This window comes from Lelliottia sp. (assembly GCF_045627565.1).
GTDB lineage: Bacteria > Pseudomonadota > Gammaproteobacteria > Enterobacterales > Enterobacteriaceae > Enterobacter.
The window spans coordinates 115,343-230,685 of sequence record NZ_JAZQNX010000005.1 but is presented as its reverse complement, the minus strand read 5'-3'; the positions used below and the strand labels follow the sequence as shown (position 1 = coordinate 230,685).

Genomic DNA, 115,343 nt, shown 5'->3' with positions numbered 1-115,343 from the left:
AAACGCTGTAAACCCAGACGGCGGCGGATGGCGAAAAGACCGTGGTGCAGATACTCGCCGTATTCCTGCCAGCCTGCGTCTTCGCCATAAGCCGACGCAAAGTCCCGCCACATCCGCTCGAAATACTCCTCGCGCAAACGCTCAAGACGTACCTCGAAGGGATCCTCTACCACCGCAATCATTGACTGCGCCATACGTTCACGCAGACATTCCGGCAAATGGTTAGAGCCGATCATCCGCCCTTCGTCTTCAAGCACCCAGCGGGCCGCATCTTTCTTTAGCAGATCAACCGCGAGATGATTTTCAAACGTGGCTTGTGATAGCTGAGGCTGCAGCGTGCGACCGAACGATGAGCCGCGATGATGCGCCAGCCCTTCGAGATCAATCCCGTCGGGATGCTGTTTTACCAGCGACGTTTTTCCACTTCCCGTGCAGCCGCCAATCAGCACCATCGGCTTTTGCACCTGCGCGTCGGTCGCCTGAATCGCCGCCTGGCGCAGCGCCTTGTAGCCGCCCGCGATCAACGGATAATCAATCCCGGTCTCTTTCACCCACGCCTGCGTGATGTGCGAGCGTTGGCCGCCGCGTGCGCAGCAAAAATAGCCGTGCGGATTTGCCAGACAGATTTCGCGCCAGGCGTGAATACGCTGTTCGCGGGTTTCACCGTTCACCAGACGATGGCCGAGCGCGAGCGCGGCTTCTGGTCCCTGATGTTTATAGCAGGTCCCTACGGCAGCGCGTTCGGTGTCGTTCATCAGCGGGAGGTTGAGTGCCGCAGGCATCGCGCCCTGCGCAAATTCGACGGGCGCGCGCACGTCAATTAAAGGGGTATCGTTCGCGAGGATCGCGCGATAGTCGGTCCCATCGTTCATGATGAATTCCTGAGGAAAGCAAAATAGCAATGGGCGGGGATTGTACGCCGGGGAAAGGGAAGGTCAACTTACCCGTCATTTTCCGCGTTTCATAGGCGTGGGCTGCGCTCGCTCACCCCGGTCACTGCGACCGGGGATTCACTTCTGAAATGCGCAAGATTTAGGGTAGCGGACTAGTTAAGCTTACTCTGCGCCCAGGCAATGCCGCTGGCGTATTCTGGCGGCAACAGGGGAACGATGGCTTCCAGCGTGGCGCTCAGACGATCCTTATCGTCATCGTTGAGGTTCAGGTGACCGACTTTACGTCCTTCACGCACCTCTTTGTCATACCAGTGCAGATGAACCAGCGGCAGCTTCAGCCAGTCGTAGTTCAGCGCGGTGCCAATCAGATTGATCATCACCGACGGGCTGTTCACCACCGGCTGCGGCAGTGGCAAGTCGGTAATCGCCCGCAGATGCAATTCGAACTGGCTGATGGACGCGCCGTTTTGCGTCCAGTGCCCGCTGTTGTGCACGCGCGGAGCAAGCTCATTAATCAGCAAACCCGCAGGGGTGATAAAGCATTCCATCGCCATAACACCCACGTAACCCAGCTCTTGCATGATGGCTGAGAGCATGGCTTCTGCCTGCGCTTGCTGCCCGGCATCGGCGTGCGGGAATACGACGCTGGTGCGCAGAATACCGTCCTGATGCAGGTTGTGCGTCAGTGGGTAAAAAACTGTGCTGCCGTCATGCGCACGCGCGCCAACCAGCGAGACTTCACCGCTAAAATTGATGCCCTTTTCAACGATACATTCACCGTAGCAATCCGTCGGCAGTTCTGCGGTTTCGTGCTGGCGCAAACGCCACTGGCCGCGTCCGTCGTAGCCGCCCGTGCGGCGTTTCACGATAGCCAGGTCGCCCAACTTATCGAAAACGGCAGGCCATTCGCTTTCACTCGCGAGCAATTGCCACGGCGCGGTGGCGAGATTCAGCTTATCGAACAGCTGCTTTTGCGTCAGACGGTCAGCAATAATGGGGAAGACATCGCGGTTAACAAAGGCGTTGTGACGCGCCAGTTCACGCGTTAATGCAGTTTCGGGCCAGCGCTCAATTTCAGCGGTGATGACGCTTTGCTGAAAGGGCACGGCTTCAGGTTCTGCATCCAACCCAACGGGCCAGACGGCGATACCCAGCGGTTCACCCGCCTGACGCAGCATTCGACCCAACTGACCGTTACCGAGAACGCAAACTTGTTTCATGCTGCACCTCGCGGGTCTGGGTTTTCCAGCACCTCGTCGGTCTGCGATTGGCGCCATTCCACCAGGCGCTGATGCAAGGCTTTGTCGTGGGTCGCCAGAATTTGTGCCGCCAGCAGAGCTGCATTCGCCGCGCCCGCTTTACCAATCGCCAGCGTACCGACCGGAATGCCGCGTGGCATCTGGACAATGGAGTAAAGGCTGTCGACGCCGCTCAGGGCTGCGCTTTGCACCGGTACGCCGAGAACCGGCACCAGCGTTTTGGCGGCAATCATGCCGGGCAGGTGTGCTGCACCGCCCGCACCGGCAATAATCACCTGATAGCCGTTCTCTTCTGCGCCTTCGGCGAAGCTGAACAGTTTATCGGGGGTGCGGTGCGCGGAGACCACTTCAACGTGGTGCGGAACGTTCAGGATTTCGAAGATTTCGGCGGCAAACTGCATGGTAGCCCAGTCGCTTTTGGACCCCATCACGATGGCGACACGCGCCGGATTATTGCGGGAGGACATGCGTCTTAAAACTCCTGTGGTGCGGAACACACTGCTTTTAGGGCACAGAGAATAGCATGATATACAGGCAAGGAAAACGGTTGCGTCACCGGAATGGCGGCAAAAAGGCGAGTTGATTAAAACGGAAACTGGATGAGTTCTACGCCTTCTGGCGAGACTTTTACCATCGATCCTTCGTTGTGCCAGGCACCCAATACAACGCGATGCGCAGGTTCGCCGTTGGCGGTGAGTTGATGCACGTCCGGGCGATGGGTGTGACCATGAATTAACCACTGCACGCGATGTTTTTCCATCACCTCAACGACCGCTTGTGGGTTGACGTCCATGATCGTCATGGATTTGCTGCTGTTTGCTGCTTTACTGCCCGCACGCATTTTGGCGGCGATACGGTTGCGGATAAACAGCGGCAGGGCCAGAAATAGAGTTTGAATCCAGGGCGTGTGGACTTTAGCGCGAAACGCCAGATAGCCCGTGTCGTCGGTGCAAAGCGTGTCGCCGTGCATAATCAGGACGTTGCGGCCATATAATTCGAGCACGTTTTCGTCGGGCAACAACGTCATGCCGCTTTCGCGAGCGAAGCGTTTGCCGATCAGAAAATCGCGATTGCCGTGAATGAAATAGCAGGGAACGCCGGAATCGACCAGGGCTTTGATCGCCGCAGCCATATCACGGTGCAGGGGATTCGGGTCGTCGTCGCCAATCCAGGCCTCAAACAAATCGCCCAGAATGTACAGGGCGTCCGCTGAAAGCGCTTCAGCCTGTAAAAAATGCAGAAAACCGGCGGTGATCGCCGGTTCTTCTGTTTGCAGATGCAGATCCGCAATAAAGAGTGTCGCCACCAATTACTCGCTGACAGTCACGCTTGTAATGATAACGTCTTCTTTTGGAACGTCCTGATGCATACCGCTGCGGCCTGTAGAAACGCCTTTGATCTTCTCAACAACGTCCATACCTTCAACCACTTCTGCGAACACGCAATAACCCCAACCTTGCAGATTCTCGCCGGAGAAGTTCAGGAAGTCGTTGTCTGCAACGTTGATGAAGAACTGTGCAGTTGCAGAGTGCGGAGCCTGAGTACGGGCCATTGCCAGCGTACCGCGGGTGTTTTTCAGACCGTTATTCGCTTCGTTTTTGATCGCTTCTTTGGTGTCTTTCTGGATCATGCCAGGTTCGAAACCGCCGCCCTGGATCATAAAGCCGTTAATCACACGGTGGAAAATCGTGTTGTTGTAGAAGCCTTCGCGACAGTAGTCCAGGAAGTTTTTAACTGTTTCAGGCGCTTTATCATCAAAAGTTTTGACGACGATATCGCCATGATTAGTGTGGAAAGTAACCATTTTTTCATCCTGTTCCGTTATAGTGGTGCTTCGACCCATATAAGGGTCACATATAGGGGCTTGTTATAGCATAACCGCAGGATGCGATCACCTTGCAATGCGTGCTGATCCTATCCCGAATTATAGGTATTATACGGTCTTTACGATCCACACACGTTTACATGGAATCTTTGATGTTAAAAATCTTTAATACTCTGACGCGCCAAAAAGAGGAATTCAAACCTATTCATGCCGGGGAAGTCGGCATGTACGTGTGTGGTATTACCGTCTACGATCTCTGTCACATTGGTCATGGCCGTACCTTCGTCTCATTCGACGTGGTTTCTCGCTACCTGCGTTTCTTAGGTTACACCCTGAAGTACGTGCGTAATATCACCGATATTGATGATAAAATCATTAAACGCGCTAATGAAAATGGTGAAAGCTTTGTCGCGCTGGTGGATCGCATGATCGCCGAAATGCACAAAGATTTTGATGCATTAAATATTCTGCGTCCGGACAGCGAACCGCGTGCGACCCACCATATTCATGAAATTATCGAGATCACCGAAAAGCTCATTGAGCGCGGTCATGCGTATGTGGCCAGCAACGGCGACGTGATGTTCTCGGTGCCAACCGATCCAGGTTACGGTCAGCTTTCACGTCAGGATCTTGAGCAACTTCAGGCTGGCGCGCGCGTCGATGTCGTCGACGTTAAACGTAATCCGATGGACTTTGTACTGTGGAAAATGTCCAAAGAAGGTGAGCCGAGCTGGCCATCGCCATGGGGTGAAGGGCGTCCGGGCTGGCACATCGAGTGCTCAGCGATGAACTGCAAACAGCTAGGTAACCATTTCGACATTCACGGCGGCGGTTCTGACCTGATGTTCCCGCACCATGAGAACGAAATTGCGCAGTCTACCTGCGCGCACGGCGGCGAGTACGTTAATTACTGGATGCACTCCGGTATGGTGATGGTCGATCGCGAGAAGATGTCCAAATCGCTGGATAACTTCTTCACTGTGCGTGACGTGCTGAAATATTACGATGCCGAAACGGTGCGTTATTTCCTGATGTCTGGTCACTATCGCAGCCAGCTGAACTACAGCGAAGAGAACCTGAAACAGGCTCGCTCTGCGCTGGAGCGCCTGTACATTGCGGTGCGTGGCACTGACAAATCCGTCGCACCTGCTGGCGGCGAAGTATTCGAAGCACGTTTCATCGACGTGATGAACGATGATTTCAACACGCCGGAAGCCTACTCAGTGTTGTTTGACATGGCGCGTGAGATTAACCGTCTGAAAGTCGAAGACGTGTCGGCGGCGAATGCGTTGGCTTCTCATCTGCGTAAGCTTGCAGCGGTGCTGGGGCTGCTGGAGCAAGATCCAGAAACCTTCCTGCAAAGCGGTGCGCAGAATGATGGCGACGAAGTGGCCGAAATTGAAGCGTTGATCACTGCACGTCTTGAAGCGCGTCAGGCGAAAGACTGGGCGGCAGCAGATGCTGCACGTAATCGTCTGACGGAAATGGGCATCGTTCTGGAAGATGGGCCGCAGGGCACCATTTGGCGTCGTAAATAAATAACTCATGCCCGGTGGCGCAATGCATGCCGGGCCATTCCCCTTTCAATATCACTCGACCTAAACATCCCGTCCACTGTGTCCCCTTTAGCGTTGGTTGCGATTTCAACGATTCTGGTAGTCACGGGTTGTCAGAGTTAACCGAAGAGTAAAGTGACACCGGCCGGTCAATCTGCTCAGGCGGTTTCAAGCTCCGTACCCGCGCAAGGCGGATCAACTCATACTAATGCGGGAACGCCTGTTGAAATGGCGTCCGATAGCTCTGTCACCAACTGCCAGCGCGAGCTGACTGCCTTATCAAAAATCAATGGCCGTTTGTATGTTCAAAAAAAGGCAGCCTTAGATGATTTATTAGCAAGTGCGTCCGTTTACGCCTCTGTTCGCGGGGATATTGCTTCGCAAACCAAAGATACCATGGATGCGCTTTTTAAATACCGAACCCAAAAGCTGTGTAGCGATATTCAGCAAAACAGTGCAACAAGCACTTATAAGTCGTGGAGAAAACTTTAAATGAGTGCGTTCAGCATGAAGCCTCTTTTTATTTTGCATTACCCGCTTTAATCATTAGCACCGTCACTCCACTCGCTCAGGCGAGTGATAATGGAGAGACAATAAAATCGCTGGATTCAATAACGGCTCAATCCAGCGAGATTCCCGCTATATTATTTGCAGCACCCGCTGCACCTCCGGAATCATCTGCGATTCCGGAGGAACGGCATCACAAAACGCCGGCAAAGAAGATCGCGCGTCTTCGATTACACACTCCGCAATCACCACAGAACACGGCTAATGCTGAATTGTCTGCGCTGAAATCTGAACAAGAAAAAGCCATAGCTGAGCTGAAAGCAAAATATACTTCCGAGCAAACGGCCAGTGAAAAAGCGATTGCCGACGCTCAAAAAGCACTGGCTGACAGCGAAAACAGCGCAGCGCGCTAGCGCTCCTGACATCCCACCAAATGCGACGATGGTTTATGAGATTCAGGTTATGGATGTGGATCCGAAAGCAAAAACACAGTAACAAATGAAAAAATGCGCCCACAGTAGGGGCGCATTTTTTTAGGCCGATTCCCGCGCGATCAGTTGCCCCGACAGCGTAATCCGCTGCGTTTGAAGTTCCGGCTCTTTCAGTTTACGAATCATTAGCCCCGCAGCCTGGCGGCCCGTCTCTTCACTGGCGGACGACACATAGGTGAATGACGGCGAGGTGAGATTTACGTGTAACATATCTTCAAACCCTACCAAAGCGACCTGCTGCGTCAGAAACACATCCTTCCCGACGGTGCGTCCCACCTGATGAATACCTGAGATCGAGCCGATCATCGCATCGGGTGAATGACACAGGAGAGCCGTGATGGTGTTGTTTTTATCCAGAAGCTGTCGCGTAATAAAACCCGCGGCCTGCGTATCATCACTACACACGGGCGCGGATTCCTCTCGATTCACCAGGCCATACTGCGTCATCGCACTGCGAAAACCTAAAAGGCGTTGTTCGCGGATAAGACACCCCTCGCGACCGCCAATATAGGCGATATTACGGTGGCCTCGTTCAATCAAGTAACGCGTGGCAAGATTGGCTGCCTGACGATTGTCACGCATCACCAGATTGCAGGGCTCATTCACTAAAGACTGTGAGACCACAACCAATGGCAGCAGGCACTCACGGATCTGTTTCGGCAGGGTAGGCGTACGCGTCTCGGAGGAGAGATAAATGACGCCGGCAACGCCCTGCTGTTTAAACGAGAGCAGACAGCGCTCAAGATGTTCATGATCGTTCAGAGGCTGTCCGAGGAAAACCATAAAGCCTTGTTTTTCCAGTTCCTGAACGATGCTCGCCATCACTTTGATAGAAAAACTGTCGCTGAAATCGCGGAGAATCAGGCCGATAAGATTGGAGGTGTTGGCGCGAAGGTTGGCAGCGGCGACGTTATGAACATAGCCAAGCGTGGTGATGGCAGCGTGGACCTTCTCAATCGTTGCCTCTGAGATTTTCCCCTTCTGACGTAAAACCAGTGAGACGGTTGAAACCGAAACACCTGCCAGTTTTGCAACATCAATTATGCTGACTTTCTTCAAACCCGCTCCCTGAAATTTCTCGATTATCAGCCTGATATGACAACGTCTCCCAGAGTACAGGAGACGTGTCAGTCAGACATCTTATTATTTACCGATCATCGTGGACATGGTTTGGGCAATAAATTGTGCTCTGGCACCAAAAATCACCTGAATACCATTGTCACCCACAAACACCACGCCGCGCGCACCTAAACCATTAAGGCCGTCTTTATCCACCGCATCACTTTTCGCCACTTCCAGGCGCAGACGCGTGATACAGGAACCGACAGAGTTAATGTTCTGCGCGCCGCCCAGCAGGCCGATAATGTCGGTCGCAATTTCGCTATCGGTTTTATCGTCAGTTGTCGCGGTCACTTCCGTACGGCCCGGCGTTTTCACATCAAAACGGCGGATGACGAAGCGGAAGGTGAAGTAGTAAATCAGCGCCATCGGAATACCGATAATAATCGCGCTCAGGAAGTTGGTCTGATAGCCGTTAAACGACGGGATAATGCCGAATGACAGGTAGTCAATAAAGCCCGCAGAGAATGATTTGGCAATGTGCGCATGCAACAGATACATGGTCATATACGCCAGGCCCGCCATGATGGCGTTAAAGACGTACAGGATGGGTGCCACGAAGATAAAGGTGAACTCTACCGGCTCGGTGATCCCTGTCAGGAAACAGGTCAGCGCGGCGGAGAACAGAATACCGGCAGCAATTTTTTTGTTTTTGGTATGCGCTTCGTGATACATCGCCAGACAGGCCGCAGGTAGCGCGAACAGCATCAGCGGGAACTCGCCCTGCATGAATTTACCGGCGTTCTGATAGGTATCGCTGCTAAAGGATTTAACGCCTTCTTCCAGCATTTTGAACCAGATTGTCTGATCGCCATGGATGACCTGACCCGCCTGCGTGGTGTAATCCCCAAATGAATACCAGAACGAGGGATACCAGATGTGGTGCAGACCCAGCGGGATTAACGCGCGTTCGACCAGACCAAAAATAAAGGTCGATGCGGCCTGATTATCGCCGTTAACAATAACCGACAGCGCGTCGATGCCAGACTGAATATGCTGCCAGACGTACGGCAGCAGCAGACCCAGAATGAACGACAGGAAGGCCGTCGCAATCGCGACAAAACGCTTACCGGAGAAGAAGCCCAGGAATTCAGGCAACTGCAGCGTGTGGAAGCGGTTATAACACCATGCGGCAAGGATACCGCAGATGAGACCGCCAAAAACGCCCATTTGCAGCGTCGGAATGCCGACCACCATGGCGTATTTTCCACCTGATGAGGCCATCTCTGGCGTGATGCTCAGAACCGTACCAATGGTGATGTTGGTAACAAACACCGACACCGCAGCGGACAGTGCAGCAATCCCGGATTCAGATGCGAGACCCACAGCGGAACCGATCGCAAAGAGCATCGGCAAGTTATCAAAAATGACGCCGCCTGCGTTCATCATCAGCGGCATATGGAATTTATCACCGAAGGCCAGTAACAAACCTGCGGCAGGAAGCAGTGAAATTGGCAGCATTAACGCGCGACCAATCATCGATAATTTTGACAACGATTTAACAAACCCTGATATCAGACTCATGCTGATTTCCCCCGAGAAGCGCTTTTTATTGGCGCTGTTATTGTAAGTAGAACGTTTTAGTAGAACGTTCTACTTATCGTGAGAGAAGCGTGAATTTTGCGCAACTTAATTTTCACATTTCAACAAACGAAATAGTGATTATTTGAAGTTGATCGATAATTAGCCGTGATGGATTCAGGGGGATCTGGCGTGATTTGAAGAGAATCCCTCTCCAGGCAGGAGAGGGTTATACGAAGGGATTATGCCGTAACGGTGATGCTCTGGCTGGCGAAACTCACGGTTTGACCCGCAATAATTTTGCAGCGTTTACGGGTTTCCACTTTGCCATCGACTTTGACCAGCCCGTCAGCGATGAAAATTTTTGCCTGCGCGCCGCTTTCGCTCCAGCCTTCCAGCTTGAGCAGATCGCACAGTTCTACGTGTGGGTGTTTACCTAATGAAAATGTGGTCATCTTACGCTTCCTCTACATCGTGGTACTCTTCGCATGCCTGCAAAGTATTTTGAATCAGTGTCGCGACGGTCATAGGACCGACGCCGCCCGGAACGGGGGTAATGTAAGACGCGCGCGCGGCGGCGTCTTCATACACGACATCGCCAACGACTTTGCCGTTTTCCAGACGATTGATGCCCACGTCCACCACGATCGCGCCTTCTTTAATCCATTCGCCAGGAATAAAGCCCGGCTTACCGACCGCAACAATCAGCAGGTCAGCATTTTCGACGTGCTGGCGCAGGTTCTTAGTGAAACGATGGGTAACCGTGGTCGTACAGCCTGCCAGTAGCAGTTCCATACTCATCGGACGGCCAACGATGTTGGACGCGCCAATCACCACGGCGTTCAGCCCGTAAGTGTCGATGTTATAGCGCTCCAGCAGCGTCACGATGCCGCGCGGCGTGCACGGACGCAGACGCGGGGCGCGCTGACACAGACGGCCAACGTTATACGGATGGAAACCGTCCACGTCTTTATCCGGTGCGATGCGTTCCAGCACTTTCACATTATCGATGCCTGCAGGGAGCGGCAACTGCACCAGAATGCCGTCGATAACCTCATCGGCGTTCAGCGTATCAATCAGCTCAAGCAGTTCTGCCTCGGTGGTCGTTTCAGGCAAATCATAGGAGCGAGAGACAAAACCGACCTCTTCACATGCTTTGCGTTTGCTGCCGACATAAATTTGTGATGCCGGGTTGCTACCCACCAGCACGACAGCCAACCCTGGAGCGCGTTTTCCGGCCGCTCTGCGCGCCTTCACTTTTTCCGCAACTTCAGAGCGCACCTGCTGCGCAATCGTTTTACCGTCAATAATCTTTGCTGCCATCAGAGAGAAGATTCCGTCTGTAACGTTTAAAAGGGGGGATTGCCTATATTTTGTCAGAAGCGAGCGCCGCTGTCAGTCACCCATTGCGAGATTTCCGCAATCAGCCTCGGGGCGCAGCATTATCCCTTCGCTTTGATGGGTCTTTTCCTAAGGCAAATTAGGATGTGACCTGGCTCAATCGCAGTGTTTTGACCTGTTTTACTTTTCACCAATACGCTACTTTGTCTCTTCCAAAATAAACTTTCAATTACGCAATTGAATGTATTTTTTATTCCCGTTTTACGCGGGAAGGGCTTTTTACATTTCAAAGGAATAGATATGAAATTTAGCAATATTGCTTCTTCCGTTATTGCTTCGCTGGTATTCGTTGCGGGTGCCGTTCATGCAGAAGATCCTGTACCGCCGGTTTCCGTTAATGGCGGTACCGTGCATTTTAAAGGTGAATTAGTGAACGCAGCGTGCGCGGTGAATACTGAATCTGCCGATCAGATCGTTAATTTGGGCCAATACCGTACGGCTAAATTTACAAAAGTGGGCGACACCACCTCTAATATTCCTTTCAATATTGAATTGAATGATTGTGATCCAGAAGTGGCCAAAACGGCGTCTGTAGCCTTCACAGGACAAATCGACCCGACGGATAAAACGCTGCTGGCCGTCACGTCAGGCAATAACGACAACACCGCACAAGGTGTTGGCATTGAGATCCTCGATAGCCAGTCCAGCACGCTGACCCCTGATGGCGCGACGTTCTCCGCAGCGAAAGCCCTGATTGAAGGCACCAACACCCTTAACTTCACTGCCCGCTATAAATCCACCGCGGCAACAACCGCACCAGGCCAGGCAAACGCCGATGCCACCTTCGTGATGAAATACGAATAACCTGCTTTCAGGGACGATTTGGCCTCACGGAAGAGGCCAGCTATTCGAATTTGAGGGTCGGGTATGACCAGATTAAGGCAACTTTTTCTGCTGCTGTTATCTGTGGTGACGCCGGTGATGGCGCATACCGTGGTAGTGGATGGCGGGAAAGTGCATATGAAAGGCGAGCTGGTGAACGGTGGCTGCGCCGTCGCGCCCGATAGCCAAAACCTGCGTATCGAAATGGGGCAATACCGCACCAATTCATTTGCCGGTGTGGGCAGTTTTTCGACGGTCAATGTGCCCTTCATCCTGCGGCTGGTGGAGTGCAGCGTCGATGTCTCGCGCACGGTCGGCGTCATGTTTGAGGGCGTCACGCCCACTGAGGATCCGCAAGTATTTCTGGCGACCTCTCAACCCGGCGAAAGCCGCGTCAGTAGCGGTGTGGGGCTGGCATTATTTGATTCGCAGCAGCGGCAAATTATCCCCAATGCGGCGGCGAATAACTGGCGGCCAATAGAGTCTTCTGAGCTGGAATTACATTTCAGCGCACGCTATCGGGTTATTTCTGAACACCTTGTGCCGGGCAATATCCAGTCGGATGTCTGGTTCGCGTTGATTTATCCCTGACGGTATACACACCTGCGAACATAATATTAAAGGTATTGTTGTGATGAACTCCTTGAATAAACCCGGACTCATTTTATCGATTATTTTAATGATGGTTTCTCTTTCCGTAGAGGCTTCCGGTGGGATCGCGTTGGGGGCGACGCGCGTGATATATCCAGCGGATGCCAGACAAACGTCACTGGCTATTACGAACAGCAATAAACAAGAACGCTATTTAATTAACGCGTGGATAGAAAACGATCGCGGGCAAAAAGAAAAAACTTTTGCCGTTACGCCGCCGCTGTTTGTGAGTGAGCCCGACAGTGAAAACACGCTGCGCATTATTTATGCGGGCCCACCGCTGGCAACCGACCGCGAATCCCTATTTTTCATGAACGTAAAAGCTATTCCATCGGTGAACAAGGCGAATCTGGAAGGGAAAAACGTCCTGCAACTGGCGATCCTGTCGCGGATAAAGCTTTTCGTGCGACCAAAAAATCTGGCGATGCAGCCGGAAGAGGCTCTTTCGCAGCTCAAGTTTGAACGTGCTGGAAACCACCTGAAAGTCAGTAATGCGTCGCCGTACTTCATCTCGCTGGTCAATCTTCAACTGGGCGGGCAGAAGCTGGAAAATCTGATGATTGCCCCGAAAAACTCTGCGCAGCAGGTCCTTCCGGCAGGCGTCAGCGGCACGCTTTCCTGGCAGAGCGTAAATGATTACGGTGCCATCACGCCGGCGCGTCGCGTCGCACTGTGAGCAGAGTCAGGGCGATGAATATTCCACGATGGCGTTACTGCCCGTGTGCACTGGCGTTGGCGGCGTTCCTCTTTCCACAAACGGGATGGAACGAAAGCTATTTCAACCCGGGTTTTTTATCCGATGACACTGCCGGTGTGGCGGATTTGTCACGCTTTGAGCAAGGGCATCAACAGGCACCGGGCATTTACCGCGTGGATATCTGGCGTAACGAGGAATTTATCGGCACGCAGGATGTACGTTTTGAGACGGACGAAAAAAGCACGGCTCCCGTAGCGGGCGGGCTTTCACCCTGTATCACCCGCGCGATGCTTGACCGCTTGGGCGTGAATATCAGCGCATTTCCTGAACTGACCCAGGTGGCAGACGACACCTGTATTCCCCTGGCGACGGCCATCCCTGGCAGCGAAATCGGATTCAACTTTGCCTCTCTGCGTCTCAACATCAGTTTGCCGCAGGTGGCGATGCACAACAGCGCACGCGGCTATATTCCTCCTGAACAGTGGGACGAGGGCATTCCGGCGATTTTGCTGAACTACAGCTTTAGCGGAAACAAGGGGAATGACGATGACAACAGCTACTACCTGAATCTGCAAACTGGCCTGAACTACGGGGCCTGGCGTGTGCGAAACACCGGGGCGTGGCGCGCCACGCAAAGCAACGGAAATAGCCATCGCGAGTGGCAAAACATCAGCACGTCGGCTGAACGTACGGTCATTCCGCTCAAAAGCGAGCTGGTCTTAGGCGACAGCAACAGTGGCAATGATGTTTTCGACAGTATGGGATTCCGTGGTTTACGGCTCTTTTCGTCGGACAGCATGTACCCGGACAGCATGCAGGGCTACGCCCCAACCGTGCGCGGCATCGCCAGAACGCCTGCAAAAGTGGTGATACGTCAAAACGGCTACGTGATTTATCAAAGCTACGTGCAGCCGGGGGCGTTTGCCATCAGCGATCTGAACCCGACATCATCGAGCGGCGATCTCGACGTAACGGTGGAAGAGAAAGACGGTAATCCGCAGCGCTATACCGTTCCGTATTCCACCGTGCCGTTATTACAGCGTGAAGGGCGCGTGAAATACGATCTGGTCGCCGGCGACTACCGCAGCGGCAACCGCGATCAGGAGACGCCATTTTTCACCCAGGGCACGCTGATTACGGGCCTGGCCAATGGCTATACGCTGTATGGCGGCACGCAGCTGGCATCTCGTTACACCGCGCTGGCGATGGGCGCGGGGAAAAATCTCGGCGACTGGGGCGCCGTTTCGGTCGATTTAACCCATGCTCGCAGTCAACTGGCCGATGACAGCCGTCACGAAGGCCAATCCTTGCGTTTCCTTTATGCAAAATCGTTGAACGATTTTGGCACCAACTTCCAGCTGCTGGGCTATCGCTACTCGACAAAAGGGTTTTACACGCTCGATGACGTGGCGTGGAAATCAATGGAAGGCTATCAGTACAGCGACACTAAAGACGACAACGGCGTCGCGGATGTGCAGAGCTATCACAATCTGACGTGGAATAAAAAAGGACGATTTCAGCTCAACATCTCTCAATCGTTGGGGGATTACGGTTCAGTTTACGTCTCGGGCAGTGAGCAAACGTACTGGGGAACCAGCGATTCCAGCGTCTGGTATCAGCTGGGATACGCAGGTGGTGTGAAAGGGGTGAGCTATTCAGTCTCGTGGTCATGGAACCAGGCGGTGGGCATGGGAGGTACGGATAAAATTGCCTCGTTCAACGTTTCCGTTCCGTTCAGCCTGTTTACCCGCCACGGCTATCGCCGCGACAGCGCTTTCGATCGCGCCTACGCAACTGCCTCCGCCAGCCGGAACAGCGAAGGCGACAGCAGCTGGCAAACGGGGATCAGCGGCACGCTTCTTGAGGACAGAAACCTCACCTACAGCGTGACTCAGGGCCACACCAGCAATAACGGCGGAAGCGGTAGCGCCAGTGCCAACTGGCAGGCGGCCTACGGCACGTTTGGCGCGGGTTACAACTATTCGCGCGAGCAGCACGATCTTAACTGGCAGATGTCTGGCGGCGTGGTGGGCCACTCGGACGGCGTGACGTTCAGTCAGCCTCTTGGCGACACCAACGTGTTGATCAAAGCGCCAGGCGCGTCGGGCGTGAACGTCGAAAACCAGACCGGGGTTAAAACTGACTGGCGTGGTTATGCGGTGATGCCTTACGCCACGGTCTATCGCTATAACCGCGTTGCACTGGACACCAACAGCATGAATACCAATACCGATATTGAAAATAACGTCAGCAGCGTCGTCCCCACCAAAGGTGCGCTGGTGCGTGCCAGTTTTGACGCGCGCATCGGCGTGCGTGCGCTCCTGACCGTCATGCGCGGCAATCAGCCCGTGCCGTTTGGGGCGGTGGTACGCGAAACCCAGAGCGGCGTGACCAGCATGGTGGGTGATGACGGACAAATTTACCTGAGCGGTTTACCGCTGGCGGGGACGTTATTAATTCAGTGGGGTAATGGTTCCAACGCGCAATGCCGCGCGCCTTACACCCTGCCGGAAGAGAGCCTGCAACAGGCCATCACGCTTAAGGAGATTCGCTGTGATTAAGACCCGCTGTTTGGCCGCGGCACTGCTGGCGCTAATGCCCGCGACGCAGGCGTTGGCGACCGTCTGTGTCAACGAAAACGGTGTCCCGACCGATGTGTACTATGACTTAACGGATAAATTTAACAGCTCGAATAATCAGATTGGGCAGATCGTCACGCTGGCAGAAAAATCACAGTGGGTGGGTGTGAATGCGGTATGCCCGAAAGGGACGTCGGGCAATACGACCAAGCGCAGTTACGTCACCGATTTTCCCATTACCAGCACCATCGACAGCTATAATTACCTGAAGCTCAATGATTATCTCGATGGCGCGATGAAGATTACCGACAGCTACGCGGGCGTTTTTTATCCTCCGCAGCGTTTTATTCAGATGGGTAATCACCCTAACGTCTCAAAAAATAAGCCTTTTGGCGTTCAGGATTCAAAACTGGTGTTTCGCCTCAAAGTGACGCGGCGGTTTATCAACATGGTCGAGATCCCGCGCCAGACAATGTTTCGCGTTTACGTCACGACAACATCCTCCGATCCGCTGACGACGCCGGTTTACACCATCAGCTACAGCGGCACGATTCAGGTGCCGCAAAGCTGCGCGATTAACGCCGGTAAAGTCGTCGAGTTCGATTTTGGTGATATCGGGGCGTCACTGTTTAGCCAGGCCGGTGCGGGGAATCGCCCCCAAAATGTGAACCCCAAAACGCAAACCATCGCTATTAAGTGCACCAACGTGGAGGCAAACGCGTATCTCACAATGCGCGTTGAAGCGGAAAAAGTGTCTGGCAACGCGTTGATTTCTGACAACCCTGATTTAGGTTTTATTGTGGCAACAGCAAGCGGTACGCCGCTCACGCCGAATAGCCTCACCAGCAAAATTCCTTTCCGTCTGGATGATAACGCCTCGGCGGTGGTGGAGATTAGCGCGTGGCCGGTGAGCATCACAGGCAAAAAACCAGGTGAAGGGCGCTTTCGTTCACGCGGATATCTGCGTGTGGATTACGACTGAGGGGGAACGATGCGCAAGACGATGTTAATCGTGGTAATGGCCCTGTTCGTTACCCCGATGCAGGGATCGCTGGCGGCAACGCCGCTGGGTGAAATCAATATCGAACTGTACGGGAACATTGTCGATTTCACCTGCGTGGCGGAAGGCAACGACAGTAACAAATCGGTGACGCTCGGTACCTGGCCGACAAAGCAATTGAGCACCACGGGCAGCAGGACGCAAGCGATGCCCTTTACGCTAAAATTGACCGGCTGCCCTCCGGGAGCTGCCTCGATCACGTTTACGGGAAAGGTCGATACGCATGATCCTCAGCTGCTTGCGCTCAATGACGCCAGTCAGGCGAGCAATGTCGCCGTAGAGATTCGGGATCAGGATAAAATGCGTTTGCCACTTCAGCAGGCGAGTCAGGAGGTCGTTGTGGATGCGCAGGGAAATGCGGTTCTGGCGTTTTATGCCAATTACATCGCTACCGCAAATAATCCTCAGCCAGGTCGTGCTGACGCGGATGCGACATTTATGATTAATTATTATTGAGCCGAACGGTACTCCCTGAAACGCGACTGCGCGGCGGGAGTACCTTTATTTTAGAGCAGCTCGTGAGCTTTAGCATAATCAATAAGCTCAACAATTGTCTGCACGCCTAATTTCGTGTAAATATTTGACTTGTGCGCGCTAATTGTTTTGTTGCTAAGTAATAATTGCTCTGCAATTTCTTTGTTTGACAATCCATTCGCCAGAAAACGTAAAACGGTCACCTCCCTGTTTGATAATGGCATATCATTTAACGCCCCTTTGTGCGAGCCGTGATGATTTATAAAGCTCAGCGTTTCATAGGGAAAGAAGGAATATCCCGAGAGCAACATCTCAACGGCGTTATAGATATCGCTTAAATCTTTTCTTTTGCTCACAAAGCCGTTTGCCCCTGCACGCATCGCGCGCCCGGCGTAAAAGGATTCTGATTTGGATGAGAGAAAAAGAACTTTTATGCTTTCATTTAAGTTCTTGATTCTTTTTAGTAAAGTAAATCCATCTGAGCCCGTCATCTCAATGTCGAGGATCACCAGATCAATAGGGTAATTTCGAATGTAATCGAGCACTTCATGGCTGTCGCCGGATTTGAGTTTTACCGCGATGTTTTTATTTTTCTCTAACAGAACCTCTATCGACATTCTGACGATAGGGTGTTCGTCCATGATGATAATGGATGCAGGTTTCATTTTTTATGCCTCAGGTGGTTAACACGCAATAAAAAAAGCGCGGGTAAGCCGGAAGGATAATTTTGCAGATCCTTATACGGGGTATTTCCCTGGAAAGAGCGAAAGCATCCTTGTTATGTTGTAATGAAACATTTCCTCAACGTGATGGTTGAATTGAGATTTAACAGCCAGGTAGTGCTATTTCTTATTTTGCTCCGGAACAAGCTTATTATACCTTGTAAGTTTTCTCCGAAAACCCTGTAAATTATCTGAGGCTCCTTGCTTAATATAATCTTCTGAAGAGCGAAATCGTTCATTTTAAATTCAGGCTAAATAACCAATTGTCGAAGTGAAGGCGGGTGATGATATTTATGTAATTGCAAAAAATAATACAAATGACTCAATGTTAATATTATGTTTCTTTTTCAGGGTTTCGATGCGTAGACTTACTCGCCACTCTTTGAGTCGGATTCGGTGCCTCTCCCCGCATTAAAGCTTCATTTGAAAGCTATTCACTCTCTTCAGGATCATCATCAGGGCTGACAGCAGAATCAACTGTCTGACGTCTATGGGCTTATTTGTAACACCTTCAATAGTCAGGTTTTTACATCCCGAGCACCGCAGTAACACATTTTATGAAGAGCTAACTTTTGGATGAAATACCTGCTTTTCTCAGACGGAGTAGTGTTAAACGTGGCGGAAGAGGGAGGATTAGGAATAGTTGTAATCATTAATAAAATGTTAAATCAAAATATGTTTTTAATAATTATCGTAAGTCATTTCCTAAACCCCTTTAGGAATTAAGGGCTTAAAGAAGGGGGATCGGACAGCCGATGGAGAAGATGCAGCAATTCCTGACGATGATGTAGGCCCAATTTATCCAGAATACGCCCAAGGCGATAAACGATGCGGCTATAGGGGCGCTGGCGCTGGAGAGCGATATGCCTCAGTGACTGCCCCTGGGATAAAAACTGCAGGATGGTCCACTCTTCGCGTGAAAACCAGTGGTTACGGTTTGTAGTCAGTGGGTTGGTGGCCATCAAGGCCTGATGTAAAACTGGGGCTGAAACCTGGCGCTCAAGCACCTCAAAAGGGCCGGTCGTTTTACAAAAAAGACGGGTATCGTAATCGTCTGCGCGAACCAGCAAGCTGATGGGTATAAAAGGGGGATAAAGAATTAATCGTCGTAAAGCATCGAGCAATTCCAGAAGAGGCGACGATCGGCCCTCAACATCAACCACCAGTCTTGCCGTAGGCCAATTTTTCAGGGCATGAAATGCGGGCTCTAGCGCGTCAAAACCGCAGCAGTGACTCAATGGCGAAGGCCCATGCTGTAAACCCGTGTGCAGAAAATTATCGCGTGTAACCAGAATAATAAAGGGAGTCTCCGTTTTACGTGTCTGATTGATGGACTGACTCAGCGACACGAGGCGATCAAAAAAAGGGGGGCTGGAATGTGAAAACGAGAATCCCAGCGCATCGCTTCCTTTGCGACGACGCCGATAGCGGCGTACTGTCATGCGCATAGATTCTCTCTCAGGCTAATGTCCTTTTACTCTTCAGACCAGCCCACGGAGGGCCAGTAATATCCCTGACCGAATCCCGCTCCTGCTTGCAGTGCGCACTCCCGATCCCAATGTGATTCGATACCTTCTATAAGCACATTGCTGGCGACCTGCGCGCAGCGACTTACCAGGTGTGCCAACGCAGGCGTTCCCCTTTGGTGCCAGAACACAAGTTTATCGATCTTGATACCGCTTAAAGGTAAACGGCAGTGTAAAAAGGAGCGGATCAGACTGTCGTTTACGTCGTCAAGCCAGATGCGGCAACCGCGATTGGCGAGGGTCTGCAGGCGTTGGGTCACGCACGCCCTTGATTCAACTGAAAGAAGCAGGAATGAGTGGGGGTCAACTATCTCAATATTTTGTCCGTAGGCCAGCAACGGCAGAATCCGGACGAAATATTCTGGCTCGACAAATACGGTTATCGGTAGATTAATGAAAAGGTTGCGGCTATAGGGCGTGTTTTTTAAGGCTGCGAGTTGCGTTTCAAGCAACATAAGGGACTGATTAGCTGACTGATGCTGGAAAAATTGTTCACTTTTCTCAGGCGAAGCGAGAACGCTCAACAACTCCATGCCGACGATGCGTGATGATGAAAGGGCGACAATGGGTTCTAATTTGATGCCAATAATTTCTCGCGACACGCTGCGCAGTTTGGCGAATTTGTTCGTCGAGGGGGCTGCAAATGGGGAGGAGGCAAACGCGGTCACTGCACTGTCCTGTTATCTTCCGGGCTCCCAGGCGCCGGATTACCGCAGGCTAGTGTGCGGGTCATCCGTTTAAGAAAATACCAGGCGTTACTTAAAGAGGCTTAAGCCTTTTCGTAGTGACATGAAATGCCAGGAAAATCGACGGAATGTTGAAAAATTAGACGTATTTACAGTGGATGTGAGAGATGCTGTTGAGAAGGCAGGCGATTGCGCTAAAAGGCATTGACTCACTTGTCATTGGCCGTATAATTCCACGCGCTTCACCCCGCAAGTGCACGCTATCCGTGCGCCCTTAGCTCAGTTGGATAGAGCAACGGCCTTCTAAGCCGTAGGTCGTAGGTTCGAATCCTACAGGGCGTACCATCTGTTTTCTGCCAGTCCAAAACACGCTCAAAATCCACTCGTATTCAAAAAACGATTCCCGCAGGATATAGCTTCTAACGTTTTGCTATAAACGATTTGGCTAACCTTAATGGCATTTCTGTCATTTCTCTACCATGCTGATTAAACCTTGCTGTTCATCGTGAGGATGATGTTGTTTCTTATTAATCACAAGGAATTAGGTTATGAAAAAGACGACTGCCCTTTTGCTGGGAACTGCGATTCTCTTCACCACGAATGCATTTGCTGCTGAGCTGCTCACGCGTGAAGACTTCAAAAAAGTTGAGTCCCAGTATGAACAGATTGGTTCTGTGTCGACCTCTGGCGAGACTGCGATTGCTGATGCTAAAGAAGAACTCATCAAAAAAGCCGATGAGAAAGGCGCTGATGTGCTGGTATTAACCTCTGGCAATACCGAAAACAAAATTCACGGCACGGCCGATATCTACAAGAAGAAGTAACCGTTTTTACAGCCACCCCATTTGCTGGGGTGGCTTCAAATCCCCTCGCTGCCAGCCTTTATACAATTGTGTATCCCTTCAAAACTGCTTTAAAGTCGTTTAATTTTTTTTGTTAATATTCTCATTATTTGATTTTTAGATTTTATGTTTAAAGCGCAAACCAGCCTGCGCGCACTTCAACTCTTGAACCGTCGGGGAAGAATATTCCTGCATCTCCTGTTTTTGTATAAAAGGATAAGAGGGGCGTTAGCTTCTCTTTAACCCGCACTTTTTCCGTTTGTTTCCCCTATTTACACTTGATCACACAAAGATAATGAGTATAGTTCTCATTCTCTTTAGTGTTTGTGGGCGCAGACGGACTCTTCCCGCATCAACAGTGAGCGCAGATCTCACACGGAACACTGAGTATTAACAGTGGAATCTGCACTGGCTTAACAGCCTGTCAATATAACCAAAATCGCCAAGCCGCATGCGACGCAGTTTCCCGCCTGAGTTCACTTTCTGAATGGTAAAGGATGTTCCTGATGACCAAAAAATTGTCCGCGCTGGCACTGCTTGTTGCTGCCTCTCTTTCCGGTTGCGCCGCGCAGCACGCAGTAAAACCCGCCCCTTCGGCTGAAGCGAAAACCGCCGTCACCGCACCGGCAGAGACGGGTGTGGTGACACGCGAACTGGCCGACGGCTTATACGAAATGGTGCTCAGCCCGAAAGGCGACGCGCTGTATGTCGCCAGCTCTGAGGGCTTCAAGGAGGTGCAGGGCGGCGTTGTCTATAAACTCGATCCGACTACGCTGAAAACCATCGGCCGCAGCCATACCGATCTAAAAAATTTCGCGCTGGCGATCTCGCCAGACGGTCAAACTCTTTATGCGACCAATTCACTGGATGGCGGCATTACGGCGATCAATACCGCTGACGGCAAAGTGAAAAACCGCCTGCTGTTTACCGAGCGTAACAAAGAAGGTTATCCGTACGGCGCGCGTCAGGTTCTGCTTCAAGGCGACGTACTGTATATCGGCGGTGTCGGCGATCCGGCGGTCGTCTGGGTGGTGGATGCCAACACGCTGAAGCTGAAAAAAACCATCAAAAATGCCGGCCAGTGGGTCACGGGTTTGCTGTGGTCTGAGCAGACGCAGCGCATTTACGTAGCCAACGGTGGCGGTGAGATCCTGACGGTCAATCCACGCACCAACCGTATTGAAAAACGCTGGAAACCACTGGGCGACAAGCCCGCACTGCTGCTGAATATGGCAGAGGACACCGCGACAGGCCGTCTGTTCGTAACCGATAACTCCAAAGCCAAAACCACGCTGGTGCTGGATATTCACACCGGAAAAGTTCTCAAACAACTGGATGTGGGCGACTCGATGGCGGTGAAATTCAACGCCAAACGCAACGAGATCTACATTACCCAGCGCGAAAGCGGAAAACTGCTGAGTCTGGACGCCACCACCTATGCGGTAAAACAGCGCTGGGATCTGCCGCCTAATCCAAACAGCCTGTTGCTGTCGGAAGACGGGCAGACCCTGTATGTCACCGTTAAGCAGGCATTCAATAAAGATCACTCCACTAACGGTCCGGACAGCGTCGTCAGAATCGCTTTGAAATAAAAATAACCAGGCCCGGAAACGGGCCATTTTGCGCGTACTTGAACGAGTTAAATATGAACAACACCACCATGAATAAAACGCTGCTGGCGCTCGCTATCGGCGCGGCTATGCACTCCGCTTCTGCCGCGGAAACCCCAAAAGAAGACACCCTCGTGGTCCAGGCTGCCCCAGCGAGCGATTTCAAACCGGGCGGCGATCGGCTGGTGCCGGCTTTCCTTGACGGGCAGGTCGCAAACGGTGGACGCATGGGGATGCTGGGTCAGCAAAGTGCCATGGATGTGCCATTTAACATTATCAGCTACACCTCAAAACTGGTTGACGATCAGCAGGCGAAAACCATCGCTGATGTGGTTGCGAACGATGCGGGCGTACAGTCCGTTCAGGGCTACGGCAATAGTGCGGAAAGTTTCCGTATTCGCGGCCTGAAATTCGACGGTGATGACATGACCTTTGGCGGGCTGTCCGGCGTTCTGCCTCGTCAGGTGGTTGACGCACAAATGGTTGACCGAATTGAAATTTTCAAAGGGGCTAACGCCCTGATGAACGGCGCTGCAAGCTCTGGCGTCGGCGGGATGATCAACCTCGAACCAAAACACGCGGGCGACACGCCGCAGGCGAAAATCGGCGTGGATTACACCTCTGATTCGCAGATCGGTACGACGCTGGACGCGGGCCGTCGCTTTGGCGAGAGCGACCAGTTTGGCGCGCGCGTAAACCTGGTCCATCGCGAGGGCGAAGCGCCTGTAGCGAACGATCGCCGCCGCACCACGCTGCTCTCTACCGGCCTGGATTACAAAGGCGACAACTTCCGTACGTCCGTAGACATGGGCTATCAGAAGAAAACCTTCCACGGCAGCGAAACGGGCGTCAACATTTCCGCGGTGGATTTCGTGCCAACGCCACCGAAAAACGATCGCAACTACTCCCAGAAATGGGCTTACAGCAATATCGAAAACGAATTCGGGATGTGGCGCAGCGAATACGACATCACCGACAGCTGGACGGCTTACACCGGCCTTGGCGCTCAGCATGCACATGAAGAGGGGTTGTACAGCGGCGCGAAGCTCATCGATAAAAGCGGCAAAGCCACGGCAACGCGTCTGGACACCAACCGTATCAGTGACAGCGTGAGCGGCATGGCGGGCATTCGCGGCAACTTCGATACCGGTTTTGTCTCGCACAAAGTCAACGTCGGCTATTCGGCGCAGACCAAAAATGAAAAAATCGCGTGGAAGATGTCAAAAGCGGCGGACAATCCGATCACCAACATCTATCACAATACCGGCGTGGACAAGCCTGACAGCACCAACTTAGGCGGTAGCGGCGGGAATTACAGTGACCCGCTGACCAGCGGTCGCACCCGTACTCAGGGCTGGCTGCTGAGTGACACCCTCGGCGTGCTGGACGACAAACTGCTGTTCACCGTGGGCGCACGTCATCAGAAAGTGGTGATTCGCGGCTATAACAAAGTGACGGGCGCAGAAAATCAAGCTGATAGCTTTGACGGCAGCCGCTGGATGCCGACCTACGGCGTCGTTTATAAGCCATGGAATGAGCTATCGCTCTACGCTAACCACACTGAAGCGCTGCAGCCGGGTAAAACCGCACCAGAAGCTGCAACCAACTACGGGCAGAGCACCGGCATCGTGCATTCAAAACAGAACGAAGTGGGCGTGAAGGCCGATTTTGGTCGTGTGGGCGGCTCTCTGGCGCTGTTCGAAATCAAAATGCCCTCGGCAATTCTCGACAGCGTGACTCAGCATTACGGTCTTGACGCCGAGCAACGTAACCGTGGCGTGGAGCTGAATGTATTCGGCGAACCAATGTTAGGCATGCGTCTAAACGCCAGCGCCACCTGGCTACAGGCGGAACTGACCAAAACCAACAACGGCCTGAACCAGGGTAACGATGCGGTTGGCGTGCCTAATTTCTATGCCGTTGTGGGTGCAGAATATGACATCAAACCGATTGACGGTCTGACCGCCACGGCGCGCGTCAACCACTCCGGTTCACAGTATGCGAATCTCACCAATACCAAAAAGTTAGACAGCTACACCACGCTGGATCTGGGCATGCGCTATCGCTTCGCGGTGAACCAAAACCAGAATCAGATGACCGTGCGGGCGGGTATCGACAACGTCACTGATGAAAACTACTGGTCGAGCGTTGACGACTCCGGCACTTACGTGTTCCAGAGCGAAGCGCGCACCTTTAAGGTTTCTGTCGGTTACGAATTCTGAGTTTTACCCTCGTTATCAGGGGCACGGATGCCCCATCCCTTCATCAACCCTATAACTTGCTCCTGCTGACACGAAGTGTTAAAAGGTGCCCCTTCTCTATAAATACACAGGGGTAGGACGTGAAAAACGCGTCATCCGCTTCAGGAAACGGTTTATCTGAAGCCTCGTCGGAACAGACACCGACGCTGCAACGTGGTTTGCAAAATCGACATATTCAATTAATTGCCCTCGGCGGCGCGATCGGTACCGGGCTGTTTCTCGGCATTGGGCCAGCGATTCAAATGGCTGGTCCTGCCGTTCTGTTGGGCTACGGCATTGCGGGCGTGATTGCTTTTCTGATCATGCGCCAACTGGGTGAAATGGTCGTTGAAGAGCCGGTCTCGGGCTCATTTGCGCACTTTGCCTACAAATACTGGGGGCCGTTCGCCGGTTTCCTGTCTGGCTGGAACTACTGGGTGATGTTTGTGCTGGTGGGCATGGCGGAACTCACCGCTGCTGGCATCTATATGCAGTACTGGCTGCCGGACGTCCCAACCTGGATTTGGGCCGCCGCCTTCTTCATTATCATCAACGCCGTCAACCTGGTTAACGTGCGTCTGTACGGTGAAACCGAGTTCTGGTTTGCGCTGATAAAAGTGCTGGCGATTATCGGCATGATCGGCTTTGGCCTGTGGCTGCTGTTCTCCGGTCACGGCGGCGAGCGCGCGAACATCGACAACCTGTGGAAACACGGCGGCTTCCTGGCGACCGGCTGGAATGGGCTTATCATGTCGCTGGCGGTCATTATGTTCTCCTTCGGCGGACTGGAGCTTATCGGGATTACAGCCGCTGAAGCGCGCGATCCGCAGAAAAGCATTCCGAAAGCGGTCAATCAGGTGGTGTACCGCATCCTGCTGTTTTATATCGGTTCGCTGGTGGTATTACTGGCGCTCTATCCGTGGGTCGAGGTGAAATCTGACAGCAGCCCGTTCGTGATGATCTTCCACGATATGAACAGCAACCTGGTGGCATCTGCGCTGAATTTCGTCATTCTTGTGGCCTCGCTTTCCGTGTATAACAGCGGCGTCTATTCCAACAGCCGCATGCTGTTTGGCCTGTCCGTTCAGGGCAACGCACCGAAGTTCTTGACCCGGGTCAGCCGTCGCGGCGTGCCGGTAAATTCGCTACTGCTTTCCGGTGGGATCACGTCGCTGGTGGTGCTGATCAACTATTTGCTGCCAAAAGAGGCGTTTGGCCTGCTGATGGCGCTGGTTGTCGCGACGCTGTTGCTGAACTGGATCATGATCTGTCTGGCGCACCTGCGATTCCGCGCGGCGATGCGCCGCAAAGGGCGCGAGACGCAGTTCAAAGCGCTGCTTTATCCGGCCGGTAACTACATTTGCATCGCCTTCCTGGCGATGATTCTGGTGCTGATGTGCACCATGGATGATATGCGTCTGTCTGCGATGCTGCTGCCGGTGTGGGTGGTGTTCCTGTTCGTGGCGTTTAAGCTGTCGCGTAAAAAGTAACACGCCTTTCCCCCTCTCCTGTGGGAGAGGGCCGGGGTGAGGGCACCAGGCCGCACCATCCACCACCTTCACGCCCGGTGGCGCTTCGCTTACCGGGCCGACAAAATCCTAAATCACTTCCAACCCAACCTTTATCGTGACTCCCCTCTCAATTCCGTTTTGATCCACAGGATCTTTATTTTGTAATCGATTACTTTTGATTTGAACTGTTTTGTAATCGATTACTTTGTCTGGGTGAGGCTCATCATGGTGTCAACAACTGAAAGTAGTGGAAAGGCGATAGTCCAGCACCGAATGCTGGTTCCGCGTCTGTCGCTGATGATGTTTTTACAATTTTTTATCTGGGGTAGCTGGTCCGTCACGCTGGGTCTGGTGATGACGCAGCACAACATGTCTTTGCTGATTGGCGACGCGTTTTCCGCCGGACCAATTGCCTCGATTCTCTCGCCGTTTGTGCTCGGCATGCTGGTTGACCGTTTCTTCCCGTCGCAAAAGGTGATGGCGGTGATGCATCTGGCGGGTGCGGCGATCTTAATGTTCGTCCCTGGCGCGCTGATGGCTGAAAATGGCGCGCTGCTGATCGGCCTGCTGTTTGGCTATACGCTCTGCTACATGCCGACGCTGGCGCTCACGAACAACATCGCCTTCCACAGCCTGAATAATGTCGATAAGACGTTCCCGGTGGTGCGCGTGTTTGGCACCATCGGCTGGATTGTGGCGGGTGTGTTTATTGGCGTCACGGGCGTGTCATCTAGCGTGACTATTTTCCAGGTTGCGGCAGCAAGTTCGGTGCTGCTGGCGCTCTACAGTCTGACGTTGCCGCACACGCCAGCGCCTGCCAAAGGTCTGCCGGTACAACTTCGCGATCTGTTCTGTGCAGACGCGTTCGCACTGCTCAAAACCCGTCACTTCTTTATCTTCTCTCTTTGCGCAATGCTGATTTCCGTTCCGTTGGGCACGTACTACGCCTACACCGCGTCGTATCTGGCCGATGCTGGAATCGCGGATGTCAGTACCGCGATGTCCTTCGGGCAGATGTCTGAAATTGTCTTTATGCTGGTGATCCCGCTGCTGTTCCGCCGTCTCGGCGTGAAATACATGCTGCTGATCGGCATGCTGGCGTGGTTTGTGCGCTACGCCTTCTTTGCGCTCGGCGTCAGCGAAGAAGGGCGCTTCCTGCTGTATCTCGGCATTCTGCTGCACGGCGTGTGCTATGACTTCTTCTTTGTTGTCGGCTTCATCTACACCGACCGCGTGGCGGGCGAAAAGGTGAAAGGCCAGGCGCAGAGCATGATCGTGATGTTCACTTACGGTATCGGCATGCTGCTCGGGTCGCAGATTTCCGGCGCGTTGTATAACAGCCTGGTGGCGGGACAGACCGTACCGCAGGCGTGGGTTACATTCTGGTGGATCCCGGCGGTTGCAGCGGCGGTGATTGCCCTGATTTTCCTGGTCGCGTTCAAATACGATGATGACAAGGCGTAATGTTCTGGAGGTGGTATGAAAACGATGAAGGGACCGGGCATTTTCCTGACGCAATTTATTGGAAACCAAGCCCCGTTTAACTCGCTCGACGGGCTGGCGGGGTGGGCGGCTGGCAAAGGCTACAAGGCGGTGCAAATTCCCTGTCACCATCCGCAGATTTTTGATCTGGAAAAGGCAGCCGAAAGCCAGACCTATTGCGATGAGATCGTGGGCAAACTGGCCGAATACGGGTTGGCGATCAGCGAACTGTCCACGCATCTGGAAGGGCAACTGATTGCGGTCAATCCCGCGTATAACGAGGCGTTTGATCACTTTGCGCCGCCAGCGGTGCGTGGCAACGATGCGGCGCGTCAGGCGTGGGCGACAGGAAAACTCAAGCAAGCGGCAGCGGCATCGGCGAAGCTGGGTCTCACGGCTCACGCCACGTTCTCAGGATCGCTGGCCTGGCCATTTGTCTACCCGTGGCCGCCGCACAACGAACAGCGTTTTCGCGAGGCGTTTGGCGAGCTGGCGAATCGCTGGCGACCGATTCTGGATTGCTTCGATGAGCACGGCGTGGATCTCTGTTTTGAACTGCATCCTGGCGAAGATCTGCACGACGGCGTGACGTTTGAGCGCTTTCTCGCGCTGGTTGATAACCATCCGCGCTGCAATATTCTCTACGATCCGAGCCACATGTTATTGCAGCAAATGGATTATCTGGCCTTTATCGACATCTACCATGCACGTATCAAAGCGTTTCATGTTAAAGACGCGGAGTACCGCCCGAGCGGGCGCAGCGGCGTGTACGGCGGCTATCAACCGTGGCTCAACCGCGCCGGACGCTTCCGCTCCCTGGGCGACGGGCAGATCGATTTTAAAGGCATTTTCAGCAAGCTCACCGAGTACGATTTTGACGGCTGGGCGGTGCTGGAGTGGGAATGCTGCATGAAGGACGGCGAGACGGGCGCGAGCGAAGGCAGTGAATTCATCCGCCGCCATATTATTCCGGTGTCGGCGCGGGCATTTGACGACTTTGCTGCAGGAGAGATGAATGATTAACGTCGGGATTCTCGGCAGCGGGTTTATCGGTCCGGCGCATATCGAGGCGCTGCGGCGTCTCGGTTTTGTGCAGGTCGTCGCGCTGTGCGACGGCACGCTCGAGCAAGCGCAGGAAAAGGCGCAGGCGCTGAATATTCCTCACGCTTACGGGAACGTAGAAGAACTGCTCGCGCATCCGGATTTACACGTCGTGCATAACTGCACGCCAAACCATCTGCATGCGCAAATCAACCGCCAGATTCTATGGGCGGGCAAACATGTGTTCTCGGAAAAACCGCTGTGCATGACGCCAGATGAAGCGCGCGAGCTGGTGGAATTAGCAGAGCAGGCGGGCGTTGTCCACGGCGTCAGCTTTGTCTACCGCCAGTTTGCGATGGTGCGCCAGGCGCAGAGCATGATGCGCGAGGGTAGCATCGGGCGGTTATTTGCTTCGCACGGCAGCTATTTGCAGGACTGGATGCTGCTCGAAACCGACTACAACTGGCGGGTTGACGCCGCGCTGGGTGGTGCGTCCCGTGCCGTCGCCGATATTGGCTCGCACTGGTGCGACACGGTGCAGTTTGTCACCGGGCGACGGATCGTCGAGGTAATGGCCGATCTGTCTATCGTCTGGCCGATGCGCAAGGCGAATGTGGCGGGCAACCAGACGTTCATCCAGGACGATTCTGCGGTTTTTGAGGACAAAGCGGTGACCACGGAAGATTTTGGCTCGGTGCTGTTCCGCTTCGATGATGGCAGCAAAGGCAGCTTTAGCGTTTCGCAAGTCAGCGCCGGGCGTAAGAATCGCCTGAGCTTTGAAATCAACGGCAGCGAAAAGTCGCTTGCGTGGGATCAGGAAGTGCCGCAACAGCTTTGGATTGGCCATCGCGCGCAGGCCAACCAGACGCTGTCTGACGATCCGGGCCTGATGAATCGTGATGCCGCCGACAGCGCCCACTTCCCTGGCGGGCATATCGAAGGTTGGCCGGACGCGTTTAAGAACATGCTGGCGCAGTTTTATCGTGCGGTGCAGACAGGCTTGATGCCCGAAAAACCGCTGTTTGCGACCTTCCATGATGGCGCGAACGTGATGTATATCATTGATGCCATAGTGAAAAGCCATCAGCAGCAGCGCTGGGTCAGCGTCGCGCGATGACCTGTTGCCCGGTTCGCCGGGCAGCAAATTTATGTTAGCCTGAGTAAAACGCTAACCGCAGGATGTGCCCTCGTTATGTCAATTCAGAAAATCGCCCAGTTGGCCGGTGTCTCGGTCGCTACCGTTTCGCGTGTGCTTAATAACAGCGATAAGGTCAAAGCGAACAACCGCGAGCGCGTTTTGCAGGCAATTAAAGAGAGCAACTATCAGCCGAACTTACTGGCGCGTCAGCTCCGCACATCACGCAGTTACATGATTTTGGTGATGGTCTCGAACATCGCCAACCCGTTCTGTGCCGAAGTGGTGAAAGGCATTGAAGCCGAAGCCGAGAAAAAGGGCTACCGCATTCTGCTGTGCAACTCCGGTTCCAATATCGAACGTTCGCGCTCTGGCTTGAGCCTGCTCTCCGGTAAAATCGTTGACGGCATTATCACTATGGACGCGTTCTCAAAACTTCCGGAACTCTCCGCGCTAATCGGCAATGCGCCGTGGGTGCAGTGCGCCGAATACGCCGATTCAGGCACCGTTTCCTGCGTGGGGATCAACGATGTGGACGCGTCGCAGCACGTTGTCAGCCAGCTGGCGGACAGCGGGAGAAGCCGCATTGCGTTGATCAACCATGATTTAAGCTACAAATATGCACGTCTGCGCGAGCGCGGCTATAAAAGCGTGGTGCATCTGCGCAATCTGGATTATCAGGTGGTGGAGTACGCGAGCGATCTCAGCTCCAGCGCGGGCATGGCGGCGATGAAAAAGCTGCTGGCGGATAATCCGCCGGATGCCGTGTTTGCGGTGTCGGACACGCTGGCGGCGGGGGCGATGCGTGCCATTGAACAGGCGGGATTACGCGTTCCTCAGGACATCGCCGTTGTGGGGTTTGATGGCACTGAACTGGCAGAAATGGTCTCTCCGCAGCTCAGCACCATCGAGCAACCGTCGCAAGATATTGGACGCAAAGCGGTCGATCTGCTGCTCAACAAAATCGATAATCCGGATGCGCCCACCGAGCGAGTGATGCTGGACTGGCGCTATGTGGCGCGCGCCAGTACCTGAGGTTTATTTCGCGAAGGCGTCCGCCAGTGAACGGATATCATTTCCGGTAGGCGACTGATGTATTCTCAAGCCAAATTCTTCCACCACGGCATAGATATGATCGAAAATATCCGCCTGAATGGTTTCATATTCCGCCCAGATCACCGTGTTGGTAAACGCATAAATTTCAATCGGCAAACCGTTCGCGTCCGGCGCTAACTGACGAACCATCAGCGTCATATCTTTGCGAATACGCGGGTGGTTGCGCAGATATTCATTCAGGTAAGCGCGGAACGTCCCGATATTGGTCATCTTGCGCAGATTTAATACCGATTCGCCTTCGCCATTTTCCTGATTCCACAGATTAATTTCTTCGTGGCGTGCGGCCATATAAGGCTTGAGCAGTTTTGCCTTAATCAGACATTGCTGCTCGTCCTCATCCAAAAAATGAATGCTGGTGGTATCAATACTCAGGCTGCGCTTAATTCGCCGTCCACCCGATGCTGACATGCCGCTCCAGTTTTTAAACGAATCAGAGACCAGCGCCCAGGTGGGAATATTGCTGATGGTGTTATCCCAGTTGCGCACTTTGACGGTGGTCAGACCGATATCCGTGACCGCCCCGTCTGCGCCATATTTCGGCATTTCCAGCCAGTCGCCGGGCTTGAGCATATCGTTGGCAGACAGCTGAATACCGGCAACAAGGCCAAGAATCGGGTCTTTGAAGACCAACATCAGCACGGCGGCCATAGCACCTAAACCGCTGATCAGAATGGCCGGAGACTGGCCAATTAACAGCGAAATGATCAGGATCCCGACCACAATGGCGCTGACCAGTTTGACGCCCTGGAATATGCCTTTAAGCGGAAGCTGAGATGCCGTCGCTAATTTTTGCGAAAAATTGAATATCACATCCAACAGAGAGAAGAACGACAGTAGGGCATAAACCATGACCCACAGTTTGGCGCAGGTCATGGTTATTTCTGCGGCTTCACTGCCTTTTTGTAGCCACAGCGCAGCCTGAATATTGACGATAATCCCTTGTAGAGTGAAGGCCAGACGGTGAAATAATTTATTCTGCGTAATGATTTGCAGCCATAAATGGGAACTGGCCTGCGCGCGCTTTTCGAACAGACGCAAAACCACCTTATGCAATATAAGGTGGACAATCACGGCAGTCAGTAAAATGATGCCAAAGATAATCACCAGCGAAGTGGTGTGGTTAATTTCGATCCCCAGTTCTTCAACCTGAGCAATTAATTCCTGCATAACGTCTCCTGAATATATTCCTTTTTATCATGAAGGTTGCGCTTTTATTATGCAACCTGGAGGCGTTATGCCGGATTTTACGAGGCGGCGGGGAGTGGGCCTGCATTCAACTGGCGGCGCAACCACAACGCAACACCGCCCAGCGTCAGCATCATCAGCACTTCAATGCCGAGAAAACCGATCATCGCCTGCGGATAGTGCCCGCCATTATGCCGCTCAAGCATCAGGAACAACGTGCCGAGTACGGCGGGACCAAGACCCAAGGTTGCCTGCTGCAAAGTGCTCAGAATGGCGCTTCCGGCTCCCGCGTCACAGCTGCTGATGTCGCGCATCCCAATTCGGTAAAAGCTGTTCACGATCAGCGCCTGACCATAGCCAATCAGGATGGTAGCAGGCGCCAGCGTTAAGGCGGTATTGGCCTGCCCAAAGCGCCAGAACGTCGCCATTAACAGCAGTAAACCTGCGATTTGTATCGTCAAACCCGTCAGTAAAATGCGCCCCATGCTGTGGCGGGCGATCAGTTTTGGCGCATACCAGGCCGAGACAAAATAGGCCACGCCCAGTGCGATAAAGCTATTCCCTGATTGCCACGGTGCCATACCCAGACCGGACTGCATCGTGAGCGCCATGCAGAACATAAATCCCGACCAGGCGCTGAAAAACAGCAGGGCAATGAGCATCCCAAAACGAATGCTGGTCAGTTTGAGCAAACGCGGGGGCAGCAGAGGATGTTCGCCGCGCTGCTGTTTTTGCAACGCGCTGGTGCGCATCCACAGCCCAAGCGGGATCACCGCAATCAGCGCCAGTTGCAGGAACCATGGCCAGTGAAGCTCCGCGCCGAGCGCCATCGGAAAAAGCAGACAGCAGAGGATAGCGGCCAGCAGTGCGGTGCCTGGCCAGTCAATGCGCGAGGGCGTTTCGCGGCGGGTTTCCGGGACGTAGTAACGGCTCAAGGCCAGGACCACCAGGCAGATCGGCACGTTAATAAAAAAGGCGTTCCGCCAGCCCAGCCCGGCGATATCCGCCGACACCAGCCAGCCGCCGCCCATCTGCCCGACGATAAAGGCAATCCCGCCGATGCCGCCAAACAGGCTGATCGCTTTGGCATGCGCCGTGCCTTTCAGCGTGACGTGGAGCGTCGCGAGGATTTGCGGGACGATCAGCGCCGCGCCTGCGCCCTGTAATACGCGCGCAGCCAGCAGTTGCTCAACGGTTCCCGCTATCCCGCACAATAACGACGCCACGCCAAATGCCGCAACGCCCCACATAAACAGCCGACGACGACCAAAGTTATCGCCCAATTTACTACCCAGCGCCAGACAGACTGCAAATGCGACGCCGTACAGGGCGACGATCAGTTCGAGCTGCGTCGGACTGGTATGCAGCGATTGCGTGATGGAATCCAGCGCAACGTTGGTGATCGACGTATCAATCAGCGGCAGCATCTGGCCCGTTAAAAGCAATATCAGGCCTGCACGGCCTGGTGAAACAACAGACGTATTCATGGTAACTCCATTGCGTCATTCAACAGATGGTCGTAGCATCAGGGAAATTAAAAACGGGTACCAGTTCTTGCTTATACTGGTACTGGCACTACCACGCAGGGGGCTGTATGACGCTGATGACCGAACCGGTATCTTCGTTGCAGGATGACAACCGCAAGCAGCTCGGCGCTTTTTTACGTGCGCGCCGGGAAAGTCTCGATCCGCAGCGTCTGGGTTTACCGCGAAGTGGACGGCGACGCACGCCGGGCCTGCGCCGTGAAGAGGTCGCCATGATGGCCGATGTCGGCGTGACCTGGTACACCTGGCTTGAGCAGGGAAGGGACGTGAACCCGTCCAGCGTGGTTATGCTGGCGGTCGCGAAAGCGCTGCAATGCACCGCCACCGAAACGCGTCATCTGTTCGTTCTGGCTGGATTGCCCCTGGGCGAAGTACCGCAGCAGGTACCCTGCGAAGGGATTAGCGAAGGCACGCGGCGTTTACTCGACACGTTGATGCCAAAACCTGCCAGCATTCAGAAACCGAATTTCGATATTGTGGCGTGGAATGACAGTTTTGGTCATTTGATGGGCGTGGATTTCAACGCGATCCCCGAAGAAGACCGCAACTGTATTTACCTTTTTCTCACTCACCCCGCGTGGCGCAGCCGACTTGGCAAGCGCGCCGACGCGCTGCCGATTTTTGTCTCCTATTTCCGCGCGGCAATGGCGGAGCATCGCGGCGATCCGCTGTGGGAAGCCAAGCTGGCACGGTTTTTTGCGGTCTCAGAAGAGTTCGAAGCCTTGTGGCATCAGGGCTATGACGTGCGTGGGGTTGAAAATCAGCTGAAGCTCTTTACCCATCCGCAGCTGGGCGATTTTCATTTGCAGCAGATGTACTGGTATTCCGCGCCGCGCAACGGCTCGCGGCTGCTGGTCTATTTACCCGTCGATGATGAAGGGGAAAAAGTGCTGGCGTGGCTGGCGGAACAGGCTGTAGTACGCAAGTAACTGCATAAAAATTAGGAAAATGATGAACGTCACCCGCAAACAAGAGCGTCTGCTCCGCCGCGCACTCAGTGAATGGGAACAGGATGGCACGCTCAGCAATGAGGAACATCTGCGCCTGGCTGGCACCTTAAAACGCGTGACGCTGGACTGGCAACGCCTCAGCCGTTACGCCTTCTGGACTGCGCTCGCCTGCGTGATTATCGCCGTTGGTAGCCTGTTTGCTGACAGCGAGATGATGGCCCGCATTATCGAATTCTTTGCTTTTTCTTCACTCGCCCGTATCGGATTACCCGCCATGCTGGCTGTCGTGTTTTATCTTTGGGGATTCAGCCGACAGCGGCGTGAAACCCAGTGGCATTACTCTACCGAAGCGATTTTGTTTCTCGGCGTCCTGTTTACCGCCATCGCGCTGTGGCAACTGGGTGAACGGCTGGATAACGGCAGCGGGCACATTGCGCCGCTCTTCCTGGCGGGCTGCGCGGTGTATGGTCTGGTAGGATTCTTTGGGCGCTCGGGGCTGGTGTGGCTGTTCTTCTTGCTATCGCTCGGCAACTGGTTTGGTGCGGAAACGGGGTATATGTCCGGCTGGGGTGCATACTGGCTCGGAATGAATTATCCGGTGCGCTTTATCTTCTTCGGCGGCGCGCTGCTGGCGTTGTGCTGGGTTTTGCGCGCGATGCTCCAACAGCGCAATCTGTACACGACCAGCAAAGCGATGGGGTTGACGTACTTATTCGTCGCGCTGTGGATCATGTCGATTTTCGGCAACTACGATATCGATAGCTGGTACGGCATGACGCGCGAGGCGTTACTTCCGTGGGCGCTGCTGTTCGCTGTCGCAGCGGTGGTGTGTATTTACATCAGCCTGAAAACGGACGACGGTATGCTGCGCGGTTTTGGCCTGACGTTTCTGGCAATCAACCTGTATACCCGTTATTTCGAATATTTCTGGGATGGGATGAATAAAGTGATTTTCTTCCTGATTCTGGCGGGGTCGTTGGCGGTGATCGGGCGATATGCCGAGAAGATTTGGCACACCGCAGAACGGCGTGCCAAAAGCGATTAGCACTCGGTGATAATGGTGCTCAGCGGCAGGCGGGATTTCGGCAGGGAGGCGTTGAAATCCTCCACGCTGTGGCGGCCCACGGGCACAACCACCAGGCTGGTGAAGCCTTTTTCTTTCAGACCAAATTCGGCGTCGAGGATCGCGGCGTCGAAGCCTTCAATCGGTACGGCGTCCAGACCCAGTGCGCCAACGCCCAGCAGGAAGTTGCCGACGTTCAGGTAAACCTGTTTTGCCATCCACTGATCGTCATCTTTCAGATCAACGCGGTGCATATCCGCGAAGTAGCAGCGGCCTTTGTGGTTGGCGGCTTTGGCTTCTGGCGTGTTAAAACGCCCATCGGCGTCTTCCTGATCCACCACGCGCTCAAGCCATGCGTCGTCCATTGCGGTTTTGGCGCAGAATACGACCACATGCGATGCATCGAGCATTTTGCGTTCGTTGAACACGAAAGTGCCCGCTGCCGATTTTGCGACGCGTGCTTTACCTTCTTCCGTGCTGGCCACGATAAAGTGCCACGGCTGAGAGTTGGTGCTGGACGGGCTGAATTGCAGCAGAGTTTGAATTTTTTCTGCTTGTTCTGCAGTCAGTTTGAACGTTGGGTCGAACGCCTTCGTTGAGTGGCGCTTGCGGGCAACGGAAATGATATCCATAACGGCTCCTGGAGTGAAATTCGCCCATGCGCGGGCGCGAAAGAAAAGCAGAATACAAGCGTAAGCGGGAAAAGATAAGTGCGTTAAATGCGCTTACCCTGTTCGTTTGAAATGAACAATCAGACTGGTCGAATGCGTTTTTGGTCTTTTTTAGGCAGCTTATCGACAACCAGATTCCAGGAATCGAGCACCAAATCGGTGACCAGGTCCGGAGTGATATCATCGGCGGCGTAAATCGAAATCCAGTGCTTTTTGTTCAGGTGATAACCGGGTTCAATACCACGGTAAATTTGCTGATTAAGCAGGGATTTTTCAGGATCGGATTTCAGACTGACGTGCTGACGCCCGTGGGAAACGGCGGTGAGCATGAAAATTTTGCCGCCGACCTTAAACACATCGTACTCCGGGCCAAACGGCCAGCAGTGCTCGATAAAAGGCAGTTCCAGCGCCACGCGATGCGCGTGTTCCTTCAGTGACTTACTGTCCATTCACATCCTCGATGGCGATTGCGCGCCACATTGATTCAAATCCGAGGGCTTTAAATTCTACCGCGCGCGACGGATCGCGGGTGGCGAACGCCATCGTCGTCTCGGCAAGCGATAAGAAAATCGCATCGCCAAAGGTACGGAATTCGTCTGACATAAATACCTGGCGCACCGAGCGGCGGCACAGCTCATGAAGTTCCGGGAACATTTCATGCACTTCCTGTTCGGTTTCGGCGTTGATTTTCTCGCTCACGCCCAGTTGGCGGATTGCGCCGTGGGCAATCGGATTGCGGATCCCCCAGTCAACGTAGCTGTTCCAGATATTGCGGGTATGTTCTTTCGGCGTGCTCAGGGCGCGATCGAGATTCGCCAGCATGGTCTGGCACAGGTCCTGTTTCAGGTGCAGATAGAGGGCATTCAGCAGATCGTCTTTGGTCGCGAAGTAGCGAAACAGGGTGCCTTCAGCAACGCCCGCGTTTCGGGCGATCAGCGCGGTCGACGCCGCAACGCCTGACTGCGCAAAGGCCACAGTTGCCGCTTCCAGTAACGCTTGTCGTTTATCTTCACTCTTCGGACGTGCCACTCATTCTCCTCCATACACGTCATCCTTCACTCTGGCTCTGCGTTGGCGTTGCTCGAAAATCTCAGTCACACTCGTTATGTGTTTCTGAGGTTTTCTCCCTGGCCGCGCTGATTCAGGTTGAATGATTGTGTGCATCAAATTTACAAAAACCACGATTGAAACATGCTCTCTTCCACGCTGCAACGCGGAATGTCAAAGATCGAAAACGTCTTGACGATATATTCATCACATCTATAATGAGTGCTTACTCACTCATAATCAAGTTTAACCCGCGTAAACCATCGGATGGGGCGCGTAGTCGGGTCAGGATATGAAAAAGCCTCTTCTAATCAGCATGGTGTTTGTCATGATTATAGCGTCCGCGGCAAGTTTACCCTTTGTACTGAATGCCGGATTTGGCCAGCCGCCGCAGGGTGAGCAGCTTAGTGAAATTGAGGCTTCGCCGCATTATCGCGACGGGCAGTTCCATAACCAACTCCCGACGCCGGGCTACAGCGGCGACAAAAGCATGCTGGCGGCGTGGTGGGAATTTCTTGTCACCAAACGCGAAAACGCACGTCCTGCGCAACCGTTGCCGCTTGTCAACACCGATCTGGCCAGCCTGCCGCTGGAACAGGACACGCTGGTCTGGCTCGGCCACTCGTCCTGGTATTTACAGCTGGCGGGCAAACGCATCCTCATCGATCCGGTTTTCAGCAACTACGCGGCGCCGTTTTCGTTCCTGAACAAAGCCTTCGCCGGGGAATATCCGTGGCGTGCCGAAAACATGCCGGAAATCGACCTGCTGATGATTTCGCATGACCATTATGACCATCTCGATTACGCCACCCTAAAAGCGCTGATGCCCAAAGTGAAGCGCGTAGTAACGCCGCTTGGCGTGGGATCGCACCTGCGTTACTGGGGTATGGACGCATCAATAATTGACGAACGCGACTGGAATCAGACGGTACGCATTAACGATGACCTCATGATTCATGTGCTTCCGGCGCGTCATTTCTCCGGACGCGGGCTGAAGCGCAATCAGACGCTGTGGGCGAGCTTTATGTTCGTTACCCCTGAGCAGAAAATTTATTACAGCGGTGATTCCGGCTATGGCCCGCACTTCAAGGCCATCGGCGAGCAGTTTGGCGAGGTCGATCTGGCGATTATGGAAAACGGACAATACGACCAGGACTGGAAATACATTCATATGCTGCCCGAACAGACGGCGCAGGCCGCGGCGGACATCAACGCTAAAGCGGTGGTGCCGGGGCATTACGGGCGATTTGTGCTGGCGAAACACACCTGGAACGATCCGGTGATTCAGCTGACGCGCGCCAGTCAGGACAAAAATTATCGTTTGCTGACCCCTGAATTGGGTGAGCCTGTGCATGTTAATGATGCGACGCAGCAATTTCGTGAGTGGTGGGAATAATGATTAATCACGCAATAGAGGGGGAGAGCAGCATGACCATTTCCGCTCAGGTCATCGATACTATCGTCGAATGGATTGACGATAATCTTCATCAGCCGCTGCGCATTGAAGAGATCGCTCGCCACGCGGGGTATTCCAAATGGCATTTGCAGCGTCTGTTTATGCAATACAAAGGCGAAAGCCTGGGGCGTTATATTCGCGAGCGTAAATTGCTGCTAGCGGCGAAGGATCTGCGTGAATCGGATGAGCGGGTGTACGACATCTGTCTGCGCTACGGGTTTGATTCTCAGCAGACGTTTACCCGTATTTTCACGCGTACGTTCAACCAGCCGCCTGGCGCGTACCGCAAAGAAAATCATAGCCAGACGCACTGAAACGACCCCTCATCCCAAAGGGGTTAGGGGAAACAAATCCCTACTTCAAAGGACGAGGGGGTAAAGACCGCACCGACGATCCCCTCTCCCCAAAAGGGCGAGGGATAAAAGACCGCACCGACGATCCCCTCTCCCCAAAAGGGCGAGGGATAAAAGACCGCACCGACGATCCCCTCTCCCCAAAAGGGCGAGGGAATAAAAGGTCGCACCGACGATCCCCTCTCCCTTGGGGAGAGGGTTAGGGTGAGGGGCCCAGACCGCTCGCTTTACCAGCTGTAATTCACCGTTGCGGTCATCGTCCTGCCAATGCCGTAGAAGCACGCCGTATCGCTAGCGCACGACGCCACGTACTTTGTATCCGCCACGTTATTGACGTTGAACTGCACGCTCGCCCCTTTCAGGCTGCTGTTCAGTTCGCCCAACTGATAGCTCACCATCGCGTCATACAGATCCACCGATCCCACTTTGAAGGTATTTTTCGCATCGCCATAGCTGGTGCCGATGTAACGCATCCCCACGCCTGCGGTCAGGCTTTTCAGCGCGCCGCCAGGTACGGTGTAGCTCGCGAAAGCCGACGCCATATGCGTTGGGATACGCGCGGGCGTTTTACCTTCGGTTCCTGCCACCGTGGTGCTTTGGGTTTCTGCGTCGGTGTAGGTGTATGAGCCGATCAGGTTGATGCTGTCCATCAGCGTGGAGTGAATTTCTGCTTCCACCCCTTTCGAACGCACTTCACCCGCGTTTTCAAACCAGCCTTCGGCGCTGTTGTACGTCGCCACGTTGCTCTGGGTCAGATCGTACAGCGCCAGCGTCATCAGCGTGGAGTCGACCGGCTGATACTTCAAGCCAATTTCGGTTTGCTTACCGGTCGTCGGTTTAAACGGTGCCACGCCCGGCGCACGGTTAGTTTGCAGGCTGGGTTCAAACGACGTGCTATAGCTGATGTACGGCGACAGACCAAAATCAAAGGCGTACAGCAGACCGGTGCGCCAGGTGAATTTATTGTCGTTTTGCTGAGTTTGCGTGCCGCCGTCAAAATCGGTGGTGCGCACTTCGGTCCAGTCGTAGCGCCCGGAAACCAACCACTCCCAGTTATTCCAGTTCATTTGATCCTGCAGATACAGCCCCATCTGATCAAGATTTTGCTGTTCGTCGGTGGCGGTGCTGAAAGTACTTTCATCGACGTTAATGCCGTAAACCGGGTTCGTCCAGTCCAGGTTATATTTCGCGCCCATCCCGCGCTCCAGCAATTGCTTATCTTTCGACGTTTTGTAATCCAGACCGCCGAGCAGGATGTGATTGACATCGCCCGTCGCAAACAGGGATTCGAGCTGGTTATCAATGCCAAACTCATTGGTGGTGCGCTCTTCGTGCTGGGCGCGACGGGTCAGCACCGTGCTGTCCGCCGCGCTGTTCGCGTATACCAGATAGCGGTATTTCTGCTTGATGGACGCGTAACGCGCGTTCTGGCGGAAGGTGAGGTTATCGGCAAACTGGTGCTCCAGCTCGTAGCCGATCATGGTCTGCTCGCGCCAGGACTGGTTGTAATCCGGATCGCTGACGTTAAAGTCGCGCGGAATATAGCGGCCATTCGCGCTGGTCACCGTGCCGTACGCTGGCAGGAAGTTGCGATAACCGGCGTCGGGATCTTTCTGATAGCTTGTCAGCAGGGTAAAGCGCGTTTGATCGTTCGGATACCAGGTGATCGCCGGGGCAATCGCCATGCGCGTTTCTTTATAATCTTCTACCTGATTGTGCTGGGTGCGGGCGATACCGTTTACGCGATACAGCACGCGGCCGTCATCGCTCAGCGGCCCGCCAAAATCAAACGCGCCTTCCGCCAGATCGTGATTCCCGGTGCGGAATTGCACGTTGTGAATCGGCTCGCTGGTGGGGCGTTTGCTGGTCATGCTGATCAAGCCGCCTGGGTTAACCTGACCAAATAAGACGGACGCCGGGCCACGGACCAGCTCGACACGTTCGAGCAGCCATGGATCAACGGAACCGGTTTGTGACGACGCCGTCGCGCCAAAGCTCAGCCCGTCGAGGAACTTGGGCACGTAGCTAAAACCGCGCACAAACACCTCATCGTTACGGTTCGACGAGCCGCGATATTCAGTGAACACCCCTGCGGAATAGCGCAGCGCCTGGGACACCGACGTGACGTCCAGTTGCTCCATTTGGTCACGCGTGATCACGGAAACCGACTGCGGCGTTTTCACAATATCTGCGCTGGTTTTGGTGGCGGAGAGCGTTTTGGTCGCCACGATCCCTTTCACCGGCGCGGTTGGTTCTTCGCTGACGCCCTGCGTTACTACTATGGTTTCTTCTTTGGTTTGCGCCTGCGCGGCCACGCTAACGGTGGCCAGACTCAACAGCCAGAGTTGCATTATCTTATTCTTATTAAACATGTTAATTGAACTTCCTTGGTTGCTATCGCCATAAAATGCCTGATTTGAAGTGGCTAAAAATCAGGCATAACACCCTTTAACGGATAGGATGATATTGCAAATCATTCCCATTTGCATTAGCGTAAGTAACAAATTTTTACAGGAAGCGGGTGTGAATGAAGAGGGCATGGAGTGGGCTGTTATTAGGGATAAGTACGCTGCCAGCGCTGGCGGCGACGTGTGAACACCCTTCCATTCAGGGCGAGCAGCACGGGAAATTTGATGCCAGCGGCGAGGTCTGTTTTATCCTGCCCGCGCTCGGTGAAAACTATGTCTCCGCAACGCTGCACGGCGTGACGGATGCTCGTCTGCTGGACGGCAAAAACCGCCGTATCCGCACGCTGATTGAAAATGGCCCGGCGGATGGCGAGCACTCTCTGCTTTTTGCACTTCCTGTTCAGCAAAATACCTCGCTGGTGTTGCACGGCGAAGCGGGCAAGCCGTGGCATTTTCAGTGGCAAATGAAAGAAACCGCGCCGTTACCACGCACACAGATGATTGAGCCGGAAAGCCCGACGCTGCAAAAACTGGCTAAAACGATTGCTGCCGGTGGAAATACTGATGCGTTCTGGCAGGCGCAAATTCGGCAGGGAACGCCGATGGTGGAGCCGTTCGATGTTACCCATAAGCGCATCACGTTTTTATGGCGCGGTGCGCGCGATAACGTGTTTATTCTCGGATCGCCCGCGGGCGATCACGATCCGCTGTTCCGCCTGGGGAAAACCGACGTCTGGTTTCGCAGCTACGTTGTGCCGGCTGATACGCTGATGCAGTACAAACTTGCGCCAGATGTCCCGCGTATCGAAGGCAGCGCCCGCGATCAGCGCCGTGCCATTCTGGTCAGCGCGCAGGCCGATCCGCTTAACCCGCAAACCTTTGGCGATCAAAAAGCGGATCGCTGGAATCGTTATTCGCTGCTAGATCTCAGCCCCGTGCGCTACTGCTCCGCTGCGGCCGCCGCACAGCCGCTGGCTCACGGTTCGCTCACACGACACGCATTTACCAGCAAAATACTGGGCAACGCGCGGGAAGTGATGATTTACCAACCGCGTGGGACACCGCCCGCGCGCTGGACGCTGATCCTGTTCGACGGGCAGATTTACCAGGATGAATACCACTTTGCCAACGTGCTGGATGGGCTGATCGCCCGTCACCATGTGCCGCCGATTAACGTGGTCTTTATCGACAGTCTCGATCATGCCCGTCGCGGCAAAGAGCTTCCGCCCAATCCCGATTACGCCGACTTTATGGGGCAAGAGCTAATGCCGTGGCTGCGTGGACAGGGAATAGCGATGCAGCGTCAAAAAACGGTTCTGGCAGGTTCAAGCTACGGCGGCATTGCGTCGTCGTGGGTGGCGCTGCGCTACCCGCAGCTGTTTGGTAACGTTCTGAGTTTGTCCGGTTCGTACTGGTGGGCGCCGAAAGGCGAAGCGCCGGGATGGCTGACGCGTCAGTATGCGCAGTCCCCGCAGTATCCGATTCATTTCTGGTTGCAGGCTGGGCGATTCGAAACGACCGGGCCGGGCGGGGGGATCTATCGCAATACCGGGGCGTTCGAACAGGTATTGCGTGAGAAAGGCTATCGCGTGAGCTTCCATCCGTGGTCAAGCGGCCATGATTATGCGGCCTGGTGTGAAGCGCTAATCCACGGGATGCGTGATTTCAGCGGCTTACGCGGCCAGTGAAAACCAGCGGCGCCAGACGAATCGCAGCACAAAGAATTCTACGGCGCCGAGCAGTAAAAACCACAGGCAGAACACAATCGTGTAAAGCTGATTCAAATCCATCAGATGGAACTGTGCGACCAGTTTCTGCGCGACAGCCAGTCCAAAAGAGGGCGCGGGGAGCAGCAGGCAGGAGAGCAGTGCCATCAGCAAAATGCCTCCTGCCGTTAACAGTGACTCTAACGGGTGCTTCATATTAATGTTAATCATCAGTTAAAAAAGTTATTGTCCGGCATCTTGCAACGTAAAGCAATATCCACCCGGATTAACGCTTTCCGATAATAAACCCTGAATGACCCGTTAAATATTCGCGAATTAATTTAATTACGCCACCGCAATTAAATTACTCTGTCGTTATGTAAATTATTGTCACGCTCAGGCGAAGAATTTTACAAACGTATATGTGCTATACCCAATTAACGTCGCAATAACAATTGCAACAACGACATACAAAGCCAGACGCCGCGTGCTATTAATCCCAAACATGCTATCCCTCGTTTAGTTATCGTTTAGAAACATTTTGCAAAAATCATCTTATCGAAATAATGACCCACAGAATTTAATTACGCAACTGTCATTATATTGCGATGCTGAAAATAACTCTGCAAGCGTTAAAAAGAGTAAAAGTTGAATAATTAAAGCCAGAAAGGAATTCAGGCTTACGTCCACCGGATATTAAAGGAAATGTATCTATGACCAACAAAATGAACACCGAAAATCGGCCTTACCACCAGACGGTTGAGCAGGTTCTCGCAGAAAAAAAGAGTAACACCAATGGGTTGAGCCGTGATGAAGCTCAGGCTCGATTGCAGCAGTACGGCCCCAACGCGTTGCCAGAGAAAAAAGGCAAACCGGCATGGCTGCGTTTTCTGGCCCATTTTAACGATGTGCTGATTTATGTTCTGTTAGCGGCAGCATTATTAACCGCGCTCATGGGCCATTGGGTCGATACGCTGGTCATTTTAGGTGTGGCGGTGATCAACGCATTAATTGGCCATATTCAGGAAAGTAACGCCGAGAAATCACTACAAAGTATTCGAAATATGCTTTCGAGTGAAGCGCGGGTTATTCGAAATGGGGCACACGAAACCATTCAAACGACCGATATTGTCCCGGGCGATATTATTGTTCTGCGTGCGGGGGACCGAATTCCTGCCGATATGCGTCTCATTGAAGCGCATAATTTACGCGTAGAAGAAGCTATTCTGACCGGCGAATCCACGGTCGTGGATAAACATATTCTTCCCCTGACCGGTGAATTATCGCTGGGCGATCGCACCAACCTGGTCTTCTCCGGTACGACCGTGAGCGCAGGTGGCGGTGTGGGCGTAGTCATTGCCACCGGGCAAGACACCGAGCTTGGTCACATCAATCAGATGATGGCGGGCATCGAAAAGCACCGTACGCCGCTGCTGGTGCAGATGGACAAACTCGGCAAAGCGATATTCGCGCTGATTCTGGTAATGATGGCCGCGCTGTTTGTCTTCAGCATGCTGTTGCGTGATATTCCGCTGGGCGAGCTGCTGCTGTCCCTGATTAGCCTCGCGGTAGCGTCCGTTCCGGAAGGTCTTCCTGCGATTATCTCCATTATTTTGTCCCTCGGCGTGCAGGCGATGGCGAGCAAAAAGGCCATCATCCGCAAGCTGCCAACCGTGGAAACGCTGGGCGCGATGACCGTGGTCTGCTCCGATAAAACCGGCACGCTGACCATGAACGAAATGACCGTCAAAGCGATTATCACCGCTGACAGCTGCTATCGCGTCGAAGGGAATAGCTACGAGCCGGTGGGCGATATCTGTCTGGAGGGCAGCGACGAGCCGGTGCAAATCCAGCAGGGAACGGTGCTGGAGCACTATTTTCGCACCATTGATCTCTGCAACGACAGCCAGATGATGCAGGATGAGCGCGGCCTGTGGGGCATCACCGGCGGGCCGACCGAAGGCGCACTGAAAGTGCTGGCGGCGAAAGCGAATCTCGCACCTGTCGTGACCACGCTTATCGGTAAAATCCCGTTCGACTCGCAGTACAAGTACATGAGCACTCACTATCAGATTGGCAGTGAAGAGCAAATCCTTATCACCGGCGCGCCGGACGTGATTTTCGACCTGTGCGACCAGCAGCAAACCCGCACTGGTGCCGAAGCGTTTAACCGCGCGTACTGGGAAACCGAAATGGAGCGCTATGCGCGTCAGGGCCTGCGTATGGTTGCCGCGGCCTTTAAACCCGCACCAGCGGGGCAGCAGGCGCTGAGTCATGACGATCTGCAAAACGGTCTGATTTTCCTGGGTATCGCGGGGATGATGGATCCGCCGCGCCCGGAGGCTATCGACGCCATCCACGCCTGTCAGCAGGCCGGGATTCGCGTGAAGATGATCACTGGCGACCACCCGCAAACGGCGATGAGCATTGGTCAGATGCTGGGCATCACCAACAGCGCGCAGGCGGTGACGGGCTATGAGCTGGAGCACATGGACGATGCCGAGCTGGCAGAGGCGGCGGTGGAATATGACATTTTCGCCCGTACCAGCCCGGAGCATAAGCTGCGCCTCGTCAGGGCCTTGCAGCAGAAAGGTGAAATCGTCGGCATGACCGGAGATGGGGTGAACGATGCGCCGGCGTTGCGTCAGGCGGATGTCGGCATCGCCATGGGCATCAAAGGCACGGAAGTGACCAAAGAGGCCGCTGACATGGTGCTCACCGATGACAACTTTGCCACCATCGCCAGCGCGGTCAAAGAGGGGCGTCGCGTCTACGACAACCTGAAGAAAACCATTTTGTTCATCATGCCAACCAACCTGGCGCAGGGGTTGCTGATTGTGATTGCACTGCTGGCGGGAAATATCATTCCGCTGACGCCGGTGCTGATTCTGTGGATGAACATGGCGACCTCTGCCACGCTCTCCTTCGGCCTGGCCTTTGAAGCCGCCGAGCGCAACATCATGAAGCGTCCGCCGCGTCAGACCGGCCAGCACGTGATGGATGCCTTTGCGGTCTGGCGTGTGGCGTTCGTCGGTACGCTGATTGCGATTGCGGCGTTTGCCCTCGAAGCCTGGCTCGCCCCGCGCGGCCACAGCGCCGAGTTCATCCGCACCGTGCTGCTGCAAATGCTGGTGAGCGCGCAGTGGGTCTACATGATCAACTGCCGTAACACCAACGGTTTCTCTCTGAACCGGGGTCTGCTGGCGAACAAAGGGATTTGGCTGGTAACGGGCGTGCTGCTTCTGCTGCAACTGGCGATTATCTACCTGCCGTTTATGCAGATGCTGTTCGGCACCGAAGCGCTGCCGCTGCGCTACTGGGGCATTACGCTGGTGATTGCCGGGGCGATGTTCTTTATCGTCGAGATCGAGAAGCGACTGACGCGCCGGTTCCGTAAGGCTGCATAACCTTTGCCCTCACCCTAACCCTCTCCCACAGGGAGAGGGAACTCTGATCACACAGATGTGGAAGAGGGAACTCTGATCACACAGATGTGGAAGAGGGAACTCTAACCACGCTCACTGCGGAATGCGGGGATGTTAACCTCCCTCTCCCTCTGGGAGAGGGCCGGGGTGAGGGATTTCAACGAGGCACTTCCATGAAAACGACTTTCCTGCGCATCGCCACGGCCTGCGCGTTCCTGGCCTGCACCCTGCAAACCGCCGTGGCTGCGGCCATTCCGGTACGTGTCGCCACCGTTAATCAAACGGATCACGCCGCCGAACGCCAGATCCCTGGCCGCGTCGAGGCGATCCACACCGTTGAACTTCGCGCTCGCACGGAAGGGGTGATCACCCAGGTTCATTTCCGCGACGGGCAATACGTCCGACAAGGCGACGTCCTTTTTGAACTTGATGACGCTGAACCGCGCGCGGCGGTGCGACTGGCGCAGGCCGAAGTAAAGAGCGCTGAAGCCACGCTACGCCAGGCGCAGCAACAGCTCACGCGCTTTCAAAGCCTCGGCACCAGCAACGCCATCAGCCGACACGACGTCGATAACGCTCTGATGCAGCGTGACTTGGCACGCGCTGCGCTCGAACAGGCCAAAGCGCGCCTTGAGGCCCGCAACGTCACGCTCGGCTTTACCCGGATCACCGCACCCATCAGTGGACGGATGGGGCACAGCCAGTTCCACACCGGCAGTCTGGTCAATCCGGCAAGCGGTGTGCTGGTCGAGATCGTCCAGCTCGATCCGGTGCGTGTCGCCTTTGCTGTCGAAGAGGGCGTCTTTGCGGCGAAAGCTGGAGCACACGCGGATCTCAGCGCCATGAAAAGCGCGTGGCTGGCGCAAATAGCGAACGGCGACCAGCGGGTAAACGGCACGCTGACCTCGGTGGATAACCGCATCGATCCCCGCACCGCGAGCGTGATGCTTCGCGCCGAATTCGTCAACCCGCAGCATCGCCTGCTGCCTGGCGGCAACGTGAATGTGTTTCTGCGACCGCAGAACGAGCAGCAGATGCTGGTGATTCCGGCGGCCGCGGTTCAGCAAAACGACGGTGGTTTTTACGCCTGGGTCGTGAGCGATCGTGACAAGGCAGAAAAACGCGCGCTGACCCTCGGGGGGCAAATCGGCCAGCAGTTTATTGTGCAAAGCGGCGTAAAGCCGAATGAGCGCGTGGTCACTGACGGCGCGCAGCGCTTGCAGCCCGGTGTTGCCGTTCAGGTTGCGAAGTAAGGAGCTACTATGCTGACGTTTTTCATTAAACGCCCGCGTTTCGCCATGGTGATTGCGCTGGTGATCACCCTGCTTGGGGCTATCGCGCTGAAGCTGATCCCCGTGGAGCAATATCCGCAGATCACGCCGCCAGTGGTGAATGTCAGCGCGAGCTGGCCGGGCGCCAGTGCGGCTGATGTGGCGGAGGCCATCGCTACGCCGCTGGAGACGCAGATCAACGGCGTGGACCACATGCTGTATATGGAATCGACCAGTTCCGATGAAGGCGCGTACAGCCTGAATATCACTTTTGCGGCGGGAACCGACGCGGATTTGGCGGCGATCGACGTGCAAAACCGCGTGGCGCAGGCCGTGGCGCAACTGCCTGCCGATGCGCAGCAAAACGGCGTTCAGGTGCGCAAGCGCGCCACCAATCTGATGATGGGGGTAAGCCTTTACTCACCGGAACAAACCCATTCGCCGCTGTTTGTCAGTAACTACGCCAGCACGCAAATCCGCGAAGCGCTGGCGCGTCTGCCGGGCGTGGGTCAAGTGCAGATCTTTGGTGCACGTGATTTCAGCATGCGCATCTGGCTGCGTCCGGATCGCATGAATGCTCTGAACGTGACGACGGATGATATTTCGCAGGCGCTGCGCGAGCAGAACGTGCAGGGCGCGGCGGGGCAGGTCGGCACGCCGCCGGTGTTTAACGGTCAACAGCAAACGCTGACCATCAACGGGCTGGGGCGGCTGAACGAAGCCGACGCCTTTGGCGATATCATTATTCGCGCCGGAGAAATGGGGCAACTGGTGCGCCTGAAAGACGTCGCGAATATCGAGCTGGGTTCGCGCAGCTACAGTTCCGGCGCGCAGCTTAACGGCCATGATTCCGCCTATTTAGGCATCTATCCCACGCCGTCGGCCAACGCCTTGCGGGTGGCGGAAGCGGTGCGCGGCGAGCTTGAGCGCCTGTCCGCCCGTTTCCCGGCGGATCTTACCTATGAAGTGAAATTCGACACCACCGAGTTTGTGGCCGCCACTATCAAAGAGATTGGTGTCTCGCTGGCGCTGACGCTGCTGGCCGTGGTGGTGATTGTCTCTCTGTTCCTGCAAAGCTGGCGCGCGACGCTGATTGTCGCCATCGCGATCCCCGTGTCGCTCATCGGCACGTTCGCCGTGCTGTATGCGCTGGGCTATTCCGCCAACACGCTGAGCCTGTTTGCCATTATTCTGGCGCTGACGATGGTGGTGGATGATGCAATTGTGGTGGTCGAAAACGTCGAAACCCTGATGGCCGAAGGGCAAAGCCGGACGGCGGCCACCGCGCTTGCGCTGCGCCAGATTGCCGGACCGGTGATCGCCACCACGCTGGTGCTGCTGGCGGTGTTTATTCCGGTGGCGCTGCTGCCAGGTATTGTTGGCGAGCTGTACCGCCAGTTTGCGGTGACGCTTTCCACCGCCATGACGCTGTCGAGCGTGGTGGCGCTGACGCTGACGCCCGCGCTGTGCGCCATGTTGTTGCGCCCGCGTCCCGCGCGTCCGGCAGCGATTTTCCGTGGTTTTAATCGCGGTCTTGACGCCACGCGCGATGCTTACGCGCGTGGCGTCAACGTATTGAATCATCGGCCTTTGCTGGCGCTTATCGCCACCGCAGGCGCAGCGGCAGTGGTGGTTTTCAGCTTTACCGCCATGCCAAAAGCCTTCCTGCCGCAGGAAGACCAGGGCTATTTCTTTGCCAGCGTGCAGTTGCCGGAGGCCGCGTCTCTGGAGCGCACCGAAGCGGTGATGTCCACGGCGCGTCAGCTGATTGCGGCCAATCCGGCCGTGGCTGACGTGATTCAGGTGTCGGGTTTTAATCTTCTCAACGGTACCAGCGCCTCCAACGGCGGGTTTATCTCGGTGATGCTGAAAGACTGGAGCGAACGTCCGCCGCTGGATGAGGTGATGGGTACGCTGCAACGCCAGCTGTTGGCGCTGCCGGAAGCGACGATCATGACCTTTGCGCCACCAACGCTGCCTGGCCTGGGTAACGCGTCTGGATTTGATCTGCGTATTCAGGCGCAGGCGGGGCAAAGCCCGGCGGATCTTGAGCGCGTCACGCGTGAGGTTCTGGCGAAAGCCAACCAGCATCCGCAGCTCAGCCGGGTCTTCACCACCTGGAGCAGCAACGTGCCGCAGCTGACGCTGAGCGTGGATCGCGAGCGCGCCGCGCGTCTGGATGTGCCGGTTTCACGGATTTTCAGCAGTCTGCAAACGGCGTTTGGCGGCACACGCGCTGGAGATTTCAACATCAACAACCGGGTTTATCATGTGGTGATGCAAAACGAGATGCAGTGGCGTGAGCGCGCGGAGCAAATCAGCGAGCTTTACGTGCGCAGCAATAACGGCGAGCGGGTGCGTTTGAGCAATCTGGTGACGATTACGCCGACCGTTGGCGCGCCGTTTTTGCAGCAATACAACCAGTTCCCGTCCGTTTCGGTCAGCGGGTCTGCCGCGCCGGGCGTGAGCAGCAGCACCGCCATGGCGGCGATGGGCCAGTTGCTGGTCGATAATCTGCCAGCAGGTTATGACTACGCGTGGAGCGGAATGTCGTATCAGGAGCAGCAGACGGGCAATCAGGCGGTCTGGATCGTGCTGGCGGCGGTGGTGATGGCGTGGCTGTTTCTCGTTGCCCAGTATGAAAGCTGGACGCTGCCCGCGAGCGTCATGCTCTCGGTGCTGTTCGCCATCGGCGGTGCGCTGACGTGGCTATGGATGGCCGGATATGCCAACGACGTTTACGTGCAGATTGGACTGGTACTGCTGATTGCGCTGGCGGCGAAAAATGCCATTCTGATTGTTGAGTTCGCCCGTGCACGGCGTCATGAAGGGATGGCGATTGTCGATGCGGCACGCGAAGGGGCGTCGCGCCGTTTCCGCGCGGTGATGATGACCGCCGTGTCGTTTATTATCGGCGTTCTGCCAATGATGCTGGCAACCGGGGCAGGTGCGCAGAGCCGCCGCATCATCGGCACCACGGTGTTCAGCGGCATGCTGGTGGCCATCGTGGTGGGGATCGTCTTTATCCCGGCGCTGTTTGTTCTGTTCCAGCGCCTGCGCGAGTGGGGGCATCGGCTTACGGGTGAGTAGCCCACAGTTCACAGTGCTTTTGCACCAGCGAGATGAGCGAGCCGCCGTCGGCGATAAAGTCCCGCATCCGCTGGGCTTCACTTTTGCCCTGTTTTAACATCAGGGCAATTTCGGCAATCGCGCTTGCGCCCCCCAGCTTTTCGGCGGAGGGCGCAACGCGATCCAGCAGCCATTTCATATCCTCGGCAATGGTTTTCTGTTCGCCGGTATTCACGTCGGTGAGCAGCCCGTCTAAACCGTAGCGACACGCCTGGAAACGGTTGAATTTATACAGCAAATAATCTTGCTCCTGGTGCTTGTAAGGACGCTCGGTCAGCAGCCAGTGCGCGGTCGCCTGAATCAGTCCGGCAATATTAACGGCGTGCGCCAGCGTCAGCGGTGTGTCCATCACCCGCACTTCGACGGTACCAAAATGCGGGCTGGGGCGAATATCCCAGTGCACGTCTTTGATGGTGTCGATCATGCTGGTGTAGCTCAGGCGGCGGAACAATCCTTCGAACCCTTGCCAGTTGCTCACCCACGGCATTTTGCCGTTATCCGGGAACCCCGAGAAGATGTTGAGCCGCGACGAGGCAAACTTCGTATCGCTGCCCTGCATATACGGTGACGAGGCCGACAGGGCAATAAAATGGGGAACGAAGCGCGACAGGCCGTGCAGCAAATAGATGGCGTCATCGCCGTTTCGACAGCCTACGTGCACGTGCTGACCAAACACCGTCGCCTGCAAAATGAGATAACCGAACAGCTCCAGATTGTGATTGTACCGCTCATCGTCACACACTTCCTGACGCTGCCACTTCTGGAACGGGTGCGTCCCGCCGCCCGCAATCTGAATATGCTGATCGCCCGCCGCACGCAGGATCGCCTGCTGCATGGCAGAAAACTGCGCCGCCGCCTGGTCGATGTTGTGACAAACCCCGGTGGCGATTTCGAGCATGCTTTCGGTGATATCGTGTTTGACCTCACCGGCTTTGATGTCGTTTTTGACGGCGGCAATCAGCGCCGAAGAGTCCTGGCTGAGATCGTAGCCCGGCGGGTTAACCACCTGCAGTTCGAGTTCAATGCCCAGAGTGAACGGATCGGAAGAGTGGAAGTCGGGTAATGGCATAGCGCGCTCCGTTGAGTGGGATGCTTTGAGTATAGGCGCTGCCCTTTATTTCTCATTCGGTTGCGCCATATTCACGCGGCTATGCAAAAAGTCGATAAACGTTCTCACCTTTTCAGGGACATGGCGGGTGTTGGGGTAAAGCGCATAAATGCCCTGGCGGGGGAAAACGTGATCCGGCAGTACCCGGCGCAACGTGCCTTTTGCCAGTTCATCTTGCACGAGCCACGAAGGAAGCAGCGCCACCCCGGCATGATTAAGCGAAAACGCCAGCAGCGTGGCGGCGCTGTCGGCCATGATCGTCACGGGCTGGTGGGCGGCAAACATCACGTGGTGGCCGTCAGGCGTCAAGACCTGCCAGTTTAACGGCGTGGACAGGCGGCTGTGCGCAATCCACTTTGCATTGGCAAGTTGCTCTAACGTGTTGATGCCTTTTTCGCCGAGCGAGTCCAGGTAGGCGGGCGATGCGACAGGGTAAATATCGAACTGATCGATAAGTCTGGCGTGATGAGTCGAGTCAGCCAGTTGGCCGAGTCGGATCGCCACATCAAAGCGGCCGGAAATAAGATTGTCACTTTTTGATGAGGAGACGTGCTGGATGCGCAGGTGAGGATACTGAGCCGCAAACGCCGCCAGCGCGGGCACCACCACACGCGCGCCGTATTCCGGCGTCGTGGTAATGCGCAGTAACCCGCTTAATCCGCCGTGATCGCTTCGGACTTCGTCTAACACACGCTCTGCATCCTGAAGCAACTGCTGGCAGCGATGATAAAACCGTTCACCCGCATCCGTCGTCGCCACATGGCGGGTGCTTCGCGTCAGCAATGAAACCCCAAGCTCCTGCTCCAGCTGTTTAATGTTGAAGCTCACCACGGCTTTGGTCAGCCCCAGCGTTTGCGCCGCACCGGTGAAACTTCCGGCGTCTACCACCGCCACATACATCCCAAGACGCTGCATGTTGATCATGTTGTTGCCCGTTCTGCTCAGTCAATTGTCAAAAATACGTTGACAGTGTAACCCGCAAACGTGGATTTTTCCCGTTGCGTCATGCGCCTATACTGCGCGGCCTGGCTGTTTTGAGTGAGAATGAAATGACGTATCGCGCACGTGTTGCCAGCATTTATTTGCTGGGATTCTTTGTCGATCTGGTGAATATGTTTATCGCCAGCGTGGCGTATCCTGAAATAGGTCGGCAATTTGACGCCCCCGTCAGCCAGCTGGCGTGGATCAGTAACAGTTATATTTTGGGCCTCACGCTGGTGATTCCGCTGAGCAGCTGGCTGGCAAAACGTATTGGGACGAGGCGTTTGCTGATGTTCTCTTTGCTGGTGTTCATTATTGCGACCTGCGGCGTCAGTGCGTCATTCTCGGTTCCTCAGCTTATTGCGTGGCGAGGCGTGCAGGGGATGGGCGGCGGGTTGTTGATACCCATTGGTCAGACGATGACTTACGCGCTGTACCGCAGCCATGAACGGGCAAAACTGTCATCCGCCGTGATGTTAGTGGCGCTGCTGGCGCCCGCGCTCTCGCCCGCCATCGGCGGTCTCTTCGTTGACAGCCTGAGCTGGCGATGGGTGTTTCTGGTAAGTTTACCGTTCGCCGTGGTGGCGTTGATGCTGGCCAGATGCTGGCTTAAACCCGATGCCCCTGCCGAAAAAGGTGTACGGCTGGATCTGTCCGGTCTGGCGAGCGCCAGCGTGGCGCTAACGTTGATTCTTATCGGGCTGACCGTGTTGGGCGAATCGCATCATGCACAACTGGGTGCGGTGCTGTTGTTAATCGGCATTGTCGTCATGGGCGGGTATGTGCGTGGCGCGATGAAAAAATCCAGTCCATTGCTCAACCTGCGGCTGATTAAGGAACCTCTGTTCCGGACCTCAATGCTGATTTATCAGTTCGTTCCGGGTATTTTTACTGGGGTGAATTTGATCGCCATGTTTTACCTGCAGAACCAGTTGGGCATGTCAGCCGCGAAGGTAGGCGCGATGATGCTCCCGTGGGCGTTGGCGTCTTTCGTAGCGATAACGTTGACGGGGAAGATCTTCAACGTTCTGGGGCCACGTCCGCTGTTTATCACCGGTTGCCTGATACACAGTGTGGGCGTGGGACTGCTGGCGCTGATAGGCCACACCGCGTATACCCTGGTGGCGGTGCTCGCGTTCATCTTGATGGGATTCGGCAGCAGCTTGTGCAGCAGTACGGCGCAAAGTGCCGCATTTATTCGGATGGCCAACGAGGATCTGGCCGATGCCAGCGCGTTGTGGAACATTAACCGCCAACTGAGTTTCTGCCTGGGCGTGACGCTCATCAGCCTGCTGTTTAATGTGATTGCAGATACCGGGTTGCCCGCAGACCAGGCCTGGCATTTGAGCTTTGTGTTAGCGGCTTGTAGCGCGGTGATTCCGCTGTTGTGCTGTTTGCGCATCGCGAACAAAACCATTATTTTCACCCTTAATCAGGAACAAAGATGAATCGTTATTTTAAAGAAGTATTGGATACGCATGAGCTGATCCGCGCCTGGCTGGGCAATGCCGAAACGCCTGTTGAGACATGCGATGATTTATTATCGCGTTTTAGTCAGGACTTCTCGATGGTTCCTCCGAGTGGCGTATTTTTCGATTTTAATGCGTTAAACCGTTTCTTCCGCGCGCAGCTGGGCGCACGCGCCGGGTTAACTATTGAGATTGTCGATCTGCAAATTATCGCAGAAAGCGAAAGGGGAGCGACGGTCACCTATACGGAACGACAGATAATACCCGGGCAAAACACAACGCAACGTTTTGCGACGGCGGTGTTTGACATCAGTCCGGATGGGCGTGTGATGTGGCGACACTTGCACGAAACCTTTTATTCAGCATGAGATCGGATGCACCGCTTTTATTAATAAATGTCCGCCTTCGTTAGAAAATTCTACCTGGAGCATGGTTATTTTTTATTTTGTCGACCATGCTCAATATAATTATAAATCAGACACTTTCGACGTCCTCGTCTCTCTCATTCCCAGGACATATCAATGCGCAAGGCACTTATCCCCCTCGCTGTGGCCGTGGCAATGTTTCTGTTGGGTGTTTTTATTATTAATACGCAGATTTGGTATTCGGCACGCGTAGACAGCCTGGCGGGCGCTCGCTATGCGGTCAAAAACATGAATAGCATTCTTGACGAAGCCCGCCATGCGACCCGCACGGCGATGCTGCTGGCTGACAACGAGTGCGATGTGGAAGGCCAGTACCGGCTGGGCACCGAGGCGGCGTTGCAACCGCATCTTAGAACCATCGTCATTCTCAAAAAGGATGCGGTCTGGTGTTCCTCTCTGCCAGGCAACCGTATCTTGCTGGTGAACAGCGCAGCGCTGCCGAAATCTTCACTCCTTCTTGTGCCTGCGCGAAGCACGGTCAATGACCGCCCGGTGCTGATTTACCAAACGGAATATGCCGGAAGCCGCATTATGATCAGCATGAGCGACAGTCATATTCGGGACGCAATGGATATCCCGTTAAACGGCATTTTGTATTCAATAAAAGTGGGCAAGAATATTTTGGGTATGACGGGTGATGTCGAGACTGTTAACGATGCCCACCGTGCTGATTTAAGCGTGCAGGCGACCGACTTTCCTTACAGCATTGATTTCGACTCGCCGCCGTTATTCAGCCTGAAAAAATTAATCGACGGAGCCGGAGGGGTGTTACTTTTTTTAATGCTTATTTCTGGTCTCTCCGCTTACCTGCTGGACAAATACCTGAATAAAAATACGCTGCCGGAAGAGTCTCTTCGCCGGGCCATCTTCAGAAAGGAGATCGTTCCCTTTTATCAACCTATCGTGAATGGCAAAGAGGGCACGTTGCGCGGAGTCGAAGTGCTGGCTCGCTGGAAACATCCGCAGGGCGGGTATATTTCGCCGGCCTCCTTTATTCCGGTGGCAGAAAAAACAGGACTGATCGTGCCGCTCACGCAGAGCTTGATGGCGCAGGTCTCGGCTCATATGAATGCCATTGCCAGTAAATTACCCGAAGGGTTTCACATCGGAATTAATTTCAGCGCGTCGCATATTGCCGCGCCTTCCTTCGTGGAAGAGTGCCTGAAATATAAAGACAGTTTTATCCGGCCTGATTTGAATCTGGTGATTGAGGTGACGGAACGTGAGCCGCTGGATATTAATGAGCATCTTGTCCAGACCCTGAATATCCTCCATGAAAATGGCTTTGCGATTGCGCTGGACGATTTCGGTACCGGGTATTCCGGGATCTCTTACCTTTATGATCTGAATATCGATTACATCAAAATTGATCGCAGTTTTGTGGGCCGCGTGAACGCCCATGAGGATTCGACTCGAATCCTGGATTCCGTGCTCGATCTCGCGCGTAAACTTAAAATAAGTATTGTTGCCGAGGGCGTCGAAACGCAGGAGCAGCTGGAATATCTCAACCGCAATAACATCGCCTTTATGCAGGGATTCTACTTCTTCAAGCCCGTGCCCTTTACGGAGCTGATTATGATCCTATTGTCCAAACCCCGAGTGAAAGTGGAGGTTGAATCATCAGCCTCTTTATAACCATCGCGTTGCACCCGCGTGATCGAATCGCTTGCGCGCATACCACCAAAAGGGCGGCTCGAATGCTGATAAAAGAGAAAACGCATGTGGGCATGTGTGTCGCGACGGCTTTGGTGGTGTTCACGCCGGGAACGGTTGGGGCGGTATCGCTGGGCCTGGAGGGCGGGAGCTACGGCACGCCGTACAACGATCGCCACGCAGAAAACTGGGTGCTGCCGTATGTCGGCCTGGAGTATAAACCGTTTTACATTGATGGCACGGAGATGGGGTTCACGCTGGTTGACGACCCGGTCAACACGCTGAAGCTCAAGGTCTGGTATCTCGACGTGCAATACGACGCGTCTCAAGGGCGCACCGCCGCGCTGCGCCGTTTGAACAACCGCCACAGCAGCATGCTGGCGGGCGCAAGTTATCTTCTGACGACGCCCGTTGGCGGTTTTGAGACCACGCTTGGCGTCGATGCGCTAAATCAGAGCAAAGGTGTCACCGCGAATTTTTCGTGGATAGTCATGAAGCAGTGGGGCGGCGTTACGCTGGTGCCCATCGCGGGCGTGGACTGGAACAACGGGCAGCAAAACCGCTATTACTATGGCGTCTCGGATGATGAAGCGTCGGCATCAGGGTTATCCGCCTGGCGGCCTCACAGCAGCGCCACTCCGTTTGTTTCGCTGGCGGCTAACTATAACTGGCAAAAAAACTGGAATACCTGGGCTGAAGTGACGGGGCGTTTTTACTCGTCCACCATTACCGATAGCCCAATGGTCAACAAAGACGCGATTGCCGAGCTAACCGTCGGTTTTAGCTACGACTTTTGAGCGGGCCGGAGAGGCTCAGCAGCGCAAAAACAAGACACAGCGCGCCGGTCAGCCAGGGCAGGCCATGCAGTGAAAACGTCATCGCGAAACCACCCAACAGCGGCCCAGCCAGCGCGCCTGCGCCCCAGGCCACCGACATCGCTGCGTAAATTCCCGCCAGTTGACCGCCTTTGAACCGTTCGCCCACCCAGGTAATCGCGACGGTATAGATCCCCACGAAAATCCCGCCCCAGATAAACAGCATGACGTAAGAGAGCAGGTGGAACGCGAGAATATGCGGCCAGACAAACGCCAGCGCAGCGGCGATAAAGGCCAGCGTGGTCATCAGCCTGAGCCGATCGACTCTGTCGGCCAGCCAGCCGATAGGCAGCTGTAAAATGATGGCGCCAAACATCAGCACCGAAATCAACAGCGCGGAGGCGGACTCGCTCCAGCCCAACTTGATGGCGTATAACGAAAGAAAATTCATTCCCAGCACTTCCACCGCGGCATTCAGCACCGTGGCCATTACCGGAAGCGCGGCCAGTTTCAGGCTGTTACGCAGCGATTCGGGATTCTCTTCGTGCCCTTCGACGCGGGGCATCCCGGAAGCGCAAATGAAAACGATAGCGAGTGCAGCCAGAACGCTGGCGACGTAAAAGGCGAGATTCCCGTCGCTGCCGGTCCACGCCAGAATCAGCGGTCCGGTGGCAAATCCGAGCGACATACCGGCGGTGTAGAGCGCCAGCACTTTTCCTCTGGCGCGTTCAACCGTGCTGCTGTTAAGCCAGGTTTCGGTCTGCACCATGATGATTTCGCTAAACAGACCCAGCCCCATTCGCAGCAAAAACCACATCGGGAACGAGACGACGCCGAACAGCACAAAAATAAGCGCTATGGCGCAGAGCGACACCACAATGAGCGTAAGAGGACGGAATCGCCGGAACAAGGCGGGTAAAAACGGCGCAATCAGAAACACCCCGACGGCGTGCATAGCGGCATTAAAGCCGATCACGCTCTCACTTACCCCGGCGTTGAGCAGCTTAAAGGCGATCAACGGGGAGCTGAGTCCGTAGGTCAGGCTAAAAACCGTGACCGAAAAGATCACGGCGATCAGACGTTTATTCACTAACATAAGCCGGATTCGCCGTTTTATCAGAAAGGCTGTTGGCCAACGGTCATCAATCAGTTGCGGTTTAAAATGCTGTCACCAACCACGTCTGCTTTCACTTTATTTTCGTCTCGGGTATACCCGTTTCTTCATTGTAGAGTTCTATTTATTAATTGCCTGTAAAACGTGATTATTCGTTCGTCGCGGTGTGGCGGAGTGACTTTTTAGTCGGCGCTGTTTTGGCCTTGCTGCTGGCGTAAATAAAGCACAGCGCGAGGCCCAGGCACACAATAGCCCCCAGACGGCTCATCGAAAATGGAATCGATGGATTGTGCAGCCAGCCAAAGTTATCGATAAGCATACTCATGGTTAACTGCCCGAATATCACCGCGACGGTGGCGACCGCAGCCCCAATGCGCTGCACGGCGAGCACCATGATGACAATGTACGGTACACCGAACATCGCCCCCAATAGCTGCCATTTAGGCACGTCCAGCAGGCTGATCGCGTGGGGAGACTCGAAGAAGAAAATCAGCAGCCCGGTAATCAACGCCCCGACGGAAAACGTCAGAAATGCACTCTTGAACACCCCAACTCGACTGCCCAACTGCCCATTGATGGCGGCCTGAATGCTGAGCGTCGCGCCGCCGATGACGGCCAAAATAATCATGATAATAGTCATAGGTTACGTTATCCCTGAGCCACGAGAACCAGCGCCGCGATGATAAACATCAATGCGATGATGCGTTTACTGTCAATTTTACGGTGCGGCGTTCCCAGCAGCCCGAAGTGATCGATAATCAGGCTCTTAAACACCTGACCAGCCAGAACGCCAATCATGGTCATCGCCACGCCGATCGCGGGTGTGGCGACGGTCAGAATGATGACGTAGACCGGGCCGAGCACGCCGCCCAAAAGTTGCCACGAAGGCTGGGCGAAAAATGACGGGCTGTTGCGCGGGCTGAAAAACAGCATCAGCAGAAAGGTCAGCGCAGCACCGACGCCAAAGACGCTGAACGTCGCCCACAAATCACCGACTTCACCGCCCAGCGGCCCCAGCAAGCCCGCTTCTACAGACAGCCCCATGCCGCCCGCGATCACCATTAGAATTAATACCAGTTGCATAACACACCGTCCCACGTTGTCGAGCCGGGAAGACTACGGCGAAACATCCTTGAGAAAAATGCCATAATGCGATAAACACCTGTGCAGGAAATGCATCAATGTACGATTTCGCCAACATCAGTATCCGCTGGCTGCGCTTTTTTATTGACGTGTATGAGACGCAGAATTTTTCTGTGGTGGCGCGGCGCGAAGGGATTTCAGCGTCTCAGGTGTCGCGCGTTATCCATCAGCTTGAAGATGCGATCGGCCAGCAGCTTTTCTATCGCAATACCCGCGCGGTCATGCCGACTGAAAGTGGTCATCTCTTTGTCCGCTATGCGCGAACCGTGACGGGGAGTCTGGAGGATGCGCGGCGGGAACTCGACGAACGCACGCGTGAGCCATCCGGGGTGATCCGCATGAATGCGCCGGTGTTTTTTGGGCAGCGGCACGTCGCCCCCTGGCTGCCCGCGTTGGCAGAGCGCTATCCCCGACTGAACCTGGATTTGACGCTGACGGACGATTATATCGATCCGCACAAGGATGCTGCCGACGTGATCTTTCGCATCGGCGAGCTGACTGATTCCTCCTTCCACGCGCGTATTTTCGGCCAGCAGTTTTACCATCTGGCTGCGTCACCGGCGTATGTGCAAAAGCATGGCGCACCTGAAGGGCCCGCTGATTTGGCCCGGCATCAATGCCTTGTCTACCGTGGCTCTTCCGGCCCAAACCGTTGGCTGGCGCGTCAACCGGGCGGGGCGTGGGTGCATTATCCGGTCACGCCGCGGTTGTCTTCCAATAATGCGGAAACGCTGCTTATCGCGGCGCTCGGGGGAATGGGCATCGTTCTTTTCCCGGACTGGTTGATTGGCGAGCGGTTACAGCGCGGTGAGCTGGTGGCGTTGCTGCCGGAGATAGAAACTTCCATTAAGACGGAGCCGCAGAGTATTGCCGCAATTTATCCCCATACCCGCCACCCGCCGTTGAACGTCAGGGCGGCGATTGATTACTTCGTTGAAGCGTTCGGGATGCCGCTTTACTGGCAATCCGATGTCGGAAAAAACAGAGCGTAACGACCGCCATTCGTGCCCGGCGTTCCGAAAGCCGCTGCGCGCGCGGGTCCTGTAAAGTGGTACAGTCTCCAGAATTGCAGGTATAATCCCACTCATTATTCATCAGGTTTAGAAGCGAAAATGACAAAACTTACCTTACAAGAGCAGATGCTAAAAGCGGGTCTCGTGAGCAGCAAAAAAATGGCCAAAGTCCAGCGAACGGCGAAAAAGTCTCGCGTTCAGGCCCGTGAGGCAAGAGAGGCGGTGGAAGAGAATAAAAAGTCACAGCTTGAGCGTGATAAGCAGCTGAGCGAACAGCAAAAACTGGCTGTGTTATCGAAAGAATATAAAGCTCAGGTTAAACAGCTTATTGAAATGAATAAAATTACCGATTCAAAAGGTGATATTGGTTTTAACTTCACCGACGGTAATTTAATTAAAAAAGTGTTTGTTGATAAGACCACTCAGGCGCAGTTGATCAGCGGCCGCCTGGCGATTGCGCGTCTGGCAACGGATAAAAATGGCGAGAGCGAATATGCCATTATTCCTGCGGTTGTGGCCGATAAAATTGCCCAGCGCGATGCAAACAGCATTGTTTTAAACAGTGCGCTGAGTCAGGAAGAGCAGGATGAGGACGATCCGTATGCTGACTTTAAAGTGCCTGACGATTTGATGTGGTAAGCCGCGTTTATTGATTAAACGCATCACATCTTCAGCCCGCGACAAACACATTCCTGCCTGTTCTGAACACGGCGCCGAATGGCTTTCGGCGCATCGTCATTCTTCTCTTCGCGTTTAAAACGGACTGGCATTTTGCGCTTTGATGATCTCTTCGCTGATGGGATGAACAAAGTGCAACTCGCTAGCGTGCAGCATCAGCCGTGGCGTCTTTTCGGTCCCTGGCCGTAGCAGACCGCCGTATAGATCGCAGCCCAGAATAGGGTGGCCCAACTGCTGACAGTGAATGCGCAGTTGATGGGTACGGCCTGTTTCTGGGGTCAGCTCAACCCGCGTCAGCGGCAGTTTCGTCCCGTCTTCCCCTACACGATAAAAACGCTCGATCACCCGATAGCGCGAGCGAGCGGGCTTGCCGGTGATGGCACAAATCGACATCAACGGGAACAGCGCCGGATCTTTGGCTATTGGCGCGTCGATCACGCCTTCATTGTTCTCAAGATGCCCGCAGAGCAGGGCGCTGTATATTTTGGTCACCGTACGCTGGCTGAACTGCTGGCAAAGTGCGGCATTGATCGTCTTGTTGCGGGCGATCACCATTAACCCGGACGTGCCGAAATCCAGCCGATGGATAAGCGTGCAGCCAGGAAAGGTTTTTACCAGCCGATAATGCACGGAGTCGAGATTTTGCGGATTCTTCCCCGAAAGGCTCAACAGCCCGCTGGGTTTATTGATAATCACCAGGTGCTCGTCCTGATAGAGAATCTCTATCGTGTCATGGCACGGCGGGGCGATAAAGGTATCGAGAATGGTAGACATCGGGCTGCCCGGATGGCGAGTGGGAGCGGATCATAACCATTTTTCAGCCGACTGGCGAATCGAACGGCCGCCTTCAGGATATCGCTATCCCCTCGCGCAGCAGAAAATTATTGTCCACACTTAACCCAAAGGCGTGGTCTGCGCGGGCATTGTGCTTTAAACTGCGCGCTGCAAAAATTGAGATGATGAACGATTAATTAGGCGGTAATGGCGATGAACGGAACAATCACAACCTGGTTTGAAGACAAAGGTTTTGGATTTATCAAAGATGAAAACGGAGATAACCGTTATTTTCATGTGATCAAGGTCGCCAACCCAGAGCTCATCAAAAAAGATGCCGCCGTGACGTTTGAACCGACGACCAATAACAAAGGGCTGTCTGCGTTCGCGGTGAAAGTCCTTCCCGAAAGCAAATACATTTATATTGCGGGCGAGAAAATCAAGCTCACGTCCATCAAGTCCTTCGTGGTTTACAGCGAAGAAGTGCCTGTTGAAACCCGCATTGATAAAGAGAATGCCGTGCTGTCAGTGGGTATACTGATGAGCAGCATCAGCCCGAAATCTGCCGCCGCTAAACCTGGCGAAATGCGCTCGCTGAAAAAGCTGGCGATCACCACCTTCCAGGGCTCGACGCTCATTTTCACCGCCGATGAGATAGACATCGAAGCCACGGTAAAAATGCTCAAGATCTAATATTCTTCAGACCGACCCAGTGCCGAAATCCTGCTAACGCGTGCAGAATTTCGGCACCGCTGATTGAACGTTGGGGTGGCTATCAGGCCGCCTGCGTGACAGAAGACTCCCTCACAAACTCCGCCAGCAGCCAGACCATATCATGCAGCAATCCTGTTAACGTTTTCTCTACGCTTGCAGAAAGTGTTCCCCCTTGAATAGCCTGTGTGAGCGCCTGAGCGTTCTCCACCTGTGTAGCGGTGTTCTGCCAGCAGTCTGGCGCGCAGGAGTCGATTTTTTCGCCTTCGAGCAAATGCTTTACCAGATAGGGCGAGAGATCGCTGTCGCAGAGCGAATGCAGCTGACCAAGCGCATCCAGCAAACGCCCGCACAGCGCACGGCGTGTTTCGGTATCGTCGGTTTCAACCAGTACGCTCGCAAACGCGGTGCAGGCATCCGCAATTTGCAATGAATCGGCGGAGGCGGGAAGCGACAGCGCAAGCAATTGGTGAGTAAAACTGTCAGCGGATTGTGAAGTAGGCAAAGTTGGGATAATCGCCATGTGGTTTTCCTTTTGAGTAAATATCTCCTGACCACCACACGAGTTACGACGCTCAGGGATGGTAGCGCTGACGGAGGTAGGAATACCGTACACGATAAAAACGGCCAGCTTTTCGGCTGCTCCACCAGCGCCGCCATGATCTTAATGGGACACGCGCTGTTGCGACAAACATTGTCGTATCGTGAAGTCTGGGTTCCTACACCCGATTGCGGATGTGCCGCAATGCACGCACTTTACGACCCTGAAATGGCAAAGAAAAGTCATTACACGCGCTAACTTTTTGGTTTGCGAGGCGTCTTCCAGAATCTTGCGCGATTGAGCCTTTTAAGCGGGGAAAGAGGATACCGGAGCCTGATGGCTCCGGTGGATGAGGTTAGAACTCGTAGCGAGCGCCAAGGTTATAACGACGGCCTTCCAGCATGGCTGACTGGTTGTAAGTGGTGGTGTATACCGGGTTTGCATCGAACAGGTTGTTAATCCCGGTCATCAGCGTGATGTTCTTATTCAGGTGGTAGCGAGCGCCCAGATCCCCCAGCGCATAAGCTTCTGTCGACGTGGATTTGCCAATGTCTGGCGAATTGCTGCGCCAGCTCGATTTGGTCCACAACTCCAGATCATTCAGCACATTCCAGGTCAGCGACACGTTAGCCATGCTGGTTGGGAAATCACTCAGCGCATAGCCTTTGTAATCACCGCTTTTCTGCTCGCTATGCGTGTAGGTGTAGTTGGCGTTGGCTCTCAGAGAGGCGGTCACCTGCCAGTCGCCGTTAAGCTCAATACCATAGATTTCCGCATCGCTGACGTTAAAGTACTGATAAACGCTCTCTGCGGTGTAACCGTTGTATACGCATTTCTGCGTGGCCGTCTGGGTACAGATGGTGTAGTCGCTGATTTTGTCCTTAAACTTGGTGTAGAAAAGGGTCGCATCCAGCGCCAGCGCGTCCTGTTGCCAGTAAACGCCCACCTCGGTGTTCACGCTCTGCTCTGGCTTCAGATCGTCATTCCCGATGCTGATTTCAGAATAGGGATAGCTGCCATAAACGCTGGTAAAGCCTTCGTTATTTTGACGTAAATCCGGTTTCTTATAGCCAGCAGACACGCCGCCTTTCAGCGCCCAGCTTTCGTCGATTGTCCAGTTGCCATAGAGTTTTGGCGTGACGTGGTAGCCAAAATAGCTGTCGTGATCCAGACGTGCGGAGGTGGTCAACGTGAAGTCTGGCACTATCATCCACGCATCTTCAGCAAACACCGCCCAACCATCGCGGGTGATTTTACTGACCGGCGTGACGCCTGGCGCTTCTTTATCCTCGATGCCAAAGGTGTCATCCAGTTCATTGCGCGTCCAGTTCGCGCCAAGCGTCAGCTTGTGATCGCCCAGCGAGAAGGTATTCGCGCTGTTAGCTTCAAAGTTACGCTGCTTGATAAACTGAGAGCTCATTCCCGGCACGCGATATTCCGTTTTGGCTTTTTCGTAGCTGATGTAGTTCTTCACTTCCAGCAGGTCGTCGCCATACCACGCATGCTGAGAAAGTGACGCTGCATCACGGTCGAAGCCCCAATACCATTCTTTATTGTTATGTGATTTTTCCTGATTACCCTTTGTGATGTTCAGATCCCAGAGTTGGGTATCGGTTGGTGACATGGCGATTGTCGCATCCAGATTTCCGGCTTCATGCTTCACAAAGCGTTGATCCGACTGACTGTCATCGTCACGGCGATCCAGATAATCCGCGGCCACGCTGACGCCGAGCTTACCTGGGATAATCGGCCCCATTAAGAAGGCATTGGTCTGGTTGGTGTTGCCGTATTCGCTCTTTTCCTGCAGGAAATAGTTATTTTCCAGCACCCCGGTCCAGTTCTCGAGGCTATAGGCTTTTTTGGTGATGACGTTGACCACCCCGCCGATGGAGTCAGAACCATACAGAGAAGACATCGGCCCACGGATCACTTCGATGCGCTCGATGGCCGCTATTGGCGGCATAAAAGCTGCTTCAGTCCCAATATGGTGCCCGTAAGGGCGCGATTCGCGGGTGGCTTGTTTAATGCCGTTAACCATGTACGACGTGTAGGTGGAATCCATGCCGCGCATCTGTACATCACCGGTTGCCAGGCTTCCGTGGCCATTGCCGACCAGCACGCCCGGCATCTCACGAATCGCTTCCGTCACGTTCTGATTCGAGCGGGTATTGAGTTCCTTTTCATTGACGACAGAAATGGTTGCCGGGGCTTCGCGGCGTTCCTGGCTGAAACCGGTCGCGGTGACCACAATCTGATCTTCATTGAGTGGTGCGGTCTCTGCTGCATAAACAGCGGCCGGGGAGGTGGTCAGGGCGAGCGCAACCGCCACCGCCGTGCGTGTCTGAATCATCACAACAGAATCCTTAGAATTGGGTTAAATCAATCTTGAGCACGTAGTCCGCTTCTTTGGCTTTTTCGTCCTGTTTAACGCTCACATACAGCGTGCTGGCGTCGGCAGAAAGCACCAGGCTGTTCGGCATTGCGGCGGTTTTAATGGTGTGCTTCACGGCATAGCTGTTCGCGTCGATAATGCTTATCTGGTGCGCGTTGCGGTGGGTAACGTAGATCTCGTTGCGCGCAGGGTGATAAACCACGGCGATGGAGTTCGGCGAAGGGATACGGTGGATAAGCTTGCCGGAATCCAGTTCGACAACCAGCACATCCGCGGTGTTGGTGTCGGCGATATAGCCCACACCTTTGGACGTGTTCAGGGCAATATTCAGGAAGTAATGTTCAGGGTCAGCAGGATCGACCTTCACGCGTTTGAGGGTTTTTGACGTTTTTCCGTCGAGCGTGATCAGCTCGCCAGTTCCGGTGACCACGTACACTTTGTCACCCGCTTCATCCACCGCAAAGCCGACGGGCTCTAGCTTTTCAATTGTCTGTGCAAGCGCTTGTTTTTGCGTATCGACAACCCATAACAGGCCTTTGTTCTTGCTGCCGATTCCGGAGACGTACAGGCGGTGATGTTTTTTATCCAGCACCACTTCGCGAACGTGCGCTTGTCGATCTGGGTTTGAGTCATCACTTAGCTGAATGATTTTGATCACTTTGTTGGTGCGGGTATCAAGCAGGGTGACTGACCCTTCCATCGCGTTACCGAGATACAGAATGTGGTTTGCTTCATCCAGGGCGACGGCAAAAGTGCGGCGTTCAGTCGCGATTTTTTGATCGATCTTCAGGGAATCGGCATTCAGACGGAAAACCAGACCGGCCTTTTTGTCTGCTTCGAAAGAGGGCGCAGACGCCGCGTACAGCGCCTTTTGCGCATTATCATACGCCAGTTCGTAAACGCCATGCCCCAGCGACTGCGACTGAAAATCCTTATCGGTGAATTGCCTGGCAAATACAGCGCCTGAGTGGATTGCCATAGAAATGGCCAGCGCACAGTAGGTGGTTTTTTTTAGCGTTGAGGTCATCATGTCATTTTTCTTTACAGTTGCTTACGTAACGAAAAATGATAATGAAAATGTATATCATTTACAATTGTAAATAGTTATCAAATTACCTACCAGTTTTTGACTTGTGATCGGCAACAGGTTTTAGGAACACGGGAAATGTGATTGAGGGGGAGGAAAAGAGCCGGGCTGTTGAACCTGCCCGGCTCGAAGGCAAAGCGTTAGCCCATGCGATGTTCACCGTTAAGCATGGCCTGGCGGTCAAACACCCGCTGAATTTGCCCGTGCGCCATAAACGCGGCACGGTCGGACATATGCGCGATCACGTCCGCATCATGGCTCACCAGCAAATAGGTCATGTCATGCTGCTGTTTCAGACGGTTGAGTAAATTGAGAATCTCCGCCTGCACCGACATATCCAGCGCTGACGTGGGCTCATCCAGCAGCAAAAGTTGCGGGCGAAGGAGCAGCGCGCGGGCGATGGCTACGCGCTGGCGTTGGCCGCCGGAGAGCTGATGCGGATAGCGTTTCGCTGCATCTGCCGCAAGCCCGACCTGCTCTAATGCCTCGGCCACTTTTTCCACAATCTGCGTTTCGCCGTGGATTTTTAACGGTTCCGAAAGCGTGCGCGAAATCGTATGGTTTGGATGCAGCGACGCCCACGGGTCCTGAAACACCATCTGCACGTTGCGACGCAGCGCGCCTGTAAAACGGGCTTCGGGCTTCAGGTTTTCGCCCAGTAGCCGGAGATTGCCGCTCCACTGGCGCTGCAACCCGGCGAGCACGCGAAGCAGGGTGGATTTGCCGCAGCCGGATTCACCGATCAGGCTAAACGTTTCGCCTTTTTCGATGGTAAAACTCGCTGCGGACACTGCCGTTTTCTCGCCAAACGCGACCTGTAACTGACTGACTTCAACGAGCGCCATTTTTCGACTCCTCCCATGGCTGAGTGCGATCCAGCGTGGGCAACATTTGCCCGTAGGTACTCGCATCGGGCCGACAGGTCCACAGCGTGCGGGTATACGGGTGTGTAGCCTGAGAAAGGCGATTTGCCGCCATTTCATCGACTTTTTCACCCTGATACATCACCAGCACCCGGTCGCAATGTTCCGCCACCAGCGGCAAATCGTGGCTGATCAGCAGCATGGCCATCTGGCGCTGTTCACACTGTTGCACCAGCAGCTCAAGGATTTGATTGCGCAGCCGCGCATCAAGCGCAGAGGTCGGCTCATCGGCAATCAGCACCCGCGGATTATTCATCAGCGCAATGGCGATCATAACGCGCTGGCCCATGCCGCCTGATAATTCCCCAGGGTAACGGGCCAATACCGCATCGTTTAGCCCGACGGCGTGGATCATCTCGCGAACGCGTTCTGCCCGCGCTTTACGCGACAAAGATTGATGCAGCGTGAGTGCTTCTTCCAGCTGTGCCGCAACGTTTTTTACCGGATTGAGCGCGTAGCGCGGATCCTGAAGCACCATCGCAATGCCATTGCCGCGCAGCGCCTGCCAGCGGCGGTTATTCAGGGTCAGGAGATCGTTGCCCAGCACGTTAAGTTGGCGAGCGCTCACCACGCCGGGTTGGCGCACCAGACCCATTAGCGCACGGGCGGACATGGATTTTCCCGAACCGGATTCGCCGACCAGCGCCAGCCGTTCGTTGCCCAACGTAAAGCTCAAATTGTTGACCACGCGCGCGGCGGGGTAGTCGATATTCAGCGCCTCGACGATGACGCGGGGTTCAGTCATGATGCGGCTCCAGTATGTCGCGCAGGCCATCGCCCAATAAATTAAACGCCAGGCTGGCGAACAGAATCGCCCCGCCCGGAATGGCGGCAATCCACCACTGATCGAAAATCACCTGCATTCCGTCGGCGATCATTGCTCCCCATTCGGCCATCGGCGGACGCGCGCCCAAGCCGAGGAAACCCAGCCCGGCGGCAGCCAAAATAATCCCCGCCAGATCGAGCGCCAGACGCACAATCGCAGAAGGTAAACACAGCGGCAGAATGTGCCCGAGCAATAATCTCCCGCCGCGAATCCCCATCATCTCGGCGGCAGCCAGATAATCGCTGTGGCGCAAACGCTGGATTTCACTCCGCGCCTGACGCGCATACGCCGGCCAGGTCGTGAGCGCTAACGCCAGCGCGCCATTCACCAGGCCGGGGCCGAGCATGGCGACGAACGCAAAAGCCAGAATCAGGCGCGGCATCGACATCACCACGTCGGTAAAGCGCATCAGCACGCGTTCTACCCAGCCGCCGTAATAGCCGGACATAATCCCGATAAGCAATCCGGCGGGCAGGGTGATAACGGTGACCAACGCGACAAGACCCAGCGCCGGGCGACTGCCGTAAATCAGGCGAGAAAGCAGATCGCGCCCGTAGCTGTCGGTGCCCAGCCAGTGGGCGCTGTTCGGTGCTTGCAGACGCGAAGCCGCATCCTGCCAGTTGGGATCGAGCGGTGCGAGCCACGGCGCGAACAGGGCGATAAAAACTAAAATCGCGATAGCAATAAGCCCGCAAAACGCAGCGGGAGAGCGGCGCAGGCGGCGCAAGAAAAGATAAAACGGCATTAGCGCACCCTGGGATCGGTTGCCCGCACGAGCAGGTCAGTGAGGTTATTAATCAGCACAAAGCACACGCCAATCACCAGCGTTCCGCCCATGATGGCGGTGGTATCGCCCGCGAACAGCGCGGTGGTGAGATAGCGGCCAATACCCGGCCAGGAGAAGACCGTTTCGGTCAGCACTGCGCCCTCCAGCATGCTGGTGTACGACAGCGCAATCACGGTGAACAGGGTGCTGCGTATATTTGGCAATACATGGCGCAACAGAATGGTCATCTCCCCGGCACCTTTGGCGCGCGCCAGCAGGATGTACTCTTTATTCATTTCGCTCAAACATGCCGAGCGCGTGAGGCGGGTGATGCTTGCCAGTGAATAATAGGCCAGCAGCAGCACCGGCAGCACCAGATGGCTGACCGCGTTTTTGAACGCCGCGCTGTCACCCGACAGCCACGTATCAATCAGCGCAAACCCGGTGCGCGGCTCGACGGTATATTGCCAGATATCATCCAGCCTGCCGGGTCCAGCGCTCCATTGCAGATTTGCGTAAAACAGCGCCAGCATCAGCAGACCGAGCCAGAAAATAGGCACCGAGTTGCCGAGTAGCGTCAGCGTGCGAATAGCTAAATCGAGCGGCGAACCTGCAAAGCGCGCGCACAGAACGCCCGCGATCACGCCGAGAACGGAACCGATAATCAGCGCCAGCGTGGCAAGCTCCAGTGTGGCAGGGAAAGCGTGAAGCAGATCCTGCAACACCGGCTGTCCGGTCGCGCTGGCAATGCCTAAATCGCCGTGGGCAAGATTTTGCAGATAATGCCAGAACTGCACGGGCAGCGGCTGATCCAGCCCAAGCTGATGACGAACCTGATCGTACGTGGACTGACTGGCGTGATCCCCGACAATTTGTAAAACGCGATCGACGGGAGAAAACGCGGAGAGCGCAAAGGTGACGAGCAAAAGCCCGAGCAGCGTGAGGAGTAGGGTGACGAGACCTTGTAAAAAGCGCGTCACGCCGGAAGAAAGATGTGGCATAAAAACTCTTTATTCATTTTTAAAATATTCAGCAACTGTCAGGTCAAGGTTAATTAAGAAATGACCGCGATGACGGGGTCTGGCTGTAAATCGCTGAGTCGTTGGCTGTAGGCCGGGGCGACGCGCATGGATGCGCGGCGAGGGCGGATTTACAGGGACGTTACCTCCGCCTCCGAAAAGCCGGAAGACATAAGACGAGGTCACCGCGCAGCGGCGATTTTCTTGCCGGGAGCCGGGATGGCTAAGGGGGCGGCGATAAGCCCCCTTAGCACGTTCACAAGTACAGGTGTGACAAAGTAGCAAGGCTCGTCAGGTGAACGAAACGGCCAACAGCGCCGCATATTTCCCCTCACCCTAACCCTCTCCGCAAAGGGGCGAGGGGATCAAAACCGTCGCTGCATGTCTTCTGGTCCCCTCAGCAAGCTATTGCTGCTGCAATTATTTCGTCACCCGATCGTACCAAACCATATCCGCATTCAGCCCCTGCTGATAACCCTTCACGTTGTCGCGCACCACAATTTGGGTTTTGCCCTGATCGACAAACACGTACGGCGAATTATGCTGCAACTCCTGCTGCATTTTAGTGTACAAATCCAGACGTTTCGCCGGATCCGGTTCGGCGACCGCTGCCAGCGTGGCTTTGGTCAGCTCGGGGATCTTCCAGCCGTTTAGCCCTGCCACGGTGCTGGATTTCCCGTCGTTCCACGCAAAGGCGCTCGCGTTAGAGTGCGCATCGAAATAATCCGGGATCCACAGGCGAATCGCGGCCTGATGCTGCTTCGTGCGCACGCGCGCATAGACCTGGCTACCTGCGGCCGGGAGGAGATCCACTTTTACGCCACCCTGAGCAAAGCTCGCCTGCATCGACTGGGCGATGGTGATAAACGGCGGTTTGTTCTCCACATCCAGCGTGAAGTGCGCGTCTTTGATGCCCGCTTTGGCGAGGATTTCTTTCGCCTTGGCCGGATCGAATTTAAACGGGTTATCTTCCAGCGCGCCCGGCAGACCGACCGGCAGGAAGCTCTGATGGACAAAATATTGGCCCTTCAGCAGATTTTTAGTGATGCCTTCATAATCCACCAGCCAGCGCGAAGCTTCCCAGAACGCCGGATTATTCAGCAGCGGGTTGGCGCTATTGCCGGCGTTAAACACCAGATAGTTTTGCTCGGCTGACGGAATGCTCAGCACCTTCACACCCGCTTTACCTTCCAGTGCGCTGATTTGGTCAGCACCCAGATCGCGCGCCACGTCCGCATCGCCCTGCTGGATCAGCAGACGACGAGAGGCCGGATCCGGCACGTTTTTAATAATGATACTTTTCAGCTTCGGTGCGCCGCCAGGCGCCGTTTCGTTGGCCTCCAGCACGATGGCCTGATGCGGCTGGTAAACCTTCATCTTGAACGCGCCGCTGCCTGCAGAGTGCATTTTCAGCCATGCGTTGCCAAAGTCGTTGTCTTTCACATTCGCGGATACTTGCTTCTCATCCACGATCGAGGCGATCGGCGTGGAGAGGATATTCAGCGCCACCGCAGGGCTGACGTCCGCCGTCCAGTGCAGCGTGAGCGTATGGTCATCCACTTTTTTCAGCTGGCTGGCGATATTGCTCGGCTCCCAGCCCAGCACGTTCAGAATAAATGCCGGGGATTTGTTTAGCGTCACCGCGCGGGTATACGAGAAAATCACGTCTTCCGGGCGCAATGGGTTGCCGGAGGCAAATTTCGCGTCGGGTTTCAGCTTGATGGTGAGCGTTTTGGCAGCGGCATCTTCCTGCCAGCTTTCTGCCAGAATGGGGGTGATTTTTTCCGGATTATCGCGGTCTGGCTGAACCAGACGCTGGTAGAGGCTTGGCACCGTCTGAATACTCGAAAGCTCATTGGCTTCGGCGGGATCGAGGCTGACGATGTCATCAAGACCCTGTGCGACAACCAATGTATTTGGCGGAGTAGCGGCGTGGGCGGCAGCAGACAGCGCAGCCAGCACCAGTAACGGCAGCAATTTTTTCGTCATAGCGATCCCTGGAAAGTGATTTATTGTGATTGTTTTAGGCTCCGTTACGTTAGGCGCAGTCAGAAATTCCGCAAAGTTCAAATTCTGCTTTGCTTATGCCTGCACGGTATAAGGCATGCGTAATGGCTATTAAGCGTTGCGAACAAACAAACCCTTCCCGCCTGCTTTTTGTCCTGATATAACAAATGCATTACATATCAGGGAGTCACAGACGTGCCGGAAATCAATCAACATGGTCAAACCGTTAACGATATTGTCCCGGACTGGAAAGGGGCACAGCTTTTAACCCGCACGCCGCTCATCGGGCGATTCTGTCGGCTTGAACCGCTGGATGCCACGCTTCACGCCGCCGACCTTTTCGATGCCTATTCCATGGGCGATGACAGCGACTGGACGTGGCTTGCCAGCACCCAGCCTGAAAACGTGGAGGCGACGGCCCACTGGATTATCGGCAAAGTGATGGATGACGGGCTGGTACCTTATGCCGTGATGGATGTGAACTCAGAGCGGGCAGTGGGGCTGGTGAGTTACATGGCGATTGAACGAATGATGGGCTCGGTGGAGATCGGCCACGTCACCTGGTCGCGCAAAATGAAAAACACCGCGATGGGCACTGAAGCTGTCTGGCTTCTGCTGAAAAACGCCTTCGAGCATGATTATCGTCGGCTGGAGTGGAAATGTGATTCGATGAACGTTGCGTCACGCAACGCGGCAGAACGGCTCGGATTCGTCTGGGAAGGACGATTGCGGCAAAAACTGGTGCGTAAAGCGCGCAACCGCGACAGTGACATGCTTTCTATTATTGATGCCGAATGGCCGGAACGTGATGCGGAATTTCGCGCGTGGCTGGCGGCGGAGAACTTTGACGCAGAAGGGCGGCAGATAAAGCGTCTTGAGGATTTTCGTTAACGGTTATCCTGACAATGAGCGACGCTCGCTATCACCTTAGAATGCCCGAAGGCACGATCCCAAGAAGAGAGAAACAAAAAGTGAAAAACACCCGTTTTCCCTGGCGAGTTGCCTGCGCCGTCGTGATGTTATGGAGCGCAGCGGCCAGTGCCGCTAACCCTCATTTCCCCGCGTGTAACGATATTCAGCAAACCACTGAAAAGGCGAATCGCGGTAATAAAGTCGCGCAGCACGATTTGGCCAACTGTTACTACAACGGCATTGGCGTCGGTATTGATGCAACCAAAGCTGTATCCTGGTTTACCAAAGCCGCCCAGCAGGGCTATGCGCCAGCGCAGTATGCGTTGAGCGAACGCTACCGATACGGTCATGGTGTTGAAAAAAACGAGCAGCAATCGTTTGAATGGATGAAGCGCGCAGCCGAACAAAACTATTTGTACGCGCAAACCAGTATTGCCACTAAATATGCGATGGGTGAAGGCGTCACGAAAGACCCGGTACAGGCGGCGAGCTGGACTCGCAAAGCGGCGGATCAAGGCAGCCCGGGCGATCAAAAGTTACTGGGTTTTCTTTACGAAAACGGTAGCGGTGTGCCGCAAGATAATGAGCAGGCGCGTTACTGGTATGAAAAAGCCGCCAGCCAGCAGGCTGATCCTTCCGAAGCCCGCAGTGCTCAGCGGTATCTCGAGGCTTTGAACAAACGGTTAGCGCAGAAGTAGAAAACAGGCCCGCGGCGCTCTGGTGTCGTGGGCATATATGATTTTACCGCGTCATTGTTTGAGCCAGTTTTTTTATACCGTCAACTATTTCTGAGGGGGTATGCGCTGCAAAACCGAACAGAATAGCCTGCTTCGTGGGCTTTGTTTGGCAGTACCGCGAAAGAGGTTGTGCGCCTAAACCGGCTTTACGGCATTGATCGATCATGTACGATTCCTGAATCCCATCGGCTAACCAACATACGATGTGAATGCCTGAATCGAAAGGTTCGGCGAGAGTGATTTCTGGTAAGTAAAACTGTATGGCTTCGATCATTACGCGCTGTCGTTCATGACAGGCTTTTCTTACCCGTCTGACGTGACGCGCGTAATGTCCTTCGGAAATAAATGCGGCAAGTATCATTTGTTCCAAATAAGGGGTACGCGTATCGCCGTAATATTTGGCGATTTTAAATGACTCCACGAGACTCTCGGGTATCACTAAAAAACCTAAATGAAATCCGGGGAACATCATTTTAGAAAAGGAGCCGGCATATATTACCCGCTGTTGTTTATCCAGTCCTTGAAGGGCTTGTATGGGTTGAGCGGTATATCTGAATTCACTGTTATAATCATCTTCAAAAATCCACATCTTATTTTCTGAAGCCCAGTCAAGCAGCGCAATTCTTCTGGATAAACTTAATGTGCCGCCAAGAGGAAATTGATGAGAGGGCGACGTGAAAATCATTTTTGCCTGTGGCCAGTGCTTTATCGCATACGAAATATCCATACCCTTGTTATCACTGATGACAGGGCGGACTGTGGCCCCCATGGACGTAAATGCGCCTAACGCCCCGTCGTAACCCGGCTCATCCAGCCACACTTCGTCGCCTCTTTGTAAAAGGACGTGCGCCGTAAGATTTATCGCCTGCTGGGTGCCATTAACGATAAGAATCTGCTCGTCAGAGCAATGCAAACCTCGCGTTGCGCGGACGTATTCGCCAATCGCGGCTCTTAAGGGTTTATATCCCAGGGCTTCATGGAGTTTGCCATCCTGATGACGAAACTGACGCCAGATGCGCCCTAACATGCGTCCCCAAAGCTCATAGGGAAATAAATCGACACAGCCGATACCAATATTAAACGTCATATTGTTCCCGGAGAGCGGCGCGGTTTTCTCCCATATTTTTGTCAGTGCATCCCGGTCGGGATGAATAGTGGGCACACTATTTTCGGGGCTGGTGTCCTGGTCAGGAGCGGTGGCTTTAATGTGAATCACATCATCAGGAACAGTTGAGGTGACAAAGGTTCCTGAGCCGTGTTTGGTCGTGAGATAACCTTCATCGATAAGGCGATCGACACCGGCTATCACCGAGTTTCTGGAAATTGACATCATCTCAGAGAAGGTTCTGCTGGAGGGGAGTTTAGTGCCCCCCTTCAGTTGACCATTGAGAATCAGTTCTTTAATCGTCAAATAAAACTGCTCTTTGATTTTTCCTTTTTTAAGTATTAAGCCGGGAAAGCTCACAACGCTTTTTTTGTTCACAAAGTGGATCCCTAAAAAAATCAAAAAGTGTGTCTTATATGATACCACTAAGGGGCGTACTCTTTCACCATCAAGATTGATAAGGTTCTATAAGGTGATTGATATGACGGATGAAAATTTAAAAATCTCTGTGGCCCCCGCTCAAGAGGACGATTATGTAAAGTGGCTACCTTACTGGGTGAAGTATCAGCAATTTTATGAGGTCCAGTTGCCTGAAGAGACGACCTCTGAAACCTGGAAGCGCTTTTTTGATGCCGATAAAGACATGCATTGTGCGGTGGCGAAAAAAGGGCAAACCGTTCTTGGGTTTGTTCACTACGTTTTTCATGGCTCAACTTGGTCTGTAAATGACTTTTGTTATTTAGAGGATTTATTTGTCGCTGAAAATAGCCGGGGGAATAATATCGGCAAACAGCTGATTGAATATGTCCAACAAAAAGCCAAAGAGCGCGATTGTGGGCGGTTATATTGGCATACGCAGGAGAAAAACGTGACGGCGCAGAGGCTGTATAACTGGGTGGCAGAAAAACCAGGTGTTATTGAATATAGACTGCCGCTCTAAAGTTAACGCTCGCGAGTAATGAATAGGCTTTTCGGTGAGGGGATTTCCGCACCGAAAAGTAAAAGCCCGCGTAGACAGATCTGTGCGGGCTTTTACTTTAGACTGAACTGATTATTTTTGGCCCACTGTCTTATTCTTGCATTCGCATTGGCATACGGTGATGACGTATTAAAAGAGATCATGCGTCCCATCGTCCATTTCGTATACCAGGGTTTACCATAAAGAATATCGTCCGAGCGTTCATCAATCAGTCTCACTATATTTTCTTTTGCTGATTCGAGTTCAGTGAGTAACGCGTGATAATTTAATTCTTTATAATCCGCATAAAATTTTTGCGCCAGAAGGCCCAGTTGATTCCACTTAAATCCGGTTTCCGGGAAATCAACGGGCAACCCTTTTTCGTCAGAAGTGATCCACTTCACCACCAGATGGTTCCAGCCGAGCAGATAAGAAACCAGATCGCGAACACTCATCTGCGTGCCTTTCGCATGCCCATCCATGGCATTATCCAACGTCATCTCTTCAGGGATGGTGTTGAGATAGCCCATTAATTTACTGAAATTTTTATCAATCGCTGAACGTAATTCAGCCTTTGTTTGCGGCACAGTCACAAAGCATTACCTCGCGCGTAGCGCGTCCTGCTTACCTGGATTACATTGCTCGTGAGTTCCAGGAAGATAAAATTTCCCCGCTTTATCCGGCGCTGTTCCTCCAGGGCAACCTGAACGGCCAGGGGTGTTATCGGCGCTGCCTCCGTCTGAACCATTCCCACCGTCAGCCCCGTTTCTGCCGTCTCCGCCATTCCCACCATATGCGGCACTGACTGAAAAGCTAAACAGCATGAAAGCACAGAGAAATATACGTTTGATCATGATTCTGACTCCAGTATTGAGCAGTACGATTCCAGGAAATCTGGGGGGAGCGGCCGAATTACTCACCCACAAACCATTGAACGCCTTTAAAAGCCCTGTGTAAACTCCGGTTTTTGGCTGTTTTTCGAAGAGACAATGATTACCGATTTGAATAATCAACATATGCGCCTGGAATATTACCGATGTAAGGAAAATATATTTCACTTTATATTCGAGCCGCTTCGCAATTATTAACATTCGCCAATAATACGACACTGTGGATTTATCCATGGCGTTATAATAGAGACGGCAACGTTAATCGTGAGAACGACAAAGTATGGCTGAGTCACAAGCAGACACGCGCCACGTTCCGACAGAGAGGCCTGAACTGACACAACTTTAATGATAATTATTTTCATTTAAATATAGCCTATGCTATATAAGATAGCACAGGCTAATTTTGCTTTGAATTTAACCACTTCAGGAGGCTCTCGCGATGCGACCATGGCAAGGATTTAAAAAGGTGCTGTTCGGCATACTGTTCACCGCGGTAAGCGCCTCGGGAGCATTTGCGGCGGAAAAATTCAGGGTAATCACCACGTTTACCGTCATTGCTGATATGGCGAAAAACGTCGCAGGCGATGCAGCAGAAGTCACCTCAATCACCAAACCTGGCGCAGAAATCCACGAATATCAGCCTACTCCCGGCGACATCAAACGCGCGCAAAAGGCACAGCTTATTCTGTCGAATGGCATGAATCTGGAGCTGTGGTTCCAGCGTTTCTTCCAGCATCTGAATGGCGTGCCGGAAGTGGAAGTCACGAAAGGGATCACGCCGATTGGGATAAACGAAGGGCCGTATAACGGCAAACCCAACCCGCATGCGTGGATGTCCCCGGACAACGCGTTGATTTACGTCGATAACATTCGCGATGCACTGATGAAGTACGATCCGACAAATGCCCAAATTTATCAGCGTAACGCTGAGGTTTATAAGCAAAAAATCACCCAGACGCTTGAACCGCTGCGCAAGCAGGTGGCTGACATCCCAGAAGACAAGCGCTGGATGGTCACCAGCGAAGGGGCGTTTTCCTACCTCGCGCGGGATTTAGGCCTGAAGGAACTTTATCTCTGGCCGATCAACGCCGATCAGCAGGGTACGCCGCAGCAGGTGCGCAAAGTGATCGACCTGGTGAAGAAAAATCACATTCCGGCGGTGTTCAGCGAAAGTACCGTTTCCGATAAACCGGCTCGTCAGGTGGCGCGTGAAACCGACACCCACTACGGCGGCGTGCTGTATGTGGATTCTCTGAGCGCCGAAAACGGCCCGGTGCCAACCTATCTCGATCTGCTCAATGTCACGACCCGCACGCTGGTGCAGGGCATTCACGACGGCATGAAGGAGTAAAATATGCAGGCTCAGGGGATTGTCGTATCCGATGTGACGGTGACCTATCGCAATGGCCACACCGCCTTACGGAACGCCACGTTCAGCGTACCGGGTGGTTCCATTGCGGCACTTGTTGGCGTGAATGGTTCCGGTAAATCAACGTTGTTTAAAGCGGTGATGGGATTTGTCCGGGTGGCGAGCGGCAATATCGCGATTCTGGGCATGCCCACCCAGCAGGCGCTGCGGCAGAATCTGGTCGCTTACGTCCCTCAGTCGGAAGAGGTGGACTGGTCGTTTCCGGTGCTGGTCGAAGATGTGGTGATGATGGGGCGCTATGGCCACATGGGATTCATGCGCATCCCCAAAGAGAAGGATCACCAGATTGTCAACGAGGCGCTGGCTCGCGTCGATATGCTCGAGTTACGCCATCGACAAATCGGCGAACTGTCTGGCGGGCAGAAAAAACGCATCTTCCTGGCACGCGCCATCGCGCAGCAGGGCGAAGTTATCCTGCTGGATGAGCCGTTTACCGGCGTGGATGTCAAAACTGAAGCCAGAATTATCAGCTTGTTACGAGAGTTGCGTGACGAAGGTAAAACGATGCTGGTCTCGACCCACAATTTGGGTTCAGTGACCGAATTTTGCGATTACACCGTGATGGTGAAAGGTACCGTCCTGGCAAGTGGCCCGACGGAAACCACCTTTACGGCCGATAACCTCGAGCGCGCCTTTAGCGGCGTGCTGCGCCACGTGGTGCTCAGCGGTTCGGAAGACCGCATTATTACGGATGATGAGCGTCCTTTTGTCTCGCATCGTCTGCCTGCGGATAAGCGGGACCCATCATGAACGCGCTCCTGGAACCTTTTGGCTATGAGTACATGCTCAATGCGATGTGGGTGTCGGCGATGGTGGGCGGTCTGTGCGCGTTTCTCTCTTGCTATCTGATGCTCAAGGGCTGGTCGCTGATTGGTGACGCGCTCTCGCACTCAATTGTGCCGGGTGTGGCAGGGGCGTACATGCTCGGGCTGCCGTTCTCGCTGGGGGCATTTTTGTCGGGCGGGCTGGCGGCTGCCAGCATGCTGTTTCTCAACCAGCGAAGCCGCCTGAAAGAAGACGCCATTATTGGGCTGATTTTCTCCTCCTTTTTCGGGCTGGGGCTCTTTATGGTGTCGCTCAATCCGACCTCCGTAAATATTCAAACCATCGTGCTGGGCAATATTCTGGCCATCGCGCCGGAAGATATCCTGCAGCTCACGATCATTGGCGTGGTCTCGATTCTGGTCCTGCTGTTCAAATGGAAGGATCTGATGGTGACGTTTTTCGATGAGAATCACGCTCGCGCCATCGGCTTGCGTCCTGAGCGCCTGAAAATCCTGTTCTTTACGCTGCTGGCAGTTTCCACCGTGGCGGCGCTGCAAACGGTCGGCGCTTTTCTGGTGATCTGTCTGGTGGTGACGCCCGGTGCCACCGCGTGGCTGCTCACCGATCGTTTTCCGCGTTTGCTGATGATTGCGGTGGCGATTGGCAGTCTCACCAGTTTCCTCGGCGCGTGGGCCAGCTATTATCTGGACGGCGCAACGGGCGGCATTATTGTGGTTGCGCAGACGCTGTTGTTCCTGCTGGCCTTTGTTTTTGCACCGAAGCACGGCCTGCTGGCAAACCGTCGTCGGGCACGTCAGGCGGGGGAGGTACAGGAATGATCGCGCTACTGCTCGAACCCTTCCAGTTCGCTTTTATGAACAATGCGATGCTGATTTCACTGATGGTCGCCGTGCCCTGCGCGCTGCTGTCGGTCTTTTTGGTCCTGAAGGGCTGGGCGCTGATGGGCGATGCCATGAGTCATGCGGTCTTTCCGGGTGTGGTGTTGGCCTGGATGCTCGGCCTGCCGCTGGCGTTAGGCGCGTTCGTGGCGGGATTATTCTGCGCCGTCGCCACGGGATACCTGAAAGATAACAGCCGTATCAAGCAAGATACCGTCATGGGCATCGTGTTTTCCGGCATGTTCGCCGCAGGGTTAATTCTCTATATCGCCGTTAAACCTGAAGTGCATCTCGACCATATTCTGTTTGGCGATATGCTGGGGATTAACGCGATGGATATCGCCCAGAGCGGGATCGTGGCGGCGCTGATTACGCTGGTCATTGGCCTTAAATGGCGCGATTTCCTGCTGTTCTGCTTTGACTATCAGCAGGCGCAGGTGAGCGGTTTACGCACCCGGTGGCTGCACTATGGCCTGCTGTGCATGGTCTCGCTCACCATCGTGGCGACGCTAAAAGCGGTGGGGATTATTCTGTCGATTTCGCTGCTGATAGCCCCTGGGGCGATAGCGGTGCTGGTAACGACGCGCTTCCACGTCGCGCTGCTGGTGGCGGTGGTGATATCCATGCTGGTGTGCGTCAGCGGCGTATACCTGTCGTTTTACCTCGACAGCGCGCCTGCTCCGACCATCGTCGTGCTGTTTGCGCTGGTGTTTATCATCACTTTTGCCGTGACCAGCGTGAACGCTAAGCGGCGGGAAAATATGACAGCAGGGTAATCACCCGATGGCCATCGCGCAGCCAGTGAAGTGTGAACTGCGTGCCTTCGTGAAAGTCCGCTAGTGGACGGGTCAGTGCCAGCGTCAGGCTCCCGGCTGCGAGCGCCATGACGCGTGCGCTGTCAAAACCCATCAGGGCATTAACGTTGGGAAACAGCGCTTTAAACAAGCTCTCTTTAGCGCTGAATGTCAGGGTGAGCGCCAGCGCAAACGGCAAGGATGTGTGACTTAAAAGCGTCTCTTCTTCGTGGTCGATAATTCCGTCTTTGATCTCTTGTGCCTCAAGCGCATCCAGGATCTGTTCGCAATCAATCCCCAACAGCTGCTGTGTGTGATTCGACACGACGGCCAGCGCGCAGGCGGCGGTATGAGTGATACTGCCGACGCTCCCCGTCTGCCACAGCGGTTCGCCATTAATACCGATGCCGGGAATAGCGGACACACCGAATTGCTGCAACGCATGGGCTGCGGCGATGCGTCCGGCGAGATGTTCGGCTTTACGTTTGTGGGCGGCGTGAGAAAGGTGTTGATGATGGGGCAGCCACAACAAATCGGCGTCAGTAAAGGTGTCGGGTTCAAACGCGATTTGGTGAACAGTTTGGCGGGCAAGGGAAAAAGTGGTGTGAAGCGTGCGCATGGATCCCCTCAAATGAAAAAAGCCCCCTTCGGTGGAAGAGGGCTTCCAGTCTATCAGAAGTGCGTATTAACGCTCATATACCAGGTTCGACCCGGCTCGTTATAGGTGTACGCGCCTGCGCCGTACATATACGCTCCGGTTTTGTCGTTGCCGGTGGTTTGCGCATTACCCGCGCGCCACTGGCGTTTGTCGAAGACGTTATCCACGCCACCGGTCAGGCTAACGTTTTTAGTCACATCCCAGCTCGCGCTCAGGCCCACGATGCTGTACGGGCTGACTTCGTCGCTCTCAGAACCGGTCACCGGTTGACCTTTGTAGTTGTATTTCTTCGGCTGCTGTTTGCCGTACCACGTAAAGGTAGATTGCACCGACACGTCCTGATGTACTTGCCAGCTCAGCGTTGAGTTCAGCGTGTACTCCGGGATGATCGACAGACGATCGCCGGTCTCTTTGTTCTTACTTTGCAGCATGTAAGTAATGTTGTTGGTCCAGTTTACCGTCTCGGAAACCGGTACATTCAACGTCCCCTCCAGGCCTTCTACGACCGCTTTCGGCACGTTTTCCCACTGATAAATATCGGTTTTGGTTTTGCCGAGAGAGGTCTGATCAATCGGGGCATAACCGGCTTCGATTTTATCGCGGTAATCGTTGCGGAACCACGTCACGCCCGCCATCCAGCCGTCACGTTTGAACTCCAGACCGATCTCTTTGTTGATGCTGGTCTCGGCTTTCAGATCGTCGTTGCCCATCATGTAGCACCCGACGCCGTCACCGCTGGCGTAGCAGCCCTGGCCTTTGCTATAGAGCAAATAGTTCGGGTTGGTCTGATACAGACTCGGCGCTTTGTACGCGCGTGCGATGCCCATTTTTAGGGTGAAGTCATCGCCTAAGCCCTGAGACAGGTTCAGGGACGGGCTCCAGTTATTGCCCACGATCGTGTGATGATCGAAGCGCAACGCCGGTGTCAGCATGGTGCTGTCGGTCAGCTCCATGTTGTTTTCGGCGAACAGAGAGAAGATTTCAGCCTGCGAATATGGGCTGCGATTGTCGCTCATGCCAGGGATCGTGCCGCCTTGCTGGGCCTGTCCGTTGGAGGACATATCCTTCATGCGCTGCTGATTCCACTCGGTTCCGAGGGTTAGGTTTTGATTCACCAGGAAATCGATCGGCAGGTTCACCTCACTGTGTAGCATCACGTCTGACAGATCGGTATCGGTGAATTTATTGCTGTTGAACAACCCTTCCAGACCGCCTGCCAGGCCTTCACCCAGACGTGAGTTGCGGGTGTGTTCGTACTGCGCCCAGTTGCTGGTGGTCACGCCATTATCCCAGCCGCCGTTCCAGGTGACGGCAAAGTTCTGGCGATAAATACGGTTGGTCTCTTTACCGTAGTTTTTCTTCACCAGACCGTTGCTGCTGTTATCGTTGTTGGTGTTCTGCGTGTCGCCTGCGTAGAGGTTATTCTGACGGCTGTAGCCCGCTTCAAACGCAAGCGACTGCATCGGAGCGAAGTCCCAGCGCACCACGCCGTTGACGTCTTTGTTCTCGACACCTTCACGACCGGCCGGGAGCGTGTCGGCATACATACCCGTACGTTCAGACTGATGACCCTGGTTGATATCCCATGCGTCGGCCTGGGTTTTATCCAGATTGCCGTACAGGCGGAAGCTAAAATCGCCACCCAGTGGGCCGCTCAGGTTGAAGTTGGTGCGTTTTGTTGAACCTTCCTCTTTGTGCTCAGGCGCGTTCAGATAAGTGTTCCAGGAACCATGCCACTGATCATCGAATTTCTTGGTGATGATATTCACCACGCCACCCGCTGCACCATTACCGTAACGCGCTGCCGCCGGGCCGCGAATCACTTCGATGCTTTCAACCATTTCAGGAGGAACCCAGCCGGTATCGCCGCGGGTATCGCGCTCGCCACGCCAGCCCAGACGGATGGAATTGCGGCTGGTGACGGGTTTGCCGTCAATCAGGATCAGGGTGTTTTCCGGTCCCATGCCGCGAATGTCGATCTGACGGTTGTTGCCGCGCTGGCCGCTGGTGGAGTTGCCGGTCAGGTTGACGCCTGGCATGGTACGGATAATTTCGGCCACGTCTCGCGCCGGAGGATTTTTACGAATTTCGTCAGCAGTGATTTTAGAAACGCCCGGTGCCTGTAAATTCTGCTCTGCGGCGGTTATCACCATGGTGTCTTCGTGCGATGCGCCGCTGGAGGTGGCATCGTCTGCCATCGCGGGCAATGCAACCCCGTAAATTCCCAGATTGACCAGCAAGGCCAGGGAGTGAATCTTCTTATTCATTGTACGTCCTGCTTTTCAGTGCCGCGTCCCCTTGGCTCCATTCCCGAATGGGAGAGGAGGCGGCAAGTTGTCACCCGCATATTGCGTAAGCAGCCCTGTCCTCGAGCGCACACAATGCATGGCATGGTTATTTTATGAGCGCGCTTCCCACAGCGCGGGCACTACGCTATTGCAAATGAAAATAGTTATCAATAATATTATCAACAAAATTTGTCCTGAAACAAAATACTGTGAAACATGAGGTTAAGCGGGTGACGGCGTTAACAACGGGAAGTGAAGCCTGGTGGCAGTCGAAAAATGGCCCGGAATGGGCGCGTGAAAAAGACCTTTATCGTGTCACCTTTTGGTGGCGCGATCCGGCTGGCACGGCGCGTTCGTCGGCGATAAAACGGGTGTGGATTTACATCACGGGCGTCACCGATCACCATCAAAACGCACAGCCGCAATCGCTCAAACGCATTCCCGATACCGACGTCTGGCAGTGGCAGGGCGATTTCAGCCCGGAATGGCGCGGCAGTTACTGTTTTATCCCCTCTGAAAACGAACACGATTTTGCTGAAGCGGTATTCAACGCCGCAACGCCCGATCGCATGGCGCTGCGCGAAGGCTGGCGCAAACTGCTGCCAAAGGCGATTTCCGATCCGCTTAATCCGCAAAGCTGGCGGGGGGGGCGCGGGCATCCGGTTTCGGCGCTCGAAATGCCGCACGCGCCGGTGCAGCCCGGCTGGAATCATCCTGATACACCGTATTCTCCACCTAAATGTATCGACTGGCACAGCCCGCGCCTGGGCAATTCCCGCCGCGTGTGGATGTTTACCACCGGCGATGAGAATCCGGCTGAACGTCCGCTGGCGGTGCTGCTCGACGGTCAGTTCTGGGCTGAAAGCATGCCGGTCTGGTCGCCGCTAACCGCCCTGACGCAAGAGGGCCACCTGCCGCCCGCGGTGTACGTGCTGATTGATGTTATCGACAGCGTACACCGCAGCCGTGAGTTGCCCTGCAACCCCGATTTCTGGCTGGCGGTACAGGAAGAGTTACTCCCGCAAATACAGGCGCTAACGCCTTTCAGCGCCCACGCGGATCGCACCGTGGTTGCCGGGCAAAGTTTTGGCGGCCTGTCGTCACTGTATGCCGCGCTCAACTGGCCGCAGCGGTTTGGCTGCGTGCTCAGCCAGTCGGGGTCGTACTGGTGGCCGCATCGCGGCGCGAATCAGGACGGGCTGCTTATCGAACAACTCAAAGCGGGTAAAAAATCCGCAAAAGATCTTCGCATTGTGCTTGAAGCGGGTCGCCGCGAGCCGCTGATTTTCCGCGCCAATCAGGCGCTTTACGCCCAACTACAGCACCCGCAGCAAACGGTTTTCTGGCGTCAGGTCGACGGCGGACATGATGCGCTTTGCTGGCGTGGCGGGCTGACGCAGGGGCTAATGACCCTCTGGCAGCCGCTCATTCATTAACGCCAGGCTGGCGATTTCTCTCGACAGGAGTTTGGTATGGAATTCAGTAATCCCTTCGACAATCCACAGGGGCAATTCGCTATTTTGCAAAATCACCATGGTGAGTACAGCCTGTGGCCGCAGGCGTGCGCATTACCCGCTGGCTGGCGTGTGATCTGCGAGCCGCAATCGCCGCAAGCCTGCGAACAATGGCTGACCGAAAACTGGCAGACGCTTGTGCCCTCTCATTTTGCGGAGGACAAGGCATGAGCGCGCGTCTTCCGCTTGTGGCGGCCCAGACGGGCATCTGGATGGCAGAGCAGCTTTCAACGCTGCCAAACGCCTGGAGCGTGGCCCACTACACCGAGCTAAACGGCGAAATCAACGCGCCGCTGCTGGCAAAAGCGATAGTGGAGGGCATGATGCAGGCCGATACGCTGCGTATGCGCTTTAGCGAAGACAACGGCGAAGTGTGGCAGTGGATTGATGAGTCGATGGTTTTCGCTGAACCACAGATTATCGATTTGCGCCAGCACACCGATCCGCACGCGGCGGCGATGGCGCTGATGGAGGCCGATCTCAACCAGAACCTGCGCGTCGACAGCGGTCAACCGCTGGCGTTTCATCAGCTTATTCAGGTGGGCGAAAACCACTGGTACTGGTATCAGCGTTATCACCACTTAGTGGTTGATGGCTTCAGTTTCCCGGCCATTACCCGCCAGATCGTGACTATTTATCGCGCGTGGTCTGCAAACCAACCGACGCCCGAATCACCGTTTACGCCGTTTGCCGACGTGGTGGATGAATACCAGCGCTATCGTGAAAGCGAGGCCTACAAGCGTGATGGCGCGTTCTGGGCCGAGCAGCGCAAACAGCTGCCACCGCCGGTGTCGCTCTCTGCCGCGCCGCTGCCGGGGCGTGCCGCGACGACGGAAATTTTACGTCTTAAGCTGACCGCCGACAGCCGCGCATTTAGCCAGCTTGTCCACGCATCAGGCCAGGTTCAGCGCACCGATCTGGCGCTGGCGCTGGTCGCGCTGTGGTTGGGGCGTCTGACCGGCCGACTTGATTACGCCGCCGGATTCATCTTTATGCGCCGTATGGGATCGGCGGCGCTCACCGCGACCGGTCCGGTACTTAACGTCCTGCCGATGGCGGTGAATATTGATCCAAACGAAACGCTGCCAGCGCTGGCGCAGCGTCTGGCGAATCAGCTGAAAAAGATGCGTCGCCACCAGCGCTACGACGCCGAGCAGATTGTTCGTGACAGTGGTCGTGCAGCGGGCGACGAAGCGCTATTTGGCCCGGTGTTGAACGTCAAAGTCTTTGATTACCAACTGGCGCTGGACGGCGTGCAGGCGACAACGCACATGCTGGCGACCGGTCCGGTCAACGATCTGGAATTGGCGCTGTTCCCGGACGAACAGGGCGGTTTGAGTATTGAAATTCTGGCGAACAAGCATCGCTACGACGAAGCGACGCTTACGCGACACGTTGCGCGTCTGGACAGGCTGCTGGCGCAATTTGCGGCCAACGCCGACCTGAAATGTGGCGATGCCGAAACCGTCTCGCCGCAGGAATATCAGCAGCTTGAGCGCGTCAACGATACGGGCGTTGCGCTGCCGCTCACCACGCTGAGTGCGCTGGTGGCGGAGCAGGCGCAAAAAACGCCGGATGCGCCCGCACTGGCGGACGCCCACATTGAACTCAGCTATCGCCAGATGCGCGAGCAGGTGGTGGCGCTGGCGACATTACTGCGCGAACGTGGGGTGAAGCCGGGCGACAGCGTGGCGGTTGCATTGCCGCGTTCGGTATTTCTGACTCTGGCGCTGCACGGCATCGTCGAAGCAGGTGCCGCCTGGCTGCCACTTGACACCGGCTATCCGGACGATCGTCTGCGCATGATGCTGGAAGACGCGCGGCCATCGCTTCTGATTACCACCGACGATCAGCTCCCGCGCTTTAGCGACCTGCCGATTTCGTCGTTTAGTTACAACACACTCTTACCTGCTGCTGACGGTGAACCGTTGGGACTGTGCGCCCCGCAGCAGACCGCGTACATCATCTTTACCTCCGGTTCGACCGGACGCCCGAAAGGGGTAATGGTGGGGCAAACCGCCATCGTCAATCGTCTGCTGTGGATGCAAAACCACTATCCGCTCACCGCGCAGGACGTGGTGGCGCAGAAAACGCCGTGCAGTTTTGACGTCTCGGTGTGGGAATTCTGGTGGCCGTTTATCGCCGGAGCAAAACTGGTCATGGCCGAGCCGGACGCGCACCGCGATCCGCTCGCGATGCAGCAATTCTTTGCGCATTACGGCGTCACCACCACCCACTTTGTACCGTCGATGCTGGCGGCGTTTGTCGCCTCACTCACGCCAGAAAATGCGGACTGCTGCGCGAGTCTGAAACAGGTGTTCTGTAGCGGCGAAGCGCTGCCGACCGAGCTGTGCCGCGAGTGGGAACAGCTGACACACGCGCCGCTGCATAACCTGTATGGCCCGACGGAAGCGGCGGTGGACGTGAGCTGGTATCCGGCCTTTGGCGACGAGCTGACGGCGGTGTCAGGCAACAGCGTGCCGATTGGTTTCCCGGTGTGGAATACCGGCCTGCGTATTCTGGATGGCCTGATGCGCCCTGTGCCGTTTGGCGTGGCGGGCGACCTGTATCTCACCGGCATTCAGCTGGCGCAGGGTTATCTGGGACGACCGGATCTGACCGCCAGTCGCTTTATCGCCGATCCGTTTTCTCCGGGCGAGCGTATGTATCGCACCGGTGACGTCGCCCGCTGGCTGGATAATGGCGCGGTGGAATATCTGGGCCGCAGCGACGATCAGCTGAAAATTCGCGGCCAGCGTATTGAGCTGGGCGAAATTGACCGTGCGATGTTATCGCTTCCTGACGTGGCGCAGGCGGTAGCGCATGCCTGCGTGTTTAATCAGGTGGCGGCCACTGGCGGCGATGCGCGACAGCTGGTGGGATACGTGGTGTCCGAATCCGGTTTGCCGCTGGATCGCGAGGCGCTGCTTGACGCATTAAAAGCGCAACTCCCGGCGCACATGGTTCCAGTGGTGCTGTTGCAAATCAGCGAACTGCCGCTGTCGGCCAACGGTAAGCTGGATCGCAAAGCGTTGCCGCTGCCGGATCTGACCCGCAAAACCTCCGGGCGCGCGCCGAAAACGGCAACGGAAATCGCCGTCGCGCAGGCATTTTCCGATCTTCTGGGCTGCGACGTGAATGACATCGAGGCGGATTTCTTTGCGCTCGGCGGTCACTCGCTGCTGGCGATGCGTCTGGCGGCACAGCTGAGCCGTGCGTTTTCCCGCAAAGTGACGCCGGGGCAGATTATGGTGGCGTCGACAGTCAATCAACTGAGCACGCTGCTGGCGTCGCAAATCAGCGATGAGCAGGCGCAGCGTCTGGGCTTTGAGACGATTTTGCCGCTGCGTCAAAGCGATGGCCCGACGCTGTTCTGCTTCCATCCGGCGTCCGGGTTTGCGTGGCAGTTCAGCGTGCTGGCGCGCTATCTCAACCCGCGCTGGTCGATTACCGGTATTCAGTCGCCACGTGCGGAAGGACCGATGGCGCAGTGTGCGACGCTGGATGAGGTGATCGCGCATCATCTCAACACGCTGCGCGCGCAGCAGCCGCACGGGCCGTATTATCTGTTCGGCTATTCACTCGGCGGGACGTTAGCGCAGGGGATTGCGGCGCGTCTGCGCGAGCAGGGCGAAGAGGTGGCCTTCCTGGGGCTGTTGGACACCTGGCCGCCGGAGACGCAAAACTGGGCTGAGAAAGAGGCCAACGGTCTTGATCCGGAAGTGCTGGCCGAAATCGAGCGCGAGCGCGAAGCGTTCGTTGTGGCGCAGCAAGGGCAGGCATCCACCGAGCTGTTTAACGCGATTGAGGGCAACTACGCGGATGCGGTGCGCTTGCTGACGACCGCACACAGTGCACGATTTGACGGTAAAGCGACGCTGTTTGTCGCCGAGCGTACGCGAACGATGGATCCGCAGCAGGCGTGGGAGCCGTGGGTGAATGAGCTGGTGTTTTATCATCAGGATTGTGCCCACGTTGATATCATCTCCCCGCAGGCGTTCGACCAGATTGGCCCGGTGCTGAAAGAGATTTTGGGGTAGATTTCCCCCTCACCCTAGCCCTCTCCCTCAAGGGAGAGGGAACCGTTCTGCGCAGTCATTCAGTCCGGCAGACCACATCCCGGCGAATCGGGAGCGCTGGTGGTTTTTCTCCCTCTCTGTATAGGGGAAGGAATCGTTCTGCGCAGCCATTCAGTCCGGCAGATCACTTCCGGCGAATCGGTAGCACTAGTGGGTTTTCTCCCTCTCTGTATGGGGGAAGGAATCGTTCTGCGCAGCCATTTAGTCCGGCAGATCACATCCCGGCAAATTGGGAGCGCTGGTGGTTTTCGGCCTCTCCCCCGGTGCGGGAGCGCTGATATTTTTTCTCCCTCTCCCTGTGGGAGAGGGGCGGGGTGAGGGCACCACAGCGCACGAAGCAAAGCAAAACGGCAACACGAAGTTGCCGTTACTATTTCTCAATCACCTCTTTGAGGTGAGATGAATCAGACCGCACGCCGTCCTATCGGCACCACCAGCGGCGTACCGGCAATCGGATCGTCGATAATCATGCAGCGCATCCCGTAGATCCGCTCGATCAGCTCTGGCGTCACAATCTCTTTCGGCGCGCCTTCCGCGACGATTTTCCCGTCGCGCAATGCAATCAAATGCGTGGCGTAGCGGCACGCCTGATTCAAATCATGCAGCACCGCCGCCAGGGTATACCCCTGCGTGCGGTTCAGTTCACTCAGTAGTTCCAGGAGATCAATCTGATGGCTGATGTCCAGCCAGGTCGTCGGCTCATCCAGCAGCATGATCGACGTCTCTTGCGCCAGCACCATTGCAATCCACGCGCGCTGTCGCTGCCCGCCGGAGAGCGTATCGACGCTTTGCCCGGCGAGATCGGTAATGCCCGTCGCCTGCATTGCGGCAGTCACCGCCGCTTCATCCTCTTTACGCCAGCGGGTAAACATCGGCTGATGCGGATAACGCCCGCGGGCGACCAGCTCTTGCACGGTGATGTCGCCCGGCGTCGTGGCGTTTTGCGCCAGCAGCCCGATGCGCCGCGCCACCTCTTTACTGGCGAACTGCTGAATCTGTTCGCCGTCGAGATACACGCTCCCGTGCTGCGGTGTCATCAGACGGCTTAGAGTGCGCAGCAGCGTGGATTTCCCGCAGCCGTTCGGGCCAATAATTGCCGTAAAATGGCCGTCGGGAATCGCCACATTTAACGCCTGCGCCACGGTTTTTTTGCCGTAACCGAGGGTGAGGTTTTCGCCGCGCAAGCGGGTAGCTGTCTGGATCATTTCTTGCGGGACTCCTGAACTAACAACACGATGAGATAGATACCGCCAAGACTGACGGTCACGACGCCCACCGGCAGTTGATAAGGCATAAACAGCTGCTGGGCGCAGAGATCCGCGACCAGCAATAAAAGTGCGCCGCACAGCGCCGACTGGGTGAGACCCCAGCGCGCCGTGCCGCTGATGCGGCGGGCGATGTGCGGGGCAACCAGCGCGATAAACGAAATCGGCCCCGCAATGGCGGTGGCGGCAGCGGTAAGGACGACGGCGACCAGCATCAGCGTCAGACGCGAGCGTTCAACGCTCACGCCCAGCGCGCAGGCACTATCGTCACCCATCTCGAGCAGGCGCATTCGGCGCACCAGCAGCCACGCGCAGATAAACATCAGCATGATAATCGGCGTGGCGGGTAGCGTTTTGGCCCATGTCAGGCCGTTTAGCGACCCAGCGTTCCACAGCCCGGCGGTGAGCGATGTTTCAAGCGACGCACGCAACAGCAGCCAGGTGTTGAAGGCCATCAGCATGGCACGAATACCAATGCCGATAATAATCAGGCGGAAGGTTTCAATTCCGTTGCGCCAGGCCAGCGCCCAGACGACAAGCGAGGTGAGCACGCCGCCGGCCATCGCCGCAAAGGCAATCGCCGTGAGATGCTGACCAAACAGCACCATCGCGACCAGCACGCCGCTCCACGCGCCGGTGTTGAAGCCCATCACGTCCGGGCTGCCCAGCGGGTTGCGCAGCAACGACTGGAAAATCGCGCCGCTCACGCCAAGCGCAGCACCCACCAGAATTGCCATCACCACGCGCGGCAAACGCCATTCGGTGACCACCATCGTGATATTGCGCGGGGCGCTGCCAGTGAGGGCGTTAAAGACCTGGGTGAAATCGAGCGTCACCGCGCCGCTGCGCAAACTCCAGACGGCGGCCACGAGGCTGGCGAGCACCAGCAGCAGGCAGGTGCTGACTAATCGGCGGGAAGGGGTTATCACAGCGCACCTCCACGCTTACGGCGAACCAGGAAAATTAGCACCGGTGCGCCGATAAAGGCACTGACCACCGACACGCGCAGCTCGCCCGGCACCAGCAGGCGGCCAATAATATCGGCAAACAGCAGCAGAACGGGCGTCGCGAGCAGCGTAACGGGCAGCGACCAGCGGTGATCGGCCCCCACCAGCCAGCGCGCCATGTGCGGCATCATCAGGCCAATAAAGGCAATCGGCCCGACGACAGCCGTCGCGCTGCCGCACAACACGGTTATCGTTAATAATCCAATTAATTGCGTTCGCGCCACGCGGCTACCGAGCGCGGTGGCGGTGTCGCTGCCGAGGCTCAGGCTGTTGAGTGCGCGGCTTAAAAACAGCGCAACGGCGGCGGCGATAAGCACCGGGATCGTGACAATTTGCAACGTCTGTAGCGTGCGAATATCCAGCGATCCGGCCTGCCAGAAGCGCAACTGATCCCATACGTCGGGATTGAGCAGCGCAATCCCGCTCGATAACCCTTCGAGCACCGCGCCAAGCGCGACGCCCGCCAGCGTCAGGCGTACCGGGCTTAACTGCCCACCGCCCTGACTGCCGGTAAACGCGACGATCAACGATGCGGCAAGTGCGCCACAAAACGCCATCACCAGTTGTTCCGTGGGGGAGGAGAAGCCAAACAGCGCTGCGCCGAGCACAATCGCGAAACTGGCGCCCGCGTTGACGCCCAGAATACCCGGATCGGCCAGCGGATTACGAGTCAGCGTTTGCATGAGGGCGCCCGCCAGGCCAAGCGCCGCACCGGCCAGCAATCCGGCGAGCGTGCGCGGCAGACGTGCGTCGAGCACAATCGTGCAGTCGGCGCTTTGGCATGTGCCGGAAAGGGCATCAACAATGACGGATGCCGGCAGCGGTTTTGCGCCGACCAGCAGGCTGAGCGCCATAGCAAGAATTAACAGCATTAACAAAGCGGGCAGCGCAACGGCGCGTACCGCGAGAGGAGAAGACAACATAGCAACGTCCATGATTTGATAATGATAGTAATTATCGTTATCTATCTTATTTGGCTATGTTAGCATGTGCGACCACGAAATTGGTAGAGAGTTAGACCTCAAGGCCTTGTCATGAATCAAAAATCCTGGCTGCTTAATCTCAGCCTGCTCAAGACGCATCCCGCGTTTCGCGCCGTTTTTATCGCGCGTTTTATCTCCATTTTATCCCTCGGCCTGCTCGGCGTTGCCGTGCCGGTACAGATCCAGGCCATGACGCAATCCAGCTGGCTGGTTGGTTTGTCTGTGACCTTGACGGGCAGCGCGATGTTTATTGGGCTGATGGTCGGCGGGGTGCTGGCGGATCGCTACGAGCGCAAAAAATTGATTCTGCTGGCGCGCGGCACGTGCGGCGTTGGCTTTATTGGCCTGTGCCTGAACGCCATGCTCCCGGAGCCGTCGCTCATTGCGATTTATGCGTTGGGTTTATGGGACGGTTTCTTCGCCTCGCTGGGCGTGACGGCACTGCTGGCGGCTACGCCTGCGCTGGTCGGGCGTGAAAATTTGATGCAGGCGGGGGCGATCACCATGCTCACCGTGCGTCTCGGATCGGTGATTTCGCCGATGGTAGGCGGCCTGTTGCTGGCAACCGGCAACGTGGCGTGGAACTACGGTCTGGCGGCAGCGGGCACTTTTATCACCACGTTAACCCTGCTGCGTTTGCCGCTTTTGCCACCCCCGCCACAGCCGCGTGAACATCCACTGAAATCATTGATGGCGGCGATTCGTTTTCTGTTTAGCAATCCGCTGATTGGCGGCATCGCGCTGTTGGGCGGGCTGCTGACGATGGCGAGTGCGGTGCGCGTGCTCTATCCGGCGCTGGCGATCGAGTGGCAAATGAGCGCCTCGCAGATTGGCTTGCTGTATGCGGCAATTCCGCTCGGTGCGGCATTTGGCGCGCTGACCAGTGGCAATCTGGCGCACAGCGCGCGTCCGGGTCTGATAATGCTCTCTGCAACCGTCGCTTCGTTTATCGCCATCGCTTTCTTTAGCCTGATGCCGTTCTGGGCGTTGGGCGTAGTGTGTCTGGCACTGTTTGGCTGGCTGAGCGCGGTGAGTTCGCTGCTGCAATACACCCTGATTCAGACTCAGACGCCGGAAGGGATGCTGGGGCGCATCAACGGTTTATGGACGGCGCAGAACGTGACGGGCGATGCGATAGGGGCGGCAATCCTGGGCGGGCTTGGCGTGATTATGACGCCGGCGGCATCGGCCAGCAGCAGTGGATTTGTATTGGCGATTGTCGGGGGGATTTTGCTGGTCACGCTGGCGGAGCTGCGGCGGTTCCGTCAGGAACCGATGTTGAAGGACAGTGCAGCATAATGCCCTCACCCCGACCCTCTCCCACGGGGAGAGGGTGAAAACACTAAAAATGGCAACTGGATTGCCGTTTTGCTTTTACCTGGTGCGGCTTGATGCCCTTACCCGGACACTTTCCCACGGGGAGAGGGAGTAAACCTGAGGCCTTCTTTCCGACCGGAGAGGGAGAAGACAATCAATTTCGGACTTACTTGAACAGCGCGTTTAAACGTTCCAGCACCAGCATGGCGCTGTAATAATCCAGACGGAAGGTCTCTGTTCCCAGCGCCCAGACGCGTTTGTTTTGCACCGCAGGCAGGTGCGCCAGCAGTGGATTAGCGTAAATCGCATCGACGTCTTTCTGGTCGCCCGCAAACAAGAATAGCCCTTGTCCATTCAGCCCTGCCGCCAGATTCTCACCCCCCAACTGGATAATGTCGTGGCGCTTACCCTGACTTTTTGAGGTGTTCAGCCCAGCAGGCAACTCAGCCAGCTGGAATCCGAGCTGTTGCAGGAATTTGCCCTGCGCCGATTCCCCGGTCCACAGGTTCGCGCTGTGCGCGGCGGCGGTGTAGACAATCGCATTCACCGGCTGCGGCGGGAGTTTCATCTGCTGCTTCACCAACGCCAGTTGTTGAGCAAATTCGGCGATGCGCGCGGCGGCCTGCTTTTCGTGTCCGGTCAGCGTGCCGAGTTGAGTCAGCAGTTCCTGCCAGCTTTTGTCGTCGTAATTGATGACAAGCGTCGGCGCAATGGCGGAGAGCTGATCGTAAAGCGCCACGGCAGAATCACCGCCGGTCGCACTGATCAGGATCAGGTCCGGCATTTGCGCGGCAACGGCTTCAGCGCTTGGCTCGCCGATATAGAGACGCGAAACCTGCCGTTTTTTAGCGATATCTCCCCACTGGCGCATAAATCCTTGCGCATCCGCCACGCGGTTATTCGGCGTTGTCGCGCCGCTGGCGACAACCGGCGCGTCAATCGCCAGCAGCGAACCGGTCAGCGTCACGCTGGTAGAAACAATGCGCATCGGCTTGCTTTCCAGCGTATGAACGCCATGGCTGTCGGTGACCTGACGGGGCCAGTCGGCGGCGGTGGCTGAGGTTACTCCTAAAACAAAAAGTCCTGCTAAAAGCAGGGCGTGACGACAAACAGCAGGGAGTTTCACAAAGCGGCATCCTGTTTTTGTTGAGGTTAATGCTTCTCATTTTCATGAATGCAACGAAGGGATGCAAGCGATAGTCGCACAAGATGCGCTGTCGGCGGTTGACAGAGTCGCGCTCTGCTATTAGGTTAGCCATCGAAAATATAAATGATAATTATTCTTACTGCGTTTATCATTTTAGGAGGATGATATGGATACGTCATTGGCTGAGGAAGTTCAACACACCGCGACCACGCTGCAATCAGACAGCTTTTTCTTTATGTCGCCAAACCGCAGTTTCACCACATCTGGCTGTTTTGCCCGTTTTTCGGAGTCCGCAGCAGGCGGCGGCGATCCGGCAGGTGCCTTCCAGCAAAAGCTGGCGCAGGCCTTCAGTGACGCCAAAGCCAGCGGGATTTCGCATCCCATTATGGTTGGCGCCATTCCGTTTGATACCCGCAAACCGTCGTCACTGTTTATTCCGCAAAGCTGGCAAACCTTTTCGCGCCCGGCGCGACAGAAATCCGCCCGCTACCATTCCGACTCGCAGGAACTGACGGTCGTAAGCCGCACGGAAATCCCGCCGCAGCCCGTATTTGAAGAGATGGTTGCCCGCGCCGCCGCGCTCACAGCAACGCCGCAGGTTAATAAAGTGGTGCTTTCTCGCCTGATTGATATTGCCACCGATCGACACATCGACAGCGGTGCGTTACTGGAGCGCCTGATCGCACAAAATCCGGCGAGCTTTAACTTCCACGTTCCGCTCGAAGACGGTGGTGTGCTGCTGGGGGCAAGCCCCGAGCTGCTGCTGCGCAAAGAGGGCGCGCATTTTAGCTCGTTGCCGCTGGCCGGTTCCGCGCGTCGTCAGCCGGACGATATGTTGGATCGCGAGGCCGGAAACAAACTGCTGGCGTCTGAAAAAGATCGCCACGAGCACGATCTGGTGACGCAGGCGATGAAAACGGTGCTGGAAAAACGCAGCCATAAACTGGCGATGCCGTCTTCTCCGCAGCTGATCACCACCCCCACGCTCTGGCATCTGGCAACCCCGATTGAAGGCGAAGCGCGAGAAAACGAAAACGCCCTGACGCTGGCCTGTCTGCTGCACCCGACGCCTGCGCTGAGCGGTTTCCCGCATCAGGCCGCCAAAGAGATAATCGGCTCTCTCGAGCCGTTTGACCGCGAACTGTTCGGCGGGATCGTCGGCTGGTGCGACAGCGAAGGCAACGGTGAATGGGTCGTGACGATCCGCTGTGCGCGCATTCATGAAAACACGGTTCGTCTGTTTGCAGGCGCGGGCATTGTCCCGGCTTCATCGCCCGTCGGCGAATGGCGCGAAACCGGCGTCAAACTCTCCACCATGCTCAACGTTTTTGGTTTGCACTGAGGAACAATCATGACTCTTCCCTTTACCCGTTGGCCTGAGGAATTTGCCCGGCGCTACCGTGAAAAAGGCTACTGGCAGGATGTGCCGCTGACCGACATTTTGACGCGTCATGCTGACAACGACGCGACGGCGGTGATCGACGGTGAACGGCACTACACCTACCGTCAGCTCCACCAGGCAGCGAATAATCTTGCGTCCGCACTGCAGGCGCAGGGGATCAAGCGCGGCGAAACGGCGCTGGTGCAGTTGGGCAACGTGGCCGAGTTTTACATCACTTTCTTTGCCCTGCTGCAGGCGGGCATTGCCCCCGTGAATGCGCTCTTTAGCCATCAACGCAGCGAGCTGAACGCGTACGCACTTCAAATTGCGCCTGCGCTGGTGATTGCCGATCGCCAGCACGCGCTGTTTGCGGGCGATGATTTCCTGAATACGTTTGTCGATGAACACCGCTCCGTGCGCGGAGTGCTGCTGCGCGGCGATAACGGTGAACACGCGCTGGAGACGGCTATCGCGCGTCCGGCTGACAACTTTATCGCTAGCCCAACGCCTGCCGATGAAGTGGCGTTTTTCCAGCTTTCCGGCGGGAGCACCGGCACACCAAAACTGATCCCGCGCACGCACAACGACTACTACTACAGCATTTTGCGCAGCAATGAGATTTGCGGGATTACGGCTGACACTCGCTACCTGAACGCGCTGCCCGCGGCGCACAACTTTGCGATGAGTTCCCCGGGATCGCTGGGCGTGTTTATGGCCGGTGGGTGCGTGGCGCTGGCGAACGATCCGAGCGCCACGATCTGCTTCCCGCTGATCGAAAAACACCAGCTCAACGTTGCGTCTTTGGTTCCTCCAGCGGTCAGCCTGTGGTTGCAGGCCATTGCAGAAGGGGCGGGTAACGCTCAACTGGCATCACTGACGCTGTTACAGGTGGGCGGCGCACGGCTTTCCGCCACGCTTGCGGCGCGCATTCCGGCGGAAATTGGCTGTCAGCTGCAGCAGGTATTTGGCATGGCGGAAGGGCTGGTGAACTACACCGCGCTCGACGACACCCCTGAACGCATCATGAACACTCAGGGCCGTCCGATGTGTCCGGATGACGAGGTGTGGGTGGCGGATGAAAACGGGCAACCGCTGCCGAGCGGTGAAGTCGGGCGTTTGATGACGCGTGGGCCGTACACCTTCCGTGGCTATTTCAACAGCCCGGAACACAACGCCAGCGCTTTTGATGCCGACGGTTTTTACTGCTCCGGCGATCTGATCGCCATTGACGAGCAGGGTTACATCACCGTACAGGGGCGCGAAAAAGATCAGATCAACCGTGGCGGCGAGAAGATCGCGGCGGAAGAGATCGAGAATTTACTGCTGCGCCACGAATCGGTGATCCACGCGGCGCTGGTCAGCATGGAAGACAGCCTGCTGGGCGAAAAAAGCTGCGCGTATTTGGTGGTGAAAAAAAACCTGCGCGCGGTGGATGTGCGTCGATTCCTGCGCGAGCAGGGGATTGCAGAGTTCAAACTGCCGGACAGGGTCGAGTGCGTGGACGCGCTGCCGCTGACGCCGGTCGGGAAAGTAGACAAGAAACAATTGCGCCTGTGGCTCGCTGAACGCGCCCAGGGCTGAGGAACAGATTATGGCGATTCCAAAATTAACCGGTTACGCGCTGCCGACGGCGGCTGAGCTGCCGAACAACAAAGTGAGCTGGGCGTTCGAGCCTGAGCGCGCTGCGCTGCTGATCCACGATATGCAGGAATATTTCCTCAACTTCTGGGGCGAAAACTGCCCGATGATGGACCAGGTGGTGGCGAACATCGCGCAACTTCGCGATTACTGCAAAAAGCACAATATTCCGGTCTATTATACCGCGCAGCCAAAAGAGCAGAGCGATGAAGACCGCGCGCTGCTGAACGACATGTGGGGACCGGGCCTGACCCGCTCGCCGGAACAGCAGCGTATCGTTTCGGAACTGACCCCTGATGAAGCCGATACCGTGCTGGTGAAATGGCGCTACAGCGCGTTCCACCGCTCGCCGCTGGAGCAGATGCTGAAAGAGACCGGTCGCAATCAGCTGCTGATCACCGGCGTTTACGCGCACATCGGCTGTATGACTACCGCCACCGACGCTTTTATGCGCGATATCAAACCGTTCTTTATCGCCGACGCGCTGGCCGATTTCAGCCGTGAAGAGCATCTGATGTCGTTGAACTACGTGGCGGGTCGCACCGGACGCGTGGTGATGACCGACGAGCTGCTGCCATCTGTACCCGCCAGCAAAGCGGCGCTACGCGCTGTGATTCTACCGCTGCTGGACGAATCCGACGAGCCGATGGACGACGAAAACCTGATTGATTACGGTCTCGATTCCGTGCGCATGATGGCGCTGGCCGCCCGCTGGCGCAAAGTTCACGGCGATATCGACTTCGTGATGCTGGCGAAAAATCCGACTCTCGATGCCTGGTGGGCGCTGCTGTCCCGCGAGGTGAAGTAATGGCCGGATTCGATTTTACCGGCAAAACCGTCTGGGTGACGGGTGCGGGTAAGGGCATCGGCTACGCCACGGCGCTGGCGTTTGTCGAGGCGGGCGCGCTGGTGACTGGCTTCGATCTCGCCTTCCCGGCGAACGATTATCCGTTCGCCACCGAAACGCTGAACGTGGCGGACGCGACGCAGGTGAATGACGTTTGTGGGCGCGTGCTGGCAAATTTGGAACGCCTGGACGTGCTGGTCAATGCGGCGGGCATTTTGCGCATGGGCGCGACCGAGCAGCTGTCGCAGGAGGACTGGCAACAGACCTTTGCGGTGAACGTCGGCGGGGCGTTTAACCTGTTCCAGCAGACGATGGGCCAGTTCCGTCGCCAGCAGGGCGGGGCGATTGTTACCGTGGCCTCTGACGCCGCGCACACGCCGCGTATCGGGATGAGCGCATACGGCGCATCGAAAGCCGCGCTGAAAAGCCTGGCGCTGACCGTTGGCCTTGAGCTGGCGGGCAGCGGCGTGCGTTGTAATATCGTCTCACCAGGATCGACCGACACCGACATGCAGCGCACGCTGTGGGTGAGCGACGATGCTGAGCAGCAGCGCATTCGCGGCTTTGGCGAGCAGTTTAAGCTGGGTATTCCGCTCGGCAAAATTGCGCGTCCGCAGGAGATTGCCAACACGATTTTGTTCCTTGCATCAGACCACGCCAGCCACATTACGCTGCAGGACATCGTGGTGGATGGCGGCTCAACGCTGGGGGCGTAATGATCTGGAAACGTCACTTATCGCTTGAAGAACTTAACGCCACCAGCCTGAACACGATGGTGGCGCATCTGGGCATGGTTTACACGCGCATCGGCGACGACACGCTGGAAGCCGAAATGCCGGTGGATGCGCGAACGCATCAGCCGTTTGGCCTACTGCACGGCGGGGCGTCCGCGGCGCTGGCGGAAACACTCGGTTCGATGGCCGGTTTTCTGATGACCCGCGATGGGCAAAACGTGGTGGGAACGGAGTTGAACGCGACCCACCATCGCGCGGTGTCGCAGGGAAAAGTGCGCGGCGTTTGTCAGCCGCTGCATCTTGGGCGTCAGAACCAGAGCTGGGAAATCGTAGTGTTCGACGAACAGGGACGGCGCTGCTGCACCTGTCGGTTGAGCACGATGATGCTGGGGTAGTGGGTGCCGTTTGATGCCCTCACCCTAACCCTCTCCCACAGGGAGAGGGAACCAGTCATGCGGTTTTTGCTCCTCGCTAACGTTCCTGTGCAGCTAAATGCGCTCTGCTTTTCTCCCTCTCCCTTGGGGAGAGGGAATCGCTCATGCGGTTTTTGCTCCTCGCTAACGTTCCTGTGCAGCTAAATGCGTTCTGCTTTTCTCCCTCTCCCTTAGGGAGAGGGCTGGGGTGAGGGGCAAACATCAACTCAGTGCTATTTTCCATCCCGGCACGCGCTAAAGTGATCCGCTTAACACAGTGAAGTAAATATCTGGTTTGACCACGCATTATTGCGTTTCAAAGTTGTTAAATTTCAAGCCGTGATCTAGAAACAAAATGTAACATCTCACTGTTTCTCGCTAACGGACAACAACTATGAACAACTCAGGGAAATACCTCATCTGGGCAATGCTCTCCGTTGTAGGCGCATTTGCTCTGGGCTACATCGCCCTCAATCGTGGTGAACAGATCAATGCGCTATGGATAGTCGTGGCTTCCGTCTGCATTTATCTGATCGCGTATCGTTTCTACGGACGTTTTATCGCCGACAAAGTGCTGGCGGTAGACGGAACTCGCATGACGCCAGCTGTTCGGCATAACGACGGCCTGGATTATGTTCCAACGGATAAAAAAGTGCTGTTTGGTCACCACTTTGCGGCGATTGCCGGGGCGGGTCCGTTAGTCGGGCCGGTACTGGCGGCGCAGATGGGGTACTTGCCGGGCATGATTTGGATCCTGGCGGGTGTTGTGCTGGCAGGCGCAGTACAGGACTTTATGGTGCTGTTCGTCTCGACTCGTCGCGACGGGCGTTCGCTCGGTGAGCTGGTGAAAGAGGAGATGGGCGCAACGGCCGGGGTCATCGCGCTGATCGCCACCTTTATGATCATGGTGATCATCCTGGCGGTGCTGGCGATGATCGTGGTGAAAGCGCTGACCCACAGCCCGTGGGGAACCTACACCGTGGCGTTCACTATTCCGCTGGCGCTGTTCATGGGGATCTACATTCGCTACATCCGTCCGGGGCGCATTGGTGAGGTCTCAATCATTGGCCTGTTCTTCCTGGTGTTCGCGATTATTTCTGGCGGCTGGGTGGCGGAAAGCCCAACCTGGGCACCGTATTTTGACTTTACCGGCGTACAACTGACCTGGATGCTGGTGGGTTACGGGTTTGTGGCGGCGGTTCTGCCGGTCTGGCTGCTGTTGGCCCCGCGCGATTATCTCTCTACCTTCCTCAAAATCGGCACAATTGTTGGTCTGGCGATTGGCATTCTGATCATGCGCCCAACGCTGACCATGCCTGCGCTGACCAAATTTATTGACGGCACCGGCCCGGTCTGGACCGGTAACATGTTCCCGTTCTTGTTTATCACCATCGCCTGTGGCGCGGTATCGGGCTTCCATGCGCTGATTGCATCGGGCACGACGCCGAAAATGCTGGCGAACGAGAATCAGGCTTGCCTGATCGGTTACGGCGGCATGCTGATGGAATCCTTCGTCGCCATCATGGCGCTGGTTTCTGCCTGCATTATCGATCCGGGCGTGTACTTTGCGATGAACAGCCCAATGGCGGTTCTGGCACCTGCCGGAACGGTTGACGTGGTCGCTTCTGCGGCGCAGGTTGTGAGCGGCTGGGGCTTTGCCATTACACCGGAAACGTTAACGCACATTGCCAATGAGGTAGGGGAACAGTCGATTATCTCCCGTGCAGGCGGCGCACCGACGCTGGCGGTGGGGATGGCGTACATCCTCCACGGTGCGCTCGGCGGGCTGATGGATGTGTCGTTCTGGTATCACTTTGCGATCCTGTTCGAAGCGCTGTTTATCCTGACGGCGGTCGACGCCGGTACACGTGCGGCGCGCTTTATGTTGCAGGATCTGTTGGGGGTGATCTCGCCGGGGCTAAAACGCACCGATTCATTACCGGCGAACCTGCTGGCGACGGCACTGTGCGTCCTGGCCTGGGGTTACTTCCTGCATCAGGGCGTGGTCGATCCGCTAGGCGGCATCAATACCCTGTGGCCGCTGTTCGGTATCGCCAACCAAATGCTGGCAGGCATGGCGCTGATGCTCTGCGCGGTCGTGCTGTTCAAAATGAAACGTCAGCGTTACGCATGGGTGGCGCTGTTGCCAACCTCGTGGCTGCTGATTTGTACGCTGACGGCTGGCTGGCAAAAAGCCTTTAGCCCGGACAACAAAGTCGGTTTCCTGGCGATTGCTAACAAGTTCCAGGCGATGATCGACAGCGGCAAAATCCCGGCGCAGTACACTGAGTCTCAGCTTTCACAGCTGGTGTTCAATAACCGTCTGGATGCCGGACTCACCATCTTCTTTATGGTGGTGGTTGTGGTGCTGGCGTTGTACTCTTTGAAGACCGCGCTGGCGGCACTCAAAGACGACAAACCGACAGCGAAAGAGACGCCATACGAGCCAATGCCAGAAAACCTGGATGACATTGTGACTCAGGCGAAAGGGGCGCATTAACGACTCACCCCTCTATCCCTCTCCCCTGCGGGGAGAGGGAACATACATAACCCTCTCTCTCATGAGAGAGGGATTGAAAGAGAGAAACATCATGTTCGACACGTTATCCAAAGCAGGGAAATACTTAGGCCAGGCAGCAAAAATGATGATTGGCGTGCCGGACTACGACAACTACGTCGAACACATGCGCATCACCCACCGCGATCAGACGCCGATGACCTATGAAGAATTTTTCCGCGATCGTCAGGACGCTCGTTACGGTGCCAAAGGCGGCGTGAAGTGCTGTTAGCCCTCTTTAGGCAGATAGAGACTGATTTGTTCCTGCGCGCAGCCGTAAAGAGCAGCCAGCTTTTCACGTGTTCGTTTCTGCGGGCGGGAATCTACCGCTTCAAGTTGCGAGACGGCAGACTGACTGATGCCGAGTTTGTCGGCCACTTCCTGCTGCGATAATCCGCGCAGAATTCGCCATGCGGCCTGCAGGCTCACGTTCTGCCAGGTCATTATGCTGCAAACCTCGCCTGGCAATTCCACGTTATCCAGGCTGTCATGTTCGACCTCAATATCCTCCAGGTCGTCTTCGGTTTCATCATCATATTCTGACAATTTAGATATGCGGTAGAGGTTCTTCGTTTTACGGATAAAACATAACAGTCGTCGTGCGTTGGTCCTCCGACCGTAAAAATGACCCGGTATTCGCCTACGCGCAGACGATAATGGCCGTCAGGAACGGTCATTTTCCTGATATCAGGCGGCGGGGCTGAACGGTCACCCAGTTGAGTTAGTTTCGTCTCAATGCGTTTCTGATACCGGCTATCAATTTTCGACAACGCCTTTTTCGCCACGGTTGACCAGATAATCTTCATCCGTACCTCCACTGTTCACCCCTGCACTTTATAAGGAAATAATAAGGTTATTAGTTAAATTCTGATTTTCTTATGCAGATACTGTAGGGCGGAGAAACGGCGGGTGAAAGAGGCAAAACGCAGCGTGTCGGGATGGCTCGCAAACGCCTCTGCGGGTCGACAGAGGCGTGCGAAAAAGCGGAGTTGCGATCGCAAATTTCCGTCAGGCGTTTAACCCGCCATCCACATCCAGGCCGGTACCAGAAATCTGTCCTGCCTGCGGACTGGCGAGAAACGTCACTGCCGCCGCAATATCCTCCGGCGTGCCGTAATGACCGGTGGCAATCAGCTGGCGCTGTGAGTCGGCCTGTTCGCCGTCCGCCGGATTCATATCACTATCCGTAGGGCCAGGATGCACCAGATTGACAGTAATTCCCCGTGGTCCCAGGTCGCGCGCCAGACCACGCGTCAGAGAATTAAGCGCGGATTTGCTCATTGAATAAACGGAGATTCCCGGCTGAGCAACGCGATTGGCCAAACAACTGCCAATATTGATGATGCGCCCGCCCTCTTTAAGATGCGCAAGGGCGGCCTGAATGGCGATCACGACGCCGCGAATATTCACGTTGATCACCGCGTCGATATCCGCCAGGGACATGGATTCCAGCGGACCGCCGCGCGCGATGCCGGCATTGTTGACCAGAATATCCAGCCCGCCGAGGGTCTGCACCGTCTGGTTAACCGCATGCTGAATCGCCTGAGCGCTCGCGCTGTCTGCCTGAATGGCTTCGCTGCGCCGCCCAAGCGCGGCGATTTCATCGGCGACAGCCTGGGCTTTATCGGCGGATTTTTCATAGGTGATGACCACATCGGCCCCTGCGCGTGCCAGCGACAACGCAATGGCGCGCCCCAGCCCACGGCTGGCTCCGGTGACCAGCGCCTTTTTACCTGTTAAATCGATCTGCATGATGACCTCTTACGAGAGTGGTGAGATTCATCATTAGGTATAGAGGGAGTTTTTCCCCCGTCAATGCGCTAAACGGGGGAGGGCAATTATCGGCGGAAGGATTCCACTTTCTCAAATGCGGCGCGTAAAACTTCAGGCGACAGCGCAACCGGCAGGTAATGAATGGATTCGACTGGACGCAGCGTGTGGGCGATGACGGTATCTATTTCGGCACGGTTGTTGATGTCCACGTCCAGTTCGCGCAGGGTGGTCGGCAGATTGAAACGCTCATACGCGGCAATCAGTTGTGCCAGAACATCATCCTGACCGAGCAGGGCGCTTTGCACCAGAATGCCGTAAGCCACTTTGGTGCCGTGCAGGAACTTGTCGGTTTGCGGTAATACAGTTAAACCGTTATGCACCGCATGCGCCGCCGCCACGCGGGTATAGCGTTCGCCCAGCCCGCCGACCATGCCGCCGCCCGCGATAATGGCATCCACCACATCGCGAAACGCCTGCGTCTGCTCCCCGCGCGTCTGATCCGCCAGCGCCTGTTCGCTGCTCTCCAGCAGCACATCACGGATCGCCAACGCACCGTTGATGCCGAGGCGAACGGTCAGCGATAACGCTTCCGGCTTCGGCGCTAAAACCACCGCTTCGTACCATTTCGCCAGCGTATCGCCGATGCCCGCCAGCAGGTATTCCGCCGGGGCGTTCAGAATAATTTGCGGCTCAACCAGCACCAGGAAATTGGCGTCGTCAAAGATCTCAAACTGCAACGCCTGACCGGCGTCGTTATACCAGACCGAAAGCGGCGTCCAGGCGGCACAGGTGGCGGCAATGGTTGGAATGCCGACGAACGGCACGTTTAGACGACGCGCCACGGCTTTGACCGTGTCCATGACCGCGCCGCCGCCTACGCCAATCACGACGCTGGCGTCACTGCCGGATTCATTCACCAGATGGGTGACATCGCGCTCGCTGCAGTGGCCCTTGAACAGCAGATGTTTTGCGCCATCGGCGTTAAAGCTTTCTGGCAGGAAAGGGCGCGCGCCTTCAATTGCGCGTTCGCCGTAAATCCAGACCGCACGGGCAAGCTGTTCAGGCGTGAAGAAATCGTTCAGGCGCGCAAGGCTGCCGCTGTGGGAAAAGTAGTTGGCCGGGCCGGGTACGACACGAATATCGGTATTGCTCATTTTGGGTGTCCTTTATGCGAAGCGCTAACCTGATGTTATGTCTGGACATCCGGATGGCTAATAATATTTAGCTTTATCTTATGCCTTTTCTATCATTGCCAGTCAACCCGACCTGTGAAAAATTCCATAAATCAAAATATTAATGAAGGATTTACGCGGATGGTATCCAGTCGCCTTGAGATGCGCGGTATCAGCCTGGCCTTTTCCGGGTTTCAGGCGCTGTCGCGTGTGGATTTCACGCTGACGGGCGGATCCGTGCACGCGCTAACGGGCGCAAACGGCGCAGGGAAATCAACGCTAATGGCGGTGCTGTGTGGCACCCACGATCACTACGAGGGTGAAATCAGTATTAACAATCAGCCGGTAGCGATCCGCGAACCGCTCGACGCCAAACGGCTCGGTATTCATCTGGTGCAGCAGGAAGTCGACGTGGCGCTGATCCCCGGATTGAGCATCGCTGAAAATATCATGCTCGACAACCTGGCACACCCAGGGCATCGATATCGCTGGAGCGCCATTCGCGAGCAGGCAAAGCTGGCGCTGGCGCAGCTTGACGTGTCCCTGAACGTGCGTCGCTCGATAGACAGCTGCTCGCTGGCGGAAAAACAGCAAATTTTGCTCGCGCGTGCGCTGTCGCATCACTGCCGTTTTCTGATCCTCGATGAGCCGACCGCGCCGCTTGACGCTCACGAAAGCGAACGCCTGTTTGCGGTGGTCAAACGCCTGCGAGAGCAGGGCATTGGCGTGGTGTTTATCTCCCATCGCATCCACGAACTGAAAGCGATTTGCGACACTTTAACCGTGCTGCGTGACGGCAAATTCATTGAATCCGGCCCGATGGCGAATTTAAGCGGCGAAGCGATCGTCGAAAAAATGCTCGGTCACGAGCTGAGCGATATCTACCCGCCCGCGCGACCAAAATACAGCGACGAAACGCTGCTGCGCGTAGAAGGGCTACACGACGACGCGCTGCTAAAAGATATCTCTCTGCATCTGCGCAAAGGCGAAATTCTCGGCATCGCCGGGCTGGCGGGCGCGGGGAAAACCGAGTTGTGCAAGGCGCTGTTTGGCGCGAGTAAAAGCCGTGTCGAGCGCGGTGAACTGCATCAACAACCCTGGAAGCCGCGTGACCCGGCGGATTCCGTGCTTCGCGGACTGGCGCTGGTCCCGGAGGAGAGGCGCAAAGAGGGCATTTTTATCGACGAGCCGGTGAGCATGAATTTGTCAGTGAGCGCTGATAACAGCTTTTCGCGCTGGAGCCTGTTCGGTCATCGTCAGGCGTGGCGCTGGGCTGAGGAAGTCATTGCCCGCGTCGGGGTGCGTGCACGTGGTCCTGGGCAAGTGTTGCGCCGTCTTTCCGGCGGCAACCAGCAAAAAGTGGCGATTGGTAAATGGCTGCGCAATGAGGCCAGCGTGCTGATTTTTGACGAGCCCACCAAAGGCGTGGACGTCAAAGCCAAAACCGATCTGTTCCAGCTTATTGATGGCCTGGCGCGCGAAGGCAAAGGGGTGATTTACGCCTCGGGTGAGTTCGCTGAATTGGTCGGATTATGCGACCGCATCTGCGTGCTGTGGGACGGACGCATCGTGGCGGAAATCGCCGGTGCCGAGGCCCGCGAAGAGACATTACTTTATTATTCAACCGGAGGTACGGCGTCGTGAGCAAGGCCCTTTCAGTGAATACAGCGGCGTCGGGCCGTCAGCAGTTTTTCGATTTTCTCTATAAATGGGGCATGTTGCTGACCGTTGTCGCGCTGGTCGCGATTTTTGGCATCGCATCGGACAACTTCCTCGATCCCTTTAACATCATCAATATTCTGCGATCTATCGCTATCGTGACGGTGATCGCCATTGGCGTCTCTGTCTCGTTGACCGTCGGCGGCTTTGATCTGTCGGTCGGATCGACGGCATCGCTGGCGAACGCGCTGGTGATTTCGCTGTTTGTCTGGCACGGCTTTGGCACTACCGAGTCGATTCTGATCACCCTGGCGCTGTGTACGCTGGTTGGGTTGTTCAACGCCTTTCTCATCGTGATCCTGCGTATTCCGGACATGCTGGCGACGCTTGCCAGCCTGTTTGTGATTCAGGGTGTGGCGATGACTTACAGCTACGGTGGATCGATTACCGAAAACATGGTTCTGCCGAGCGGCGACATGGCCGAAGGAACCATTCCGGCAGCGTTCGGCCTGCTGGGGCAGGTCCCAACAATAGTGATTATCATGCTGGCAGTGACGCTGCTGGCACAGCTTGGCTTATCGCTGACCACGCACGGACGCCGTATGTACGCCATTGGCGGCAATCCGGAAGCGGCGCGCCTTTCCGGCATTCGCACCACCCGTTACAAAGTCGCGGCATACGTGATTGCGTCGCTGCTGGCGGGGTTGGGCGGCATTTTGCTGGCGTCACGCATTGGTTCGTCGCAGGTGAATGCGGGCGGTGGCTATCTGATGGATGCGGTCGCGGCGGCGTGGATCGGCTTTTCGCTGGCGGGTTCCGGTAAGCCAAACGCGCTGGGCACGCTGGTGGGGGCGGTGATCCTCGGCGTGTTGTCTAACGGGCTGGTGATGCTTTCGGTGCCGTATTACGCGATGGACATTATAAAAGGGCTAGTGCTGGCCGTGGCGCTGGCGATTACCTACATACAAAAACGCTAATAACATTTCACAACACAACGGGATAACAAAATGAAAAAAATCGCATTCTCTTTGGTGGCGCTGGGGTTACTGAGTTCGTTGCCTGGCTACGCGGCAACGCCTGCGCCGGTTCCAGCGGCGATCGCTAACCATGAAGGCCCGATCCGCATCGCGGTGATTCGTAACCTGGGCTCCGATGACAACACCACGCAGTTTGTCTCCGGGGCGATTCAGGAAGGTAAAAAGCTCGGCTTTAAGGTCAGTACTTTTCTGAGTAACGGTGATGACGCTAAATTCCAGGACTTTGTGAATCAGGCGATCAGCCAGAAATATGACGGGATTATTTTGTCTCAGGGTCGCGACCCGTATTCCACTGCGCTGGTGAAAAAAGCCGTCGATGCGGGAATCAAAGTGGCAGTGTTTGATACTGCCGTTAACGGTGAAATTCCGGGCGTGACGGTGACTCAGCAGGATGACGCGTCGCTGACCAATCTGTCGTTTGGCCAGTTGGCGAAAGATTTCAACGGCAAAGCCAATATCATCAAACTCTGGGTTGCCGGTTTCCCGCCGATGGAACGCCGTCAGGCGGCGTATCAGGAACTGCAAAAGCAGTATTCGGGCATCAAAGAGCTGGAATCTATCGGCGCAGTCTCTTCTGACGTGCAGGGCGATACGGCGAACAAAGTCGGCGCGGTGCTGGCGAAATATCCGAAAGGCCAGATCGACGCGATCTGGGGTACCTGGGATGCGTTCAGCCAGGGCGCGTATAAGGCGCTGAAAGAGAATGGCCGTACCGAAATCAAACTCTACAGCATCGATATTTCCAACCAGGATTTGCAGCTGATGCGTGAGTCCGGCAGCCCGTGGAAAGTGAGCGTGGCGGTGGATCCTAAGCTGATTGGCGCGACCAACGTGCGTCTGATCGCGAACAAAATTGCCGGTGAGACGACGCCTGCGACGTATGATTTTAAAGCGGCTGCCATTCCGCAGGCGCTGCTGGCGGCGCAACCGGGTGCAGTGAACGTGGCTTCCCTTGGCAAAATCATCCCAGGCTGGGGCCAGACCGAAGACTTTATCGCGCCATGGTTTGCGACGCTGGAAGCGAAAAATCATTAATAGTGCGGTGCGGTCTGATGCCCTCACCCCAGCCCTCTCCCACGGGAGAGGGAGAAAAGACAGATTCCGACCTTTTTCCACGGGGAGAGGGGAAAGACACAGCCTGGCCCTTTCCCGCTGGGAGAGGGTAAAAATCAACAGGGACTTGATATGAACTCTTCATTACCCACCCCTGAATACAGCCGCAATATGCGGTTGATCGGTCATAGCGATCAGGGCGGTCGCCCGGACGGCGTTCAGCTGATGGTGCATCGCGGCTTTGCCTATATCGGTCATATGGTGTCACAGGGGTTTTCGATTGTGGACGTGCGCGACCCGAAAAATCCAAAAGCAGCAGGCTATGTGCCTGCGCCGCCGGGCACCTGGAATGTGCATCTTCAGGCCCATGACGATCTCCTGCTGGTGATCAACGCCCGCGATCTGTTTGCCGATGTGCGTTTCGCCGACGAAAAGGTCTATTACACCCGTCAGGTGGGCGAAACCGTCAGCGACGTGCAGGACAAAGGCTGGAGTGCGGGGCTGCGTATTTTTGATATTTCGACGCAGGATAAACCACGTGAAATCAGCTTCTTGTCACTCGACGGGATCGGCATTCACCGTATCTGGTACGTCGGTGGGCGCTGGGCCTATGTCTCAGCGCTGATCGACGGGTTTACCGACTATATTTTCCTGACGATCGATCTGGCGGATCCGCGCAAACCCGAAGTGGCCGGGCGCTGGTGGCTGCCGGGGATGAATCAGGCGCAAGGCGAAAAGCCCGCTTTCCCGGAAGGAAAACGCTACGCGCTACATCATGCGATTATTGCCGGTGATACGGCTTACGGCAGCTGGCGCGACGGCGGCTTAACGCTGCTGGACGTGAAAGACCGCACGCAGCCGAAACTTATCAGCCATCGCAACTGGAGTCCTCCGTTTGGCGGCGGCACGCATACGGCGCTGCCGTTACCGGATCGCGATCTACTGGTGGTGCTGGACGAAGCGGTGCTCGACAATCAGGAAGATGGCGAAAAGCTGATCTGGCTGTTTGATATTCGTGAGCCGTCGAATCCGGTCAGTATTTCCACGTTCCCACAGCCGGATGAACGGGATTACGTGGCGAAAGGCGCGCACTTCGGGCCGCATAATTTGCACGAAAACCGCCCCGGCAGCTTCATCAGCTCGACGCTGATTTTTGCGACTTATCAAAACGCTGGCGTGCGTGCGTATGATATTTCCAATCCTTATCGTCCTGTTGAAACCGGTGCGCTGGTGCCGGCGGCTCCCGCAAAAATGATGGATACTCGCCCGAACCGCCCGCAGGTGATTCAGTCTTGCGATGTGTTTGTGGATGCGCAGGGCATTATTTACAGCACGGATTATAACGGTGGGCTTTCGGTGATTGAGTATCTGGGGTGAGGGATCGCTAAAGCTTAAGTGCGCGCGTAAATTACCCCTCTCCATTCAGCGAGAGGGCCGAGGTGAGGGAGCGCAGGCGGCTCTGACTTTCTCCCTCTCCATTTAGGGAGAGGGTTGGGGTGAGGGGGAGCAGGCGGTTCGGAGGTGTGTTCCGTTCACTTCATGATTTCTGCTGAGTTGAACAATTGCACTTGTGAACGTGTTAAGGGGGCTATCGCCGCCCCCTTAACAATCCCGGCTCCCGGCAAGAAAACCGCCACTTCGGGGATTACTCGCCCCTTCGGGGCCAGCACGAGCGCTGTTCAAAATTGCGCCCGGCAATTTTGTCTTCGTCTTATTCCCTTAGGCTTTCGGTGGCGGGCGCTGTAACGTCCCTGTAAATGCGCCGCGTCGCCCCGGCCTGCGGAAAACAACTCAGCGATTGACAGCCGGACCAGGACGTCGCTTTTACTTTGTCATTCGCATATGTAAAGGCATTGCTGAACGAGAAGGAAAAAATCCAACGATTCAGCTGTACTGACGCACCCTTGCCACCAGCGCTTCTGCGCTATCAATCCGGTCGGCAATCACGATCAGCGCTTTGCCAAGCGTAATGGCGTGGCGCAGGCATTCGTGGCGCATCGCGTCGTCTTTGATGGTGTCGATATCCACGACGTGCGACAGCCCCACGCTGCGGCGAATCAACTCCGTGCCGCAAAAACCGATCGCATCGGTCCAGACTTTTTTCAGGAACTGAGAGGCGTAGCCTGGCACAGACAACGCGGCATCACGGGTTTTCCCGGTCGCCAGCGCCTGGAAGCGTTCAGAAAAGGTATTCCACAGTTCCTGAATATCCGTCAGACGCTGCTCGCGCGCGGCCGCGGCATCGCGAATCCCCAAATGCCCCGGCAGGCCGCAGAAGTTCAGCAGCAGGTTGCCGATAGCCGTACCGATATCAAAACCGATCGGGCCGTAATACCCGAACTCGGCATCGATCGCTTTGAGGCTGTCCTCGGCGACAAAAATAGAGCCGCTGTGGATATCCCCGTGCAGAAGCGCTTCGGCCTGCGAAAAGAAACGGTGCTTCAACGACGCGACGGCAATTTTGAGCTGGTCGTCACTGCGCAACGCGGCGACGTCAGCCTCCAGTTCAGCCGGATAATTATTGCGTTCGTGAATCTGATACGGATCGTTGAAGAACAGGTCTTCGGTGATCTCGCACATTTCCGGGTTAATGTATTTTGCGACCTGCGCTTTTTTGGCGTGCGGATGCAGATAAAAATCGCTGGTGTGGAACAGCGTATGCGCCAGATATTCACCCAACTGGCGTGAGGCCTGCGGATAATACACGCCGCTAATCAGTTCGCCGCGCCAGATTTTATGGCTGGAGAGATCTTCCATCACCATCACCGCCAGTTCCGGATCGTAATGATGGATTTTGACCGTGTGCTGCGGGCTGTGCTGGTAATGTTCGACCAGCGTTTGCGCTTCGAGACGCGCGCGGTCCAGCGTTAACGGCCATGATTCACCGACACAGCGCACGTAAGGCAGCGCCTGCTTGACGATGATGCGGCTCGCGCCTTGTGCGTCGAAAATTTTAAACACCAGATTGAGGTTGCCGTCGCCTATCTCCTGCGCCTCTACCAGCGATGATGGGTTATCGAGGCCACCGAACTGCTTTGCATACTCCACGGCATCCTGGGCGGTAAAGGTACGGTATTGCGGCATTGCGTGTTCCTCATGGGGTTTGGTAATAAAGACATTTAGACGTCTATACATCTGAATTTTATCCTGACACAATGTGATACATCAACGCAACAGAGAATTAACGACATGCAGACATTACAGACGACCAGCCTGCGGGTGGCGGATAATCAGCTATTTATTCTCGATCAGCAGGCGCTTCCGCAGGAGAAACGCTGGCTGGATGCTTCCACCGTCGAAGCCCTGGTCGGGCACATTCACGCCCTGCGCGTGCGCGGCGCACCGCTGATCGGACTCTCTGCAAGCCTGTTACTGGCGCTGTTAGCGCAAAACGGTCACAGCCGTGACCAGCTGGCCGTGGCGCTGGACACGCTGCGCGCCTCGCGCCCGACGGCGGTCAATCTGATGAATAATCTCGATCGCATGAAGCAGGCGTTATGGCAGGAAGATTTTGTTCCGGCATTGGTGACGGAGGCGCTGCGCCTGATCGAGGAAGATAAGCAGCTCTGCGATGCGATTGCGCGGGCAGGAAGCCAACTGGTGAAACCGGGCAGCCGGTTGCTGACCCACTGCAATACCGGCGGGCTGGCGACGGCAGGGGTGGGGACGGCGCTGGGGGTGATTGCACACGCTTTTGCTGCGGGAAATGTCAGTAACGTCTGGGTGGATGAAACGCGTCCGTTGTTGCAGGGCGGCAGGCTGACGGCGTGGGAACTGGGCGAGCTGGGCGTGCCGTATCAGCTGATCACCGATTCAATGGCTGCCAGCCTGATGGCGAAAGGGCAGGTTGATGCGGTGTGGGTCGGCGCGGATCGTATTGCTGCCAACGGCGACGTGGCGAACAAAATCGGCACCTATTCTCTGGCCGTGCTGGCAAAATTCCACGGCATTCCGTTCTACGTGGCTGCTCCGCAAACGACTCTCGATCCGGACTGCCCGAACGGTGACGCAATCCCGATTGAACAGCGCGCGGCCAGCGAAGTGACGGGTGTTGCGGGGAGCTTTGGCGCGGTGCAGTGGGCGCCGGAAAACGCGCAGGTTTATAACCCGGCATTTGACGTTACCCCGGCATCCCTGATTAGCGCCTGGGTGCTGGATACGGGCGTGGTCACGCCGGACGAGGTGGCAAACGGGAAATTCGTGAGCAGTAGGAACTGATGGGCTTCCACGAAGGGTGGGAGATTGTGCTGGATCAGCTGGTGGGGTATGCGAAGGGGCTTAAACGGTAGTGCTCTTAGACCCCCTCTCCCTTGAGGGAGAGGGCTGGGGTGAGGGGGAGAATTCATTGATCATGTTGAAGAAAGATTTCTCTTTTTAGTATTCCTCATATGACAAATATGGGCTCTCCCCTTTCATCAAAGTCACTTTCCGGCCATATCACATCCGTTGGAATGTTCAACGCTTGAGCATTTAGTGAGAATTTCGATGGAACTGGCGAAACAAGCTTTTTTAATAAAATTAATAATCTATATCACTACCAGCCATTTAAAGCAGAGTGGTTAAAGGAAACTCTTGTAGAAAATAAGATTTATTGCTCACACCCCGCTGATTTTAATGACCCTTGGGATATGAAACCTCTAATAAAAGATTTAGATAATGAAATTATTAGTAGAGAATATCTTGAATGTCTAACCAAAGCAGTGATTGAAAATAATATGTCTAAAGAGGCAATGGACAGAGCGTTGAACGATGCTTCATTTCTAAAGTATATGTCTGCAAGTAGCGCAATAGCACATTGGAATTTTTTCGAAGAAAATTTCCGAGTATATTGTCTAAGCCCTAAGAATGATAACTTGTTAATGTGGTCTCATTATGCCGACAAACATCACGGCATCTGTTTAGAATTTGAAACGAATAATATTGTTTTTGGAAGTGCCTGGATGGTTGAGTATCATGATGAGTATCCATACCATTCATGGCGAAGTGACTATGATCCTATAAGACTCGCACTCACAAAAGCAACTTGCTGGAAGTATGAAGAAGAGTATCGGATCTTACCTAAAACAAATAAAGCTGATGAGAAACAGCAGCAATCATTTTTTGTCGATGAATGTAATAAATTAGTATTTCCACGACAAGCCTTGAAGTCCATAATTATAGGTTGCAAAGCAAACTATGATGAGATCAAGGGTTTTATCTATGAGTTAAGACCTGATTTATCTGTGCGTAAGGTACTTATGCAACACCATCATTATGGTCTGGATATTAAATAAATAGATAGTGATATTGCAATCTACAGCATGGTAAATACCATTGATAACCTTTTTATTAATATCAATGGTATTTACATGTAAGTCGAGTTAAGCCAGCCTCGGATACCCATCCGCAATATCATCGCCCGTAAACTGCGCCACCCATCCCTCCGGGTTATCGAAAATACGGATCGCCGTAAAGTTCGGCTCGGAACCCATATCAAACCAGTGCGGTGTGCCCGCGGGCACTGAAATCAGATCGTTTTTCTCGCACAATACCTGATAAACCTGGTCATCGATATGCAGGCAAAAAAGCCCTGTACCTTCCACGAAGAAGCGCACTTCGTCTTCGCCGTGGGTGTGTTCGTTAAGAAATTTGGCGCGCAGCGCCTCTTTCTGCGGATTGTTCGCGCGCAGGCTGATCACATCCCAGCTCTGATAGCCTTTTTCGGCAACCAGTTTGTCAATCGCGTGCTGATAAGCGTTGATCACCGTTTCCGCTGCCGGATCCTGACCCAAGTCGCGGTCGGCTTCCCAGCGCTCGAAGCGCACGCCGCGTGCGTTGAGCTTATCGGCAATCTCTGCGGCGTCGGTGCTGTGCCACAGCGGCTCACGGGTTTCTGTTTCCGAAAAAATGGTCAATGCGCTCATGAAGGGATCT

The 115,343-nt window shown here is 55.2% G+C and carries 104 protein-coding genes, 1 tRNA gene and 1 pseudogene (2 of these 106 running past the window's edge); 57 read left to right on the top strand and 49 right to left on the bottom strand.

What is annotated here, in order from left to right:
- From mnmH to ppiB, 5 genes are all read right to left on the bottom strand, one after another.
- On the bottom strand, positions 1 to 872 hold the 5' portion of the coding sequence (gene mnmH / locus ACKI5T_RS03585; protein WP_407435593.1) for a tRNA 2-selenouridine(34) synthase MnmH. The gene continues 199 nt to the left of window position 1, outside the view; 872 of the gene's 1,071 nt are visible here — the first part of the coding sequence; its start codon is at positions 870 to 872; its stop codon lies beyond the left edge, outside the window.
- 173 nt (positions 873 to 1,045) lie between these two features.
- Positions 1,046 to 2,113 carry a 5-(carboxyamino)imidazole ribonucleotide synthase gene (gene purK, locus ACKI5T_RS03580; protein WP_407435591.1) on the bottom strand — a complete coding sequence of 356 codons (1,068 nt, stop codon included), beginning with the start codon at positions 2,111 to 2,113 and terminating at the stop codon, positions 1,046 to 1,048.
- Positions 2,110 to 2,619 carry a 5-(carboxyamino)imidazole ribonucleotide mutase gene (gene purE / locus ACKI5T_RS03575; protein ID WP_012016381.1) on the bottom strand — a complete coding sequence of 170 codons (510 nt, stop codon included), beginning with the start codon at positions 2,617 to 2,619 and terminating at the stop codon, positions 2,110 to 2,112. Before purE ends, purK begins: the two co-directional genes overlap by 4 nt.
- A gap of 116 nt (positions 2,620 to 2,735) precedes the next feature.
- A complete protein-coding gene (gene lpxH, locus ACKI5T_RS03570) occupies positions 2,736 to 3,458 on the bottom strand; it encodes a UDP-2,3-diacylglucosamine diphosphatase (RefSeq protein WP_407435589.1) in 723 nt (240 codons plus the stop codon).
- 3 nt (positions 3,459 to 3,461) lie between these two features.
- Positions 3,462 to 3,956 carry a peptidylprolyl isomerase B gene (gene ppiB / locus ACKI5T_RS03565; protein WP_059177961.1) on the bottom strand — a complete coding sequence of 165 codons (495 nt, stop codon included), beginning with the start codon at positions 3,954 to 3,956 and terminating at the stop codon, positions 3,462 to 3,464.
- 173 nt (positions 3,957 to 4,129) lie between these two features.
- On the opposite strand from ppiB, the gene cysS reads away from it, so the two are divergent.
- The 3 genes from cysS to ACKI5T_RS03550 all read left to right on the top strand — a co-directional run bounded on the left by cysS (position 4,130) and on the right by ACKI5T_RS03550 (position 6,453).
- A complete protein-coding gene (gene cysS, locus ACKI5T_RS03560) occupies positions 4,130 to 5,515 on the top strand; it encodes a cysteine--tRNA ligase (RefSeq protein ID WP_407435587.1) in 1,386 nt (461 codons plus the stop codon).
- 153 nt (positions 5,516 to 5,668) lie between these two features.
- Entirely contained in the window at positions 5,669 to 6,025 is a 357-nt protein-coding gene (locus tag ACKI5T_RS03555) for a hypothetical protein (protein WP_407435586.1), read from the top strand.
- On the top strand, positions 6,010 to 6,453 hold the full coding sequence (locus ACKI5T_RS03550; protein WP_407435585.1) for a hypothetical protein: 444 nt from the start codon (positions 6,010 to 6,012) through the stop codon (positions 6,451 to 6,453). Before ACKI5T_RS03555 ends, ACKI5T_RS03550 begins: the two co-directional genes overlap by 16 nt.
- 120 nt (positions 6,454 to 6,573) lie before the next feature.
- On the opposite strand, the gene malI is transcribed toward ACKI5T_RS03550, so the two are convergent.
- The 4 genes from malI to folD all read right to left on the bottom strand — a co-directional run bounded on the left by malI (position 6,574) and on the right by folD (position 10,494).
- Complete coding sequence (gene malI, locus ACKI5T_RS03545) at positions 6,574 to 7,590, bottom strand: Mal regulon transcriptional regulator MalI (protein WP_407435584.1); 1,017 nt, start codon at positions 7,588 to 7,590, stop codon at positions 6,574 to 6,576.
- A gap of 84 nt (positions 7,591 to 7,674) precedes the next feature.
- Complete coding sequence (locus ACKI5T_RS03540; RefSeq protein ID WP_407435582.1) at positions 7,675 to 9,174, bottom strand: PTS transporter subunit EIIC; 1,500 nt, start codon at positions 9,172 to 9,174, stop codon at positions 7,675 to 7,677.
- Positions 9,175 to 9,413: 239 nt separating this feature from the next.
- Positions 9,414 to 9,626: a ribosome-associated protein YbcJ gene (gene ybcJ, locus ACKI5T_RS03535; RefSeq protein WP_059177967.1), complete on the bottom strand. Its 213-nt coding sequence runs from the start codon at positions 9,624 to 9,626 to the stop codon at positions 9,414 to 9,416.
- 1 nt (position 9,627) lies between these two features.
- A complete protein-coding gene (gene folD, locus ACKI5T_RS03530) occupies positions 9,628 to 10,494 on the bottom strand; it encodes a bifunctional methylenetetrahydrofolate dehydrogenase/methenyltetrahydrofolate cyclohydrolase FolD (protein WP_407435581.1) in 867 nt (288 codons plus the stop codon).
- Positions 10,495 to 10,812: 318 nt separating this feature from the next.
- Between folD and fimA the strand changes: the two genes are divergently transcribed.
- From fimA to sfmF, 6 genes are all read left to right on the top strand, one after another.
- On the top strand, positions 10,813 to 11,376 hold the full coding sequence (gene fimA / locus ACKI5T_RS03525; RefSeq protein ID WP_012016391.1) for a type 1 fimbrial major subunit FimA: 564 nt from the start codon (positions 10,813 to 10,815) through the stop codon (positions 11,374 to 11,376).
- A gap of 63 nt (positions 11,377 to 11,439) precedes the next feature.
- On the top strand, positions 11,440 to 11,985 hold the full coding sequence (gene fimI, locus ACKI5T_RS03520; RefSeq protein WP_407435580.1) for a type 1 fimbrial protein subunit FimI: 546 nt from the start codon (positions 11,440 to 11,442) through the stop codon (positions 11,983 to 11,985).
- 43 nt (positions 11,986 to 12,028) lie between these two features.
- Entirely contained in the window at positions 12,029 to 12,721 is a 693-nt protein-coding gene (fimC, locus tag ACKI5T_RS03515; protein ID WP_407435782.1) for a type 1 fimbria chaperone FimC, read from the top strand.
- Positions 12,722 to 12,735: 14 nt separating this feature from the next.
- Positions 12,736 to 15,303, top strand: a complete 2,568-nt coding sequence (locus ACKI5T_RS03510; RefSeq protein WP_407435578.1) for a fimbrial biogenesis usher protein — start codon at positions 12,736 to 12,738, stop codon at positions 15,301 to 15,303.
- On the top strand, positions 15,296 to 16,303 hold the full coding sequence (gene fimH / locus ACKI5T_RS03505) for a type 1 fimbria D-mannose specific adhesin FimH (protein ID WP_407435576.1): 1,008 nt from the start codon (positions 15,296 to 15,298) through the stop codon (positions 16,301 to 16,303). The genes ACKI5T_RS03510 and fimH overlap by 8 nt, the downstream gene beginning before the upstream one ends.
- Positions 16,304 to 16,312: 9 nt before the next feature.
- Positions 16,313 to 16,837 (top strand): fimbria assembly protein, encoded by a 525-nt coding sequence (gene sfmF / locus ACKI5T_RS03500; RefSeq protein ID WP_407435575.1) that lies wholly within the window; start codon positions 16,313 to 16,315, stop codon positions 16,835 to 16,837.
- A gap of 50 nt (positions 16,838 to 16,887) precedes the next feature.
- On the opposite strand, the gene fimZ is transcribed toward sfmF, so the two are convergent.
- The 3 genes from fimZ to ACKI5T_RS03485 all read right to left on the bottom strand — a co-directional run bounded on the left by fimZ (position 16,888) and on the right by ACKI5T_RS03485 (position 19,771).
- Positions 16,888 to 17,520 (bottom strand): fimbria biosynthesis transcriptional regulator FimZ, encoded by a 633-nt coding sequence (gene fimZ / locus ACKI5T_RS03495; protein ID WP_012016397.1) that lies wholly within the window; start codon positions 17,518 to 17,520, stop codon positions 16,888 to 16,890.
- Positions 17,521 to 18,299: 779 nt separating this feature from the next.
- Positions 18,300 to 19,025 (bottom strand): helix-turn-helix transcriptional regulator, encoded by a 726-nt coding sequence (locus ACKI5T_RS03490; protein ID WP_407435573.1) that lies wholly within the window; start codon positions 19,023 to 19,025, stop codon positions 18,300 to 18,302.
- A gap of 26 nt (positions 19,026 to 19,051) precedes the next feature.
- Positions 19,052 to 19,771: an EAL domain-containing protein gene (locus ACKI5T_RS03485; protein ID WP_407435571.1), complete on the bottom strand. Its 720-nt coding sequence runs from the start codon at positions 19,769 to 19,771 to the stop codon at positions 19,052 to 19,054.
- Positions 19,772 to 20,057: 286 nt separating this feature from the next.
- Here ACKI5T_RS03485 and ACKI5T_RS03480 point away from each other — a divergent pair.
- The 9 genes from ACKI5T_RS03480 to ACKI5T_RS03440 all read left to right on the top strand — a co-directional run bounded on the left by ACKI5T_RS03480 (position 20,058) and on the right by ACKI5T_RS03440 (position 30,685).
- A tRNA-Arg gene (locus ACKI5T_RS03480) sits at positions 20,058 to 20,134 on the top strand.
- 203 nt (positions 20,135 to 20,337) lie between these two features.
- Positions 20,338 to 20,613: a DUF1471 family periplasmic protein YahO gene (yahO, locus tag ACKI5T_RS03475; RefSeq protein WP_407435569.1), complete on the top strand. Its 276-nt coding sequence runs from the start codon at positions 20,338 to 20,340 to the stop codon at positions 20,611 to 20,613.
- A gap of 524 nt (positions 20,614 to 21,137) precedes the next feature.
- A complete protein-coding gene (locus ACKI5T_RS03470) occupies positions 21,138 to 22,223 on the top strand; it encodes a YncE family protein (RefSeq protein WP_407435568.1) in 1,086 nt (361 codons plus the stop codon).
- A 53-nt stretch (positions 22,224 to 22,276) separates the two neighbouring features.
- Positions 22,277 to 24,463 (top strand): TonB-dependent receptor, encoded by a 2,187-nt coding sequence (locus tag ACKI5T_RS03465; RefSeq protein ID WP_407435566.1) that lies wholly within the window; start codon positions 22,277 to 22,279, stop codon positions 24,461 to 24,463.
- A gap of 119 nt (positions 24,464 to 24,582) precedes the next feature.
- The gene (gene pheP, locus ACKI5T_RS03460; protein WP_407435564.1) at positions 24,583 to 25,971 is read left to right on the top strand and encodes a phenylalanine transporter; all 1,389 of its coding nucleotides are present in this window, start codon (positions 24,583 to 24,585) and stop codon (positions 25,969 to 25,971) included.
- A gap of 246 nt (positions 25,972 to 26,217) precedes the next feature.
- Positions 26,218 to 27,456 carry an MFS transporter gene (locus ACKI5T_RS03455; protein ID WP_202713776.1) on the top strand — a complete coding sequence of 413 codons (1,239 nt, stop codon included), beginning with the start codon at positions 26,218 to 26,220 and terminating at the stop codon, positions 27,454 to 27,456.
- Positions 27,457 to 27,471: 15 nt separating this feature from the next.
- Positions 27,472 to 28,497 carry a sugar phosphate isomerase/epimerase family protein gene (locus ACKI5T_RS03450; protein WP_407435562.1) on the top strand — a complete coding sequence of 342 codons (1,026 nt, stop codon included), beginning with the start codon at positions 27,472 to 27,474 and terminating at the stop codon, positions 28,495 to 28,497.
- Positions 28,490 to 29,632 carry a Gfo/Idh/MocA family protein gene (locus tag ACKI5T_RS03445; RefSeq protein ID WP_407435560.1) on the top strand — a complete coding sequence of 381 codons (1,143 nt, stop codon included), beginning with the start codon at positions 28,490 to 28,492 and terminating at the stop codon, positions 29,630 to 29,632. Before ACKI5T_RS03450 ends, ACKI5T_RS03445 begins: the two co-directional genes overlap by 8 nt.
- 75 nt (positions 29,633 to 29,707) lie before the next feature.
- Positions 29,708 to 30,685, top strand: a complete 978-nt coding sequence (locus ACKI5T_RS03440; protein WP_407435558.1) for a LacI family DNA-binding transcriptional regulator — start codon at positions 29,708 to 29,710, stop codon at positions 30,683 to 30,685.
- Positions 30,686 to 30,688: 3 nt separating this feature from the next.
- Here ACKI5T_RS03440 and ACKI5T_RS03435 read toward each other — a convergent pair whose 3' ends face one another.
- Both ACKI5T_RS03435 and ACKI5T_RS03430 read right to left on the bottom strand, forming a co-directional pair.
- Entirely contained in the window at positions 30,689 to 31,933 is a 1,245-nt protein-coding gene (locus tag ACKI5T_RS03435) for a mechanosensitive ion channel family protein (RefSeq protein WP_012016466.1), read from the bottom strand.
- Between the two features lie 77 nt (positions 31,934 to 32,010).
- A complete protein-coding gene (locus ACKI5T_RS03430) occupies positions 32,011 to 33,438 on the bottom strand; it encodes an MFS transporter (protein WP_407435556.1) in 1,428 nt (475 codons plus the stop codon).
- A 107-nt stretch (positions 33,439 to 33,545) separates the two neighbouring features.
- On the opposite strand from ACKI5T_RS03430, the gene ACKI5T_RS03425 reads away from it, so the two are divergent.
- Both ACKI5T_RS03425 and ACKI5T_RS03420 read left to right on the top strand, forming a co-directional pair.
- Positions 33,546 to 34,424 (top strand): helix-turn-helix transcriptional regulator, encoded by an 879-nt coding sequence (locus ACKI5T_RS03425; RefSeq protein ID WP_407435554.1) that lies wholly within the window; start codon positions 33,546 to 33,548, stop codon positions 34,422 to 34,424.
- Positions 34,425 to 34,446: 22 nt separating this feature from the next.
- A complete protein-coding gene (locus tag ACKI5T_RS03420) occupies positions 34,447 to 35,490 on the top strand; it encodes a DUF2157 domain-containing protein (protein ID WP_407435780.1) in 1,044 nt (347 codons plus the stop codon).
- On the opposite strand, the gene nfsB is transcribed toward ACKI5T_RS03420, so the two are convergent.
- The 3 genes from nfsB to ACKI5T_RS03405 all read right to left on the bottom strand — a co-directional run bounded on the left by nfsB (position 35,487) and on the right by ACKI5T_RS03405 (position 37,208).
- Positions 35,487 to 36,140: an oxygen-insensitive NAD(P)H nitroreductase gene (gene nfsB / locus ACKI5T_RS03415; protein WP_133630937.1), complete on the bottom strand. Its 654-nt coding sequence runs from the start codon at positions 36,138 to 36,140 to the stop codon at positions 35,487 to 35,489. The two genes, ACKI5T_RS03420 and nfsB, sit on opposite strands and share 4 nt — an antisense overlap.
- Positions 36,141 to 36,259: 119 nt before the next feature.
- A complete protein-coding gene (locus tag ACKI5T_RS03410) occupies positions 36,260 to 36,628 on the bottom strand; it encodes an MmcQ/YjbR family DNA-binding protein (protein ID WP_235135019.1) in 369 nt (122 codons plus the stop codon).
- The gene (locus ACKI5T_RS03405; RefSeq protein ID WP_407435551.1) at positions 36,618 to 37,208 is read right to left on the bottom strand and encodes a TetR/AcrR family transcriptional regulator; all 591 of its coding nucleotides are present in this window, start codon (positions 37,206 to 37,208) and stop codon (positions 36,618 to 36,620) included. The genes ACKI5T_RS03410 and ACKI5T_RS03405 overlap by 11 nt, the downstream gene beginning before the upstream one ends.
- A 310-nt stretch (positions 37,209 to 37,518) precedes the next feature.
- Between ACKI5T_RS03405 and ACKI5T_RS03400 the strand changes: the two genes are divergently transcribed.
- Positions 37,519 to 38,622 carry an MBL fold metallo-hydrolase gene (locus ACKI5T_RS03400; RefSeq protein ID WP_407435549.1) on the top strand — a complete coding sequence of 368 codons (1,104 nt, stop codon included), beginning with the start codon at positions 37,519 to 37,521 and terminating at the stop codon, positions 38,620 to 38,622.
- A gap of 32 nt (positions 38,623 to 38,654) precedes the next feature.
- Positions 38,655 to 38,996: a RamA family antibiotic efflux transcriptional regulator gene (locus tag ACKI5T_RS03395; protein ID WP_174342364.1), complete on the top strand. Its 342-nt coding sequence runs from the start codon at positions 38,655 to 38,657 to the stop codon at positions 38,994 to 38,996.
- Positions 38,997 to 39,262: 266 nt separating this feature from the next.
- On the opposite strand, the gene ACKI5T_RS03390 is transcribed toward ACKI5T_RS03395, so the two are convergent.
- Positions 39,263 to 41,407, bottom strand: a complete 2,145-nt coding sequence (locus ACKI5T_RS03390; RefSeq protein ID WP_407435547.1) for a TonB-dependent siderophore receptor — start codon at positions 41,405 to 41,407, stop codon at positions 39,263 to 39,265.
- Positions 41,408 to 41,562: 155 nt separating this feature from the next.
- Here ACKI5T_RS03390 and ACKI5T_RS03385 point away from each other — a divergent pair, with 155 nt between their 5' ends.
- Positions 41,563 to 43,131 (top strand): alpha/beta hydrolase-fold protein, encoded by a 1,569-nt coding sequence (locus ACKI5T_RS03385; protein ID WP_407435545.1) that lies wholly within the window; start codon positions 41,563 to 41,565, stop codon positions 43,129 to 43,131.
- Here the strand turns inward: ACKI5T_RS03385 and ACKI5T_RS03380 are convergent.
- The gene (locus ACKI5T_RS03380; protein WP_133630931.1) at positions 43,117 to 43,365 is read right to left on the bottom strand and encodes a DUF1158 domain-containing protein; all 249 of its coding nucleotides are present in this window, start codon (positions 43,363 to 43,365) and stop codon (positions 43,117 to 43,119) included. The genes ACKI5T_RS03385 and ACKI5T_RS03380 overlap by 15 nt on opposite strands.
- A 497-nt stretch (positions 43,366 to 43,862) precedes the next feature.
- On the opposite strand from ACKI5T_RS03380, the gene ACKI5T_RS03375 reads away from it, so the two are divergent.
- From ACKI5T_RS03375 to ACKI5T_RS03365, 3 genes are all read left to right on the top strand, one after another.
- Entirely contained in the window at positions 43,863 to 46,556 is a 2,694-nt protein-coding gene (locus ACKI5T_RS03375; RefSeq protein WP_407435543.1) for a cation-transporting P-type ATPase, read from the top strand.
- Positions 46,557 to 46,747: 191 nt separating this feature from the next.
- Positions 46,748 to 47,827 carry an efflux RND transporter periplasmic adaptor subunit gene (locus ACKI5T_RS03370; RefSeq protein WP_407435541.1) on the top strand — a complete coding sequence of 360 codons (1,080 nt, stop codon included), beginning with the start codon at positions 46,748 to 46,750 and terminating at the stop codon, positions 47,825 to 47,827.
- Between the two features lie 9 nt (positions 47,828 to 47,836).
- Positions 47,837 to 50,935: an efflux RND transporter permease subunit gene (locus ACKI5T_RS03365; RefSeq protein WP_407435539.1), complete on the top strand. Its 3,099-nt coding sequence runs from the start codon at positions 47,837 to 47,839 to the stop codon at positions 50,933 to 50,935.
- Here ACKI5T_RS03365 and ACKI5T_RS03360 read toward each other — a convergent pair.
- Positions 50,922 to 52,043: a YbdK family carboxylate-amine ligase gene (locus tag ACKI5T_RS03360; protein ID WP_407435537.1), complete on the bottom strand. Its 1,122-nt coding sequence runs from the start codon at positions 52,041 to 52,043 to the stop codon at positions 50,922 to 50,924. The genes ACKI5T_RS03365 and ACKI5T_RS03360 overlap by 14 nt on opposite strands.
- Positions 52,044 to 52,088: 45 nt before the next feature.
- The gene (locus ACKI5T_RS03355; protein ID WP_407435535.1) at positions 52,089 to 53,006 is read right to left on the bottom strand and encodes a LysR family transcriptional regulator; all 918 of its coding nucleotides are present in this window, start codon (positions 53,004 to 53,006) and stop codon (positions 52,089 to 52,091) included.
- Between the two features lie 125 nt (positions 53,007 to 53,131).
- On the opposite strand from ACKI5T_RS03355, the gene ACKI5T_RS03350 reads away from it, so the two are divergent.
- The 4 genes from ACKI5T_RS03350 (at position 53,132) to ACKI5T_RS03335 (ending at position 57,407) form a co-directional block, all read left to right on the top strand.
- Positions 53,132 to 54,511, top strand: coding sequence for an MFS transporter (locus ACKI5T_RS03350; protein WP_407435533.1), 1,380 nt, complete (start codon positions 53,132 to 53,134; stop codon positions 54,509 to 54,511).
- A complete protein-coding gene (locus ACKI5T_RS03345; protein WP_407435531.1) occupies positions 54,508 to 54,900 on the top strand; it encodes a DUF4440 domain-containing protein in 393 nt (130 codons plus the stop codon). Before ACKI5T_RS03350 ends, ACKI5T_RS03345 begins: the two co-directional genes overlap by 4 nt.
- Positions 54,901 to 55,053: 153 nt before the next feature.
- Positions 55,054 to 56,592, top strand: coding sequence for an EAL domain-containing protein (locus ACKI5T_RS03340; protein ID WP_407435529.1), 1,539 nt, complete (start codon positions 55,054 to 55,056; stop codon positions 56,590 to 56,592).
- A gap of 62 nt (positions 56,593 to 56,654) precedes the next feature.
- Positions 56,655 to 57,407 (top strand): MipA/OmpV family protein, encoded by a 753-nt coding sequence (locus ACKI5T_RS03335; protein WP_407435527.1) that lies wholly within the window; start codon positions 56,655 to 56,657, stop codon positions 57,405 to 57,407.
- Here the strand turns inward: ACKI5T_RS03335 and ACKI5T_RS03330 are convergent.
- The 3 genes from ACKI5T_RS03330 to ACKI5T_RS03320 form a co-directional block, all read right to left on the bottom strand.
- The gene (locus tag ACKI5T_RS03330) at positions 57,391 to 58,521 is read right to left on the bottom strand and encodes an MFS transporter (protein WP_407435525.1); all 1,131 of its coding nucleotides are present in this window, start codon (positions 58,519 to 58,521) and stop codon (positions 57,391 to 57,393) included. The two genes, ACKI5T_RS03335 and ACKI5T_RS03330, sit on opposite strands and share 17 nt — an antisense overlap.
- Before the next feature lie 166 nt (positions 58,522 to 58,687).
- The gene (locus ACKI5T_RS03325) at positions 58,688 to 59,179 is read right to left on the bottom strand and encodes a DMT family transporter (protein WP_407435523.1); all 492 of its coding nucleotides are present in this window, start codon (positions 59,177 to 59,179) and stop codon (positions 58,688 to 58,690) included.
- Positions 59,180 to 59,187: 8 nt separating this feature from the next.
- Positions 59,188 to 59,622: a DMT family transporter gene (locus ACKI5T_RS03320; RefSeq protein ID WP_133630920.1), complete on the bottom strand. Its 435-nt coding sequence runs from the start codon at positions 59,620 to 59,622 to the stop codon at positions 59,188 to 59,190.
- Positions 59,623 to 59,720: 98 nt separating this feature from the next.
- Here ACKI5T_RS03320 and ACKI5T_RS03315 point away from each other — a divergent pair, with 98 nt between their 5' ends.
- Both ACKI5T_RS03315 and ACKI5T_RS03310 read left to right on the top strand, forming a co-directional pair.
- Positions 59,721 to 60,674, top strand: coding sequence for a LysR family transcriptional regulator (locus ACKI5T_RS03315; protein ID WP_407435520.1), 954 nt, complete (start codon positions 59,721 to 59,723; stop codon positions 60,672 to 60,674).
- 120 nt (positions 60,675 to 60,794) lie between these two features.
- Positions 60,795 to 61,334 carry a DUF2058 domain-containing protein gene (locus ACKI5T_RS03310; RefSeq protein ID WP_012016496.1) on the top strand — a complete coding sequence of 180 codons (540 nt, stop codon included), beginning with the start codon at positions 60,795 to 60,797 and terminating at the stop codon, positions 61,332 to 61,334.
- Positions 61,335 to 61,448: 114 nt separating this feature from the next.
- Here ACKI5T_RS03310 and ACKI5T_RS03305 read toward each other — a convergent pair whose 3' ends face one another.
- Complete coding sequence (locus ACKI5T_RS03305) at positions 61,449 to 62,147, bottom strand: RluA family pseudouridine synthase (protein WP_407435518.1); 699 nt, start codon at positions 62,145 to 62,147, stop codon at positions 61,449 to 61,451.
- Positions 62,148 to 62,354: 207 nt separating this feature from the next.
- Here ACKI5T_RS03305 and ACKI5T_RS03300 point away from each other — a divergent pair, with 207 nt between their 5' ends.
- Positions 62,355 to 62,840: a cold-shock protein gene (locus tag ACKI5T_RS03300; RefSeq protein WP_012016498.1), complete on the top strand. Its 486-nt coding sequence runs from the start codon at positions 62,355 to 62,357 to the stop codon at positions 62,838 to 62,840.
- Positions 62,841 to 62,922: 82 nt separating this feature from the next.
- On the opposite strand, the gene ACKI5T_RS03295 is transcribed toward ACKI5T_RS03300, so the two are convergent.
- From ACKI5T_RS03295 to ACKI5T_RS03260, 8 genes are all read right to left on the bottom strand, one after another.
- Positions 62,923 to 63,381, bottom strand: coding sequence for a hypothetical protein (locus ACKI5T_RS03295; RefSeq protein WP_407435516.1), 459 nt, complete (start codon positions 63,379 to 63,381; stop codon positions 62,923 to 62,925).
- A 373-nt stretch (positions 63,382 to 63,754) separates the two neighbouring features.
- Positions 63,755 to 65,752 (bottom strand): TonB-dependent receptor domain-containing protein, encoded by a 1,998-nt coding sequence (locus ACKI5T_RS03290; RefSeq protein WP_407435514.1) that lies wholly within the window; start codon positions 65,750 to 65,752, stop codon positions 63,755 to 63,757.
- A gap of 10 nt (positions 65,753 to 65,762) precedes the next feature.
- Positions 65,763 to 66,821: a YncE family protein gene (locus ACKI5T_RS03285; protein ID WP_407435512.1), complete on the bottom strand. Its 1,059-nt coding sequence runs from the start codon at positions 66,819 to 66,821 to the stop codon at positions 65,763 to 65,765.
- A 197-nt stretch (positions 66,822 to 67,018) separates the two neighbouring features.
- A complete protein-coding gene (locus tag ACKI5T_RS03280) occupies positions 67,019 to 67,723 on the bottom strand; it encodes an ABC transporter ATP-binding protein (RefSeq protein WP_407435510.1) in 705 nt (234 codons plus the stop codon).
- Positions 67,710 to 68,546 (bottom strand): ABC transporter ATP-binding protein, encoded by an 837-nt coding sequence (locus ACKI5T_RS03275; RefSeq protein ID WP_407435508.1) that lies wholly within the window; start codon positions 68,544 to 68,546, stop codon positions 67,710 to 67,712. Before ACKI5T_RS03275 ends, ACKI5T_RS03280 begins: the two co-directional genes overlap by 14 nt.
- Positions 68,539 to 69,372, bottom strand: a complete 834-nt coding sequence (locus ACKI5T_RS03270; RefSeq protein WP_012016504.1) for an ABC transporter permease — start codon at positions 69,370 to 69,372, stop codon at positions 68,539 to 68,541. Before ACKI5T_RS03270 ends, ACKI5T_RS03275 begins: the two co-directional genes overlap by 8 nt.
- Positions 69,372 to 70,394, bottom strand: a complete 1,023-nt coding sequence (locus ACKI5T_RS03265) for an ABC transporter permease (protein ID WP_012016505.1) — start codon at positions 70,392 to 70,394, stop codon at positions 69,372 to 69,374. Before ACKI5T_RS03265 ends, ACKI5T_RS03270 begins: the two co-directional genes overlap by 1 nt.
- Positions 70,395 to 70,832: 438 nt before the next feature.
- The gene (locus tag ACKI5T_RS03260) at positions 70,833 to 72,401 is read right to left on the bottom strand and encodes an ABC transporter substrate-binding protein (protein ID WP_407435505.1); all 1,569 of its coding nucleotides are present in this window, start codon (positions 72,399 to 72,401) and stop codon (positions 70,833 to 70,835) included.
- Between the two features lie 213 nt (positions 72,402 to 72,614).
- Between ACKI5T_RS03260 and ACKI5T_RS03255 the strand changes: the two genes are divergently transcribed.
- Together ACKI5T_RS03255 and ACKI5T_RS03250 are read left to right on the top strand one after the other, a co-directional pair.
- Positions 72,615 to 73,310: a GNAT family N-acetyltransferase gene (locus ACKI5T_RS03255; RefSeq protein WP_012016507.1), complete on the top strand. Its 696-nt coding sequence runs from the start codon at positions 72,615 to 72,617 to the stop codon at positions 73,308 to 73,310.
- Positions 73,311 to 73,390: 80 nt separating this feature from the next.
- The gene (locus ACKI5T_RS03250; RefSeq protein WP_407435503.1) at positions 73,391 to 74,029 is read left to right on the top strand and encodes a tetratricopeptide repeat protein; all 639 of its coding nucleotides are present in this window, start codon (positions 73,391 to 73,393) and stop codon (positions 74,027 to 74,029) included.
- Between the two features lie 43 nt (positions 74,030 to 74,072).
- Here ACKI5T_RS03250 and ACKI5T_RS03245 read toward each other — a convergent pair whose 3' ends face one another.
- Entirely contained in the window at positions 74,073 to 75,551 is a 1,479-nt protein-coding gene (locus ACKI5T_RS03245) for a PLP-dependent aminotransferase family protein (RefSeq protein ID WP_407435501.1), read from the bottom strand.
- A gap of 103 nt (positions 75,552 to 75,654) precedes the next feature.
- On the opposite strand from ACKI5T_RS03245, the gene ACKI5T_RS03240 reads away from it, so the two are divergent.
- Positions 75,655 to 76,113 (top strand): GNAT family N-acetyltransferase, encoded by a 459-nt coding sequence (locus ACKI5T_RS03240; protein WP_407435499.1) that lies wholly within the window; start codon positions 75,655 to 75,657, stop codon positions 76,111 to 76,113.
- Between the two features lie 92 nt (positions 76,114 to 76,205).
- Here the strand turns inward: ACKI5T_RS03240 and ACKI5T_RS03235 are convergent, their stop codons facing one another.
- Both ACKI5T_RS03235 and ACKI5T_RS03230 read right to left on the bottom strand, forming a co-directional pair.
- Complete coding sequence (locus ACKI5T_RS03235) at positions 76,206 to 76,724, bottom strand: ClbS/DfsB family four-helix bundle protein (protein WP_407435497.1); 519 nt, start codon at positions 76,722 to 76,724, stop codon at positions 76,206 to 76,208.
- 6 nt (positions 76,725 to 76,730) lie between these two features.
- Entirely contained in the window at positions 76,731 to 77,255 is a 525-nt protein-coding gene (locus ACKI5T_RS03230; protein WP_407435495.1) for a hypothetical protein, read from the bottom strand.
- Between the two features lie 205 nt (positions 77,256 to 77,460).
- On the opposite strand from ACKI5T_RS03230, the gene ACKI5T_RS03225 reads away from it, so the two are divergent.
- The 4 genes from ACKI5T_RS03225 to sitD are packed head-to-tail and all read left to right on the top strand — an operon-like array spanning position 77,461 to position 80,890.
- Positions 77,461 to 78,372 carry a metal ABC transporter substrate-binding protein gene (locus ACKI5T_RS03225; protein WP_407435493.1) on the top strand — a complete coding sequence of 304 codons (912 nt, stop codon included), beginning with the start codon at positions 77,461 to 77,463 and terminating at the stop codon, positions 78,370 to 78,372.
- Between the two features lie 3 nt (positions 78,373 to 78,375).
- Positions 78,376 to 79,200 (top strand): manganese/iron ABC transporter ATP-binding protein, encoded by an 825-nt coding sequence (locus tag ACKI5T_RS03220; RefSeq protein ID WP_407435491.1) that lies wholly within the window; start codon positions 78,376 to 78,378, stop codon positions 79,198 to 79,200.
- Positions 79,197 to 80,054: an iron/manganese ABC transporter permease subunit SitC gene (gene sitC, locus ACKI5T_RS03215; protein ID WP_407435489.1), complete on the top strand. Its 858-nt coding sequence runs from the start codon at positions 79,197 to 79,199 to the stop codon at positions 80,052 to 80,054. The genes ACKI5T_RS03220 and sitC overlap by 4 nt, the downstream gene beginning before the upstream one ends.
- On the top strand, positions 80,051 to 80,890 hold the full coding sequence (sitD, locus tag ACKI5T_RS03210) for an iron/manganese ABC transporter permease subunit SitD (RefSeq protein ID WP_012016515.1): 840 nt from the start codon (positions 80,051 to 80,053) through the stop codon (positions 80,888 to 80,890). Before sitC ends, sitD begins: the two co-directional genes overlap by 4 nt.
- On the opposite strand, the gene entD is transcribed toward sitD, so the two are convergent.
- Both entD and ACKI5T_RS03200 read right to left on the bottom strand, forming a co-directional pair.
- The gene (gene entD, locus ACKI5T_RS03205) at positions 80,859 to 81,527 is read right to left on the bottom strand and encodes an enterobactin synthase subunit EntD (RefSeq protein WP_407435486.1); all 669 of its coding nucleotides are present in this window, start codon (positions 81,525 to 81,527) and stop codon (positions 80,859 to 80,861) included. The genes sitD and entD overlap by 32 nt on opposite strands.
- 53 nt (positions 81,528 to 81,580) lie before the next feature.
- A complete protein-coding gene (locus ACKI5T_RS03200; protein ID WP_407435484.1) occupies positions 81,581 to 83,833 on the bottom strand; it encodes a TonB-dependent siderophore receptor in 2,253 nt (750 codons plus the stop codon).
- A 230-nt stretch (positions 83,834 to 84,063) separates the two neighbouring features.
- Between ACKI5T_RS03200 and fes the strand changes: the two genes are divergently transcribed.
- From fes to entF, 3 genes are read left to right on the top strand one after another with little or no spacing between them, the layout of a single operon-like run.
- The gene (gene fes / locus ACKI5T_RS03195) at positions 84,064 to 85,290 is read left to right on the top strand and encodes an enterochelin esterase (protein WP_407435482.1); all 1,227 of its coding nucleotides are present in this window, start codon (positions 84,064 to 84,066) and stop codon (positions 85,288 to 85,290) included.
- A 36-nt stretch (positions 85,291 to 85,326) separates the two neighbouring features.
- Positions 85,327 to 85,539, top strand: a complete 213-nt coding sequence (locus tag ACKI5T_RS03190) for an MbtH family NRPS accessory protein (RefSeq protein ID WP_012016519.1) — start codon at positions 85,327 to 85,329, stop codon at positions 85,537 to 85,539.
- Positions 85,536 to 89,408 carry an enterobactin non-ribosomal peptide synthetase EntF gene (gene entF / locus ACKI5T_RS03185; RefSeq protein ID WP_407435480.1) on the top strand — a complete coding sequence of 1,291 codons (3,873 nt, stop codon included), beginning with the start codon at positions 85,536 to 85,538 and terminating at the stop codon, positions 89,406 to 89,408. The genes ACKI5T_RS03190 and entF overlap by 4 nt, the downstream gene beginning before the upstream one ends.
- A gap of 443 nt (positions 89,409 to 89,851) precedes the next feature.
- On the opposite strand, the gene fepC is transcribed toward entF, so the two are convergent.
- The 3 genes from fepC to fepD are packed head-to-tail and all read right to left on the bottom strand — an operon-like array spanning position 89,852 to position 92,642.
- A complete protein-coding gene (gene fepC / locus ACKI5T_RS03180) occupies positions 89,852 to 90,652 on the bottom strand; it encodes an iron-enterobactin ABC transporter ATP-binding protein (protein WP_407435478.1) in 801 nt (266 codons plus the stop codon).
- Positions 90,649 to 91,641 (bottom strand): iron-enterobactin ABC transporter permease, encoded by a 993-nt coding sequence (gene fepG, locus ACKI5T_RS03175; protein ID WP_407435476.1) that lies wholly within the window; start codon positions 91,639 to 91,641, stop codon positions 90,649 to 90,651. The genes fepC and fepG overlap by 4 nt, the downstream gene beginning before the upstream one ends.
- Complete coding sequence (gene fepD, locus ACKI5T_RS03170; protein WP_041689337.1) at positions 91,638 to 92,642, bottom strand: Fe(3+)-siderophore ABC transporter permease; 1,005 nt, start codon at positions 92,640 to 92,642, stop codon at positions 91,638 to 91,640. The genes fepG and fepD overlap by 4 nt, the downstream gene beginning before the upstream one ends.
- A 111-nt stretch (positions 92,643 to 92,753) precedes the next feature.
- On the opposite strand from fepD, the gene entS reads away from it, so the two are divergent.
- On the top strand, positions 92,754 to 94,001 hold the full coding sequence (gene entS / locus ACKI5T_RS03165; protein ID WP_407435474.1) for an enterobactin transporter EntS: 1,248 nt from the start codon (positions 92,754 to 92,756) through the stop codon (positions 93,999 to 94,001).
- Between the two features lie 184 nt (positions 94,002 to 94,185).
- On the opposite strand, the gene fepB is transcribed toward entS, so the two are convergent.
- On the bottom strand, positions 94,186 to 95,145 hold the full coding sequence (fepB, locus tag ACKI5T_RS03160) for a Fe2+-enterobactin ABC transporter substrate-binding protein (protein WP_407435472.1): 960 nt from the start codon (positions 95,143 to 95,145) through the stop codon (positions 94,186 to 94,188).
- Positions 95,146 to 95,332: 187 nt separating this feature from the next.
- Here fepB and entC point away from each other — a divergent pair, with 187 nt between their 5' ends.
- The 7 genes from entC (at position 95,333) to ACKI5T_RS03125 (ending at position 102,968) form a co-directional block, all read left to right on the top strand.
- Positions 95,333 to 96,508: an isochorismate synthase EntC gene (entC, locus tag ACKI5T_RS03155; protein WP_407435470.1), complete on the top strand. Its 1,176-nt coding sequence runs from the start codon at positions 95,333 to 95,335 to the stop codon at positions 96,506 to 96,508.
- Positions 96,509 to 96,517: 9 nt separating this feature from the next.
- Positions 96,518 to 98,128 carry a (2,3-dihydroxybenzoyl)adenylate synthase EntE gene (entE, locus tag ACKI5T_RS03150; RefSeq protein WP_407435468.1) on the top strand — a complete coding sequence of 537 codons (1,611 nt, stop codon included), beginning with the start codon at positions 96,518 to 96,520 and terminating at the stop codon, positions 98,126 to 98,128.
- A gap of 10 nt (positions 98,129 to 98,138) precedes the next feature.
- The gene (locus ACKI5T_RS03145) at positions 98,139 to 98,993 is read left to right on the top strand and encodes an isochorismatase family protein (protein ID WP_407435466.1); all 855 of its coding nucleotides are present in this window, start codon (positions 98,139 to 98,141) and stop codon (positions 98,991 to 98,993) included.
- A complete protein-coding gene (entA, locus tag ACKI5T_RS03140) occupies positions 98,993 to 99,748 on the top strand; it encodes a 2,3-dihydro-2,3-dihydroxybenzoate dehydrogenase EntA (RefSeq protein WP_407435464.1) in 756 nt (251 codons plus the stop codon). Before ACKI5T_RS03145 ends, entA begins: the two co-directional genes overlap by 1 nt.
- Positions 99,748 to 100,161 (top strand): proofreading thioesterase EntH, encoded by a 414-nt coding sequence (entH, locus tag ACKI5T_RS03135; protein WP_407435462.1) that lies wholly within the window; start codon positions 99,748 to 99,750, stop codon positions 100,159 to 100,161. The genes entA and entH overlap by 1 nt, the downstream gene beginning before the upstream one ends.
- Positions 100,162 to 100,573: 412 nt before the next feature.
- Positions 100,574 to 102,679, top strand: coding sequence for a pyruvate/proton symporter CstA (gene cstA / locus ACKI5T_RS03130; RefSeq protein ID WP_407435460.1), 2,106 nt, complete (start codon positions 100,574 to 100,576; stop codon positions 102,677 to 102,679).
- A 91-nt stretch (positions 102,680 to 102,770) separates the two neighbouring features.
- Positions 102,771 to 102,968, top strand: a complete 198-nt coding sequence (locus ACKI5T_RS03125) for a YbdD/YjiX family protein (protein WP_407435458.1) — start codon at positions 102,771 to 102,773, stop codon at positions 102,966 to 102,968.
- On the opposite strand, the pseudogene ACKI5T_RS03120 reads toward ACKI5T_RS03125, so the two are convergent.
- From ACKI5T_RS03120 to ACKI5T_RS03105, 4 genes and pseudogenes are all read right to left on the bottom strand, one after another.
- Positions 102,965 to 103,282: pseudogene (locus tag ACKI5T_RS03120) on the bottom strand (helix-turn-helix domain-containing protein); the annotation flags it as partial. The gene ACKI5T_RS03125 and the pseudogene ACKI5T_RS03120 overlap by 4 nt on opposite strands.
- Positions 103,180 to 103,542, bottom strand: a complete 363-nt coding sequence (locus ACKI5T_RS03115) for a type II toxin-antitoxin system RelE family toxin (RefSeq protein WP_407435456.1) — start codon at positions 103,540 to 103,542, stop codon at positions 103,180 to 103,182. The gene ACKI5T_RS03115 and the pseudogene ACKI5T_RS03120, both read right to left, overlap by 103 nt.
- Before the next feature lie 202 nt (positions 103,543 to 103,744).
- Positions 103,745 to 104,488 (bottom strand): SDR family NAD(P)-dependent oxidoreductase, encoded by a 744-nt coding sequence (locus ACKI5T_RS03110; protein ID WP_407435454.1) that lies wholly within the window; start codon positions 104,486 to 104,488, stop codon positions 103,745 to 103,747.
- 86 nt (positions 104,489 to 104,574) lie between these two features.
- The gene (locus ACKI5T_RS03105) at positions 104,575 to 105,663 is read right to left on the bottom strand and encodes an oxidoreductase (RefSeq protein WP_407435452.1); all 1,089 of its coding nucleotides are present in this window, start codon (positions 105,661 to 105,663) and stop codon (positions 104,575 to 104,577) included.
- A gap of 159 nt (positions 105,664 to 105,822) precedes the next feature.
- Here ACKI5T_RS03105 and ACKI5T_RS03100 point away from each other — a divergent pair, with 159 nt between their 5' ends.
- The 4 genes from ACKI5T_RS03100 to ACKI5T_RS03085 all read left to right on the top strand — a co-directional run bounded on the left by ACKI5T_RS03100 (position 105,823) and on the right by ACKI5T_RS03085 (position 110,807).
- Complete coding sequence (locus ACKI5T_RS03100) at positions 105,823 to 107,325, top strand: sugar ABC transporter ATP-binding protein (RefSeq protein WP_407435450.1); 1,503 nt, start codon at positions 105,823 to 105,825, stop codon at positions 107,323 to 107,325.
- Positions 107,322 to 108,317: an ABC transporter permease gene (locus ACKI5T_RS03095; protein WP_012016537.1), complete on the top strand. Its 996-nt coding sequence runs from the start codon at positions 107,322 to 107,324 to the stop codon at positions 108,315 to 108,317. Before ACKI5T_RS03100 ends, ACKI5T_RS03095 begins: the two co-directional genes overlap by 4 nt.
- 30 nt (positions 108,318 to 108,347) lie before the next feature.
- The gene (locus ACKI5T_RS03090) at positions 108,348 to 109,412 is read left to right on the top strand and encodes a sugar ABC transporter substrate-binding protein (protein ID WP_407435447.1); all 1,065 of its coding nucleotides are present in this window, start codon (positions 108,348 to 108,350) and stop codon (positions 109,410 to 109,412) included.
- Between the two features lie 150 nt (positions 109,413 to 109,562).
- On the top strand, positions 109,563 to 110,807 hold the full coding sequence (locus ACKI5T_RS03085; protein WP_407435445.1) for an LVIVD repeat-containing protein: 1,245 nt from the start codon (positions 109,563 to 109,565) through the stop codon (positions 110,805 to 110,807).
- 507 nt (positions 110,808 to 111,314) lie between these two features.
- Here the strand turns inward: ACKI5T_RS03085 and mtnK are convergent.
- On the bottom strand, positions 111,315 to 112,514 hold the full coding sequence (mtnK, locus tag ACKI5T_RS03080) for an S-methyl-5-thioribose kinase (RefSeq protein WP_407435443.1): 1,200 nt from the start codon (positions 112,512 to 112,514) through the stop codon (positions 111,315 to 111,317).
- 105 nt (positions 112,515 to 112,619) lie between these two features.
- Between mtnK and mtnA the strand changes: the two genes are divergently transcribed.
- Together mtnA and ACKI5T_RS03070 are read left to right on the top strand one after the other, a co-directional pair.
- Entirely contained in the window at positions 112,620 to 113,648 is a 1,029-nt protein-coding gene (gene mtnA, locus ACKI5T_RS03075) for an S-methyl-5-thioribose-1-phosphate isomerase (RefSeq protein ID WP_407435441.1), read from the top strand.
- Positions 113,649 to 114,058: 410 nt separating this feature from the next.
- On the top strand, positions 114,059 to 114,703 hold the full coding sequence (locus tag ACKI5T_RS03070; RefSeq protein WP_407435439.1) for a DUF2971 domain-containing protein: 645 nt from the start codon (positions 114,059 to 114,061) through the stop codon (positions 114,701 to 114,703).
- Positions 114,704 to 114,790: 87 nt separating this feature from the next.
- Here ACKI5T_RS03070 and ACKI5T_RS03065 read toward each other — a convergent pair whose 3' ends face one another.
- Both ACKI5T_RS03065 and mtnC read right to left on the bottom strand, forming a co-directional pair.
- Complete coding sequence (locus tag ACKI5T_RS03065) at positions 114,791 to 115,333, bottom strand: 1,2-dihydroxy-3-keto-5-methylthiopentene dioxygenase (RefSeq protein ID WP_407435437.1); 543 nt, start codon at positions 115,331 to 115,333, stop codon at positions 114,791 to 114,793.
- Positions 115,330 to 115,343 carry the 3' portion of an acireductone synthase gene (mtnC, locus tag ACKI5T_RS03060; protein ID WP_012016543.1) on the bottom strand. The gene runs 676 nt beyond the window's last position, so the window shows 14 of its 690 coding nt (coding positions 677–690); its start codon lies beyond the right edge, outside the window; its stop codon occupies positions 115,330 to 115,332. The genes ACKI5T_RS03065 and mtnC overlap by 4 nt, the downstream gene beginning before the upstream one ends.

Coding starts and splice junctions, on each gene's coding strand:
- purK (WP_407435591.1), bottom strand. CDS start 2,113: ATGAAACAAGTTTGCGTTCTCGGTAACGGTCAGTTGGGTCGAATGCTG.
- purE (WP_012016381.1), bottom strand. CDS start 2,619: ATGTCCTCCCGCAATAATCCGGCGCGTGTCGCCATCGTGATGGGGTCC.
- ppiB (WP_059177961.1), bottom strand. CDS start 3,956: ATGGTTACTTTCCACACTAATCATGGCGATATCGTCGTCAAAACTTTT.
- cysS (WP_407435587.1), top strand. CDS start 4,130: ATGTTAAAAATCTTTAATACTCTGACGCGCCAAAAAGAGGAATTCAAA.
- ACKI5T_RS03540 (WP_407435582.1), bottom strand. CDS start 9,174: ATGAGTCTGATATCAGGGTTTGTTAAATCGTTGTCAAAATTATCGATG.
- ybcJ (WP_059177967.1), bottom strand. CDS start 9,626: ATGACCACATTTTCATTAGGTAAACACCCACACGTAGAACTGTGCGAT.
- folD (WP_407435581.1), bottom strand. CDS start 10,494: ATGGCAGCAAAGATTATTGACGGTAAAACGATTGCGCAGCAGGTGCGC.
- fimA (WP_012016391.1), top strand. CDS start 10,813: ATGAAATTTAGCAATATTGCTTCTTCCGTTATTGCTTCGCTGGTATTC.
- fimI (WP_407435580.1), top strand. CDS start 11,440: ATGACCAGATTAAGGCAACTTTTTCTGCTGCTGTTATCTGTGGTGACG.
- fimC (WP_407435782.1), top strand. CDS start 12,029: ATGAACTCCTTGAATAAACCCGGACTCATTTTATCGATTATTTTAATG.
- ACKI5T_RS03510 (WP_407435578.1), top strand. CDS start 12,736: ATGAATATTCCACGATGGCGTTACTGCCCGTGTGCACTGGCGTTGGCG.
- sfmF (WP_407435575.1), top strand. CDS start 16,313: ATGCGCAAGACGATGTTAATCGTGGTAATGGCCCTGTTCGTTACCCCG.
- fimZ (WP_012016397.1), bottom strand. CDS start 17,520: ATGAAACCTGCATCCATTATCATCATGGACGAACACCCTATCGTCAGA.
- ACKI5T_RS03490 (WP_407435573.1), bottom strand. CDS start 19,025: ATGCGCATGACAGTACGCCGCTATCGGCGTCGTCGCAAAGGAAGCGAT.
- yahO (WP_407435569.1), top strand. CDS start 20,338: ATGAAAAAGACGACTGCCCTTTTGCTGGGAACTGCGATTCTCTTCACC.
- ACKI5T_RS03470 (WP_407435568.1), top strand. CDS start 21,138: ATGACCAAAAAATTGTCCGCGCTGGCACTGCTTGTTGCTGCCTCTCTT.
- ACKI5T_RS03465 (WP_407435566.1), top strand. CDS start 22,277: ATGAACAACACCACCATGAATAAAACGCTGCTGGCGCTCGCTATCGGC.
- ACKI5T_RS03455 (WP_202713776.1), top strand. CDS start 26,218: ATGGTGTCAACAACTGAAAGTAGTGGAAAGGCGATAGTCCAGCACCGA.
- ACKI5T_RS03450 (WP_407435562.1), top strand. CDS start 27,472: ATGAAAACGATGAAGGGACCGGGCATTTTCCTGACGCAATTTATTGGA.
- ACKI5T_RS03445 (WP_407435560.1), top strand. CDS start 28,490: ATGATTAACGTCGGGATTCTCGGCAGCGGGTTTATCGGTCCGGCGCAT.
- ACKI5T_RS03440 (WP_407435558.1), top strand. CDS start 29,708: ATGTCAATTCAGAAAATCGCCCAGTTGGCCGGTGTCTCGGTCGCTACC.
- ACKI5T_RS03435 (WP_012016466.1), bottom strand. CDS start 31,933: ATGCAGGAATTAATTGCTCAGGTTGAAGAACTGGGGATCGAAATTAAC.
- ACKI5T_RS03430 (WP_407435556.1), bottom strand. CDS start 33,438: ATGAATACGTCTGTTGTTTCACCAGGCCGTGCAGGCCTGATATTGCTT.
- ACKI5T_RS03425 (WP_407435554.1), top strand. CDS start 33,546: ATGACGCTGATGACCGAACCGGTATCTTCGTTGCAGGATGACAACCGC.
- ACKI5T_RS03420 (WP_407435780.1), top strand. CDS start 34,447: ATGAACGTCACCCGCAAACAAGAGCGTCTGCTCCGCCGCGCACTCAGT.
- nfsB (WP_133630937.1), bottom strand. CDS start 36,140: ATGGATATCATTTCCGTTGCCCGCAAGCGCCACTCAACGAAGGCGTTC.
- ACKI5T_RS03410 (WP_235135019.1), bottom strand. CDS start 36,628: ATGGACAGTAAGTCACTGAAGGAACACGCGCATCGCGTGGCGCTGGAA.
- ACKI5T_RS03400 (WP_407435549.1), top strand. CDS start 37,519: ATGAAAAAGCCTCTTCTAATCAGCATGGTGTTTGTCATGATTATAGCG.
- ACKI5T_RS03395 (WP_174342364.1), top strand. CDS start 38,655: ATGACCATTTCCGCTCAGGTCATCGATACTATCGTCGAATGGATTGAC.
- ACKI5T_RS03390 (WP_407435547.1), bottom strand. CDS start 41,407: ATGTTTAATAAGAATAAGATAATGCAACTCTGGCTGTTGAGTCTGGCC.
- ACKI5T_RS03385 (WP_407435545.1), top strand. CDS start 41,563: ATGAAGAGGGCATGGAGTGGGCTGTTATTAGGGATAAGTACGCTGCCA.
- ACKI5T_RS03380 (WP_133630931.1), bottom strand. CDS start 43,365: ATGAAGCACCCGTTAGAGTCACTGTTAACGGCAGGAGGCATTTTGCTG.
- ACKI5T_RS03375 (WP_407435543.1), top strand. CDS start 43,863: ATGACCAACAAAATGAACACCGAAAATCGGCCTTACCACCAGACGGTT.
- ACKI5T_RS03370 (WP_407435541.1), top strand. CDS start 46,748: ATGAAAACGACTTTCCTGCGCATCGCCACGGCCTGCGCGTTCCTGGCC.
- ACKI5T_RS03365 (WP_407435539.1), top strand. CDS start 47,837: ATGCTGACGTTTTTCATTAAACGCCCGCGTTTCGCCATGGTGATTGCG.
- ACKI5T_RS03360 (WP_407435537.1), bottom strand. CDS start 52,043: ATGCCATTACCCGACTTCCACTCTTCCGATCCGTTCACTCTGGGCATT.
- ACKI5T_RS03355 (WP_407435535.1), bottom strand. CDS start 53,006: ATGATCAACATGCAGCGTCTTGGGATGTATGTGGCGGTGGTAGACGCC.
- ACKI5T_RS03350 (WP_407435533.1), top strand. CDS start 53,132: ATGACGTATCGCGCACGTGTTGCCAGCATTTATTTGCTGGGATTCTTT.
- ACKI5T_RS03345 (WP_407435531.1), top strand. CDS start 54,508: ATGAATCGTTATTTTAAAGAAGTATTGGATACGCATGAGCTGATCCGC.
- ACKI5T_RS03340 (WP_407435529.1), top strand. CDS start 55,054: ATGCGCAAGGCACTTATCCCCCTCGCTGTGGCCGTGGCAATGTTTCTG.
- ACKI5T_RS03335 (WP_407435527.1), top strand. CDS start 56,655: ATGCTGATAAAAGAGAAAACGCATGTGGGCATGTGTGTCGCGACGGCT.
- ACKI5T_RS03330 (WP_407435525.1), bottom strand. CDS start 58,521: ATGTTAGTGAATAAACGTCTGATCGCCGTGATCTTTTCGGTCACGGTT.
- ACKI5T_RS03325 (WP_407435523.1), bottom strand. CDS start 59,179: ATGACTATTATCATGATTATTTTGGCCGTCATCGGCGGCGCGACGCTC.
- ACKI5T_RS03320 (WP_133630920.1), bottom strand. CDS start 59,622: ATGCAACTGGTATTAATTCTAATGGTGATCGCGGGCGGCATGGGGCTG.
- ACKI5T_RS03315 (WP_407435520.1), top strand. CDS start 59,721: ATGTACGATTTCGCCAACATCAGTATCCGCTGGCTGCGCTTTTTTATT.
- ACKI5T_RS03310 (WP_012016496.1), top strand. CDS start 60,795: ATGACAAAACTTACCTTACAAGAGCAGATGCTAAAAGCGGGTCTCGTG.
- ACKI5T_RS03305 (WP_407435518.1), bottom strand. CDS start 62,147: ATGTCTACCATTCTCGATACCTTTATCGCCCCGCCGTGCCATGACACG.
- ACKI5T_RS03300 (WP_012016498.1), top strand. CDS start 62,355: ATGGCGATGAACGGAACAATCACAACCTGGTTTGAAGACAAAGGTTTT.
- ACKI5T_RS03295 (WP_407435516.1), bottom strand. CDS start 63,381: ATGGCGATTATCCCAACTTTGCCTACTTCACAATCCGCTGACAGTTTT.
- ACKI5T_RS03285 (WP_407435512.1), bottom strand. CDS start 66,821: ATGATGACCTCAACGCTAAAAAAAACCACCTACTGTGCGCTGGCCATT.
- ACKI5T_RS03280 (WP_407435510.1), bottom strand. CDS start 67,723: ATGGCGCTCGTTGAAGTCAGTCAGTTACAGGTCGCGTTTGGCGAGAAA.
- ACKI5T_RS03275 (WP_407435508.1), bottom strand. CDS start 68,546: ATGACTGAACCCCGCGTCATCGTCGAGGCGCTGAATATCGACTACCCC.
- ACKI5T_RS03270 (WP_012016504.1), bottom strand. CDS start 69,372: ATGCCGTTTTATCTTTTCTTGCGCCGCCTGCGCCGCTCTCCCGCTGCG.
- ACKI5T_RS03265 (WP_012016505.1), bottom strand. CDS start 70,394: ATGCCACATCTTTCTTCCGGCGTGACGCGCTTTTTACAAGGTCTCGTC.
- ACKI5T_RS03260 (WP_407435505.1), bottom strand. CDS start 72,401: ATGACGAAAAAATTGCTGCCGTTACTGGTGCTGGCTGCGCTGTCTGCT.
- ACKI5T_RS03240 (WP_407435499.1), top strand. CDS start 75,655: ATGACGGATGAAAATTTAAAAATCTCTGTGGCCCCCGCTCAAGAGGAC.
- ACKI5T_RS03230 (WP_407435495.1), bottom strand. CDS start 77,255: ATGGATAAATCCACAGTGTCGTATTATTGGCGAATGTTAATAATTGCG.
- ACKI5T_RS03225 (WP_407435493.1), top strand. CDS start 77,461: ATGCGACCATGGCAAGGATTTAAAAAGGTGCTGTTCGGCATACTGTTC.
- ACKI5T_RS03220 (WP_407435491.1), top strand. CDS start 78,376: ATGCAGGCTCAGGGGATTGTCGTATCCGATGTGACGGTGACCTATCGC.
- sitC (WP_407435489.1), top strand. CDS start 79,197: ATGAACGCGCTCCTGGAACCTTTTGGCTATGAGTACATGCTCAATGCG.
- sitD (WP_012016515.1), top strand. CDS start 80,051: ATGATCGCGCTACTGCTCGAACCCTTCCAGTTCGCTTTTATGAACAAT.
- entD (WP_407435486.1), bottom strand. CDS start 81,527: ATGCGCACGCTTCACACCACTTTTTCCCTTGCCCGCCAAACTGTTCAC.
- ACKI5T_RS03200 (WP_407435484.1), bottom strand. CDS start 83,833: ATGAATAAGAAGATTCACTCCCTGGCCTTGCTGGTCAATCTGGGAATT.
- ACKI5T_RS03190 (WP_012016519.1), top strand. CDS start 85,327: ATGGAATTCAGTAATCCCTTCGACAATCCACAGGGGCAATTCGCTATT.
- entF (WP_407435480.1), top strand. CDS start 85,536: ATGAGCGCGCGTCTTCCGCTTGTGGCGGCCCAGACGGGCATCTGGATG.
- fepC (WP_407435478.1), bottom strand. CDS start 90,652: ATGATCCAGACAGCTACCCGCTTGCGCGGCGAAAACCTCACCCTCGGT.
- fepD (WP_041689337.1), bottom strand. CDS start 92,642: ATGTTGTCTTCTCCTCTCGCGGTACGCGCCGTTGCGCTGCCCGCTTTG.
- entS (WP_407435474.1), top strand. CDS start 92,754: ATGAATCAAAAATCCTGGCTGCTTAATCTCAGCCTGCTCAAGACGCAT.
- entC (WP_407435470.1), top strand. CDS start 95,333: ATGGATACGTCATTGGCTGAGGAAGTTCAACACACCGCGACCACGCTG.
- entE (WP_407435468.1), top strand. CDS start 96,518: ATGACTCTTCCCTTTACCCGTTGGCCTGAGGAATTTGCCCGGCGCTAC.
- ACKI5T_RS03145 (WP_407435466.1), top strand. CDS start 98,139: ATGGCGATTCCAAAATTAACCGGTTACGCGCTGCCGACGGCGGCTGAG.
- entA (WP_407435464.1), top strand. CDS start 98,993: ATGGCCGGATTCGATTTTACCGGCAAAACCGTCTGGGTGACGGGTGCG.
- entH (WP_407435462.1), top strand. CDS start 99,748: ATGATCTGGAAACGTCACTTATCGCTTGAAGAACTTAACGCCACCAGC.
- cstA (WP_407435460.1), top strand. CDS start 100,574: ATGAACAACTCAGGGAAATACCTCATCTGGGCAATGCTCTCCGTTGTA.
- ACKI5T_RS03125 (WP_407435458.1), top strand. CDS start 102,771: ATGTTCGACACGTTATCCAAAGCAGGGAAATACTTAGGCCAGGCAGCA.
- ACKI5T_RS03115 (WP_407435456.1), bottom strand. CDS start 103,542: ATGAAGATTATCTGGTCAACCGTGGCGAAAAAGGCGTTGTCGAAAATT.
- ACKI5T_RS03110 (WP_407435454.1), bottom strand. CDS start 104,488: ATGCAGATCGATTTAACAGGTAAAAAGGCGCTGGTCACCGGAGCCAGC.
- ACKI5T_RS03105 (WP_407435452.1), bottom strand. CDS start 105,663: ATGAGCAATACCGATATTCGTGTCGTACCCGGCCCGGCCAACTACTTT.
- ACKI5T_RS03100 (WP_407435450.1), top strand. CDS start 105,823: ATGGTATCCAGTCGCCTTGAGATGCGCGGTATCAGCCTGGCCTTTTCC.
- ACKI5T_RS03090 (WP_407435447.1), top strand. CDS start 108,348: ATGAAAAAAATCGCATTCTCTTTGGTGGCGCTGGGGTTACTGAGTTCG.
- ACKI5T_RS03085 (WP_407435445.1), top strand. CDS start 109,563: ATGAACTCTTCATTACCCACCCCTGAATACAGCCGCAATATGCGGTTG.
- mtnK (WP_407435443.1), bottom strand. CDS start 112,514: ATGCCGCAATACCGTACCTTTACCGCCCAGGATGCCGTGGAGTATGCA.
- mtnA (WP_407435441.1), top strand. CDS start 112,620: ATGCAGACATTACAGACGACCAGCCTGCGGGTGGCGGATAATCAGCTA.
- ACKI5T_RS03070 (WP_407435439.1), top strand. CDS start 114,059: ATGAAACCTCTAATAAAAGATTTAGATAATGAAATTATTAGTAGAGAA.
- ACKI5T_RS03065 (WP_407435437.1), bottom strand. CDS start 115,333: ATGAGCGCATTGACCATTTTTTCGGAAACAGAAACCCGTGAGCCGCTG.